This is a genomic window from Methylobacterium sp. 275MFSha3.1, assembly GCF_900108435.1.
In the GTDB taxonomy this organism is placed as follows: Bacteria; Pseudomonadota; Alphaproteobacteria; order Rhizobiales; family Beijerinckiaceae; genus Methylobacterium.
In genome coordinates, this window is sequence record NZ_FNWP01000019.1 from 1 (window position 1) to 114,083 (window position 114,083).

The 114,083-nt window shown below is 67.2% G+C and carries 103 protein-coding genes, 4 tRNA genes and 2 pseudogenes (1 of these 109 running past the window's edge); 61 read left to right on the forward strand and 48 right to left on the reverse strand.

Going from position 1 to position 114,083, the window contains the following annotated elements; all coding sequences use genetic code 11:
• Positions 1-216, reverse strand: a 216-nt coding sequence (locus BLW78_RS21175) for a transposase (protein WP_244527002.1), incomplete at its 3' end; no start/stop codon positions are given.
• Between the two features lie 222 nt (positions 217-438).
• Positions 439-2,931, reverse strand: coding sequence for a hypothetical protein (locus tag BLW78_RS21180; protein ID WP_210186894.1), 2,493 nt, complete (start codon positions 2,929-2,931; stop codon positions 439-441).
• A gap of 334 nt (positions 2,932-3,265) precedes the next feature.
• Here BLW78_RS21180 and BLW78_RS31470 point away from each other — a divergent pair, with 334 nt between their 5' ends.
• Positions 3,266-3,406 (forward strand): hypothetical protein, encoded by a 141-nt coding sequence (locus BLW78_RS31470; protein ID WP_170855211.1) that lies wholly within the window; start codon positions 3,266-3,268, stop codon positions 3,404-3,406.
• A gap of 130 nt (positions 3,407-3,536) precedes the next feature.
• A complete protein-coding gene (locus BLW78_RS21185; RefSeq protein WP_091681907.1) occupies positions 3,537-4,013 on the forward strand; it encodes a hypothetical protein in 477 nt (158 codons plus the stop codon).
• 202 nt (positions 4,014-4,215) lie between these two features.
• Here the strand turns inward: BLW78_RS21185 and BLW78_RS21190 are convergent, their stop codons facing one another.
• The gene (locus tag BLW78_RS21190; protein ID WP_244527003.1) at positions 4,216-4,440 is read right to left on the reverse strand and encodes a hypothetical protein; all 225 of its coding nucleotides are present in this window, start codon (positions 4,438-4,440) and stop codon (positions 4,216-4,218) included.
• 737 nt (positions 4,441-5,177) lie between these two features.
• On the reverse strand, positions 5,178-6,704 hold the full coding sequence (locus BLW78_RS30960; RefSeq protein ID WP_139307706.1) for a hypothetical protein: 1,527 nt from the start codon (positions 6,702-6,704) through the stop codon (positions 5,178-5,180).
• A 491-nt stretch (positions 6,705-7,195) separates the two neighbouring features.
• Here BLW78_RS30960 and BLW78_RS21205 point away from each other — a divergent pair, with 491 nt between their 5' ends.
• The 8 genes from BLW78_RS21205 (at position 7,196) to BLW78_RS21240 (ending at position 13,547) form a co-directional block, all read left to right on the forward strand.
• A complete protein-coding gene (locus BLW78_RS21205; RefSeq protein ID WP_091681912.1) occupies positions 7,196-7,462 on the forward strand; it encodes a hypothetical protein in 267 nt (88 codons plus the stop codon).
• Positions 7,463-7,473: 11 nt separating this feature from the next.
• Positions 7,474-8,502 carry a hypothetical protein gene (locus tag BLW78_RS21210; RefSeq protein ID WP_139307708.1) on the forward strand — a complete coding sequence of 343 codons (1,029 nt, stop codon included), beginning with the start codon at positions 7,474-7,476 and terminating at the stop codon, positions 8,500-8,502.
• A 1-nt stretch (position 8,503) separates the two neighbouring features.
• The gene (locus BLW78_RS21215) at positions 8,504-8,755 is read left to right on the forward strand and encodes a hypothetical protein (protein ID WP_091681916.1); all 252 of its coding nucleotides are present in this window, start codon (positions 8,504-8,506) and stop codon (positions 8,753-8,755) included.
• 1,032 nt (positions 8,756-9,787) lie between these two features.
• Positions 9,788-10,102, forward strand: coding sequence for a hypothetical protein (locus BLW78_RS21220; RefSeq protein WP_091681918.1), 315 nt, complete (start codon positions 9,788-9,790; stop codon positions 10,100-10,102).
• A gap of 84 nt (positions 10,103-10,186) precedes the next feature.
• Positions 10,187-10,735 carry a hypothetical protein gene (locus tag BLW78_RS21225; protein ID WP_091681920.1) on the forward strand — a complete coding sequence of 183 codons (549 nt, stop codon included), beginning with the start codon at positions 10,187-10,189 and terminating at the stop codon, positions 10,733-10,735.
• A gap of 61 nt (positions 10,736-10,796) precedes the next feature.
• Positions 10,797-11,057 carry a hypothetical protein gene (locus BLW78_RS21230; RefSeq protein WP_091681921.1) on the forward strand — a complete coding sequence of 87 codons (261 nt, stop codon included), beginning with the start codon at positions 10,797-10,799 and terminating at the stop codon, positions 11,055-11,057.
• Complete coding sequence (locus BLW78_RS21235) at positions 11,047-12,102, forward strand: tyrosine-type recombinase/integrase (protein ID WP_091681923.1); 1,056 nt, start codon at positions 11,047-11,049, stop codon at positions 12,100-12,102. The genes BLW78_RS21230 and BLW78_RS21235 overlap by 11 nt, the downstream gene beginning before the upstream one ends.
• Before the next feature lie 182 nt (positions 12,103-12,284).
• A complete protein-coding gene (locus BLW78_RS21240; RefSeq protein WP_091681925.1) occupies positions 12,285-13,547 on the forward strand; it encodes a tyrosine-type recombinase/integrase in 1,263 nt (420 codons plus the stop codon).
• Between the two features lie 955 nt (positions 13,548-14,502).
• Here the strand turns inward: BLW78_RS21240 and BLW78_RS30965 are convergent.
• Both BLW78_RS30965 and BLW78_RS30970 read right to left on the reverse strand, forming a co-directional pair.
• Complete coding sequence (locus BLW78_RS30965) at positions 14,503-14,952, reverse strand: hypothetical protein (RefSeq protein ID WP_139307709.1); 450 nt, start codon at positions 14,950-14,952, stop codon at positions 14,503-14,505.
• A gap of 23 nt (positions 14,953-14,975) precedes the next feature.
• On the reverse strand, positions 14,976-15,947 hold the full coding sequence (locus tag BLW78_RS30970; RefSeq protein ID WP_139307710.1) for a hypothetical protein: 972 nt from the start codon (positions 15,945-15,947) through the stop codon (positions 14,976-14,978).
• A gap of 313 nt (positions 15,948-16,260) precedes the next feature.
• On the opposite strand from BLW78_RS30970, the pseudogene BLW78_RS21245 reads away from it, so the two are divergent.
• Positions 16,261-17,351, forward strand: a pseudogene (locus BLW78_RS21245) (IS630 family transposase).
• On the opposite strand, the gene BLW78_RS21250 reads toward BLW78_RS21245, so the two are convergent.
• The 3 genes from BLW78_RS21250 to BLW78_RS30975 all read right to left on the reverse strand — a co-directional run bounded on the left by BLW78_RS21250 (position 17,341) and on the right by BLW78_RS30975 (position 21,156).
• The gene (locus BLW78_RS21250; RefSeq protein ID WP_139307711.1) at positions 17,341-17,607 is read right to left on the reverse strand and encodes a hypothetical protein; all 267 of its coding nucleotides are present in this window, start codon (positions 17,605-17,607) and stop codon (positions 17,341-17,343) included. The pseudogene BLW78_RS21245 and the gene BLW78_RS21250 overlap by 11 nt on opposite strands.
• A gap of 724 nt (positions 17,608-18,331) precedes the next feature.
• Positions 18,332-20,566: an SF1B family DNA helicase RecD2 gene (locus BLW78_RS21255; RefSeq protein ID WP_091681928.1), complete on the reverse strand. Its 2,235-nt coding sequence runs from the start codon at positions 20,564-20,566 to the stop codon at positions 18,332-18,334.
• Positions 20,567-20,748: 182 nt separating this feature from the next.
• On the reverse strand, positions 20,749-21,156 hold the full coding sequence (locus tag BLW78_RS30975) for a hypothetical protein (protein WP_139307712.1): 408 nt from the start codon (positions 21,154-21,156) through the stop codon (positions 20,749-20,751).
• Between BLW78_RS30975 and BLW78_RS21265 the strand changes: the two genes are divergently transcribed.
• The gene (locus BLW78_RS21265) at positions 21,155-22,003 is read left to right on the forward strand and encodes a hypothetical protein (RefSeq protein WP_139307713.1); all 849 of its coding nucleotides are present in this window, start codon (positions 21,155-21,157) and stop codon (positions 22,001-22,003) included. The genes BLW78_RS30975 and BLW78_RS21265 overlap by 2 nt on opposite strands.
• Positions 22,004-22,177: 174 nt before the next feature.
• On the opposite strand, the gene BLW78_RS21270 is transcribed toward BLW78_RS21265, so the two are convergent.
• Positions 22,178-22,423 (reverse strand): hypothetical protein, encoded by a 246-nt coding sequence (locus tag BLW78_RS21270; protein WP_091681933.1) that lies wholly within the window; start codon positions 22,421-22,423, stop codon positions 22,178-22,180.
• Positions 22,420-23,526, reverse strand: a complete 1,107-nt coding sequence (locus BLW78_RS21275) for a helix-turn-helix domain-containing protein (RefSeq protein WP_244527004.1) — start codon at positions 23,524-23,526, stop codon at positions 22,420-22,422. The genes BLW78_RS21270 and BLW78_RS21275 overlap by 4 nt, the downstream gene beginning before the upstream one ends.
• 294 nt (positions 23,527-23,820) lie before the next feature.
• Between BLW78_RS21275 and BLW78_RS21280 the strand changes: the two are divergent.
• A pseudogene (locus BLW78_RS21280) lies at positions 23,821-24,533 on the forward strand (Crp/Fnr family transcriptional regulator).
• Positions 24,533-24,790 (forward strand): DUF6894 family protein, encoded by a 258-nt coding sequence (locus BLW78_RS21285; RefSeq protein WP_091681936.1) that lies wholly within the window; start codon positions 24,533-24,535, stop codon positions 24,788-24,790. The pseudogene BLW78_RS21280 and the gene BLW78_RS21285 overlap by 1 nt, the downstream one beginning before the upstream one ends.
• Positions 24,791-25,078: 288 nt before the next feature.
• Here the strand turns inward: BLW78_RS21285 and BLW78_RS21290 are convergent, their stop codons facing one another.
• Positions 25,079-25,831 (reverse strand): Crp/Fnr family transcriptional regulator, encoded by a 753-nt coding sequence (locus BLW78_RS21290; RefSeq protein ID WP_091682041.1) that lies wholly within the window; start codon positions 25,829-25,831, stop codon positions 25,079-25,081.
• Between the two features lie 346 nt (positions 25,832-26,177).
• Between BLW78_RS21290 and BLW78_RS21295 the strand changes: the two genes are divergently transcribed.
• The gene (locus BLW78_RS21295; RefSeq protein WP_091681938.1) at positions 26,178-26,444 is read left to right on the forward strand and encodes a DUF6894 family protein; all 267 of its coding nucleotides are present in this window, start codon (positions 26,178-26,180) and stop codon (positions 26,442-26,444) included.
• Between the two features lie 116 nt (positions 26,445-26,560).
• Here BLW78_RS21295 and BLW78_RS21300 read toward each other — a convergent pair whose 3' ends face one another.
• The 5 genes from BLW78_RS21300 to BLW78_RS21325 all read right to left on the reverse strand — a co-directional run bounded on the left by BLW78_RS21300 (position 26,561) and on the right by BLW78_RS21325 (position 30,865).
• On the reverse strand, positions 26,561-26,911 hold the full coding sequence (locus BLW78_RS21300) for a hypothetical protein (RefSeq protein ID WP_139307714.1): 351 nt from the start codon (positions 26,909-26,911) through the stop codon (positions 26,561-26,563).
• 38 nt (positions 26,912-26,949) lie between these two features.
• The gene (locus BLW78_RS21305; protein ID WP_091681942.1) at positions 26,950-27,306 is read right to left on the reverse strand and encodes a hypothetical protein; all 357 of its coding nucleotides are present in this window, start codon (positions 27,304-27,306) and stop codon (positions 26,950-26,952) included.
• A gap of 12 nt (positions 27,307-27,318) precedes the next feature.
• A complete protein-coding gene (locus tag BLW78_RS21310) occupies positions 27,319-27,519 on the reverse strand; it encodes a hypothetical protein (RefSeq protein WP_244527005.1) in 201 nt (66 codons plus the stop codon).
• Entirely contained in the window at positions 27,519-28,631 is a 1,113-nt protein-coding gene (locus BLW78_RS30980; protein WP_139307715.1) for a hypothetical protein, read from the reverse strand. The genes BLW78_RS21310 and BLW78_RS30980 overlap by 1 nt, the downstream gene beginning before the upstream one ends.
• A 368-nt stretch (positions 28,632-28,999) precedes the next feature.
• Complete coding sequence (locus BLW78_RS21325; RefSeq protein ID WP_170855212.1) at positions 29,000-30,865, reverse strand: DUF262 domain-containing protein; 1,866 nt, start codon at positions 30,863-30,865, stop codon at positions 29,000-29,002.
• Positions 30,866-31,719: 854 nt separating this feature from the next.
• Here BLW78_RS21325 and BLW78_RS21330 point away from each other — a divergent pair.
• Genes BLW78_RS21330 through BLW78_RS31800 form a run of 3 tightly spaced genes read left to right on the forward strand, consistent with a single transcriptional unit; the run spans position 31,720 to position 42,525 of the window.
• Positions 31,720-35,592, forward strand: a complete 3,873-nt coding sequence (locus BLW78_RS21330; protein ID WP_170855213.1) for a peptidoglycan-binding protein — start codon at positions 31,720-31,722, stop codon at positions 35,590-35,592.
• Positions 35,589-41,570 carry a DUF3320 domain-containing protein gene (locus BLW78_RS21335; RefSeq protein WP_244527006.1) on the forward strand — a complete coding sequence of 1,994 codons (5,982 nt, stop codon included), beginning with the start codon at positions 35,589-35,591 and terminating at the stop codon, positions 41,568-41,570. Before BLW78_RS21330 ends, BLW78_RS21335 begins: the two co-directional genes overlap by 4 nt.
• A 7-nt stretch (positions 41,571-41,577) precedes the next feature.
• On the forward strand, positions 41,578-42,525 hold the full coding sequence (locus tag BLW78_RS31800; protein ID WP_244527007.1) for a hypothetical protein: 948 nt from the start codon (positions 41,578-41,580) through the stop codon (positions 42,523-42,525).
• 55 nt (positions 42,526-42,580) lie between these two features.
• Here the strand turns inward: BLW78_RS31800 and BLW78_RS21345 are convergent, their stop codons facing one another.
• Complete coding sequence (locus BLW78_RS21345) at positions 42,581-43,567, reverse strand: CBASS cGAMP-activated phospholipase (protein WP_091681954.1); 987 nt, start codon at positions 43,565-43,567, stop codon at positions 42,581-42,583.
• A gap of 116 nt (positions 43,568-43,683) precedes the next feature.
• Here BLW78_RS21345 and BLW78_RS21350 point away from each other — a divergent pair, with 116 nt between their 5' ends.
• Genes BLW78_RS21350 through BLW78_RS21360 form a run of 3 tightly spaced genes read left to right on the forward strand, consistent with a single transcriptional unit; the run spans position 43,684 to position 46,938 of the window.
• Positions 43,684-44,805, forward strand: a complete 1,122-nt coding sequence (locus tag BLW78_RS21350) for a CBASS cGAMP synthase (RefSeq protein WP_091681955.1) — start codon at positions 43,684-43,686, stop codon at positions 44,803-44,805.
• Positions 44,798-46,483, forward strand: coding sequence for a ThiF family adenylyltransferase (locus BLW78_RS21355; RefSeq protein ID WP_091681957.1), 1,686 nt, complete (start codon positions 44,798-44,800; stop codon positions 46,481-46,483). The genes BLW78_RS21350 and BLW78_RS21355 overlap by 8 nt, the downstream gene beginning before the upstream one ends.
• Positions 46,480-46,938 (forward strand): Mov34/MPN/PAD-1 family protein, encoded by a 459-nt coding sequence (locus tag BLW78_RS21360; protein WP_170855214.1) that lies wholly within the window; start codon positions 46,480-46,482, stop codon positions 46,936-46,938. Before BLW78_RS21355 ends, BLW78_RS21360 begins: the two co-directional genes overlap by 4 nt.
• Before the next feature lie 527 nt (positions 46,939-47,465).
• On the opposite strand, the gene BLW78_RS21365 is transcribed toward BLW78_RS21360, so the two are convergent.
• The 3 genes from BLW78_RS21365 to BLW78_RS21375 are packed head-to-tail and all read right to left on the reverse strand — an operon-like array spanning position 47,466 to position 48,620.
• A complete protein-coding gene (locus tag BLW78_RS21365) occupies positions 47,466-47,663 on the reverse strand; it encodes a hypothetical protein (RefSeq protein ID WP_139307716.1) in 198 nt (65 codons plus the stop codon).
• 11 nt (positions 47,664-47,674) lie between these two features.
• Positions 47,675-47,989, reverse strand: coding sequence for a hypothetical protein (locus BLW78_RS21370; protein WP_091681962.1), 315 nt, complete (start codon positions 47,987-47,989; stop codon positions 47,675-47,677).
• A complete protein-coding gene (locus BLW78_RS21375; protein ID WP_091681964.1) occupies positions 47,982-48,620 on the reverse strand; it encodes a hypothetical protein in 639 nt (212 codons plus the stop codon). Before BLW78_RS21375 ends, BLW78_RS21370 begins: the two co-directional genes overlap by 8 nt.
• A 195-nt stretch (positions 48,621-48,815) precedes the next feature.
• Between BLW78_RS21375 and BLW78_RS21380 the strand changes: the two genes are divergently transcribed.
• The 6 genes from BLW78_RS21380 to BLW78_RS21405 all read left to right on the forward strand — a co-directional run bounded on the left by BLW78_RS21380 (position 48,816) and on the right by BLW78_RS21405 (position 50,931).
• Positions 48,816-49,019 (forward strand): hypothetical protein, encoded by a 204-nt coding sequence (locus tag BLW78_RS21380; protein WP_091681965.1) that lies wholly within the window; start codon positions 48,816-48,818, stop codon positions 49,017-49,019.
• Positions 49,020-49,298: 279 nt separating this feature from the next.
• Positions 49,299-49,814 (forward strand): hypothetical protein, encoded by a 516-nt coding sequence (locus tag BLW78_RS21385; RefSeq protein ID WP_091681967.1) that lies wholly within the window; start codon positions 49,299-49,301, stop codon positions 49,812-49,814.
• A complete protein-coding gene (locus BLW78_RS21390; protein ID WP_139307717.1) occupies positions 49,808-50,020 on the forward strand; it encodes a hypothetical protein in 213 nt (70 codons plus the stop codon). Before BLW78_RS21385 ends, BLW78_RS21390 begins: the two co-directional genes overlap by 7 nt.
• A gap of 15 nt (positions 50,021-50,035) precedes the next feature.
• On the forward strand, positions 50,036-50,320 hold the full coding sequence (locus BLW78_RS21395) for a hypothetical protein (protein ID WP_091681971.1): 285 nt from the start codon (positions 50,036-50,038) through the stop codon (positions 50,318-50,320).
• Positions 50,320-50,601: a hypothetical protein gene (locus BLW78_RS21400; RefSeq protein ID WP_091681973.1), complete on the forward strand. Its 282-nt coding sequence runs from the start codon at positions 50,320-50,322 to the stop codon at positions 50,599-50,601. The genes BLW78_RS21395 and BLW78_RS21400 overlap by 1 nt, the downstream gene beginning before the upstream one ends.
• Positions 50,602-50,625: 24 nt before the next feature.
• Positions 50,626-50,931, forward strand: a complete 306-nt coding sequence (locus tag BLW78_RS21405) for a hypothetical protein (RefSeq protein WP_091681975.1) — start codon at positions 50,626-50,628, stop codon at positions 50,929-50,931.
• Here BLW78_RS21405 and BLW78_RS21410 read toward each other — a convergent pair.
• The gene (locus BLW78_RS21410) at positions 50,928-52,094 is read right to left on the reverse strand and encodes a hypothetical protein (protein ID WP_139307718.1); all 1,167 of its coding nucleotides are present in this window, start codon (positions 52,092-52,094) and stop codon (positions 50,928-50,930) included. The genes BLW78_RS21405 and BLW78_RS21410 overlap by 4 nt on opposite strands.
• 436 nt (positions 52,095-52,530) lie before the next feature.
• On the opposite strand from BLW78_RS21410, the gene BLW78_RS21415 reads away from it, so the two are divergent.
• Together BLW78_RS21415 and BLW78_RS21420 are read left to right on the forward strand one after the other, a co-directional pair.
• Positions 52,531-52,794: a hypothetical protein gene (locus BLW78_RS21415; protein WP_091681978.1), complete on the forward strand. Its 264-nt coding sequence runs from the start codon at positions 52,531-52,533 to the stop codon at positions 52,792-52,794.
• The gene (locus BLW78_RS21420) at positions 52,791-53,108 is read left to right on the forward strand and encodes a hypothetical protein (protein WP_139307719.1); all 318 of its coding nucleotides are present in this window, start codon (positions 52,791-52,793) and stop codon (positions 53,106-53,108) included. The genes BLW78_RS21415 and BLW78_RS21420 overlap by 4 nt, the downstream gene beginning before the upstream one ends.
• 71 nt (positions 53,109-53,179) lie before the next feature.
• On the opposite strand, the gene BLW78_RS21425 is transcribed toward BLW78_RS21420, so the two are convergent.
• Positions 53,180-53,255 (reverse strand) — tRNA-Glu (locus BLW78_RS21425).
• Between the two features lie 103 nt (positions 53,256-53,358).
• On the opposite strand from BLW78_RS21425, the gene BLW78_RS21430 reads away from it, so the two are divergent.
• Together BLW78_RS21430 and rpoH are read left to right on the forward strand one after the other, a co-directional pair.
• Complete coding sequence (locus BLW78_RS21430) at positions 53,359-54,363, forward strand: RluA family pseudouridine synthase (RefSeq protein WP_170855215.1); 1,005 nt, start codon at positions 53,359-53,361, stop codon at positions 54,361-54,363.
• Positions 54,364-54,600: 237 nt separating this feature from the next.
• Positions 54,601-55,494 carry an RNA polymerase sigma factor RpoH gene (gene rpoH / locus BLW78_RS21435; RefSeq protein ID WP_091681981.1) on the forward strand — a complete coding sequence of 298 codons (894 nt, stop codon included), beginning with the start codon at positions 54,601-54,603 and terminating at the stop codon, positions 55,492-55,494.
• 72 nt (positions 55,495-55,566) lie between these two features.
• Here the strand turns inward: rpoH and BLW78_RS21440 are convergent, their stop codons facing one another.
• The 9 genes from BLW78_RS21440 to hemB all read right to left on the reverse strand — a co-directional run bounded on the left by BLW78_RS21440 (position 55,567) and on the right by hemB (position 64,462).
• Positions 55,567-57,078 carry a histidine kinase gene (locus BLW78_RS21440; protein ID WP_091681983.1) on the reverse strand — a complete coding sequence of 504 codons (1,512 nt, stop codon included), beginning with the start codon at positions 57,076-57,078 and terminating at the stop codon, positions 55,567-55,569.
• A gap of 279 nt (positions 57,079-57,357) precedes the next feature.
• Positions 57,358-58,650: an adenylosuccinate synthase gene (locus BLW78_RS21445; RefSeq protein ID WP_020092844.1), complete on the reverse strand. Its 1,293-nt coding sequence runs from the start codon at positions 58,648-58,650 to the stop codon at positions 57,358-57,360.
• Between the two features lie 157 nt (positions 58,651-58,807).
• Positions 58,808-59,104: a hypothetical protein gene (locus BLW78_RS21450; RefSeq protein WP_091681985.1), complete on the reverse strand. Its 297-nt coding sequence runs from the start codon at positions 59,102-59,104 to the stop codon at positions 58,808-58,810.
• 112 nt (positions 59,105-59,216) lie between these two features.
• Positions 59,217-60,074 (reverse strand): D-amino-acid transaminase, encoded by an 858-nt coding sequence (locus BLW78_RS21455; protein WP_091681987.1) that lies wholly within the window; start codon positions 60,072-60,074, stop codon positions 59,217-59,219.
• A 79-nt stretch (positions 60,075-60,153) separates the two neighbouring features.
• The gene (purB, locus tag BLW78_RS21460; protein ID WP_091681989.1) at positions 60,154-61,461 is read right to left on the reverse strand and encodes an adenylosuccinate lyase; all 1,308 of its coding nucleotides are present in this window, start codon (positions 61,459-61,461) and stop codon (positions 60,154-60,156) included.
• 119 nt (positions 61,462-61,580) lie between these two features.
• Positions 61,581-62,327: an arginyltransferase gene (locus tag BLW78_RS21465; RefSeq protein WP_091681991.1), complete on the reverse strand. Its 747-nt coding sequence runs from the start codon at positions 62,325-62,327 to the stop codon at positions 61,581-61,583.
• A gap of 124 nt (positions 62,328-62,451) precedes the next feature.
• Positions 62,452-62,940, reverse strand: coding sequence for an RDD family protein (locus BLW78_RS21470; protein ID WP_042672022.1), 489 nt, complete (start codon positions 62,938-62,940; stop codon positions 62,452-62,454).
• A 98-nt stretch (positions 62,941-63,038) separates the two neighbouring features.
• On the reverse strand, positions 63,039-63,407 hold the full coding sequence (locus tag BLW78_RS21475; protein WP_091681993.1) for a hypothetical protein: 369 nt from the start codon (positions 63,405-63,407) through the stop codon (positions 63,039-63,041).
• Entirely contained in the window at positions 63,404-64,462 is a 1,059-nt protein-coding gene (hemB, locus tag BLW78_RS21480; protein ID WP_026604877.1) for a porphobilinogen synthase, read from the reverse strand. Before hemB ends, BLW78_RS21475 begins: the two co-directional genes overlap by 4 nt.
• Before the next feature lie 259 nt (positions 64,463-64,721).
• On the opposite strand from hemB, the gene BLW78_RS32170 reads away from it, so the two are divergent.
• Positions 64,722-65,132, forward strand: a complete 411-nt coding sequence (locus tag BLW78_RS32170; RefSeq protein WP_042672025.1) for a DUF6163 family protein — start codon at positions 64,722-64,724, stop codon at positions 65,130-65,132.
• Between the two features lie 160 nt (positions 65,133-65,292).
• Complete coding sequence (locus tag BLW78_RS21490; RefSeq protein ID WP_056527383.1) at positions 65,293-65,805, forward strand: transcriptional regulator LdtR; 513 nt, start codon at positions 65,293-65,295, stop codon at positions 65,803-65,805.
• A 9-nt stretch (positions 65,806-65,814) separates the two neighbouring features.
• Here BLW78_RS21490 and BLW78_RS21495 read toward each other — a convergent pair whose 3' ends face one another.
• Positions 65,815-66,417, reverse strand: a complete 603-nt coding sequence (locus BLW78_RS21495) for an exopolysaccharide biosynthesis protein (protein ID WP_267965786.1) — start codon at positions 66,415-66,417, stop codon at positions 65,815-65,817.
• 293 nt (positions 66,418-66,710) lie between these two features.
• On the opposite strand from BLW78_RS21495, the gene bcsS reads away from it, so the two are divergent.
• Positions 66,711-67,436, forward strand: coding sequence for a cellulose biosynthesis protein BcsS (gene bcsS / locus BLW78_RS21500; protein ID WP_091681995.1), 726 nt, complete (start codon positions 66,711-66,713; stop codon positions 67,434-67,436).
• On the opposite strand, the gene BLW78_RS21505 is transcribed toward bcsS, so the two are convergent.
• On the reverse strand, positions 67,403-69,001 hold the full coding sequence (locus BLW78_RS21505) for a cryptochrome/photolyase family protein (RefSeq protein ID WP_091681997.1): 1,599 nt from the start codon (positions 68,999-69,001) through the stop codon (positions 67,403-67,405). The genes bcsS and BLW78_RS21505 overlap by 34 nt on opposite strands.
• 199 nt (positions 69,002-69,200) lie before the next feature.
• Between BLW78_RS21505 and BLW78_RS21510 the strand changes: the two genes are divergently transcribed.
• Positions 69,201-70,064 (forward strand): formyltransferase family protein, encoded by an 864-nt coding sequence (locus BLW78_RS21510; protein WP_091681999.1) that lies wholly within the window; start codon positions 69,201-69,203, stop codon positions 70,062-70,064.
• Positions 70,065-70,146: 82 nt separating this feature from the next.
• A complete protein-coding gene (locus BLW78_RS21515) occupies positions 70,147-70,488 on the forward strand; it encodes a hypothetical protein (protein WP_020092859.1) in 342 nt (113 codons plus the stop codon).
• Positions 70,489-70,504: 16 nt separating this feature from the next.
• On the opposite strand, the gene BLW78_RS21520 is transcribed toward BLW78_RS21515, so the two are convergent.
• The gene (locus BLW78_RS21520; RefSeq protein WP_091682001.1) at positions 70,505-71,548 is read right to left on the reverse strand and encodes a hypothetical protein; all 1,044 of its coding nucleotides are present in this window, start codon (positions 71,546-71,548) and stop codon (positions 70,505-70,507) included.
• Between the two features lie 407 nt (positions 71,549-71,955).
• Here BLW78_RS21520 and BLW78_RS21525 point away from each other — a divergent pair, with 407 nt between their 5' ends.
• Positions 71,956-72,246 carry a PilZ domain-containing protein gene (locus BLW78_RS21525; protein ID WP_020092862.1) on the forward strand — a complete coding sequence of 97 codons (291 nt, stop codon included), beginning with the start codon at positions 71,956-71,958 and terminating at the stop codon, positions 72,244-72,246.
• An 18-nt stretch (positions 72,247-72,264) separates the two neighbouring features.
• On the opposite strand, the gene BLW78_RS21530 is transcribed toward BLW78_RS21525, so the two are convergent.
• On the reverse strand, positions 72,265-72,444 hold the full coding sequence (locus BLW78_RS21530; RefSeq protein WP_020092863.1) for a hypothetical protein: 180 nt from the start codon (positions 72,442-72,444) through the stop codon (positions 72,265-72,267).
• A 262-nt stretch (positions 72,445-72,706) separates the two neighbouring features.
• Between BLW78_RS21530 and BLW78_RS21535 the strand changes: the two genes are divergently transcribed.
• On the forward strand, positions 72,707-73,645 hold the full coding sequence (locus BLW78_RS21535) for an alginate O-acetyltransferase AlgX-related protein (RefSeq protein ID WP_244527009.1): 939 nt from the start codon (positions 72,707-72,709) through the stop codon (positions 73,643-73,645).
• A 73-nt stretch (positions 73,646-73,718) separates the two neighbouring features.
• On the opposite strand, the gene BLW78_RS21540 is transcribed toward BLW78_RS21535, so the two are convergent.
• From BLW78_RS21540 to aroA, 4 genes are all read right to left on the reverse strand, one after another.
• Positions 73,719-74,006 (reverse strand): hypothetical protein, encoded by a 288-nt coding sequence (locus BLW78_RS21540; protein WP_012322505.1) that lies wholly within the window; start codon positions 74,004-74,006, stop codon positions 73,719-73,721.
• 116 nt (positions 74,007-74,122) lie between these two features.
• Positions 74,123-74,198: transfer RNA gene (locus BLW78_RS21545), tRNA-Lys, on the reverse strand.
• A 92-nt stretch (positions 74,199-74,290) separates the two neighbouring features.
• A complete protein-coding gene (gene cmk, locus BLW78_RS21550) occupies positions 74,291-74,929 on the reverse strand; it encodes a (d)CMP kinase (protein ID WP_091682046.1) in 639 nt (212 codons plus the stop codon).
• Positions 74,930-74,934: 5 nt separating this feature from the next.
• Positions 74,935-76,284 carry a 3-phosphoshikimate 1-carboxyvinyltransferase gene (aroA, locus tag BLW78_RS21555; protein WP_091682004.1) on the reverse strand — a complete coding sequence of 450 codons (1,350 nt, stop codon included), beginning with the start codon at positions 76,282-76,284 and terminating at the stop codon, positions 74,935-74,937.
• Positions 76,285-76,551: 267 nt separating this feature from the next.
• Between aroA and BLW78_RS21560 the strand changes: the two genes are divergently transcribed.
• The 3 genes from BLW78_RS21560 to BLW78_RS21570 all read left to right on the forward strand — a co-directional run bounded on the left by BLW78_RS21560 (position 76,552) and on the right by BLW78_RS21570 (position 77,298).
• Positions 76,552-76,938 carry a TIGR02300 family protein gene (locus tag BLW78_RS21560; RefSeq protein WP_026604880.1) on the forward strand — a complete coding sequence of 129 codons (387 nt, stop codon included), beginning with the start codon at positions 76,552-76,554 and terminating at the stop codon, positions 76,936-76,938.
• A 153-nt stretch (positions 76,939-77,091) separates the two neighbouring features.
• Positions 77,092-77,167: transfer RNA gene (locus BLW78_RS21565), tRNA-Ala, on the forward strand.
• Between the two features lie 55 nt (positions 77,168-77,222).
• Positions 77,223-77,298 (forward strand) — tRNA-Ala (locus tag BLW78_RS21570).
• Positions 77,299-77,534: 236 nt separating this feature from the next.
• Here the strand turns inward: BLW78_RS21570 and BLW78_RS21575 are convergent.
• A complete protein-coding gene (locus BLW78_RS21575; protein WP_020092868.1) occupies positions 77,535-78,023 on the reverse strand; it encodes an Lrp/AsnC family transcriptional regulator in 489 nt (162 codons plus the stop codon).
• 180 nt (positions 78,024-78,203) lie between these two features.
• Here BLW78_RS21575 and mdeB point away from each other — a divergent pair, with 180 nt between their 5' ends.
• The 6 genes from mdeB to BLW78_RS21605 all read left to right on the forward strand — a co-directional run bounded on the left by mdeB (position 78,204) and on the right by BLW78_RS21605 (position 85,827).
• The gene (gene mdeB / locus BLW78_RS21580) at positions 78,204-80,888 is read left to right on the forward strand and encodes an alpha-ketoglutarate dehydrogenase (protein WP_091682047.1); all 2,685 of its coding nucleotides are present in this window, start codon (positions 78,204-78,206) and stop codon (positions 80,886-80,888) included.
• A 76-nt stretch (positions 80,889-80,964) separates the two neighbouring features.
• Positions 80,965-82,341 (forward strand): 2-oxo acid dehydrogenase subunit E2, encoded by a 1,377-nt coding sequence (locus tag BLW78_RS21585; RefSeq protein WP_091682005.1) that lies wholly within the window; start codon positions 80,965-80,967, stop codon positions 82,339-82,341.
• 8 nt (positions 82,342-82,349) lie between these two features.
• A complete protein-coding gene (lpdA, locus tag BLW78_RS21590) occupies positions 82,350-84,080 on the forward strand; it encodes a dihydrolipoyl dehydrogenase (protein WP_091682049.1) in 1,731 nt (576 codons plus the stop codon).
• Between the two features lie 319 nt (positions 84,081-84,399).
• Complete coding sequence (locus tag BLW78_RS21595; protein WP_056531996.1) at positions 84,400-85,008, forward strand: hypothetical protein; 609 nt, start codon at positions 84,400-84,402, stop codon at positions 85,006-85,008.
• A gap of 34 nt (positions 85,009-85,042) precedes the next feature.
• On the forward strand, positions 85,043-85,453 hold the full coding sequence (locus BLW78_RS21600) for a DUF2147 domain-containing protein (protein WP_020092873.1): 411 nt from the start codon (positions 85,043-85,045) through the stop codon (positions 85,451-85,453).
• 104 nt (positions 85,454-85,557) lie between these two features.
• Positions 85,558-85,827 (forward strand): hypothetical protein, encoded by a 270-nt coding sequence (locus BLW78_RS21605; protein ID WP_012322495.1) that lies wholly within the window; start codon positions 85,558-85,560, stop codon positions 85,825-85,827.
• Between the two features lie 170 nt (positions 85,828-85,997).
• Here the strand turns inward: BLW78_RS21605 and alaS are convergent, their stop codons facing one another.
• Positions 85,998-88,676, reverse strand: a complete 2,679-nt coding sequence (gene alaS, locus BLW78_RS21610; RefSeq protein WP_091682007.1) for an alanine--tRNA ligase — start codon at positions 88,674-88,676, stop codon at positions 85,998-86,000.
• Positions 88,677-88,905: 229 nt separating this feature from the next.
• Between alaS and BLW78_RS21615 the strand changes: the two genes are divergently transcribed.
• The 5 genes from BLW78_RS21615 to BLW78_RS21635 all read left to right on the forward strand — a co-directional run bounded on the left by BLW78_RS21615 (position 88,906) and on the right by BLW78_RS21635 (position 93,480).
• On the forward strand, positions 88,906-90,072 hold the full coding sequence (locus BLW78_RS21615) for a transglycosylase SLT domain-containing protein (RefSeq protein ID WP_056531990.1): 1,167 nt from the start codon (positions 88,906-88,908) through the stop codon (positions 90,070-90,072).
• 120 nt (positions 90,073-90,192) lie between these two features.
• Positions 90,193-90,789: a NepR family anti-sigma factor gene (locus tag BLW78_RS21620; protein ID WP_082558049.1), complete on the forward strand. Its 597-nt coding sequence runs from the start codon at positions 90,193-90,195 to the stop codon at positions 90,787-90,789.
• A 72-nt stretch (positions 90,790-90,861) separates the two neighbouring features.
• Positions 90,862-91,791, forward strand: coding sequence for a transglutaminase family protein (locus BLW78_RS21625; RefSeq protein WP_091682008.1), 930 nt, complete (start codon positions 90,862-90,864; stop codon positions 91,789-91,791).
• Positions 91,792-91,866: 75 nt separating this feature from the next.
• Positions 91,867-92,685 (forward strand): transglutaminase-like domain-containing protein, encoded by an 819-nt coding sequence (locus BLW78_RS21630; protein WP_091682010.1) that lies wholly within the window; start codon positions 91,867-91,869, stop codon positions 92,683-92,685.
• 147 nt (positions 92,686-92,832) lie between these two features.
• Positions 92,833-93,480, forward strand: a complete 648-nt coding sequence (locus BLW78_RS21635) for a L,D-transpeptidase (RefSeq protein WP_091682012.1) — start codon at positions 92,833-92,835, stop codon at positions 93,478-93,480.
• A 111-nt stretch (positions 93,481-93,591) separates the two neighbouring features.
• On the opposite strand, the gene BLW78_RS21640 is transcribed toward BLW78_RS21635, so the two are convergent.
• Positions 93,592-93,927: a hypothetical protein gene (locus BLW78_RS21640; RefSeq protein WP_020092880.1), complete on the reverse strand. Its 336-nt coding sequence runs from the start codon at positions 93,925-93,927 to the stop codon at positions 93,592-93,594.
• Positions 93,928-94,057: 130 nt separating this feature from the next.
• Positions 94,058-94,546: a phasin gene (locus tag BLW78_RS21645; RefSeq protein WP_012322487.1), complete on the reverse strand. Its 489-nt coding sequence runs from the start codon at positions 94,544-94,546 to the stop codon at positions 94,058-94,060.
• Between the two features lie 259 nt (positions 94,547-94,805).
• On the opposite strand from BLW78_RS21645, the gene BLW78_RS21650 reads away from it, so the two are divergent.
• The 5 genes from BLW78_RS21650 to BLW78_RS21670 all read left to right on the forward strand — a co-directional run bounded on the left by BLW78_RS21650 (position 94,806) and on the right by BLW78_RS21670 (position 103,716).
• On the forward strand, positions 94,806-97,388 hold the full coding sequence (locus BLW78_RS21650) for a PAS domain-containing protein (protein WP_244527010.1): 2,583 nt from the start codon (positions 94,806-94,808) through the stop codon (positions 97,386-97,388).
• A 266-nt stretch (positions 97,389-97,654) separates the two neighbouring features.
• Positions 97,655-99,601, forward strand: a complete 1,947-nt coding sequence (gene acs / locus BLW78_RS21655; RefSeq protein ID WP_020092882.1) for an acetate--CoA ligase — start codon at positions 97,655-97,657, stop codon at positions 99,599-99,601.
• A gap of 135 nt (positions 99,602-99,736) precedes the next feature.
• Positions 99,737-100,108, forward strand: coding sequence for a DUF485 domain-containing protein (locus tag BLW78_RS21660; protein WP_020092883.1), 372 nt, complete (start codon positions 99,737-99,739; stop codon positions 100,106-100,108).
• The gene (locus BLW78_RS21665; RefSeq protein WP_091682016.1) at positions 100,105-101,787 is read left to right on the forward strand and encodes a cation acetate symporter; all 1,683 of its coding nucleotides are present in this window, start codon (positions 100,105-100,107) and stop codon (positions 101,785-101,787) included. The genes BLW78_RS21660 and BLW78_RS21665 overlap by 4 nt, the downstream gene beginning before the upstream one ends.
• Before the next feature lie 294 nt (positions 101,788-102,081).
• A complete protein-coding gene (locus tag BLW78_RS21670; protein WP_020092885.1) occupies positions 102,082-103,716 on the forward strand; it encodes an MFS transporter in 1,635 nt (544 codons plus the stop codon).
• 600 nt (positions 103,717-104,316) lie between these two features.
• On the opposite strand, the gene BLW78_RS21675 is transcribed toward BLW78_RS21670, so the two are convergent.
• The 4 genes from BLW78_RS21675 to BLW78_RS21690 all read right to left on the reverse strand — a co-directional run bounded on the left by BLW78_RS21675 (position 104,317) and on the right by BLW78_RS21690 (position 109,503).
• Positions 104,317-104,556, reverse strand: a complete 240-nt coding sequence (locus BLW78_RS21675) for a hypothetical protein (RefSeq protein ID WP_020092886.1) — start codon at positions 104,554-104,556, stop codon at positions 104,317-104,319.
• A 397-nt stretch (positions 104,557-104,953) separates the two neighbouring features.
• Positions 104,954-106,552 (reverse strand): bifunctional phosphoribosylaminoimidazolecarboxamide formyltransferase/IMP cyclohydrolase, encoded by a 1,599-nt coding sequence (purH, locus tag BLW78_RS21680; RefSeq protein WP_091682018.1) that lies wholly within the window; start codon positions 106,550-106,552, stop codon positions 104,954-104,956.
• A gap of 84 nt (positions 106,553-106,636) precedes the next feature.
• Positions 106,637-108,385: a heparinase II/III family protein gene (locus BLW78_RS21685; RefSeq protein ID WP_020092888.1), complete on the reverse strand. Its 1,749-nt coding sequence runs from the start codon at positions 108,383-108,385 to the stop codon at positions 106,637-106,639.
• Positions 108,386-108,558: 173 nt separating this feature from the next.
• Positions 108,559-109,503, reverse strand: a complete 945-nt coding sequence (locus BLW78_RS21690) for a metal ABC transporter solute-binding protein, Zn/Mn family (RefSeq protein WP_091682020.1) — start codon at positions 109,501-109,503, stop codon at positions 108,559-108,561.
• 155 nt (positions 109,504-109,658) lie between these two features.
• On the opposite strand from BLW78_RS21690, the gene BLW78_RS21695 reads away from it, so the two are divergent.
• The 4 genes from BLW78_RS21695 to BLW78_RS21710 form a co-directional block, all read left to right on the forward strand.
• Positions 109,659-110,204 carry a Spy/CpxP family protein refolding chaperone gene (locus BLW78_RS21695; protein ID WP_091682022.1) on the forward strand — a complete coding sequence of 182 codons (546 nt, stop codon included), beginning with the start codon at positions 109,659-109,661 and terminating at the stop codon, positions 110,202-110,204.
• 92 nt (positions 110,205-110,296) lie between these two features.
• On the forward strand, positions 110,297-112,057 hold the full coding sequence (locus BLW78_RS21700; RefSeq protein ID WP_091682024.1) for an ABC transporter ATP-binding protein: 1,761 nt from the start codon (positions 110,297-110,299) through the stop codon (positions 112,055-112,057).
• A gap of 115 nt (positions 112,058-112,172) precedes the next feature.
• Entirely contained in the window at positions 112,173-113,261 is a 1,089-nt protein-coding gene (locus tag BLW78_RS21705) for a branched-chain amino acid aminotransferase (RefSeq protein ID WP_091682026.1), read from the forward strand.
• A 174-nt stretch (positions 113,262-113,435) separates the two neighbouring features.
• A protein-coding gene (locus BLW78_RS21710) for a DEAD/DEAH box helicase family protein (RefSeq protein ID WP_091682028.1) crosses the window boundary here: on the forward strand, positions 113,436-114,083 show its beginning. The gene runs 1,158 nt beyond the window's last position; the window shows 648 of its 1,806 coding nt (coding positions 1-648); the start codon lies at positions 113,436-113,438; its stop codon lies beyond the right edge, outside the window.

Genomic DNA, 114,083 nt, shown 5'->3' on the forward strand with positions numbered 1-114,083 from the left:
GCGCTCGCTGTCGTGCCCCCCAGCCTGACGCATCAGGCGGCGCCACGTGAACAGCTGCGAGGCGCTCAGTCCATGTCGGCGTGCCACCGCGCTGATCGAGATGCCCGGCCCATCGCTCTCGGCGACGATGGCGGCCTTCTCCTCATTCGACCACGTCCGGCGCCGGCCGGCCCCGGTGAACAGCTCCAGGCGCCGGATCGGCTCCGACATAGCCATACGCCCTGACATCGACATGTGACGGAGCTCCCAATCCGCTCCGTATGTCGCCTTCACACCGCCTGCCGGAAGGTGCCGCCCAGACGACGCTTACTATCGGCTCGGCTCACACGCTGGTGAGATCGGACGCTCCCCCGCCCCGTGAGCAGATCGAGGCGGGGCCGAGCGGCGATCAGCAATCCAGTGGGGCGTTCACGTAAGCTCTGAGTTGCCGCTACTTTACTAACGTCGCCAGCCTTGTGCAGTTTGCCGACCTCGATTGCGCCGAGGACCATTCTGCACAAAATTCTCGACGGTGCGGAATTCTGAAGCTCTATCGCGCACCACCGCTGGAAAATCATAATACGTCACATCAAAATTTGATTCATGCCATTTGGTCTCCAAATAATCTCGGAATTCCTCCGATTTTCGAAGTCGGTCGGCTATCTCGAACGATGATGCGTTTGTAAAAATTACCCCCCGAGGCGAAGTGTCGAAAATTGGCGTATCGATAGACACCGCGTCCATAAAAGAGAATGAACCCGCCCAAAAACGTATGTGGTAAAGCCCGATTGAAGTTGCGCGAAAATAATATTGCAACGGATCAACATCTTCTGCGACAGGCAATTCGCGATAATGTGCGTGAGGGGTCTCAATCAACCTCTTCTTTGCAAGCCGACGGAGAGCATGCGCGATCTGATCGTCATTGAAACCAAGCCTAGTTAGTTCTTTTTGTATTGCGGCCCCGCCCACAAATCCGTCATTGTCTTTCACACCAAGAGGCGATGAAATGTAGGCAATCAAAAGACAACAGATAAAATGCTCGCGAGGATCAGCGGTGCTAATATCAAATATGTTGCAGCCAACTAACGAGGAAAGTGGGTTATAGTATGAGTACTCTCCCAACAGGGCATGTTTCGTAAATTCATGCAAAGGAACTTGATAATCGCCTTTCTCGCGCTCGATAGTTACGATGCGTTCACATTCAACATTCGGGCTACCGCAAAATCCACTAATTAACTCAATTACTAGTCGAGTATTTCCGCCGGTGATATTACTAAGAAAAGTTCTTATCTGCGCGTTGCTTCTCACTGAACGAAGAGTTGCCTGCAGGAAGTAAACTATGCTCTTTATATTTAGTTGAATTCCCTCTAGGGCGTGAGGCGCCGCCTCACCTTCGGCAACGCGGACAGCGAAGGCAATGCGCTTACGTAGCACCTCATCCGCCGGCGGCGGTGAGATAGTTAGAATGCGATTTTGATACCCTGAAAGCGCGCCGGTGAGCTTGGACTCAAAAAAGGTACTAGGTCGCAAGGCGATGAACACTAGGAACCTTCTAAGCGACGCCAATTCCTGTGCTATTAGAAATGCATCTTGCTGAACCTTAAATTCGCGCTGATCAGCATTGTCTATAACGAGAATTATTTGCTTGCCCATCGATGCTGAGAGATAGACGAGCGCACGTTTCATGTGTTCGTCTGAACGAGAAGTTCTCTCAGTCAAATATTCGATCCGCGATTTTTCATAAGCTATAGGGTCTATAGTTTTCAAACGCCCGTGAATGCCGCCCTCAAACGATTTCAGGTCATCTGAATATATAGCTTCAATCAAGGCTGCGCTGTTTATATCCACATTGTATCGACGGCGTAGCGCGTCAGGTATCGCTGACACCACGAACTCACCGACGCTTGCCGAAAGTGTCGCCTCAACACCAAGGTTGAGGTGTATATAGTAGGTTTTTGCTTTATCAGTTTGATCAAGTTGTTCGAATAAGTTTTCGAAGAATGACGTCTTTCCTACCCCGACGTCACCTATGACGACAACCGGTCTTGATCCAGCGATGAGCGTTGCATCGCCGTCCTCAACAAGGATTTTACCACCGCTCACATGTGTTTGAAGTGAGGCGGGCGCGCTCCCGCTCTCGCTATTTCTGCGATAGCGAGAGGATATAATCTTTTTGCTCAAAAGCAGATGTCGATTATTTGCCTCGAGCGGCACATAACAGTCTCGATAGAAAGCACTTTTGACGGCCGGATTGTCCTCAATATGCTCTAGAAGGACGGACGAGAGTGTCCGCAAATTTTCTTGGAAAGGACTTCTATACCTATATGCTTGCGGTTCTCCAATATTAGTCACTGCCTTGGGAGGTATCCGAGGAGTGCGATGCAGGGCCAGTTGTCTTAGCGCTCGATTTTCTTGCACCCCCTCCGGTGACAACAATTTCCAGAGCAGTGGGAAATCATCAACATACGACTTATATCCATTGAACAAATAGCACTCTCCGTCGAGGGGGGACATCCCTGGAATGTAATATTGAAATATTGCAAGCTGCGGTCCGTTGCAAACGATAGCAATTTGCGCGCCGTGGAGCGCGCAGTACTGAAGCACCTGCGTCACGGCGCTAGAAAAATTCGAGCAGGTGTTTACAAGATCCCTGATACTTCTTACTGTTTTTGTCTTACCAGAAGGCGGTATATCGAAGCGAATTGCATCTTTTTTTGCTTCAAGTATCGCTCTTGGCGGCTTGCCAAGTACGTAATCCGCTTTTCCACCCGCTTCATTACGCCGCTCCACTTCCATATAAGGGTGCTGCCACCCGAGGCAGTCTTCGAGCAGGCGATCCACAAACTGGAATCTATTTTGGGCTTCGTTCCAATGCGAGCTATCTTCAGGAAACTCCGCGAGGATCTGCTTCAGCGCTTCCCGGCCGACGGTCATGTCCACAGTGGCTTGCATCTGCTCTACAGCGCTCCCAAATACCCCGTTTTGGTAGTTGCGCCTCCGGGCGAAGAGGTATAACCCTTCTGTCGTTATCAGCGGGGACGCAATGCGTTGCCCGCTGCTCCGCAGACGCTTTGTTCTTAGAAGCCTAAGCTAGCAACCTGATGTAGCATCCTATCGACTTTTGCAACTTCATAGTGAGTTAGCATCGAAGCGCCCACCGAGGATAATGGTGGGCGCTTTTCGTTTTTGGTTTACCGCCAGTCGTTTAGTTAACCTTCATACAGCGCCTCGCCCGTTAGCTTAACGTGCCCCAAATCCCCTGCGCATTGAGTATGCCGACGCGCTGATGGTCAACGACAGCCCGGTGATCGGCGTCGAGCCTGACCGGATCGTGTTCGACCGGTTTTCCGGCTACCGGACGAAGCCTGGGCAGACCTGGGGGCCGCCGGTCTGGGAGTTCGCGGCGCGGGTCAGCCGAAGCGCCTGACGAGTCTCGGCTTTCCGAGCGTCATCCACACCGCTCCACCATGATCTCGCACACCGCGGCCGCCGCCGGTTGAAGGGCGTCCTCGCCTGAGGCTTGTTCCGTATTCGTTCGCGAGCGGAGGGCCACCAGAATGGGGCGCCTGGGGGATGCGGGGCCCGGTCGGGTTTATGTCGACTGCGCGACCTGCAAGCGCTCGGGTCGCCACACTGTCGCAAGCCTGATCGAGCGCTACGGGGCCGACATCTCGACGCTCGACCTGCTCCGGCACCTGACGGCCTCGTGCCGCTACCAGCGCGCGCCCGGGGCGCCGCCTGCGCGGAAGTACGAGCACCTCTGCCTCGCCGCGATCACGCTGCCGCCGGCAGCCAAGCAGATCCCGCCGGTGCCGCCGGGCGTGCCCTACACGGTCGAGATCTGGCGCGAGACCGGCGGCAACGTCGAGCTTCACCTCGCGACCATCTACCCGCTGTCGATGGCCAAGGCGGCGTTCGATGCTGCGTGCCTGGAGTGGCCGACGCACGAGGTCACCCTGAGAGATCGGGCGCGGATCATCGAGAGGCGAGAGCGGCCGCCGCGGAGCGCCATCGGACCCGCGTCCGGCGGATGACGCTGTAAGCCAGTCCCTCGGCCTCCAGTTGCTCCAGCGCGCGGGTCGCCTGCACGGCGCGCTCTCGGCCCGGAATGCCGGCGCGTTCGGCGATCTCGGTGGCTGTGGCCGGCTCAGAGGTGAGGGCAGCCAGGACGCGCGGCCGGATGTCTCGCCGCGGCCGGGCGCCTTGAGGCGATGGGACCTGCAGCATGCCGCCGAACTAACGCGAGTCGCCATCCTCGACCAGCCGGCGACTCGCGGCCAGGCGCCACAGCAAGGCATCCGAGAAGACGAGGTCGCTGATCTGCCACCGTTCGGGCTCGTCGCCGATCGGGTCCACCGCAACGCCAGCGGCCCGCAGCGCCGCGACGGCTTCGAGCACGGGATCGGCGTCATCAGTCATGGTCGCCGGGTAGCGCGAGCGGGAGACGAGGCCATCATACATTTGGTGGACGCGGTCGAGGCGTCGCCGCCCCTCTGCGTCGCCTACCCCTTCAACGGGTGCGCCAGCAGGATCGCGGTCCGGACCATACTGAGCCTGACGCCCCGTCCCTCGCCGTTCTCGTCGATGAAGATGACGCCGGCGGCTCTCGAGTTGGTGGACCCGGCAGGACTCGAACCTGCATCCAGACCGTAATGAGCAATCGGCGCTACCCATTGAGGTTCAGGCCCTGGCGTTCGCTTAGCCGTGTGCTTCGCGCGGTGTTACGGCTCAGACTATCCTCACCGAAGCAAAGCGCCATTTTTTGACCCTGGAACAGGTCACGATCGAGCGAGACTCGTTGCAGTTAGAAAACCTAGAAAAACCTGTCGTTATACTCAAAGTCGAGCTTTTACGAGCCATGATAATTCCCCGACAGGAAAACTCCCCTGAGCGTCATTATTGATCCCCGCTCCTTTAGCGCCAGGCTTGACCTTGTCGATGTCAAACCTTCTTAATGTCCAGCAAGCCTGGACTCCACACCCTCTTGCGACGACGTCCCCAGTCTGATTAGTAAAACTATCCTCGTCGACAGCAAATGCCCCGGGACTTCTAGATTTCCATCTATTGATCGGTCCTATCGTATCCAGTAATTCAACATCTACGTCAGCTTGCTCAGAAGACAGGGTTACTAACCAGCTGGACATTCGGATTCCTCCGGATACATAAAGACGTTGAGTTTGCGACCTAGGTGAAAGTACCTATTTCGTTGAGACAAAATAAGGCTCATCGATCCCTTGCTTGTCTCTAACGAGGAGCGTCAAGCCGCTGAGGTTTGCGCCGATGATTAGAAAATCTTTCTTTTCGCTGATCCACGTCGACGACGCGCGCAGCCCAGCATTCTTTGGTCTCTTCGTTTGCCCGCTTAGATAAGCAGTGCTTGACGTTATTTGTGCCTGCGGCTGAAGAGAGAACCCGAAGATTTTTTCATTCGCCGTCGGCCGGGTCCTATAAGCTCTTATGCTATCCACGATAGCAGTGTCGTAAGTTATATCGAGTTCCACCAGCGTATAACAACCTTGTGTCACAGTGCCTGGTGGGGCTGAGCAACCTTGCTCGTAGACCCCAAGAACTTGCACCCGACTGATTGGCTGCAGATTTGGCCATTCAACGACTGGCATTTTAATAGATGTTGTGGAGTTGCAGATCCTCTTCTCTCTGCAGTTTTCTGCTCGCGTCAATATGTCTTCAACGATATGAGTGTAGACATCCTGGTTCTTGGAGATTTTATCTCTCTGCGTCTGAGAAACTCTTTCGGCGTATTCGGGTCGACTTGCCAGCTCTTGCGTTCTTTGCAGCCGCTCTCGAACTTTTTGCGCATCTTGGTACAACGTGTATAAGCTCGCCATGATTTCATATTGTCGCGTTAAATCGAGCTGGCTTCCCTCCCATCCGTAAGCATTCCATCTTGCCGTCGAGTACGATAGTGGGGCTGCCTTTTCGAAGGTCAGGCCTGCAATATAAGTGCGGACTGCATTAGTCACTGCTTGGATATCTGAATAATCAGTTGCCAGATCTGCTAGTACGCTAATGCCGTCTCCGCCTATCACGAAAACCGAAACTTTAATGGTACTTACCTGGGAAGCCTGGGAAACGAACTTATGGTACGAGGCTTGAGCACCAGCGTCCCAAACTCCGGTACTTCCTCCTTGAAAACTAGCAGCCGCGGTAAGGTTTTCCTTCTCACTCTGGCTTAAGTTGGTCACTGAGAATACGGCAGCAACCTTCGCGATGCGACGTTCCTGCGTCGCTACTTCTTTCCCGCACGCGTCTGCAAACTGCTTCCATTTCTTGCCGGCTATCATCGACTCGGCAAAGGGCTCAAATTTTTCCTCCGTTACTTCTGCTCTGCCGTAGTCGTTAGTCGCGACGACGGCCCAGGTAAGGCTGTCGTTGTCGAAGCTGTATTCTGAGTCGTAGCTAAAACTTCCGCCTCCACCGAAGAGACCATAATGCCCAGACAAAGAAGCAGAAATATTCACGATCGAGAGAAATTGAGCCCTAGACTTGACTACTGTCGCTTGAAAGCTTGCGGACACAGTTCCGCGCTCTATTCGATTTTCGATAAATTTAAGACATCTTCGGAACGTATCGAGTGGCCTGCTTGGGTCAAAGCCTCCTCCAAGGCGCAACACACTCTGTGGATGGTAATCGTACTGCGCAGAATGCGCTGTCTTTGCATTGAATGCTATCAGACTGAAAATGAGAATTGCCAATCTGAGTCGCATCTGCCCCTCCCAGTTAACGAAAACTGGACTCGTCGGACTCGGTCCGTAAAGGGCTTTGCATAAGCAGCACTGCCGATGGCAGTTAATCGTTGCATTTCAGCAACGCTTCGCTGAGCCTGCTAGTCCAAAGCTTTTAGACGGGTCTTTCGTGGGGAGGGCAAAGCTGACCTTAATCCGGCTGCTTGGCAGCCTTTGATCCCTGCACGTATCCGCGTTCTGCGAGCCACTCGGTCGTGGCGTGGCGAATTGCTTCGGGGCGCGAAGGCCTAGGATCGGGCTGATCCGCGATCCAAGCATCCAGCGGGTCAAGGACCGGCGGGAGTAATCTAACGCCGATCAGCTGCCCTTTGCCCGTCGTGACGGGTCGGCCTCGCCTTTTTGTGTTATCCCGAATTGACGACGTCATGACATGATGATAACACAAATTCGGCTCGGCCGGAAGGTGAGATTTCCGGGCCGAGCCTGACCACGCACGTCCTCTGGAGACGATCATGGCTACCCGTCATTCTACAGCACCGGCACGCGCCGGTGAACGCTCTCGCTCGCCCACATCGCTGTATGCGCGCCCCGTACCGGCCCTGGAGCCGGATGAGGCAGCGCCCGGCACAGTCGCGCCTTGGCAGGCCGTTGCGGCCGTCCGGCCCGATACCGCGCACGTCCGCGCGCCGCGCTTCCTCGACCTAGCCGGCGAACTCGCCACTGCCGCCCTCATCATCGCCGGAGGCGTGCTCGCCTACGGCTACCTGCCGATCGCGTGAGGGAGGCCGTCATGAGGAAGCCGAACACCACGAAGGCTGCCCCGGAGGCCGCCGACCTCCGCCAGCGCGCCGCTCGGGCCCGTGACGCCGCCGGCCGCTTCGACAGGCGCACAGGGCCGGTCCAGGCGGCCGAGGTCGCGAACGATCCCGCCCTGGCCGTTACGACCGTGTTCCGGGCGAGCTGGGACGGTCTCAATCATGCTCTGGAAGCCGAGGGCCCCGGCGAACTCGTCGCCGACCTGGAGGGTGCTCTGGGCGCTGCCTACGACCGCTTGCGGGCAGTGCGGCCGACCACGCCCGCGGGGTTCCGTGCCTTGGCCGAGTGCTGGGCCATCGTCTTGAAGGGACATCGTGGGGGCGAGCCGGGCGAGATGGCCAGCGACCACGCCGCGGACTCCCTCATTGCCGGAGCCGGCGCCTGCGTGCCCGCCCAAGTCGTCGACTGGTACGCCCCTCCACCCGGCTTCATGGCCTCGCCCGCGATCGAGCCGTTCAACTTCGCCCGGATTCCCGACGGCATCGCGATAGAGCTGGAGCGCCTGCGCGGCATCGCCATGGCCGAGTTCAACCGGCGCGTCGGGCCCGAGACCTCCGCCGGCGACATCGCGCGCATCAGCCTTGAGCTGCGGCTCGACGTGCTGGCGAACGCTGCGCATCTCGACGACAGCATCCCGGGCCAGCTCGACGTGGCCAGCGCCAGCCTGCTCGAATTGCAGGCGATCCGGGAGAAGATGGCTCTCCTATCGGATGTGGCCTACGGCATGGCCGCACAGGATTGCTGCAAGCTCGATCGCGGCGATCCTGCTGCCAGCCGCTACAATGCGGCCGGCGCGCTGATGCACTGGCTCGCCGACGAGTTCACGACGGTTGAGGATCGGGCCGGAGCCGAGCTGCAGCGCCGTCGGCCCACTGAGTTCTGGGACCGCAGGACGCGCCTCGCGGCCGTGGCAGAGCGCGTCATCCTGAACGGTGACGATGCTGAGACCGCCACCCTCATCCAGGACCTCATGGCCTTCGCGGCCGAGCAAGCTGAGCACTGACATGGCCAACGTCATTCCCTTCCGGCCCCGACGGAAAGCCGTCGCCGCGCCCGACACCCGTGTTCGCATCGAGGGCGCGCTGGCTCTGGCTCTCGACGCGGTCGACCACCTCGTGGCAGCCCTGGACGAGATAGACGGGGATCCGGATCTCGAGGACGGCGGCGACGCGGAGCCGAGCCTGGGCGCGCCCGAGGGGCAGGCCTCGCAGGTGGTGTGGCTGCGGGGTGGAGATCGTGACCTTGAGGGGGTGTGAATCGACCTCGAAGGGACTCACCCCTAAAGCCAGTGATATCAGTGGCTTAGGGTGCGAATCGTGCTTGGAAGGACTCGCCCCTTTTCAGGCATCCACGCCCGCTTTCCGAGGGATTGAGGGCCACCAGGTGCGGGCGTGGAGATCGGCGGGTGGGCCGACGCGCAAAGCTATAGGTTATCGACTTGGCTGTCGCGATTATTCGTCTGTCACCTAACGAACGCAGTTTTGCGCTGGCCGCGGTGGGCTTCCACGCCCGCTCATCGGCCGATCGGGGGCATGCCTAGAGCAGGCGTGGAAGATCAGCATGAAGCCGACGCGGGCGGCTATGACCGAGGCCGCAGCAGTGCACAAGTTAATTGTGCGTCATCTTGCGGCCGAGATTACTCATCCACGCCCGCCCTCGACAGCTTGAGGGGCACATCTGCGGGCGAGCGTGGAGGTCGACCGAAGCCGACCGCACACCGGTACGAGGCTTCCAGGCCACGGCTCTAACATGGATGAGTTTTTCGACGACCGTCCCCGGCATCCACGCCCGCCCCTACCCCTGGGGACGAGCTTGAGACGAGCGTGGACGGCCAGCCGAAGCCGGCGCTGCGATCCTCAGGCTGTCGGAAGCTGGCAGCGAGTCAGCCAATGGGCTGATCCTCACGAACGCCGCTCGCGCATCCGGTGCGGGCAGCAATGCAAAAGCATCCACGCCCGCCCACGACGATCGGGGGTTGAGAAGGGCGGGCGGGCGCGGAGGTCGATCTTGGGTCGACCAGTAGACGATACCGCAGCTCGACCAACCCGTCTGAAACCCGAGCGACAGATCTTGAGGAACGTCGCTCGCGCATTCGGTGCGGGCGGCTGGATCTCGCGGCGAGAGCTCACGACGTGGGCTCTCCCGTCGAACCCTAATAGGTTGTGCAGGGGGAAACGGCGGCAGCTCTCCGAGTTTCGGGCGGCGCCGGACACGGAGGCCCAATCGGACCCGGCTTTGCGATTTTCATAGCCTTTCACGATCCTCGGATCAGAGGATCGGAGAGCACAATGTCGGACGACTTCCACGACGGGAACGACGCGCGGCGGTACCGCGCCAGACTGCGGCGCCAGCGCCGGTACCAGGCCGACTATCGGTCGAAGCTGAAGCAGGTCCGGGCGCCGCAGAAGGCCGACATCGCGGCGGCCTGCTTCGAGGAGCTGCTGGTCATCCTCGGGAAGGACTCCAAGGCCGTTGCCGGCTTCGTCAACGCCGTCCTGCGGCGCTTGTCGGAGCGGTTCGACAAGCAGGAGGTGGCCGATCGGTTCTCCCTGCTGGTCGCCCGGGCCGCCCGGGAGAACTTGGCGCACAGCCAACGTGAATAGACCCACAGCATCTTAGAATTCTGGTTTGCTTTTTACGCGCGCACGTGGCATTTAGAGTGCCGTCAGGGACACGGGATCGGGCAGATGGACCCCTCACAGATCGAAGCTTGGGCCTTCAGCCGTTCGGACGCGGCCGAGCTGACTGGTGTCAGCAGCGCCCAGATCGGCAACTTCGTCAGCAAGTACGATCTCTTCCCGGGACGGCCCAAGGGTCAGGGCTTCCACATCAGCTTTCGCCTCCGTGAGCTGATGAAGCTCGCGGCCGCCCAGGCCATGGTCGACCTAAGTCTGCGGCCGGAACAGGCAGCGGCTGCCCTGCGCGGCATTCAGGGGCCCTACGGAGCGATGCTGCACGACGGCTGGAGCCCGCTGGGTCACGGACCGGGAACGATCCCGTTCACTCGCGATGCCGATGGGCGATGGATCGCTGGGGACAGCCCCGAAAACGTCGCAAGCATCCACATCCGCGCTTGGCCGATCTTCGACGATCTCTGGCCGCGGATCCGAGCCAAGATCCTCGAGGAGGGCAAGGCCGAGCCCGCGCCATACCCCGGCGACGTCGAGGCGGGCATCGCCGCCTTCGAGGCCGAGATCGCGAAGATCCGGGCGCAGCGCTGGGGCAAGGAGGCCTGAGACAGTGTCCCGGCGCGACCTTCAGGATCAGGATCTACCGCCGGGCCCTGGCGCCGTTGGGATGCGCCGCTCGCGCCACAGCGCGCTCCCGCCGACGCTGTCTCCCCGCCTCGTCAGTCGCGAAGCGGCAGCGGCCTACGTCTGTATCTCCCCCACCAAGTTCGACGAGATGGTCCGGGACGGTCGGATGCCGCGAGCGCGGCGGATCGATGCCCGCAAGGTGTGGTGTGTCCGCGAGCTGGACGGTGCCGCAGACAACCTCCCCATCGACGGCCAGGATGCCGCCCAGGATTCAACCTGGGAGGATATCGATGCCCCGTAAGCTGCCGCCCTACGTCGAATGCTGGCGCGACCGGCATGGCAAGGTCCGCGTCTACTTCCGGAAGGACAAGGGCCCTCGCCTGCCCCTCCCCGGCCCCGTCGGCTCGGAAGCGTTCCTGACGGCCTACCAGGAGGCGTTGGCCGGACGGACGCCGAAGGCGCCTCTGAAGCGCTCCGCGGCCGAGCCCGGCACGATCGAGGCGCTGGTCCAATCCTACTACAAGAGCGGCGAGTACGCTGCCCTGCGTGAGACGACAAAGGTCGGTTACCGGCGCCGGATGGAGGCGATCCGGGTCCAGAACGGGCACCGCTCGGTCGCAGGCCTGAATCACGGCCGTATCGTGAAAGCGTTCCTGGACCCGCTGGCTGGCAAGCCCGGCGCGGCGCTCGACACGCTCAAGAAGCTCCGGATCCTGATCCGGCGCGCGATCGTCCTGGGCTGGCTCACCGCCGATCCGTCCGTCGCGATCCGGCGACCGAAGATCGGCGAGGTGCGCTCCTGGACCGACGACGAGATCGCCCAGTTCGAGGCGCACTGGCCTGTCGGCAGCAAGAGGCGGCTGGCCTTCGCCCTGCACCTCTACACGGGCCAGCGCCGGTCGGACGTGCATCGAATGACCTGGGCGGACGTGAAGGGCGATCGCATCCGGGTCGTGCAGCAGAAGACCGGGGCCAAGATCGACGTGCCGCTGCACGCGGATCTCCGCGCTATCCTGGCCGAGACGCCGCGGCAGCACGCGACGATCCTCAACACCGAGTACGGGCGCCCGTTCACGGTGGACGGCTTCTCCGGGTTCATGCGCGACGCCATCACGGCCGCCGGCCTGCCGCTCGACGCGCAGCCGCATGGCCTTCGCAAGGCCGCCGGGCGACGCCTCGCCGAGGCCGGCTGCACCGCCCACGAGATCATGGCCGTGCTCGGCCACAACACCCTCGCCGAGGCCGAACGGTACACGCGCGAAGCGAACCGGGCGGGCCTGTCGACAGGCGCGATCACGAAGCTGGAGGGCTGGAACAGGAACAAGAACGCCCAAACCACCCCGTAGGCGTTTGGGGAAAATCACCGAAACAGGAGTTGTTCGAATGACTTACAGCACCGGCTGGCGCTCCCAAGGGGATGGGAACCCAATGCTCGCCCTTGGGGATAACTAGTTGATTCAGTTCCGAATTTTGTGCCCTTGCGAGTGCCCTCGCGGTAAACCTCGCAAAGTGCCATCGCGAGGGGCCGATGACCGGTCGTACCGACCACCTATTCCGCCGACCGCGCAGTCCGTTCTGGCACGCCCGCTTCCATTTCCCGCGCTCAGTCCAGGCCGAGTTCGGCAAGCGGATGGAGGATGTGAATCTGAAGACTACCGACCGGCGCGAGGCTGAGATTCGCTGCGCCGATCTGCTGCATCGCCACCGTCGCCGGGTGCAGGCGGCCGTGAACAAGCACCGCGGCGACCACATCCGGGTCGAGACGGGCCATAAGATGACGCTGGGCGTCCACGTCCTCGACGATGGGCGAGAGATTGTCGCGACTGCCGACACACTGTTCATTCGCCTGCCGGACGGCACGCGGACCCAGGAGCCGAACGCGACGACCTTCGAACCCTACTACGTATTCGACCCAGACCAGCCGTTCGACACAGTATGGCGTGGCGACCGGCCGAAGGCGGTCCGGCTGAAGAAGGTCCCAGACACCAGCGGCGACATCGTCCACCTCGAACGGTGGATGACCCACAAGAACATCACCGGCTATCTAGAGCGGGAGGCCCGCGCGGTCTGGGATCTGTTCCGGCGGCTCACCGAGAACAAGGCGCTGACCGACTGCGACCGCGATGATGGCCGCCTACTCGCCCGCCACCTGCTCGACGGCGGCAACAAGACCGCGACCGTGACCAAGAAGGTCGGCCACCTGTGCGCGGCCGTGAACCTCGCGATGGCCGAGGGCAAGCTCAAGTTCAACCCCTTCTCAGACGTGGTGCCCAAGATGAACGACTCCGAGCGGCGCGAGCCCCTGACCGACGAGGAAATGGCCAAGATTCAAGCCGGCAAGGATGTGTTCGAGCGGGAAGAGTGGCTTCTGTTTATGCTGTGCGCCACCACCGGCATGCGCCGGGGAGAGGCGTACGAGATCAACGCGGAGAAGGTAGAGGCCGGCATTCGCTACGTGGTCGTCGGGACGAAAAACCAGCAATCTCTCCGTCGCGTACCGTTGCCGAAGGCCGTGATGCCCCTCCTCCCCGCGACGATCCGCGGCCCGCTGTTCGCCAAGGACCTGAAGAACCTGGGCCGCCAGACGCTGCGCCGGATGCGGGCGCTCGGTGTGGACAAGGACATCCACGGGCTGCGCCACCGGGCGAAGGACCGGCTCCGGGCCGCGGGTGTGCCGCTCGATCTCCAGTATGAGATTCTGGGACACGAAGAGAAAACCATCGCGTCGAGCTACGGTCGCGGCTCGCCCCTGCCGACACTGCGGCATAATATCGAGAAGATCGGATTCTAGGTAAGATCGATCGTCATTTTCAACGTACTCGGCGCGCCCGAGCCCAAGCCCGGGTTTGCATCGTCAGCCCCGGCCATGAGGATCCCGAACGCCGCCAGGCTGGGTGACTTCATCGTCTGCGATGTCAGGCGCTTATGCACCAGGTCGAGATTATTGCCGATACCGGTAGGGCTCGAGCCTACGACCTGCCGCTTAGAAGGCAACGGAGATTTGAACCAAAACAGGCAGCATTCCGACAGGTTCGCGATTTGCCCCCACAATGAAAAAGCTAGCTAATTTCGCGTTGTCGGAACGGGCATAATTCGTCGGACGAGCCGTTCGAGATCTAATCGTAGAGCATCCAGTCGCTCCGCACCGAGGTGGCCACCAGGCTGCGTCGCGAATCAGTGTATCCCGCTCCTCCGATTCTTCTATTGCGTCAAGCCGTCAACATGTCCTAGCGAAAATAAGCTCATTTTTTCATCGCCTAACGGGACCGGCCCGCATGGCTGTGAGGCCGGCAAGAGGTCAACGGGCGCAAGCACCCCTGTTTGAAATGGAGGAGCGCGCGTTTGTCCTCGATCCCTGGCGTGCCGATGCACAGGACCGCGCGGGATTCATGCTAGTGCTGCGCCTGTCTCATCAGACGTTCCAAGTTATTGCCAAAGCCTTCACCGTTGAAGACTAAGCTTGTGACAGACCAACGCTCGCCACCATCATCACCGTAGAAATTGTGCGCAGGCCGCTGATCAAGTCGGCTATGTTGAGTACCGAAGCCGCAGCATGATCGAATGGTAAAACGCCTGGACCACCGGGGATTGCGGCCTCTGGCGATCCAAAGGCACGCCTCGAATCGGCCACAGCTTTCCAGGCCGCGGCCTTCATGCTCCTCGTCAAATGTCTTGTACGATCAGTCAGATTTCTCGGATGGACTCTCAAACTGAGACCATTCGCCTACCGAGTTCTCTCAATAATGCTATTTCCAGCACTCCGATCCAATGTGGCAGTACATATTCCCAATCAACTCCTTTGTGTCAGTTGTATGTAGCTCCCCTGCTTCGTTGAAGTTCAAAATAGTTCCGCGCATGTTGATCTCATGACGCATTGGGTCGCCTCCACCGCTCGTTGTCGCCTCTCCCCGGTTTTTGCCACGTATTTGACCGGCGGTTGTCCAGGATCCATCAAGATTGTGGGATACGGTATAACATGTATTACCCGCCATGCCTCCAATGTCGTGATTGAGTTTGACGCTGAAGTAGGCTGACTTTTTTGAACCGATGTATTTTTTATTTAAAAAATCGAGCCACGAATGATTAATGTTGGCCCATGGACAATCATTGTCTCCAGGAAAGACATATGCATTCGCTTCCTGGGTAAGCACAATGCTAAAAAGCGCCGCCAATATAACGGAATAATTCTTCTTCATAGGTATGCCTTTATGTGATGGACTCATCTGAGTCCGCCTATTTCGACGCCGCCACGCTTCGGTTCCAAGTTTTTCCTTTGTGTAGGAGCGTCAAATGAAACTACCGGTCGAGAAGCAGCGGAACTTGATATGGTAGTTGAAGGCCGATTGCTATCCGATGCGGATGGGCTTTGCGGTTGATTGCCGGCATTTTGACCAGGACTGTCTGGTCGAGGGCCAAAGATAACGTCTCGAGCACTAGGTAATTTGGGTACGTATCTTCCCTCATCTCGACTTCGCTCATTAGCGCGGTTTATTTCATTGACTGCTCGTTGCTGGCCACTGCTGTGGGTCGCAGCTCTTTCTTGCCTAATTCTTTGAATCCGATCGGACTCAATCTTTTCCTTCGCCCTCTCATCGCGTAATGCTAGGCCTTCAGTCCGAAACTTATTGTACTGCTCGCCCGACAAACTCCCTCCACGTATTTCGAATTGGCCATTTTCAGATGAGGCAGTCACGTATATCCCAATGATATGCATTCCCTTTCGGACTGCATCTAATCTATCGACCGTTCCTGGAGCGTCCTCTACGGCAAAAGACTCTCGCATTGCGTCCGAGTAACCCTTGCCTTTTGCCAGATACTGATAATCTTTTAGATATACAGCATTGGAATCATTCGTCTCAGCGCGAACATAAAAAACGTGCACGTCTCTCGCCTCCGGTTTAATGCCATTGTCGTTGAGATATGATAGTATAGTATTTTTGATCTGAGCTTCGCGAACAAAATTGGCGACCATATTGATGTTCTCAAAGACATTTTCTATTTTGTCGGCAATGCCATCTGCCCGACCCGAAAGGTCAACCCTAGGAGGGGCGTTTGAAGGTGCTCCAGGAATTTTACTCTGCGCAAAAACAACTCCTGGACATAAGACTAAAATGCCGCTGAATATGTATGAAAAGCCTGATTTACTTAGGTGGCGGATACTTAAGGGGCATGGAGTCGGAGTCCGATTCATGTCCGATTGCCTCTCTACATAACTTTTATTGAAAATACGGGCGATACTCGGAACCTGATTTTAAGCTCGATGAGTAGAATGCTTATTGGTTTTGGTCAAGCTGATTGGAAATTCTGACACAGGCATTCGAGGTAAAATTAAATTTATCCAGGCAGGGTTACACGGTGCGGAGTGTCAGCATGAGCGTCGGCATAGGTGCGATCCTACGAGAGGACGTCTTCATCTGCGGCCACGATGCTGGCCATTCATGAAGGCTAGTGCAGTGACGCAGACGAAGGATTCACGGGCGGGCTGAGGTGTGCGAGTCTGGGCGATGGCTCAGACTGTCTGCGTGCTTCCCGATGCAGCCGACGTGACCCGGCTCGATGCGATCACGCAGGATCGATCGCGTCCACTCAAACACATCCAGCGTGCCCGCATCGTCCTGCTCTCAGCCGAGCGTCTAAGCGTCCAAGATGTGGCCCGGCGGGCGGGTGTCAGCCGCCCGGCCGTGTGGCGCTGGCAGCGGCGCTACGCCGAGGCGGGCGTCGAAGGTCTGCGGCGCGACAAGACGCGTCCGCCCGGGACACCACCCCATTCGACCGAGACGGTGGCCGAGGTGCTGGCGCTGACCTGCTCGGAGCCGCCGGACGAGGTCACCCACTGGACCGGCCGGGCCGTGGCCCGCATGGTCGGGATCTCGTTGCGCGCCGTGCAGCGCAGCTGGGACGCGCACCGCCTCCAACCGCATCGACTGCGCACGTTCAAGCGCTCGCGCGACCCGGCCTTCGCCGCCAAGGTCGAGGACGTGGTCGGCCTCTACCTGGATCCACCTGCCCACGCGGTGGTGCTGTCCATCGACGAGAAGAGCCAGATCCAGGCCCCGGAGCGGACCCGACCGGCCGCTCACCCCCGGCTATCCTGCCGCCCAGACCCATGACTATACCCGTCACGGCACCACGACGCTGTTCGCCGCCCTCGACGTCCTGGCGGGTACCGTGCTCGGCCGCTGCATGCAGCGCCACCGGAACGGTGAGTTCATCCGCTTGCCGGGACGCCGTCGAGGCCGCCGTCCCGCCCGGCAAGGCGATCCGCGCGATCCTCGACAACGTCGCCACCCACAAACATCCGAAGGTGCGCGCCTGGCTCGCCCGGCACCCGCGCTGGACGTTCCACTTCACCCCGACCTCGGCCTCATGGCTCAACGCGGTCGAGGGCTTCTGCTCAGCGCTCACCCGTCGTCGACTGCGGCGAGGCTCCTTCACCGGCGTCGTCGATCTGCAGGCGGCGATCAAACGCTACATCGCCGAACACAACCGGTGCGCCGGGCCTTTCGTCTGGACCAAGCCCGCCACTGACATCATCGCCGCCGTCAGCCAATCCCCTGAACCATCCGTTCAAGTCAGTGCACTAGTCAGTTGCTGATGGATGGCACGGGGAAGGCGGCCAACAGCTCTCGCGACCGCTCGTCCAACCGGGCAGAGAGCTCAGCAGTGCGCCTATCGGTTTCGGCGCGCTTGCGTTCGAAGTCTAGTGTGCGGCGGAGCGACATCTCCATCTCATTCGCCAGCGCTAATTTGGCCGCGAGGTGGGCCATCCGCATCTCGTTTGTGATGCGCGTGTAGTCTTTGCCAGTTTTGGGATTCTTGAACTCAGGTATGTCTGGCTTGTAGCGGGCCATCGCTGTCCTCACGTTGAGTGTCCCTATTTATTGCGTCATATTCTGCGGAACGCAAGCTTGTTTCGATGAGATGTGGATAGTCTGTAATGTACATCAACGACGGAAGATGACAAGTCGCACCCAATTTCCCGCCGAGTAACTTGCTGAGATGTTTATGTGCGGCACCTAAGCGTTGCAATCGCAATGGAATTGGTGCGCATGTCGCGGAAGGGCCGGTTTCCCCCAGTGGCTAGAATAAAACTGGATGCGATGTGTTGTTTTAGCTGTCGGAATAGGGCTGCGGTCCTGCCAGAAATCGCGTTTGCGGCCATGGCAAGTAGTGCTTGCCAAGGTTGGGGCAGCTGGTAGACGAAGAAGGAATACCGCGATTTTGAGAAATTAGCGGGTCTCACCGTCCGGGGGCGAATCTTTCGTCGGGGGAAGCCTAATGACGTCGATCCGCTACATCCGTGAGGGGTTTATCGTTCTGAATAAGTGTTTTCTTGTCCGCACGGCTCGGTTTAACAAACCCGGCTAAAAGCGCGATTTCACTCGCCTAACGAACATATGGCCTTGTGAAACACCAGCTTCGAGCATGTTTGGTGCCTTGCCCTTAGAACACCCGCTCTTGCCATCGATGAGGAACCCTTCGGCTCAGAGTAGTGGCCGTCTGCTCATGAGATTGCGGCCTCTGCGCCCATCAACGAGGCGTTTCGCAGAGTGGGAATTTCGGGATCGAGAGCCATCAACGCTGAAGTGAGGTCCCCAAATCTCTATGGTTTGCTGCTTCCAACCACTCAAACAGCTTAGTCCAGCGGCGCTTCATGTTTCCACCGCGCACAGCAACTCCGACCGCCTTCTTCTGTGCGATAAGCACCACGAGCTTCTTGCCGCGCGTCACGCCCGTGTAGAGAAGGTTGCGCGCCAGCATCGTCCAGTGCTGCATCGCGACCGGAATGACCACGACCGGGTACTCTGAGCCCTGGCTCTTGTGGATCGTCGTGGCGAACGCCGGCACCAGCGTGTCGAGTTCGCCGAACGGGTAGATCACCTCCCGGCCGTCGAAAGTGACGATCACCGCGCCTTCCTCGTCGTCGATGCGCGTGACCATCCCTAGGTCGCCGTTGAACACCTCGCGGTCGTAGTCGTTCTGCGTCTCCATCACCCGGTCGCCCGGCGCGAAACGCCACCCGAAGCGCTCGATCTGCTGCGGCGGGTTTGGATTCAGCACGCGTTGGAGTTCGTGGTTCAGGTTCCGCGCCCCCAGAACTCCGCGGTTCATCGGTGTGAGCACCTGTATGTCGCGGACTGGGTCGAAGCCGAAGCGGCGCGGAACGCGCTTGGTGACCACCTCGATCAGCTTATCGAGGCCTTCCACTGGCTCGGCGATGTCCACGATGTAGAAGTCCGCCTGTTCATCCGGGGCCGGCGGCTCAGGCACCTTGCCGGAGTTGATCCGGTGCGCATTGACGATAATGCGGCTCTCGGCGGCCTGCCGAAACACCTCCGTCAGCCGCGCCACCGGTACGCGTTCGGAGGCGATCACGTCTGCCAGGACCTGCCCCGGTCCGACCGATGGTAGCTGGTCCACGTCACCGACCAGCAGCAGCCCCGCGTGGGCCGGCACCGCCTTGGTCAAGGCGTTCATCAGCGGCACGTCGATCATCGAGCACTCGTCCAGCACGAGCAGGTCGCAGGCCAGCGGGCTTTCCTCGTTGCGGGAGAAACCACCGTGCTTCGGGTCAATCTCCAGAAGGCGGTGGATCGTTTTGGCTTCCAGGCCGGTCTGCTCGTTCATGCGTTTGGCAGCCCGGCCGGTCGGTGCGGCGAGCAACACCCGCACGCCCTTCGCGATCAGGATGCGCAACAACGAATCGAGCGTGCTCGTCTTGCCAACGCCAGGGCCACCCGTGATCACGCAGAGCTTGGAGCCGAGCATCAGCCGCACGGCCTCGACCTGCGAGGGAGACAACGTCTTGCCGGTCTTCTGCTCTACCCAGGGACAAGCTTTGTCGAGGTCGATCTCCGGCCAGGGAGGCGAACCCGCCGCTCGCTCGATCAGCCGCTCGGCGATGGCGCGCTCGGCCGCGTGCAGACCGCGCAGGAACACGCAGGCTTCCCCACCCACAGTGTCGGCGATCACTTCCTCGCCTCGCTCGATCTCCTCCGTCACAGCACGTCGGACGAGGTCAGCATCAACCTCCAGCAGCTTCTGAGCGAGCACAGCGAGGCGTTCCGCCGGGAGGCCGCAATGCCCCTCGTCCATGGCCGTCTGAAGCGCGAAGGAAACACCGGCTCGAAGACGCTGGGGCGCTTCCTTCGCCAGCCCAAGTTTCATCGCGATGGCGTCAGCCGTGCGGAAGCCGATGCCGCGGATGTCGCGCGCGAGCCGATATGGGTCCTCCGTCATGACCTTGATGGCGTCGTGCTGGTAGGTCTTGAAGATGCGAACCGCCCGCGCTGTCCCGACGCCATTGGCGTGTAGGAAGATCATGATTTCACGGACGGCCTTCTGCTCAGCCCAGCCGGAGACGATGCGCTCGGCGCGCTTCGGGCCGATGCCGCCGACCTCCTTCAGCCGCTCAGGTTCCGCCTCGATGATCTCGAAGGTCGCCTCGCCGAACAGGGCTACGATACGCTTGGCCATGGCCGGACCGATGCCGCGCATGTAGCCAGAGGCGAGGTACTTCTCGATGCCCGCAGCACCCGTAGGTGGCGTAGCCTTCAGCGTGTCGGCCTTGAACTGGAGACCGTGCTGGCGATCCGAAAACCAGATGCCCGTCGCGGTGATCCACTCGCCCGCACCGATGGCAGGTGCGTGACCGATCACCGGTACGAGATCGCGCTTGCCGCGGACCTGCACCTTGAGCACGCAAAAGCCGCTCTCGGCGTTGTGAAACGTGACGCGCTCGACCGTGCCGGCGAGAGCCTCGACCGGAGTACCGCTCTCAAGCTGCCGAGGCCGCACCACGTGGTTCATCCATTGCCTCTTTGATCAGGCATAGGACGGCTGAGGGATGTTGGCGACAGCCGCAGTCCGCTCCTGCACGGCATTATAGTTCGTATTTTGTTCTCGCGCCAGCCGCGCTGAGCCTAACAGCGGGGCCGAGCGAAACGGGTGGGCGGCGGCTCCTGCTGGATGATCGGGCTTGAAGCCCTCGATCAGAAGCGCATCCGGAAGACGAACGCTTCATCGGCATCGGCGAAGCGGTAGACGAAGCCGGTTAGACAACCATGGGCGTCGCGGATCGGCTCGATCTCGTGCTCACCCACACAGTGCTCGATTATCCAGAGGCGGCGTTCCGCGCGATCCTGGTAGAATTGCTCCTGACCCAGCGCATCCTCGCAGAGGCTGTCCTGCCTCACACAATACGGAGTGGCGGTGCGTCGAGTTTCGTCCACGAAGCCATGCTTCACTCCGGGCGGCAGCTTCTGATTGAGCTTGGACATGTCGAGCGGTGACCTCATGCGCTTATTTAGCAGCCGCTCGCCCGAAGCCGTGTCCTCCTGAGCAGAGCCGTGTAGCGTTGGCACTCCGCTCAACCCGTTCGGCGAGATCCGCTTCGTCATGCCGCCTTTCGCCGCTGCTCCTCCAGCCTGGACGCTGCTGTCGCCGGATAGCCTGAACCGATTGTTGCCGGTGGAGCCAAATTCGCTGCCGGAAGCGGTCCGTATCGCTGTGGACCAAGAAGCTGGGACACCCGAGCTTAGGTCAGCGCCGCTCCTTGCAACCTTGCGTCTTCTGATTGAGCAGGCCGCAGCCGGAGACGGGCTGAAGCTGACCGCAACCGGCAACCTCTCCCGTGCCGACGTGCGGGTGCTGTTCGACGCGCTATCCTGGCCGGACTACGACAAGGCCAATATCCTGGCGCTGAACAAGGTTCTGAACGAGGCGGATGTCGGACCAGTCGAGATCACACGGCGCGTCGCTCAGGAGGCTAAGCTCCTGGGCCGCCGGCAGGGCCGAATCAGGGCTACCAAGCTTGGAGCGACCCTGGCGCAATCGTCGAACGCTCTCGCCCTATTCCGGCTCCTGTTCACGGTCCTGTTCTGGCGGGTGAACCTGGGCTACTTCGACCGAGTGCCCGTGGAAGGCTGGCCGCAGGATCACATCGGCCTCGTCCTATGGTGCCTGTCAGCGTCGGCGGATCGATGGAGCCGGGCGGTTGATCTCGTCGAGGTCAGCACCGTTCGGGACCCCCGTTTCGGGGCGTACGAATTCGACTTCCGTGGGTTCGCGATGGAGAGCCGGGTGCTCCGCCCGCTGACATGGCTCGGGCTGATGGAAAGCCGGGCCGACGCCGCACACGATAGTCTCGGCATGGTCACGCCCCGGCTGTACCGGAAGACGCCGCTTTTCGACCGGCTGCTGACGTTCGATGTCGATCTGAGAGACGTGCCGGCGGGACGGCACTGAAAACCTGAGCACTATCAGCTTGGCCGTGACGATGTCCGAGTTGGGTGGAAACCGGACCAAGGCTTTTTGTCCAGAAGCGGACGTTCTGCCTCCGACCCAACCTATCCACGCTCCCATCTTCAGGCCTCTGAAGCAGGCCTGCTCTGAACAAGCTTTACCGGGGCCGTGGCGGCATCACGGCTCAGACGACAGCTGTTCCAGGATCCACGCCTGCGCCTCGTCCAGATCGGCAAACAGTGGCGGGAAAAGGGGATCGACCGGACCGAACCCAGCCTCCAGAAACCACTTGCCCGCTGTGTCGTCATGCTGCTCGGAGAGACGGACCAGAACCGCGACGAGATAGCCGTCCGCGAAGACGAGCTGGCTCTCAGTGTCGTCACTGTTCGTGGCGACCTGCACGGGCTGCAGGCGCAGGCTCATGCGGCGGCTTGATCTCCCAGGTGCAGGTAGTCGGGCCGGAACTCCGCTAGTGCTTGCAGGCGCGGCAAGTCGAGGATCCTCAAGCGCCCTCTCCTGAGCTCAATCAAGCCCTTCTGCCTGAGTTCCCGGAGCGTGCGGTTCACATGCACGGACGGGAGGCCGGTGGTGTCGGCCAAGTCCAATTGCGTGACCGGCAGCTCGTAGGTGTCCTCCGAGGCGCACCCGACCACCTCCAGGCGCACGAGCAACTCGCAGAACAGGTGCGCCAGCCGCTCCGGGGCTGAGCGGCGGCCGACATTCACCAGCCACTCGCGCAAAGTCCCCTCGTCCACGAGTTGGGCCTTGCGCAGCGCCCGTGCGATATGCGGATGGTTCGTGAGAAGGTCGGCCATCGTCTCGGGCGCGAGGCGCGCCACGCGGCAGTTGGAGAGCGTGCTGATGGTGTGATCCATCCGGCTCAGCAGGACGACGTCGAGGTCGCACAGGTCGCCCGGTACGAGGTAGGCCATGATCTGACGCGCGCCGTTCGCCCGCAGCTTATGGCGGCAGGCCATGCCTGCCATCACCAAGAACACGCCTTCAGGCTTGTCGCCCTCCCGCACGAGGTCGGTACCGGACGCCACGAGGCGCGTCTCTGCGCTGATCCGCGCCAGGATGGCTCGGTCCATATCCGACAGGGTCGTGAAGCCCTCCAGCTTACGGATTAGGGGATTGGCCGTGGTATCGAGCTTAGGAGGGCGTACCGCGGCCGCCTGTGCGGCTGACGCCACGAGTTCGTTCACGCTGATTACCACGTCTGTGGATAAGGCCGACTTGCTGAGCCAAGCTGTGCCCTGGAAGTCGCTGGCCAGTCGCTCGTCCTGCTGCGAGCCCGAGTGGACGAGGAATGGCACGTCGAGGCGGCGCAGGGTGTGGGCCAGCTCCGTGCAGTGGCCATCCTTCAGGATCACGTCGATGACGGCTATAGTCGGCTTCTCCTGCACGAGCAGGCGCAGCGCTTCAGCGGCCGTGTTCACGGGTCCGAGCACGCGGTAGCCGGCCCGCTCCAGGGCATCGCTCAAGTCCATGCCGATGACGGCATCGCTCTCCGCGAGCAGGACCACAGGCTGTCGATCTATCCGCGGCATGCAGGGCTCCAGCAAGCTGGGCCGTTTCACCTATCCAATCGTGCATGGCTCAGCAACAAGAGCCATAAACACGGCTTAGAACGCTTTTGAAGATGCTGCTGACCTTCAGTGTGGTACCCCACCATCCAAAGTGTCAGATACCCCACCAACTGTACTCCGGTATTGCAATCACCGACGGCACGCCCTTATTGAGATCGTCGCCTGCCGGTTGATCCGGGCGCAGGCGCTTGTGAGACAGCGTGCGCTCTCGCCCCAGCAGGGAGCAGAGCCGTGTCTCCGCCTCAGCAATCCAGCGTCCGCAACCGCCTGCTGAAGGTGATGTCGCCCGACGACTTCGCGCTGCTCCAGCCCCACCTGGAGCCGATCACGACCGCCCTGCGCCAGTCGCTGATCGCGGCCAACACCCCGGTCAAGCAGCTGTTCTTCCCCGAGGTCGGCTTCAGCTCGATCACAACCCAAGGCTCGGATGGCCGGGTTGAGACTGGCCTTATCGGTCGCGAAGGGCTTGTGGGTGCTTGGCCTATCCTGCTGGGCTCCGACCGCACGCCGCACGACCACTTCGTCCAGAGCGCGGGCGAGATGCTGAGCATCACCACGGAGGCGCTGTGTACCGCTATCAGCCGGAGCGCGAGCCTGCACAAGCTGCTCCTGCGCTTCATCCAGGTGCAGATCACGCAGACGTCTCAGACCGCCTACGTGAACGCGAGCCAGACCATCGATGTGCGCCTCGCGCGCTGGTTGCTGATGTGCCACGACCGCGTCGACGGAGATGATCTCCAGATCACCCACGAGTTCCTGTCGCTGATGCTGGGTACGCAGCGCTCCAGCACGACCCTGGCAGTTCAGGCGCTGAAGGCTACCGGCTGATCAAGGCGCGGCGCGGGAAGATCACGATCCTCGACCGCAAAATGATGGCGCAGGTGGCCGATGACGGTTACGGCCTACCGGAGGCCGAATACGCCCGCCTGATTGAGGGCGCGTGATGCCGCGCTTCTTCTTCAACGTCCGGCATCGTCCCGGACCCGAGGGTCTCGCCGTTGACCCGGAAGGCGAGGAGCTGACGGACGTGAACGCCGCACGGGTGCGTGCCCTGTCCCAAGCGCGTGTGATGATCGCACGGGAGCGTCTCACGTTCATCCGTGACTGGATGGCTTGCTCGTTCGAGATCATGGACGAAGCGGGCCAGCACGTGCTCATGGTGCCGTTCAGCGACACCGTACGCGAGAGCGACTCGGACTGAGCGCGATCTGCGCTGTTCCTGCGGGATTTGCGAACAGCAGCTTTGCGGCTCTACTGCCGGAAAGCTAACCGTTTTGAAATCAGACGACCCGGTTCTACGACCGTGTTTCATCCAATGCCGGAAGGCGGACCTTCCGAACTTCTGCAACGGGTGGCGAACGGACCTTGGTCACCGATCCGGAAGCGGACATTCCGCCTTCAACTCTTAGCTGTCGTTCGCCGCTGCATCCGTCCCGCTATCGCGCCGCTGGAGAACCTCTGCGCTACCAGCGTGGCTACCTCAGATACCTCACGCGGCGTCGTCGCTACCGAGATGAAGGTACGTCGGGTCGAACTCCGCCGCCGTTTTAAGCCCTTCCCAGTCGTGAACCGTCAACCGTCTGCTGCGTAGCGAAACAATCCCGGCAGCCTTCAGGTCGCGAAGGGTGCGGTTGACGTGGACTGGCGTGATCCCGAGCGCGTCCGCAAGATCGGGCTGCGTCATCGGCAACAGACAGGTGTGGTCCGAGTAGAGCCCAACCACCTCCAAGCGCGTGATCAACTCGCACAGCAGATGGGCCATGCGGGCGAAGGCTTCGCGCCGACCGACGTTCAGCATCCACTCACGGACGAGTGCCGCGTCGATCAACGTGGAGCGCCAGAACACGGCCTCAAGCCGTGGGTGAGCACGCATCAAATGCCGAATTGCGTCGTGCTGGACGAAGCCAACCCGGCATAGGCCGACCGCGGAGATGCTGTTGTCGAGAACCTTCAGATGCAGGCTCTGGAGGTCAGGTACGTCGCCTGGAACATGGTAGGCCATAACCTGACGCTTGCCCGCCCTGGTCGTCTTATAGGTGCAGACGATGCCTCCCAGGATAGCGAAGCACTGCGAGGGGCGGTCACCCTCGCGCACGATATCCTGGCCAGCCTCGAAGCTGGCGACATGCAGGGGCAGAGCGAGCAGCGCGGCCTTCTCATCCTCGCTCAGGGCGAAGAGATCGATGCTCTCTACCTTGCGGAGGATCAGGTGCGTGTTGGGTCCGTGAAATGGTCCAGTCATCGCGCTCTCACTCCTGTTCGCGAGCGAGAGCGCAACGTCTCCGGCCACTGACCTCGTAGGATCATATGCCAAGACCCGCAATCATCTGCCGCATACCAAGCTCGCCCCAAGTTGTGGAGATGCCGCGCTCCTTCGCGGTTAGCTTCGCCCCCAAACGGGCTTCCGGACCGACACCGCGCCATGACGAACGAGGCGGGACATACCAGCCATGGCGTGGAAAAGTTGATCTACATGTGTGTGTCGCTCGCCACGGCGTGCAAATGTCAATCGTATTGCAGGCTTCGATCAAGGCACGCCCGCACCTGAGAGTTCGCAACTCCCGCCCCACAGAACGGCGGAGGGCTACGTGCCGCGCTTCTTTTTCAACATCTACGACGGCGTCAGCATGCTTGACGATACGGGCACCGAACTTGCCGACTGGCAGGAGGCCCGCATCCAAGCCATTGAGTTAGCGGGCGCGGTCATCAAGGACGAAGCCAAGCACATTGCGCTAGGCGAGGATTGGCGCATTGAGATGACGGACGAGCGGAAGCTCGTGCTGTTTCGCTTCGATTTTATCACCCTGGAAGCTCCAGCATTGTCGAGCCATCGAGGTAAGGAAGGCGCGTCGTAGTCTGAGACGCCACTGTCGGGCTTCCTCACTCCGCTCGTCCCGGTCGTGGGTCTCAGCCTCGCCGGGCGGCCTGCAAGCGGACGCTCCCAGCTTCCGCACAGGGTCGTGAGCAGCCCTCACACGGTCAAGCTCATTGTCCTCCGACCGTTAAACGCAGTGCCGTGGCCTTCGGATGGGGAACGCTCTCGTAACAGGCGCGTGGCTTCAACGTGGACCATCCACGCGCCCGACCGCGTCCGGATGAACTCCGACCCACGCTCGATCATGACGCGTTCGATCACCTCAGCGCGCACGGCTGGGTAGTAGGCATCGTGCAGTGCCCAAGAGCGTCGGTAGGCAACCTCTTGGCGGTAGAGCGCCAGCAGATTCAATAGCGGCAGTTGCGCCTCTCGCCGCAGCGCGTTCCGGCGCAGGATAGCGGCGAGGATGGCCACCTTGTCGATCTTCAGCGGCTCCAGCGCTGGCATCCGCATGTCTCCGGAGTGGCCGCCTCGCAGATGAGCGATCACGGCCGTGCGGCGGCCTTCCTGACGGTCCGCAGCCGCAACAGGAACCCGAACGCAGCCTCGGCCACGAGCAGATCTCTTTGCGCCAGGGCTCGACGCCCTTCATCGGCTTCGAGCCACGGTGACAATGCACGACGCATCGCGTTCCGCGCCAGCATCAGCAGGTCTAGCGCGCTTGAAGCCGACTGCCCGTCGTCTGGAACGCCCCAGCGCGCGGAAGTCCGCCAGACCTCCCTTTCAAGGGCCTCGATCAGCGCCGTCGCTTCGGCGAGGTCGAGCCGCAGGCTATCCACATCGGCCTGCAACTCTTCGCAGCGCTCTCGAATCGGGGCAGGAGCGTCGCTCAAGCCACGCATGGTCAGTCCACCTCAACGGTCCGGGACGAGGAAGGCGGCAATCGTGTTGCCGTAACCGACCATGTGGCCGTTCGGCAGGCGCGTGGTGTTCGACGGGATGTCGTAGACGGCCACGATGTGGCCCAGACGATTGCGTGCCACGATCGCGTTCGACAGGGCCTTGTCGTCGAGATGGCCGAGCAGGTGGCCGTTCCGATCTCGGATCTCCTGCATCACGCCGCCTCCTTCAGCAGATCGGCCAGGAACGGATCAGCCTCACCCTCTTCGCCGATCCAGACGCCAAGAAGGTTCAGGAGGGCACTGCCGCTGATAGTCGGAGGAACGCCAATTGGGCTGAGTACACCGTAGGTGGAAAGCTTGGCGCGGATGCGCTCGGCCAAGTCCGGATCGAGGTCGCTGTTCTTCGGCCCACGCAGGTCCTCGATCAAGAAATGGTCGCCGCTCAAGCGGCGGAGTTCGACCACCGCCGGACCACCGTTACCTGTCCACTCCACGTAGCAGCGCAGGCCAGCCGCAAGGTGGCCAACGCGATCCGCGCCGCAGTTGTGGAAGCGTCGTCCGAGACAAACCAAATCAGTCCCGTTCAGGACACGCAAGTCGGGATCGTTCGCCGGAATAGGCGGCGCGTACGGCACTCGGGTGGCACGCCGTAGCCAACGCTCAATCCAAGCCGCCATGTCCTTGTCAGACGGTCGGAGGCCGTCGAGAGAGCGGTGCAGCGCCTCGTCGTTTGCCTGCGGGACCAGCGCACGGATCAGTGCGAGCGCCGCGTGCATGGTTTCCACATGTCCGACGTTGCGGACCCGCACGAGCACGTTCCGGTGGAGCAGTACGGGGTCAAGACGAGCGGCAACCTCGATCATGTCGGCGGTGACGCGGCCGGGCGACTGACGCAACAGCTTCGCTCGGACGCGCTGCCCCGGATCGGCGTAGAGGCCATGGGCGAGACGGTAGACTCCGCGGGGAAGAGGATCGGCACCGATTCGAGCGAGCAGACCGAGGTACCCGTCAGGCACGCTGCCGTAGATGGCCTGGACGATCTCACGACTACGCAGGCTCAGTAGCGCGCGAGCGGCCTGAGCCCAGACGTCGAGATCAGGATAGCAGAGTGCCGGCGCGAAGGGTCGCAACCGGGAGACCACCTCGGTGATGCCGTCGAGCTTGATCTCGGCCAGGGCACCGAAGATGGGAGCGCGACGAAGGTTGGAGGCGTAGAAGACCCGGTTGAGAAACCCCGGACAGGCGGCATCGAGCAGGCAGGCGGTCTCAAGAGTTGAGCCGTCGAACGGGCGGGGGCGACGAAGCTGGCGAGCGGTATCCGGCATCGACCCTCCTGAGCATGGCAGAGTCGAATAGAATCGCATATCTATGCGCGCTGCGCATCTTTATTGTCTTGGAAAGGTTAAAATGCGAGTTTATAGGACCGCATAGCAGCACTTTTATATCTAGTCGCACGCCGATGTCAGTGGTCGCTTTCTCCAAGCTTAAGTTGCAGAGAGGCTGAACCAATTGATGATCCCGACGGCCGGATGGTACGATTTCGCCTTCCGCAGCCCATTGAACCAAACGTGGATATGCCACCCGCAGCCATACGCAACGCCAGGATGTCGACCCAGTGATTCTCACCTAGTCCACCATGACCGACGAACCTTCGCGAGCGACGTCGGCGTAGAATGGCTCGCACATCGCGAGGTCAAACTCCCGGTGACACCGGGCTAGACACTGATGGTGGGGGTGCCTGCCACAGCTGCGCAGCGATCTTGAACAGAGATGCGCCACGGGCCGTGATCGTATCCTCGTCCCACTCCGCGTAATCATGCAGGTCTCGATTCAGCACCAAGGCCGATTGCGCCCGGATCGCCGGCATCTTCACCGAGAACGCGCCGTTCGAGACGGCGGCATTCAGAGCGTGCGTGAGCAGCGTCAGATTACCCAGCGTGTGAACCTTACCTTCGCGCGCAGCCTGCCGCGAAAGAAACTCAGCACTCGGCGCGGCCTCGTCCTCGTGACCGAAGCCTGAGATCGGCCAGTGCGTCCGCCACTTTTGAGGCATGATGTGCTCGAGAGTGAGATCCGTCTTAATCTCCACGATCTCTGATGCGCTCGCGCGCTTGCGCTCCTCGAGCCGCTCGAACAGGTGACGCAGCCTACCTTGACGCGCCGGCTTGTACTGGGTGCGGGAACGCCACGCATCACCGAACTCAGCGTCATCGGGCCAGCGGACCGTATCTAGGGTCCCCGCGGCCACACCGTCCCGCAACGTGCCTAGCAGAGCTTGGCGTTCCACCGATCGCAGGCGCGAGATGAGGTCGGTGAAGACCTTGTTGTAGCCCGCCGTCGTCAGCCCGCAGATGTCGCGGCGGACGATGAACGACTCGATGATGGCGAGGGCCGCACCCAGTTCGGTGGGATCGTCGATCGTCGTGCCCAGGTAGAGGACCAGCGGCGTTGCGGTCGAGACGTCGAAGGCGCGCGAGAACCGGCCGAAGCGGCCGAGAACATCGTTCTTGCCGCCCCCGGACAGCCGGCGAAAGACGGTCGCGCTCGCGGCGATCGCCTTCAGTTCCGCCTCGACGTCGCCACCGAACGGCTTCCCGTCGACAATCCAGCGTCGGTAGCTGTCGAACAGCGTCTCTACGGACACCAGTTCGGCCTTCATCATCGCCAGGTGATCGGACAGGAGCCAGTCCAGCCGCGGACGGGTCAGGCGGCCACGGGTATCACCCTCCCGCCAGAACCAAGCGTCGAGGGGCAACCAGTACCCCCGATACAGCTGATCAATGGCGAGATCGCCCGCGACCATCCCGAGGCCGGTCGCCCGCTGGAAGATGAAGTTGCGCATCAGGTCGCCGGCTGTGAGATCGACGCCGCGGCTGTTCAGGGTCTCGAAGATCGTCTGCGGGTCGTCGCCGCCTTCCAACTCGATAGAGACGACTGCGAGGCCCGTCTTCAGCGCCTCGAACAGCTTCTCCAGCCTGAACGGATCGTAGGCCCCATCGGGACAGATGTGCGCTTCGATGCGCTGCGCGAAGTAAGCATGCGCGGCCGTCGCCGGGCGGACGACACCGTCGCCGTCAGCGTCGATCCCCTCCAGCCCGGGCACCACAGCAGTCGGATCGACGACCCGCGTGAACGCGCGGCGATCGGCGAGCGACGGCCAGAGCTTGAACCGCTCAATCGCCGGATCCTCCATCACGCCGTCGTTGATGAGGTGCTTCGCGCTCTCGGCCGCGTACTCTGGGGAGTACTTGGCGGCGACGTCGCGGAGGGCAACCATCAGGAGCTGGAATGTCGTCAGCCTCTGTTGGCCGTCGATGACTTCGAACGCCTGAACCTGTTTGCCGAAGGTCTTCACCTGCGCGATCACGATCGCGCCCATGAAATGGGGTGCGACCGCCCCGCCGCCGACTTCCAGCCGGCCTGCCTCACGGGCGATATCCTGCCACAGCAGCTCAAGCTGCGGCGTGACCTTCCACGCGTACTGCCGTTGATAGAGCGGGATCAGGTAGCGCCGCTTGCCGTCGAACAGGTCGATGATCGTGCGTGTGAACGGCTTCATTCCATCCCCTCGCGCGGCCGTGATCGTTCTCCACATCGAAGGGGCACCGGTCCGCGCCCTTAGACGATAGAAGAGGAGCGTGAGCCGCGCCAACAGCCATCTGTACAGCTAGACCAAGACAATCCTTGGTGTTGCGTCTCTGCAACCTCACGGCATGCATGCGCTCGATATTCCTGCGGATCATACCTGAGGAACTACGGCTTTTCGTGCGACGGAGCGGTACAAGGTGCGCAACCTCACCGTGATCCGTACGCAGGCTTAGCCCCGCGCCCAGTAGACTGAGCCGGTGGGCGCAATACCCCCGAAATTCTCGTCATTCTGGCACATGCGCCTCGTCTGATGTGGCTCCGACGGCGAGATTTTGCCCGAGCCGACAAATCGGTCCGCTGAGACTGACGCGGGCGATACTTTCTCGCTGCAATTATCTTGACCAACGCCCGCAGCGCTGGCCGCCCGTTTACGTAAGCGCGACATTCCCGCCGAGCGTGTCTTTTGCAACCTTGAATAGGAGATGGGAACCGGCGACACAGCTCAAAACGTGGCTTTAAGGTCTGAACATGGCCCGGGGCGGAATGCGTGGGTTACTGCTGCTGACAGCCTTCGCGGCCCTGGCTTGCCCAGCGTCTGCTCAGGTCACCCCACTCGACATCTTTGGCGGCCTTCTTGGCGCGGCTCAGGCACAGGCAGCGCGCGATGCTTGGACTCGACTGCCGAACGCCGATCGATCCTGTCTCGATCGGGCTCTCGCGCGGCGCAACGCTGATATCGCCAGCCTGATCCAGCGCGGGATCGGACCTGATGACGGTCGGCTTAGCGGGTACTTCGCGGAGTGTCGGCGCTTCACGGAGCCGAACTTGCGGCGCGGTTTCGGCTGTAACATCTCAGACGACAACGGCTGGTCGATCACAACGACCTGCAATCAGTCGTTCGCTTATCGCGATGGCAACGGCCGCGTCCAGCCTGTCGAGCCGCGTGAGGCGATCGAGCTGCACTTCTCGGGCACACGGATCATCGTCGCGGAGATCGAGACCAGTGAAGCGCGCGAGTTGCGTCAGGCGCGGGCCGAAGCGCAGGGGCGTGCCGAGCAACTCCAGGTGCTCAAAGGAACGCTGGCGAACTATGGGCGCGATCCATCCCCGGTCATCCGAGCCGAAATTTCTCGGATCCAGAACCGGATTGATCAGCAGCTTACGGCGCGGACCGGCCCGTCAGCGCCCGACACCGAGGCGATCGCCCGTGAGATCGGCGGGCTGAGCGCGCTGTCTCAGGCGGAGACCGTGCGCATGGCCGCGCTGGACCGAATGAGCAGCCTACGTGCCCAGGCCGAGGCGCGAACAAAATCCGACGCGCCAGAGAATCTCCGGAAGCGCTTGGCCGATTTGCGGAAGGAGGCTGTGGCGCTGTCGGAGCCGCCGCGTCCCGCACCGTCGCCGAAGGCCACGACACAGGCACGCGACCTCGGGCCTTCTTTTGATTGTGAGAAGGCGAACACGCCGCTGCCAGTGCTCATCTGTGAGGATGCCGGGTTAAGGCGCGTCGATCTGGAAATGGCGCGCGCGTTCTACGCGCTGCGACACCTCAAATCCGATGCCGGCGCGGAGCTTAAGGCCGAGTCCAACGAGCTCGTGAAGCGCACGCTCGATGCCTGCCGCATTCCCGAGACCGGTAAGATCACGGCGGCGCTGCGGGCCAGAGCCGTTCCCTGCATCGCCGCCACCTATCAGCGTCAGAAGGACACCTGGTCGGCGCGCGTTAGCCGCGAAGGTCCGCCTTCTGCCCGGCAGGAGCTCGATCGACCGATTGAGGAGCACATCCGCCTGCAGGAGGCTCTACGCAGTGCAGGCTACCTCTCGGCCGATGCGACCGCCGACGGCGTCTATGGTGGGGTGACCCGCAAGGCAATCGTGGCTCTGGCGCAGGCAGATGGTCTGCCGGGCGACGGCTTCCTCGGCAATGGACTCGCCGCCAGGCTCGGCCGCGGCTCGTCGTCGACGCCAAGCGTTGCCTTCGTCACGGATCCAAGCTTGCCTGCGCGCATCGACGCTCTGGCGCGGCGATACGACGGCTACCTCGCAGATCTCGGTGTCGAGGAGCGAGAACGGGCTGCCAGGCTTCAGGCGCAGCATCAGCTGGACGACCAGCGCAAGCGCGTTCAGGCCCTCCTGAGCGGTCCCGTGCCGGAGGATCTTCGCCCCGAACTCGCTGTCCTGCTGCAGCAGTCTGATAGCGCTGCGCCGCGCGACCTGCCGAAGATCGCCGAGGCGATTCAACAGCGCTTCTCGCAGATCGAGCCGCGCGTTCGTGAGGCCGAGGCGGTCCAGCGCGCCGTGACCGACAAGAACCGCTTCCTCGTGGACGGTGACGCCGGCGATCTGCTGCTGCTCTACAACAGCTCGCCGCGTGCGGTCGCAGTGGTGCGGGGCCTCGACGGCAACCTTGTCTTCGATCCTGAGCGCACGGTGGCCTGCACTGTGCCGGATGCGCCGACCGATCGTATCGCCTTGGAGCAACTAGTCGCGAAGGCGCGCAGCCTCGGTGCGCCGGTCAAGGAGGCGCTCCCCTCGTGCACCACAGCGCAGCAGCAGAGCGCCGATCTCATCGTGTTCGAGCGGGGGGCCTTGCGTGCGCAGGCTGGTCTGTTCGGCACCATCGCGTCGGCCGTCGACACGGGCGTGTTCACGCTCGGCGGCACGGTGCCAAAGGCAGATATCGAGGCCGCACGGCAAGCGGAGGGCATCCGCGCGGCCGAAGCCGAGAGCGAAGTTGCGCGCGGAACGTCGGACGGTCTGGCCGTGATCGCCTTCGGCACCGGCTCTCGCACGATCTGCAGGATAGCTGCTGGCGACAAGGCTCTGCATGATCAGCTGCTACAGCCCTATGAGCTGCTGCTGAAGGCCGAGCTGCGCGGCGCGACGACGGTGGTGACCGCAAGTGCCGATGGAGCATTCCTGTCGATCAAGCGCGGGCAATGCGGAGCAGCCTACGGATCAGCCAAAGATCTGGTCCCGCTGGTAAAGGGCCTGACGCGGGACGGCGTCACCTTCCGCTATCTCCCGATCTGGATTGCGCCCGAAACGGTCACCAAGGCGCAGGCGGCTCTGGCGGAGCAAGCTGCCGCCAAACAGCGTGAGCGTGAGCAGGATGAACTCCGGCGCGGGCGCGATGAGGCTGAGCGCAGCCGAGCGGCGCTCATCGAGCGGCTCAAGCATGATCAGGCCGAGGCGGACGTCACGCTCAGAGGTGGCATTCCGCAGGATCTTCAGACTTTCCTCAGCGGCTTCGCCGCCGAGGTCGCCGCGATCGCGCCTGAGACGCCCGATGCTCGGCTCAAGGAACTCGCCGACGCCTACGCGGCCAAGCGGGCCCGCATCGACGAGGCCGCACGGCTCGCCCGGGCCGTCACGGCCAGAAGCCGCTTCCTCATGGACGGCGACCGCGGCGATCTCATCATCCTGTACAACGACAGTGGGAAAGCCCCCTCTGTTGTCCGCAATCTCCGTGGCGAGCTGGTCTTCGAGGACGGGCGGGCGGCGGCTTGCCTGTACCATGCCCCCCTGTCCGACGTGTTCCTGAACCGTCAGATCCGCGACCGCAGCGCGGCTCTCGGAGCCAAACTCGATCTGCCGCTCTCGGCGTGCGGAGCGAACGACCTTGCCAAACAGGATCTGATCTTCGCAGAGCGCGAGCGCTTGCTGCGCGGGCCCGTCGACCGGGTGATCGGCCTCGTTGATGCCGTCAACGGAAACCTGTTTGCACGGCTTGATATCGTGGAGGCGAGCGCTCTAGCAGCTGCCAAGCAGGCCGAGGCTGCCAAGGCGAATGAGGTCGAAGCGCGTGTTCATGGCGGGACAAGCGCCGGCTTCGGCATCGTCGTCGTGCCGAACGCATCCAGCGTCGTATGTAGGGTCACGCCGAATGACGCTGAGGCTCACGCAGCGATCCTCACACGCCTCAACGATCGGATCGGCGACGAGCTGCCCGGTACGCCGGTGGTCACGTCGACTTCAGCCGACGGCGCGTTCATCGCGGTGAAGCGTGGCGAGTGTGGCGCAGTCTACGCTGCCTCTGCGGATCTCGCGGTGCTGGACGAGGCGATGAACCGGGACGGTATCAATCACCGCTACCTGCCGCTCTGGATCGAGCCAGCCGAGGTGGCCCAGACACGGGACACGATCGAGCAGGACAAGACGCGGAGTTCCGAACAGCAGTTCCAGCGCCAGCGTGAGCTCGAAGAGCGCAAGAAGCTCGAGCAAGCCAAGGCGAACGAGGCCGGAGTCCGTCGTGCTGCGCAGGAGCAGGCTCTGCGCGCTCAATATGGCGAACGGGCACGTTTCTTCGAGCAGGCATTCGGCGATGAGGCGCGTGCCTTCGCGACCGGCGTCCAGCCTGCGACTTTCATGGAACGGTATCCCAAGCTTGCCAGGCACTATCAGTCTCAGCGTGACGATCGCTGGGAATTCATGTCGGTCGAGACGCATATCCTCGACTATGGCACGGCCCTCTACAAGGACCGCCCGCTAGAGACGGCGCTTACAACCACTCGGATCAAGATGCGAAATCGTATCAAGGGCGAATACCAGGACATATGCTATGTGATCGGTTTCGTGAACGACGCTGAATTCAGTGTTGTCCGCGATCCGTTTGGTGAAACCTGCGAAGAAGCCGGATCGAAGCTCGTCCGCTACAAGCAGGGCGAACGCTTTAGCAGCCGCTGGATCGTGCCGTGAGCGCCGCGATGACCGGATCTGCCGTGGAATCGAACATGCTCGAAGGCGTCCAGATCACGTGCTCTGCCACAGAGCACGTCAGCCTCGCCTACCACGAGAACGCAGTCCCGGTTGTCCGGGAGCTTGTGGTCGCGAACGCTTCTGAGAGCGATCTCATCGACGTCACGCTGCGCATCGAGAGCCGACCAGCGGTCGTGCAATCAGCAACGCTGCGCATCGATCGGATCCCGGCCGGGTCGGACCATCACATTGAGACGCCAGACCTCCGCCTCGATGCCGCGCTGCTTGCAGGGTTCACCGAGGCCAGTCGCCTGGAACTGACGGCGATCCTGGAAGATGCGAGCGGTGAGCGAGCCAGGCTCGTCGAAGAGCTGCGCCTGTTGCCGCCCTCGCACTGGGGCGGCGGCCGCAGTGCGCCGGAGCTACTCGCCGCGTTCGTCCGGCCCAACGACCCGACGGTTGACGTCATCCTACGCGATGCCGCGACCAAGCTCGGCGATGCTGGACGTGAGACGGGTCTGAACGGCTACACGACCGGCAAGAAGTCCCGCGCCTGGGAGTTGGCTGAGGCGATCTGGGCAGCGCTCGCGGACCGGCGGATTGCCTACGTTCTGCCGCCCGCGAGCTTCGAGCGTGCCGGACAGAAGGTCCGCGGCCCGAATGACATTTTGGAGCGCAAAGTCGGCACCTGCCTCGATCTCTCGCTGCTCTACGCGGCCTGCCTCGAACAGGCCGGGCTCAACCCGGTACTGGTCCTCACCGCCGGCCATGCCCTCGTCGGCGTCTGGCTCCAGGACGAGGATTTCACCACCGCCGCTGTCGACGACATGCAGCTCCTGCGCAAGCGGCGCGATCTGCAGGATCTGATCCTCGTCGAGACGACCCTGCTGACCCACAATCCGCCGGCCACGTTCAAGGTCGCCGCGGCGCACGGCAGTGTTCAGGTCGAGGATGAAGCACCTGCGGCGCTCGAGGTCGCCATCGACATTAAGCGCTGCCGTCGGCGTGGTATCCGTCCGATGGATCTGGGCGGCACCAAGCCGACCGGTGTTGCGCCCTCTCCAACACAGCCGATCAACCAACCGATCGGAGCGCCGCCGCCTTTCGACGACGAACCACGAGCGCCGGTCGACGAGGTTCCCGAGACCGCGGTCGGACGCGTAGAGCGCTGGAAGCGCAAGCTCCTCGATCTGACGCTGCGCAACAAGCTCCTGAACTTCAAGCCGGGGAAAGGCTCCGTCGTCCTCGAGTGCGTCTCGCCGGGGGCGTTGGAAGATGGCCTCGCGGCGGGCACCGAGTTTCGGCTCAAGCCGCTCTCCGATGTGCTGAGCGGATCCGACGAGCGCAGCGCGGATCTCTACTCCCGTCGTCACCACGACGATGGCCGCCGCAGCTATCTTGAGGCGGCCCTCGCTCGGAAGGAGATCTACACGACCTCGACTGAGGCAGATCTCGATCGACGCCTCCTCGACCTCTACCGGCTAGCCCGCAACGGCTTCGAGGAGGGTGGTGCCAACATCCTCTATCTCGCCGTCGGCTTCCTATCATGGACTAAGAAGGAGGGCGAAGCCGCCTATCGCGCGCCGCTGCTCCTCGTTCCCGTCGCCCTCAAGCGGTCGAGCGTCCGGGCCGGTTTCAAACTCGCTCTCCACGACGACGAGGTACGAATCAACCCAACCCTGCTGGAGATGCTGCGCGAGGATTTCAAACTCCGCATGCCGGAATTGGAAGGAGATCTCCCCCGGGACGAATCCGGGTACGACGTCGACGGCATTTTCCGGATCGTCCGCCAACAGGTGAAGGAGTTGCGCGGCTGGGAGGTGGTGCCTGACGTCGTACTCTCGGCCTTCTCCTTTACCAAGTACCTGATGTGGAAGGACTTGGTCGACCGAGCGGAGGTCCTGAAGCGCAGCCCGGTCGTGCGCCATCTCATCGACACGCCGAAGCACTCCTACGGCGACGGCACGCCCTTTCCAGAGCCAGCACGTCTCGACCGAGAGCATCCGCCGGAAACCGTCTTCGCGCCCCTCTCCGCGGATTCCTCGCAACTCTCGGCAGTCCTCGCCGCCGCCGCCGGCAAGGACTTCGTGCTGTTCGGACCTCCCGGGACCGGCAAGAGCCAGACGATCGGCAACATGATTGCCCAGTGCCTCGCGCAAGGGCGTACCGTGCTGTTCGTCTCGCAGAAGACCGCCGCCCTGGAGGTCGTGCAGCGCCGCCTGCAGGAGATCGGCCTCGGGGACTTTTGCCTGGAGGTCCATTCGACAAAGGCGCAGAAATCGGCCGTGCTCGGCCAGTTGCGCCGCGCCTGGCACGAGCGTTCCACACCTTCGCAGGGCACTTGGGATGCCGCGACGAGCGAACTCGCGAGCTTGCGCGAGGAACTCAACGGCCTCGTGAACGCCTTGCATCGGCGGCGCGAGAACGGGCTCTCCGCCTACGAGGCCTTCGGGCGCGTCATCGCGGCCGGCAATGGCGAGCCTCCGCTCATCCTCACATGGCCGGATCACCTTGCCCACAACGAGACGACGCTCGCCAACCTGCGCGCGGCCTGCCGAGAGCTTCGTCCCGTCATCGCGTCCGTTGGATCGCTGGCGGATCACCCACTTCAGGGTGTGGAGGCCACCCAGTGGTCACCGGTGTGGCGCGACGATATGGGCGCGGCGATTCGAACCGTCGAACAGACGCTTGGCACACTTCGCGCTAGCGGTCAGGCTTTCGCCGAGGCGATCGGCCTGCCCGACCTGCTCTCGACCTATGCCGGCACGCGCGGGCTCATGGTGCTCGGCAACTACCTCGTGCGCCCCGAGGCGCGCTGCGCGGCTGCGTTTCTCGCCGACGACACAGGCGACCTCCATCGGGCCGTCGACGCGCGCGAGCGCTTTCAGACCACGAAGACGCAGCTGCTCGGCCGGCTTTCCGGGCGATACGGCCCAGGCGTTCTCGATCAAAATCTGAGCGGGCTCCTCGCCGAGTGGGTCGCCGCGCAAGCGTCGAATTTCCTGGTTCGCGGCGGCAAGCTGAGAAAGGTGGCGGCACAGATCCAGCCCTACGCAGAAGGCGATCTGCCCGCCGATCTCGGACCTGACATCACCGGGCTGATCGAGGTCGCCAAGCACGTCAAAGCCGGTTGCCTGGAGGAGCTGATCCTCGCCCGGCTCGGCTTGCCGTGGAGTAATCCGGAATGCGCGGCCTCCGAGTTCTCGCCGGCGATCACGTGGGCCGAGAAGGTCGAACAGCTTCTCGACATCCTCGGTCCGCTGTCGCTCGGGATCGACGGCCTGCGCGATCACCTCGTACAACTCGTCGAGCGCCAGAGCCGAGCCCTCGCTGAGGGCGGTCGCATCGCCCAGGCCTATGCGGCCTTCGCGCAGGATCGCGCCCAGGCGACCGAAGCCATGAAAGCGCTCAGCCTGCTGGCTGGACGTGCTAATCCCGAGGAGCCGCTGGCGGCAGACGCCGAATGGATTGAAGCGAGCATCGCCCTCGCCCATCGCTGGGCATCCGGTCTCGGACGGGCCCAAGGCTGGTGTGCCTGGCAGGCCGCGGCACAGAACGCCCGCAAGACCGGCCTCACGCCGCTGATCGAAGCGCTCGAAGAGGGTCGCGTCGCACCCGACCAGGCTGAGGTGGCGTTCGAGACCGCCTATGCGCGCTGGTGGATCGACCGCGTCGTGAGCCACGATCCGGTGCTGCGGCGCTTCCTGCCGGATTTGCACGAAGACGCTATCCAGCGCTTCCGTGCCGCCGATGCGCGCGTCACCGAGCTCTCGAAGCAGGTCGTCCGCTCGCGCCTTGGCGGTGGCATTCCGGGGCCGACGGCGTTCGGAGCCGATCCGGAATGGGGCACGCTCTCGCATGAGCTGACGAAGAAAACGCAGCACATGCCACTGCGCAAGCTCTTCGGCCGGATGCCGACGGCGCTGACGCGGCTCACCCCCTGCGTGATGATGAGCCCGCTCTCGATTGCGCAGTACCTGCCGCCTGACAAGGAACCGTTCGACATCGTCATCTTCGACGAGGCTTCGCAGATCTCCCCGTGGGATGCGGTCGGTGCGATCGCGCGCGGTAAGCAGGTGGTGATCGTCGGCGATCCTGAGCAGCTACCGCCGACCAACGTCGGCGACCGCGGCGTCGACGACATCGAGGACGGAACCGACGTCACGGACCAGGAGTCCATCCTTGACGAATGCTTGGCCGCCAATATCCCCCGGCGGAACCTCGACTGGCATTATCGTAGCCGCCACGAGAGCCTGATCGCCTTTTCGAACGCCCGTTACTATGGCGGACGCCTTGTCACGTTCCCCTCGCCTGTCACAGACGACAGGGCCGTTCGGCTCACCCTTGTCCCGGACGGCGTCTATGAACGTGGATCGGGCCGTGTAAACCGGCCGGAGGCCCGCGCGGTCGTCGCCGAGATCGTGCGTCGCCTGCGCGAGCCGAGCTTCGCGCAGGAGCGGCGCTCGCTCGGCATCGTCACCTTCAACGGCGAGCAGCAGCGCCTGATCGAGAACCTGCTCGACGAGCAGCGCCGGTCGTACCCGGAATTAGAGCCGTACTTCGACAAGGACCGTTGGCACGAGCCGGTGTTCGTGAAGAACCTCGAGAACGTACAAGGCGACGAGCGCGACGCGATCATCTTCTCGGTCGCTGTCGGCCCCGACCAGACCGGGCGTCCGGTCAGCACCGTGTCATCCCTCAACAAGGACGGCGGTCACCGCCGGCTGAACGTCGCGATCACCCGCGCCCGGCGCGAACTCCTCGTGTTCGCGTCCCTGCGCCCGGAGCAGATCGACCTCGGCCGCACCCGTTCCCAAGGCGTCCGCGACTTCAAGCACTTCCTCGAATTCGCTGACCGCGGCGCGCGGGCGCTGGCCGAAGCCTTCGCACCGACCGGCGGCGACGTAGAATCACCGTTCGAAGCGGCGGTGATGGCCGGTCTCCGGGTAAGAGGCTGGACCGTCCACACACAGATCGGCGTCTCCGGTTTCCGAATCGACCTTGGCATCGTCCATCCCGACGCTCCGGGGCGCTACCTCGCCGGTGTCGAGTGCGATGGCGCGACCTATCACAGCTCCGCCACGGCCAGGGATCGCGACCGCCTGCGCGAGCACGTGCTGACCGACCTCGGGTGGCGCATCCGCCGTGTTTGGAGCACCGAGTGGTGGATGGACGCCGAGGGCGCGCTCGCCAAGCTCGATCAGCGCCTGAACGAAGATCTCGAAGCCGATCGCGCCAGGGCTGCGGCGGCACTTCTAGTCGACCCTGCTGTCGAACCCGAGGCCGTCGAGCAGGACCATGATGAAACGACGGTGGAGGATCAGGTTGCTTCGCCCATCGAGGACACGCCGAGCGAACCGGCGAATGACCCAGAGCCCATCACAGAAGCCATCCCGCAACGCCTCTACGCGGACCGGGCCATGCCGATCACGCAGCCATCCGCCAGGCTGGAAGCCCATGACGACGTGCGGGACTACAGGATCGCGGACCTGAATGATCTCGGCCGACCGATCGAACCGGGCCGGTTCTACGATGCCTCCTACAGACCGGTGCTCAGCGCCATGGTCGACCACGTCCTTTCCGTGGAAGGGCCGATCTACGAGGAGCTGCTCATTCGCCGTGTTGCCCGCGCGCACGGCATTCAGCGGGCCGGTCCGCTCGTACGGGAAGCCATCGGCGAGCGGATTGATGCATCCGTCGCGCGAACCGAGGATGATGGACGCTCTGTGCTCTGGCCGCGGGGCGCAGAGCCTCGAACAAGCTATCCTCACCGCGCGGCCGACGCGGCCGTCCGCAGTCACTCCGACACGCCAATGCCGGAACTCGTCGGGATCGCGATGACCCTGCCGTTTAATGCCTCGGAAGCCGAGCGCGCTAGGATGATCGGCCAGCGCCTGGGCCTGTCACGCATCGAAGCCTCGGCACGCGCTCGGTTTGAGAAGGCGAGTGAACTCGCCCGCCAGTCAGCCGCGTCGTGAGGCGGGGATGCGCGTCGGGATCGTCACGGCTCTGGTTCTGCTGAGCAGCTTCGAAGCTGCCGTCGCGCAAGGCATCCAGGACGATCCGCGCCGCAGGCGGCTCGTCCTGCCTTCCGTCCGAGAGGCGACCGGCTGCATCGCACGTGAGGCTTTGAACGAGCCCGGTATCGAGGGCGCTACGAGGCCCGGCCAGTTCCGGGCCGCTCTCGCGCAGCCCATGCGCCGGTGCGCCGACGAAGTGGACGCCATGATCGCGGCTCACGATCAAGTCTACTATCCCGGCTACGGCGAAGCCTTCTTCCAAGGGCCCTACCTGCAGGACCTCGTTCGGGCCATTCAGAGGCGGATCGGGCCTGAACTCGCACAGCGCGCCTCGGAAGCCGCGGAACGCGCGGCCGTGGCACAACAACCGAATTCCGGGTTCTCGGTCGCCCAGCCGGCTCCGAAGCCAGTCGATCAGAACGCCGAGCAGGCCAAGCGCGAGGCTGAAGAGCGCGAAGTCGACGCAATGTGGCAGCGCGCCCGCCAAGCGAACGCTGCACCAGCACCTGCACCGACGATGAGTACGCCGGCCGCTCATTCGGCCCAGCAACCTACCTCGACGGATCAATCAGGAGGTGGAGGGTCGGCCCTCGGCGGGTTCGTCGCGCTAATTATCGGTGTCTTTGTGTTGCGCGAGGCGGCAAAGCGCGGAGCCAGAAAGCGCCGCTACGAACGCTTGATGGCGAAGTATGGCGATGCGTCGATTGTCGACCGGATCATGGCCGCTGAGATGTGGCAGGGCATGACCGCTGAGATGTTGACCGACTCGTGGGGATCACCGGTTGATCGTGACCGGGAGGTCTACAAGACCCGAACGACCGAGACTTGGAAGTACGGCCAGACAGGAAAAAATCGCTTTAAGCACCGCGTTGTCGTAGAGAATAGCGTCGTCGTTGGTTTCAAGCAGCGATAGCTAGCTGCTGAAATTGCCGTCAGCAGCTTTGCGGTAGTTGTAGAGATGACAAGCCTCAATCTCTAACGAAATCGGGCTTCGTTGGCTTGTGAGCGAGAGCCTCGATGACCTGCGGAGCCGTACACGCGCGCTGATAGCATCCCTCGGCAAGGGCGATGAGCGTGCCCTGTGCGTGCTCGGTAGCGACGTCCAATCCGACGTCGCGCGCATGCTCAGCCGACGTCAAGGTATCGATCCGGTAGTATCTGTCTTTCAGATCATGCTTGAGCATAAAATCGACGAGCTGCTGCTGAACGCCGAAAACGGTTGAGACTAACCGCTCGTTCGTGATCCAGTCGGCAGGACCGAAGCTGGATCCGAGCGACTTAGGCAGGCCGAAATTTGACGACGTCGTGCCGATGCTTAGCACCCGAATGTCGTCCCTGTTCTGCCCTGCGAAATGCACGGCCTCATGCACGGCACATGCGTCCGGCGAGTTCGCCGCCAGACCGCCATCAGCGTAGAGGCTCGTGCCAACTGACGCGAGCGGGAAGAACGTCGGAGCTGCAGAGGTGGCCATGGCGATCTCAAGAACCTTGCGGCCCTTGTCGACAGTTAGGGTCGGATGATGCGGTGTCTTGAACATCTGCACACGACCGTCGGTCATGTTCACAGCCGGTATCAAAAGGCGGGTGCGTGCTGCACCGAGCAGAGAGTCCGCCCCGACGATTCCCTGGACAGTCCGCCTTAGCTCGGTGGCAGAGTATTTTGGGCCGCCCGAATAGGCCCGCCAGCGATCGATCTTGCCGAGCAACCCGGTCCTCGGCGGCCGCCGAGGCGGAAAAATCGCTCCGCCGTTCTGCAGAAAGGCATCGCGGATCGCCGTCGCGCGGTGCCCGAGGCCCAGACCGAGGGCGATGATGCCGCCGATCGATGTTCCGGCGATGAGATCGAAGCACTCACCGATCGGTCGACCTGCCTGCTTCTCCAGCTGAGCGAGCACCTCGGCGGTGAACAGGCCGCGGTAACCGCCGCCACTCAGGCACAGGATCTGAAACGTCATGGTGAACGAAAGCCCCGTCGGTTCTTGATCCGTTCCGCGAATCGCTTAATCTCGACGGTAGCGAGATCGCACCTACCCGCATAGCAACGTTCACCGGCCGTCGCCGAGGATCCACCATGGCGAATGTCTCCAAGCTTCTGCACACCACCACCGACCCCGAGACCTTCCTCATCAACCTCAAGGCGGAGGATGGCGACCTTAAAGAGGCCAAGCAGAAGATCCGCATGTGCCTGCGGCTTGCCTTCAGAGAGGCGTCTCGTGAGCGCTTCGACGCAGACGTACAGCCCCGGTTCTTCACGCAAGGCAGCAGCAGTTACCGCACGCTCAACGATCCCGCATGGCCTCCGAGCCAGCAGAAGGATCTCGACGACGGCTGCTACCTTCCGTTGTCGTTCGTGAAGGGCGAGCGGCCGTCGAAGGCGGCGAAACAGTTCTTCGAATTCGTCGATACTGTCCTGGGCGGACTCGCCGAGGCTGAAGGCTGGACGCTTATCAAGAAGCCGACCTGCGTGCGCCTTGAGATCGCGCTCGACGCCCATGTGGACATCCCCCTCTACGCGATCCCAGATCACGACTTCGCGCTGCTCGAAGCCCGGGCGCAGCGGATGGACAAGGCATACGACCACGCGCCGAAACGTTGGGAGGATCTGCCTTCGAACGCGGTCCTGCTCGCGCACCGCGACGACGATTGGGTCGAATCCGATCCGCGAAAGATCCACAAGTGGTTTGTTGATGCCGTCGATATCTACGGCGAGCGCCTCCGTCGCGATTGCCGTTACCTGAAGGCGTGGCGGGATCACCACCACCTCGACGACGACAAGCTGTCGTCGATCATGCTGATGGCTTGCGTCTGGACCGCCTACGAGGCGATCCGAGGCCCGTTCTTGCCCGACCGGGAGGACGAGCGCCTGCTTCGCGTCGTCGAGAGGCTGCCGGGGATGCTCACGAAGGGCATGCCCAACCCAGCCAGCAAGGACGAAGATCTCAATCGCATGTCACCCGAGCAGCGGTCTCGGGTTGCTGCCGAGGCCGGTGAGCTCCGTGACCGGCTGAAGGAAGTCGTCGAGGCCTGCGACGAGAAGCGACGCGCGATCGATCTCATGCAAGCCGCATTCGGGAGGCGGGTGCCGGATCGGCCAGATCTCGTCAGCATCCCCGTCCGGGCCGAAGCAACCATCACGTCTCAGCCCAAGAAGACCGTTCCCGCTCCCGTGGTCGGACGCTCGCAGAGTGGCTGATAGGCCGAGCGCGGCCCGGCTAGCGGTCCACGACGCCCTGCGTCAGCGCGGCTTCGAAAGAGTGGCCCCGGTATCCGGCGCGCCGCACTATGCCGGCACTCTTGATCGCGATGGTCTCCGAATTCCTGTCACGATCGAGGTCAGCGACCTCGATTTCGTCAGGTACCCGCGCATCTGTATTCAGGCTGGTTTTGCCATGCCCGATCGCACGTTGCCCCATCTCCTCGGCGTCGATCGGTCGGTCTGCTACTACGGCAAGGGAAGCGTGGTCCTCGACCGCTACAAACCCGGCAGCACCGTGCTGCAATGCCTCGAGCAGGCCGAGACGGTTCTCAGGAATGCGATCCGCGGCCGCTCGGACGGCGACTTCGCCGACGAGTTTCAGGCCTACTGGAGCAGCATTTTCGTCTACGTCGACCTTCCGGAAGGCTATTCTGGACCAGCGCGCGTCCGACCAGCGAAGCTCGACCGCGGCGATGTGAACGCGCTTGTCGTGACGACTGGGCGGTCGTGGTTCGCGGCCGAGCCGAGGGGGAGGCGTCGCGACGAGGAAGACGACACGCCAGTGGACGTAGTTTCCATCGACCATCCTCTGACCTTCGCATCCACCGAGGCGTGGCCCCCCACGACCGTTGCAGACATCAATCGCTGGCTGGAAAAGGCCGCGCCAGACCTCGTGGGTCGACTGGAAACGGTTCTTCAGACCCGACTCGGGACATCTGCGACCGTCTTGGTTCGAGCCCCGAATGGGCTGTACTGCTATCAGGTCGACGTCCCGCAGCACCTGCGCAAGCCCGAATTTTTGAAGAGCCGGCGACATCGCCTGCCCGAAACGATGGCGCGTCAGCCCGTCTCGCCGCCGATCGAACGGTCCATCGGCGTGCGCGCCGACGCCGACTACATGTTCGGTCGGAACCTCGGCAGGACGAAGAGCCTCGTTGACAAGCGGATTCTGCTGATCGGATGCGGCACGATCGGAAGCTTCCTCGCGCATCAACTCGCGCAGTGCGGAGCCGGAGCCAAGCACGGGTACCTCTCGCTCGTCGATCCCGATGTTCTCACCACCGGCAACATCGGCCGGCATCTTCTGGGGGTACCCTACCTCGGGCGCAACAAGGCGGAGGCGTGCGCGTCCTACTTGATCGAGCAACTGCCACTCCTGGCGATCGAAGGATATGACGGGGATGTCCGCGAGCAGAAGCTTTCTTGGGATCGCTACGACCTCGTCATCGACGCGACGGGTGAGGAAGCTTTGTCGATCGCCCTAAATGAGATTGCCGTACAGGCCCGCCCGCGATTGCCGCCACACCTCTTCGTGTGGCTTCTCGGCAATGGTGCTGTCGCTCAGTGTATCCTGACGGGCGAGGCAGACCGTGCCTGCTTCAAGTGCCTCAAGCCGGATCTAGCAGGGCAACCTCGATTTCGTGCGATGCGGCCGGAGACCGTCGTGGAGACGGTCACAAACGTCGCTTGCGGCGACGCAGCCTACGTGCCGTTTCCGGTTTCCCGCTCCGTCGCGGCGGCGGCGTTGGCGTGCGATCTTGTGATCGACTGGGCGAACGGTAATCCAGGCCATCGCTTCCGATCTCTCACACTCGACCATCACCGTGCCTTCCAGGTTCAGGATGGCAGTCCGACGAAGATTGAATTCTGTCCTGCCTGCGGTGGTCGAGAGTGATTCTGCAGACCCGAAGCGAGGGATTGATTCTGCTCAGGCCAGGGATCGAGCGGACCATCGCCACGTACGTCGCCGAAAATGAAATTGGGCTTGAGGCCGGCGGCATCTTCATCGGCAGCTATCGTGGGCCGCATATCGAAATTGGCAGCTGCACAACGCCGCTGCCGCGCGACGTACGAAAGCCGACCCTCTTCGATCGCAGCGATCCGGGACATCATGCGGCAGCGCTCGAGGCCTGGAAGGAAAGCAGTGGAACGGACACCTACGTCGGCGAGTGGCATACCCATCCGGTCGATGACCCAGTTCCATCCGATCTCGATCTGCGAACATGGCGCACCATCATGCGACGGGTGTCCGATCCGCTCATCTTCCTGATCGCCGGCCGTCGATCGATCTGGTGTGGACGCGGAAGAGGGGGAGAACTTGCAGCGCTCACCGTTATTGATGCCGCCTGAGACCGCACCTTCAGCGTGTAGGAGGTCGGCATGCCCGAACCGTCCGGAGCAGGACAGTTCCGCGACGAGCATCTGTCCTTCAGCTTTGCTTACATCCGAGCGCGGTTGCGTGGGAACACCGCCGGCTACTGGCGGTTCGTCGCATTCTTCCCGGCCGCTCTTGAAGTCGAGGCTGCCTGTGGGGCGATGCGGGCCAGACGCCTTTTCACGCCGATGCGGCGCTCACCCACAACGGCTCGGGACGTTCGCCGACCGGATTCCTTGACCTTCGACCTCGAGGATTCGCGTCCACTTTCGACTTCGAGTGAACCCGAGACGAAGTCGAGTGGTGAGTCGCCTCTCGTTCACCCGTGAGATGTCGAGGTACGAGACATCTCGCAGACAGCGGAGCGACCTCGACGAGGACGCGAGCAATTACATCCCCCTTCGAGGTCGAAGAACTCGAATTACATGAGCTTCCCCGAAATCTCATTGTAATTACATCTTACAGATTAGACATTACACATTGGACATTAGGCGAGAAAAAATCAGTCGAGGTACTGATCATCATGCTGGCACGGACAGCCGATAAAATGTTCTATAGCGACTCGGCGCATGCGTTCGTTCATCTCTTTGAAGCCTGGGCCGTGGATAAGTCGACCCATCTCGTAGTTCCGCTCGTACATGGCGACGAGCTTTTCCTCGTCACTGCGCTTTTCCCTGCTGAACAGGCTGAGGATGGCCATTAGGATGTTCATCAGTCGTAGTCCCCACCTCGATTCCCGTAACTCTTAAAGAAGTCGAGGCCATCGCTGCTCGACTTGGCGAAGTCCCGGACTGGATCATCCTTGCTGGCCGTGTACACGGCGTCCGCCAGGGGTTGCGGGTCCATGGTGTGGGACTTTGGCCAGAGCGTCTGGTTGATCTTGGTCAGGTCATGCTGATGCTGTTCGAAGCAAGCCACGAGGTCGTTGTTGATCTCGGTCAGTTCGGCGACACGTGCTTCGGCGGCTTCGAGCCGGCGGTTTAAGTCGCGGATCGCACCGCGGAAGGGTTCGAGGGCATCAGCCATTGTTCTTGTCCTTCTTCTGGTTCCGGCTGCGCCAGAGCTTCAACGGGTCGTAGTGGCCGCGGAGCAGGTTCTTCGGGTCCTTGGCATTGTTGGCCACCCGGTTCACCTCGATGGTCGCGAACAGGGTTTGATCCAAGAAGACCTCGGCGATCAGTTCCTCGAACTCGTCCCACCACATCCGGGCGACGCACCCGTAGTGAACGGTGGTGCCAGGGTACTTGCTGATGAACTGACCCAGCAGTGGGAGCGCGGTGGCGCAGCCGTTGTCGCGCATGGCGAACGTCTCGTCGTAGAGGCTGCGGTAGAACTGCCAGCACGGCTCGCCCATCTTCTCGGCGTGGCCCTTCTGTTCCAGGTAGCGGGCGAAGAAGTCCGGGTCGTGCATCTGCGTGGCACCGCTCCAGGCGCTGAGGAGGCTTGAGGGCGTGAACGGCTGGGTCTGGGTGAACATCTGCCAATTCAGGGCGTAGCGGCTGCCGTGCCACTTACCGCGGATCTCTGGGCCGTTGTCGTAGTAGTTGATCGTGGCGAGGGTGATCTCGGCCGGCGTCGGGAATCCGTGAGTCGGTATCTCGATGGTGGTGACGGCCTCGGGCTTTACCGCATCGAGGGTGGAGTAGTCGAACGACATGGTGGGAAGAACCTCATCAATGAACGGCCGCTGGTAGCAGGGGCGGGTTGAAGAGCGCAATATTAATTCATTAATGACAGGGCGGCTTTAACCGCCTATATCTGCCTCACCGCTAGGCCGCAATGTTATGGCCTTACGGATTCTTAATTTTACAAGATTTCGACACAACATTTTACTAACCAACGGATCCATAAGATGTACGAAAACTTGGGTATCATCATCGGGGCCATCGACTTCGCTGTCGCGATCTACATCACCAACCTGCTGATCACGGGATTCCGAAAGGGGATCGACCACCTGATGGTGGCAGTGAGCGACTTGTCTAAGACGCCGCGAGACAACTGGTTCGCGCTCGCAGTCCAAGCGATGCGGAACGCGAACATGGCAGAGCGCTCGTGATGTGGGAGACTATATTCGGAAGCAAGGTGATGTTCCCCATCACCTTGGCGGCGGTGGCCATCATGTTCCTAGGCGACCCGAAGTGGGTGTTCTGGTGCGTCTACGGCGTCCTGGCCCTTCAGTTCAACGGCTGGTTCTATTGAGACTATCGGCTGCAACGGAGCCTGAGAGAGTTGGACGAGCACTTCAAAGCGAAGTCTCAGCGGAACAACTGAACCACCACATCTATCGACGACCACCGTACTTCAGGTCGTCGATCTATAACTTGAGGATATTATTGTGCATAACTTTACTCGCGAATCCCTTCGCCCGAACCGGATCTACGTCGAACTGCCGTACGGCTTCTACAACATCGTCCAGATGACCCCGCGCTGGCTCGACGGTCAGACGCTTCAGCTCGCCCTGTCCATGGATGACACCAGGGGCAATCGTGCGCCTGCCGGCGTCATGACCCGTCACGCCGGCCTGAAGCAGACCTGTCCGGGTCTCGCCGACGCCCTGGCATGGTGCAAGGACCGCCGCATGGGCGTGAAGATGGTCACGGTCCCGCTGGATGTTCCGCCGGAGGATCTCGTCGCCGAGGCGAAGGCCCGGTTCGACGGGAATCGGTGCGTCGGAAATTTGTACGAGTACCTGACCCGGACCTCGTACAAGACGTGGAGCTATCGCGTTGATGACCGAGAGATTAAACCCATCATCCGAGAGGTGCCCTGCGATCCCGCGTACATCTACTCGCACCGGCTGATGTTCACGAAGCCGAACGGGGCTTTCGAGTTCAAGATGCGGTGGTGCTGATGATCAGAACGATCAACGGAGCCGTCTACATCGACGCCGAGAAGTTCTTAGTCACGCACCTGCGGGCCGGTCGCGACTATCCCGAGCTTACCGAGTGGTGCAAGGCGCGGGGCAAGCCGTTCCGGGAGGTATGGCGGGGCAGCCGCTGGTACATGGTGTTCGACGACCCGGACGTGGCCTTCGAGTTCAAGATGCGGTGGTGCTGACCCTTAAATAGGGTCATGACGATCTCCGACGCCGACCTTGAAACCCTCACCGCCTACATCCTCGACCTCGAAGCCCAGTGCGCCTTCCTCCTGCAGGAGCGCGACATGTACCGCCAGGGACCGGCAGCCGCCCAGGCCCAGGCGAAGGCCGCCCTCGACGCCTGCCCGCCCGGCTACGTCCGCGGGAACGCCGGTCAGCTCGTCCTCGTCGACCACGAGCGCATCTACGCGATGCTGGCCGAGATGAACCCGCCCATCGTGCGCAAGCGCGCGAAGAGGCCCGATGGGGAGATGTTCTGATGAACCGCCTCCTGTTCCCGGTCTCGGTGGCCCTCGTCGTCCTCGTCATCGTCCTCGCGCTCGTCGTACCCCGGTCGAAGCCCGAGCCCGAGATTCCCGCGCCGGTCCCGACCCTGGCCGCACCGACTCCCGTCGCGCCAGCGCCGGTCCACCGCCCTGCCCCGCACCACCGCGGGCATCATGGCCATCACGTTCGGCCGCCGGCCGACGAGCCGCTGGTGAACGCGCCGCTGGTCAACAGGCCGGTCCGGAATCGGCCGGCGTACGCGACGGATTTCTAAACGGTGGGCCGGCATGATCGGGGCATGGCCAGATTCGTGCTCCACGCCACCCATCCTGACACCGTGACTGCGCGCTGGCCGAAGACGGTCACCTTCGACCAATCGGATGTGTACGTCGGCGAGTTCACGGATGTGGTGACCTTGGCCATGATCAGCACGAAGGTCGCTCCTGTGAAAGCGGCGACTGTTGGCGAATTCGCGAATTGGCTGCGCGACAATGCCCCCTCGGCGCGTATCGTGCTCCGGCACCCGAAAGAGCTTCACTGGTGCTTCGAGGTGGCGATCACGTCCCGGAAGCAAGCCTTCCACTACCGGCTGCGCTGGACCTAAGCCCCCCGCCAATTCATGGCGAACTCGAAGCCCTCCTCCGGGTGGGCGAAGCCGATCCAGAGCCGGTGCTTCCGCCACCGACCGGGCCTGCCGAGGTTTCGGAAGTCCCAGGTCACCTCGCTCCGCGCGCCGTACCGTTCCCGGAGCCACGTCGAGATGCTCGGGCTGAACGTCCCATCCGACTCGAAGACCTTGGGCCAGCGGACCGGGTCGAGTTCCAGATAGGACCGGAACGTCCGGGCGAAGTCGCGCTGAAACGCAGTCATCCACGGCTGGATCTCGGGTCGCTCCCGCTCGTCGTCCACGGAGTCGGGTCGGCCGACGCTGGCGGCTCGGACCTGCTGGTCGAGGTGGTCCATCAGCTTCGAGAATCGGGACTTGGTCTGAGTGGCCGCGGCCTCGGGCGTCTCCGGCTCCGCCTGCACCGGGTCAGACCCGCACAAATCTGCACCCTTGGGAGCATCTATTTTAAGATCTAAGGAAGAAGGGTTTTCGAGGGGGTGCGGCTTGGACAGCCGGTCGGGCTGGGCGACGAACCGCTTCGCCCACCACTCCAGCACAGCCTGTGATTGCACGGTGATCAGCGAGGTCGCCCGGAGGCGGCGCTTGATCTGGAGCAGGCGGTTGGTGGCCTTCTTCAGGGCGTTCTGGACGACCCGCTGGCAGACTCTGGCCCGCGCCGCGATGGCGGCCACGGCGAGGTCGCAGTAGCCCTCGATGCGGCACCGGAACAGGATTACGGACAGGGCGGCCTGTTCGCCCAGGGTGTAGTCCCCGGCCGTCGCCGCTTCCCAGGCCGCGAGCCGGGCGATCCGGCGGCGGTGCCACAGGCGCTCGGTGCGGGCAGCGCGCTCCTCCGGCCCCATGAACCGGACCCGGACCGTCTTGATTACGGCATTGGCGCTGAGGGTGGACGTGGGCACGACCGCGGCGACTGCTTCGCCGATCCTGCCGCGGATCTTGGATGCCGCGTGCTGGCGCGTCTTCCGCCGGGCCGATTCCTCGTAGAGGTCCTGGCACTGGGCGTCGGAGATCTCGCCGTCGAGCCAAGCCCGATTGATCTCGTGGTGGATGGCGTCGAGCCCGGCCACCGTACCCTCAGAGCCGAGGATACGTCCGCGCAGGTGCTCGGTGAGCGCCTGACCCTCTGAGTACTCTAACATCAAGCTCACCGAGGTGAGCCGCAGGCACACGTTCAGACCCCGCTCACCCCCATGGGGCTTGCGGGCCGAGTCCTGCTCGACTAGAGAGGGAATTGCGAGTTGACCTACTCTAATCTGCAAGACCGAAAGCCCTGATCCGCACTGCGGGTCGGGGCTTTTGGCGTTTGGGTCTGGCGCTTACGGCGGCATTGCTACTCCAGGCCCGCGGGAATGCGGGACCACAGCGAGTTCTGCAACATTCCCGTCAGAGACGCAACGCATTTGAAGATTCACGATTGTATTCGAATCAACATGTATCGATTCAAGACAGCATCGATTCAATTTTTTAGTTTCACAATTTTCGTTAGACGAAAATGTACGGTGGTGATTGTTGGAAGATCTGCTGGACAGCCGCCGGATCCCCGCCTAGCTCTATGCGTGGCAGTGGAGGCCGGCGATGGACTACGAGCAGATTGAAAAGGCGAAGGCCGACCTGAAGACGTTGAACAAGGTCGAGCGCGAGGTGATGGCTGCGTACGAGACCGTCCGGCGGAACGTCGGCATGCTGGAGCAGATCCCCCGCGACCAAGGCACCACCGACGAGTGGCGGGCACTGCGCGAGACGAAGGTCAAGGCGCGCGCGGTGCTCAAGCGCTTCCCGACGCCGGAGTACCTCGCGTCGATCCGGGCCGTGGTCCTCGGCCGGATCATGGTGGCGTGATGGTCACGGTCTGCTGCGACAATCCAGAGGACGCCGAGCGCCTCCCCCACAACATCGAGATCGGCGTCCACCTCGTGGACATGAATGTCGATCACGAGGGCGAGGCAGAGGACGCGCTGAATGCCGAGGTGGTGGCCTGGATCAAGGCCAACATCTCCCGCGGCGGGGCCTGGGGCTTCTTCATCTTCGTCGGGGACGCGGTGATGGAGGAGTGCCCGACCACCAAGGCGCTCGTCCCAGTGGACCCTACGAGCTACCTCGTCCGATTCCGGCGCTGGTCCGACGCGTTCCAGTTCAAGATGCGCTGGGTGTAGTGCCCTCGCAGAGTGCCCTCGCACTCGCAACCGGCGTCTGTAAGCTGTTCATTTTGCTCACAAAAACGCGCTGGCGCTCCCAAGGGGAATCGAACCCCTGTTTTCGCCGTGAGAGGGCGACGTCCTAGACCGCTAGACGATGGGAGCTTTCCGGCGGCGCGGGGCTGCTATAGCCACCACTCGGCGGGGGAGCAAGTGCCTTCGTCAGGAAATCCGCCGCGGCGGGTCGGATCGGGGGCGAATAGCGGTCGTGGTGGACAACGTGCAGGACGAGCGGGCCGGGATCGTGGCCGAGGGAGGCGTGCGGCTCGACCGGGCGCTGGTCGCGCTGTTCCCGGATCTGTCCCGGGCCCGGCTGCAGGATCTGATCCGCACCGGCCAGGTTCAGCGGGACGGTCTCCCGGCGCTCGACCCGGCCGCCAAGGTCGCCGCGGGCGCGCGCATCGTGCTCACGGTGCCCCCGGCAGCCCCGGCGGAGCCGGTGGCCGAGGCCGCGGATCTGCCGATCGTCCACGAGGACGACGACCTGATCGTCATCGACAAGCCCGCCGGCCTCGTGGTCCATCCCGCCCCGGGCCACGAGAGCGGCACGCTGGTCAACGCCCTGATCGCCCATTGCGGAGCCAGCCTGTCCGGCATCGGCGGCGTCCGCCGGCCCGGCATCGTCCACCGCCTCGACAAGGACACGAGCGGCCTGATCGTCGTCGCCAAGAACGACGTGGCCCACCAGGGCCTCACTGCCCAGTTCGCCGATCACGGCCGGTCCGGACCGCTGGAACGCGCCTACGCCGCCGTGGTCTGGGGCCTGCCCCAGCCGCGGGCCGGGACGATCCAGGCAAGCCTCGCGCGGTCGCGCTTCCACCGGGAGAAGATCGCCGTCGTCTCGGACGCGAGCGGGCGCCACGCCGTGACCCACTACGCGGTGGCCGAGGCGTATCGCGAGGCCGCCCTCGTGCGCTGCCGCCTGGAGACGGGCCGCACCCACCAGATCCGCGTGCATCTCGCCCATCGCGGACACCCCCTGCTCGGGGACACGGTCTACGGCGGCGCCTTCCGGACCAAGGCGGCCCGCCTGACGCCGGAGGCCCGCGCCGCCCTCGCGGCGCTCGGGCGCCAGGCACTCCACGCGGAACTGCTGGGCTTCAGCCACCCGCGGACCGGCGCGACGCTGCGGTTCGAGAGCCCACTACCGCCCGATATGGCCGCGCTGGTGAACGCCCTGAGGGCGGAAGAGGACGGGCCGCCGCGCCCGTAACCGCCGCGTCGCGGCGTGCGAAAGATCACGCCGTACCGCGTCACATCGTGACATGGTACGACCAAAATCGCCGGTGGCGCGTTGTTGACGACGTGGGTGTCATCGACCGCGACCGGCTCCCCGGCGTCCCGTACGAGATGGGGGGCCGGCAGGGTCGGCTCAAGAGCGGCCCGAGTGGACGGCACTGTTGTCCGTCGCGTCCGCCCGACAGGGGGACATAAGGTCCAGGAGAATGCCATGGCCGGTACGCTGCCCGTGCTCGCCAACGAAGGTGGCCTCTCGCGCTACCTCGACGAGATTCGCAAATTCCCGATGCTGGAGCCGTCGGAAGAGTTCACGCTGGCGAAGGCCTGGCGCGACGCCGGCGATCGCGAGGCCGCGCACCGCCTCGTGACGTCGCACCTGCGCCTCGTCGCCAAGATCGCCATGGGCTACCGCGGCTACGGCCTGCCGATCGGCGAAGTCGTGTCGGAGGGCAATGTCGGCCTCATGCAGGCGGTCAAGCGCTTCGATCCCGACAAGGGCTTCCGCTTGGCCACCTACGCGATGTGGTGGATCAAGGCGGCGATCCAGGAATACATCCTGCGCTCGTGGTCGCTCGTGAAGATGGGCACGACCGCGAACCAGAAGAAGCTGTTCTTCAACCTGCGCAAGGCCAAGGGCAAGATCTCGGCCCTCGACGAGGGTGACCTCAAGCCCGATCAGGTGAAGCAGATCGCCACCCGTCTCGGCGTGCCCGAGCAGGACGTGATCGACATGAACCGGCGCCTGTCCGGCGACACGTCGCTCAACGCGCCTCTGCGCGAGGAGGGCGAGGGCGAGTGGCAGGACTGGCTCGTGGACAACAGCCCGAGCCAGGAGACCGTGCTGGCGCGGGAGCAGGAGGGTCAGAACCGCCTCTCCGCGCTCAAGGACGCCCTCGGTGTGCTCAATCCGCGTGAGCGCCGCATCTTCGAGGCCCGGCGCCTCGCCGAGGACCCGATCACCCTGGAGGACCTCTCCGGCGAGTTCGGCGTGTCTCGCGAACGCGTCCGGCAGATCGAGGTCCGCGCCTTCGAGAAGGTGCAGGAAGCGGTCAAGCGCAACATCGCGAGCCGCGAGCTGCCCAGGACCGGCCTCGAGGCCCGCTGAGCCGAGCCGGCGCGCGACGCGCCGGGCGCGCCGGCTCGGGTCAGGGCCCGGACGGCGGGTGCCGTCGACCGATCACTGCCAGGCGTCGAAGGCGTTCTGCATCACCTGGGCGCCGGCGGCGCCCTTCTCGAAGGTCAGCACCGCCCGCCGGCCGGACGTGTAGCGCAGCGCGATGTCGAACCAATTCCGGTGCAGGAGCAGGTCGGTGTTGCGCTCGACGTCGTTCTGCAGCGACGACAGGCCGATCAGGAACAGGTTGTCGCGAACCCGAACCGGCAGGCCCGAGACCGGCGAGCCGCGGGCGCTCTGCTCGTCCTTGGCCTGGAGCAACCCGACATCCTGGACGGTTCTGGACGCGTTGCTGCCGCTCTGGCTGAAGGCCAGGCTCACCGTGTGGGAGGCCGGCAGGGTCGCGTCGAGATTGCGCTGGATGGTCATCACCAGCGTCAGGCCGGCATCCGGGATGGTCACGGTGGCGACGACGGCGTTCTGGACCGGCTGGCCCTGATCCCCGTTGACGGTCTCGAGCCGCCACGTCACCCGCCCCGGCGTCACAGTCGGCTGACCGCCCTCGGCCCCCGTCGCCTCCTCGACGAGTTCCGCCCTCTGCGCGACCGCGACGCCCGCGTCGGCTGGCGCGGGCGTGGCCGCGGCCCGTGCCGGCGCGCCGTTCTCGACGCGCGTCGGGGCCTTGGGGGCCGGGGCGGCGTCACCGCCGACCCGGTCGCCGAACTTGGTCTCGCCTTCCGGCTGCTGCATGTCCGCGGTCTCCGTGCCGTTCGACGGCAGGTTCTGCGGCCGGTCGCGCAGCAGGAAGGCCGCGACGGCGATCAGGCCGATCACCACAGCCAGGACACCGCCCACGAAGACGTTGCGCAGCACGCGCGACCGACCGGTGCGCGGGGGGACCACCTCGATCCGCGGACGCTGACGCCCGCCCGCGCCCTCGGCCGCCTCGGCGTCAGGGTCCTCCACGGCGGGCACCTCGGCGCCGGACGTCTCGGCGCCGGACGTCTCGGCGACCGGTGGGGCCGTGTCGGGCGCGGCCGCCTGCGGCGTGCCCGGACGCGGCGGCGCGATCGGGATCGGTGCCTCGCGCGGCCCGTCCGCGGCCTCCCGATCCCCGTCGCGGGCCGCCACCGCGAACGGCGGCTTCGCCGACGGGAGGATGGGCGCCAGCGCGGGACCGGATCCCGGCTCCGGCGGGGACGGCTCCGGGATCTCCGGCTCCGTCGCCGCGGGGACGATCGGCTCTGGGATGGCGGGTTCTGGCGCGGCGGGTGCGGGCACGGCCGGTGCTGGTGGCGGCGCCGAAACCGTGGCCGGAGCGGGCGTCCCGGGCGCCTGCGCGGAATCGTTGGCGGGGGCCGGGAGGCCGCCGTGATCGACCTCGAGCCGCTCGATCGCGGCGTCGAGCGCCCGACGCTCGAGATCGATATCGGCCTCCGACAGCGGCGGATCGAGGGAGCGCAACTGGCTGATCAGGGCGTTGCGCGCGCGGTCGTAGACCGCCTTGCGCAGGGCGGGCGTTCGGTCCGGCAGCGCGTCGAGCGCGCGGGCCAGAAGCGGGTAGTAATCGGCCATGATACTCTGGTCCGCCCCTTCGGCCGCCGTCCGGCAAAGCCGGTCGGAGGCCGGGGACCGAGGTCCGCGCCCGCCCGACAGGTCCGGTCGCGGCCGTCGGCCGGTTTGTCGTATCCCGCCGCGCGGATCAGGGCCCGCGCGCCGGTTGCCTTCGAGACGGCGGGCGGATCGCGATACGGGCCGCCCGGCCGCCAGCCCGTTCTAGATCAAGCCCGCGCGGACTGGATACAGGCAGGGCCGCCGAAAACACGCGTCGTCAACGGGATAGCGCGCGAAGGGTCAATCCTCGAACGGGTTGTGCATGAGGATCGTGTCGTCGCGCTCGGGCGAGGTCGACAGCAGCGCCACCGGCGCCCCGATCAGCTCCTCGATCCGGCGCACGTACTTGATCGCCTGCGCGGGCAGGTCCGCCCAGGACCGGGCCCCCGCGGTCGTCTCCGACCAGCCCGGGATCACCTCGTAGACCGGCTCGATCCGGGCCTGCGCGGCCTGGCTCGCCGGCAGATGGTCGATCGGCTGGCCGTCCAGCAGGTAGCCGGTGCAGACGCGGATCTCTTCGAAGCCGTCGAGGATGTCGAGCTTGGTCAGCGCGATGCCGTGGATGCCGGAGGTCCGGACCGTCTGGCGCACAAGCACGGCGTCGAACCAGCCGCAGCGGCGCTTGCGCCCGGTATTGACGCCGAACTCGCGCCCGCGGCTGCCGATGGTCTCGCCGATCTCGTCGAACAGCTCGGTGGGGAACGGTCCCTCGCCGACGCGGGTCGTGTACGCCTTGGCGATGCCCAGGACGTAGCCGATCGCGCCCGGGCCGAGGCCCGAGCCCGTCGCCGCCTGCGCGGCCACGATGTTGGAGGAGGTCACGAACGGGTAGGTGCCGTGGTCGACGTCGAGCAACGCGCCCTGCGCGCCCTCGAACAGGATGCGCTTGCCGGCCCGGCGCTCCTCGTCGAGCAGCGACCACACGGTGTCGGCGAAGGGCAGGATCTTCGGCGCGATCGCCTTCAGCTCGGTCAGCAGCGCCTCGGCATTCACCTCGTCGATCCCGAGGCCGCGCCGCAGGGCGTTGTGGTGGGTCAGCACGCGCTCGATCTTGGCCGGCAGCGCGTCGGGGTCGGCGAGGTCGACGACCCGGATCGCGCGGCGGCCGACCTTGTCCTCGTAGGCCGGCCCGATGCCGCGCTTGGTCGTGCCGATCTTCAGTCCGGCATTGGCCGTCTCGCGGAAATGATCCAGCTCGCGGTGGAGCGGCAGGATCAGCGTCGCGTTGTCGGCGATCCGCAGGGAGGACGGCGAGACGTCCACGCCCTGCGCCTTGATCCGCTCGATCTCGTCGATCAGGTGCCAGGGATCGACGACGACACCGTTGCCGATGACCGAGAGCTTGCCGCCGCGGACCACGCCCGACGGCAGCAGCGCCAGCTTGTAGGTCACGCCGTCGATGACGAGCGTGTGGCCGGCGTTATGGCCGCCCTGGAAACGGACCACGATGTCGGCCTGCTCGGAGAGCCAGTCGACGATCTTGCCCTTGCCCTCGTCGCCCCACTGGGCGCCCACAACGACGACGTTGGCCATGCCTGCCTGCTTACCCGCGACGGAAACCGGGACGGCGCCGCCCACGGGTGCAGGCGACGTACGTCGTGAGCCGTTTCCGCGATCCGAGCAACGAAATCAAGCAAGGGGCCGCATGTTCGGACCGCATGGCGGTCGGCCGGAGCCGGTCACGACCGGCTTACTTGGCCTCGGTACCGGGGTCGCGACCGGGCAGTTCGTGCGGCTTGATCACCGGCATGGAGCCGGACTGATCGGGCTTCACCACGGTGCCGGTCGTGCCGGAATCCGGCGGCTTGATCACGCCGTCGTTCTTCTGGAGCTTGTCGCTGAGCGACTGATCCTGCGGCGGCGCGTCCGCGTTCGGGCGCACGCGCTCGGGCGGCGCCGGGCTGGTCGTCTGGGCGCGGGCGGGCGCCGCCGCGACGGCGGCCGCTAGGGTCGTCGCGAGAGCGGCGAGCAGGGTCTTGTTCGGCACGAGGGCCTCCCCGATTCGAGACACGAATTCGGGGAGGAACAGCCGGGGACGGGATCCGTTCCTGTCCGCGATCGGGTCCGACGTCCCGTCCTGTGGACCGGATCCGGCGGCCTCAACCCTGGCGGGCGGCCTCGATGTAGAGCTCGCGCAGGCGCCGGGTCAGCGCGCCCGGCCGCCCCTCGCCGATTGACCGCCCGTCGATCTCGACGACCGGCATCACGAAGGCGGAGGCGCTGGTGTAAAAGGCCTCCTGGGCCGCGTAGACCTCGTCCACCGGGATCAGCCGCTCCTCGATGCGCAGGTCGGCCTCCTGCGCGAGGCGCAACACCGAGGCCCGGGTGATGCCCGGCAGGAGCGCCGTGGAGAGCGGCCGGGTCACGAGCACGCGGTCGCGGTTGATGATGAACGCGGTCGAGGAGGAGCCCTCGGTGACCGCGCCGTCCTCGACCATCCAGGCCTCGGCGACGCCGGCCTCGGCCGCCTGCTGCTTGGCGAGCACCTGCGCCAGCAGGGCCACCGACTTGATGTCCCGCCGCTTCCAGCGCAGGTCCTCGACGGTGATCACCCGGGCGCCGCTCTCGGCGAGCGGGTTGGCGAGCACGGTCTTGGCCTGCGTGAACATCACCACGGTGGGCTCGGTGCCGGCCTTCGGGAAGGCGAAGTCGCGCTCGGCCACCCCGCGGGTCACCTGCATGTAGACGAGCCCCTCGGTGACGCCGTTGCGGGCCACGAGCTCGGTCTGCAGGCGCTCCCAGCCCGCCGCGTCGTGCGGGTTGCGGATGCCGATCTCGCCGAGCGAGCGGTCGAGGCGCGCGAGGTGCGCGGCGTTGTCGACGAGCTTGCCGTCGATGATCGCCGAGACCTCGTAGATGCCGTCGGCGAACAGGAAGCCGCGGTCCATGATCGGCACGCGCGCCTCCTCGTAGGGGAGGAACTGGCCGTTGAGGTAGACGATGCGGGGTGCGGTCACGGGGAGCTGTCCTGTGTTCGGCGCAGGCCCGGAAACGCGGGCCCGCGAGCGCGGGTCGAAGCAGGAATCGTGCGGAGTCTCAGCGGTCGCCGAAGACCCGCCCGAAGATCGTGTCCACGTGCTTGAAGTGGTAGCCGAGATCGAAGCACGCCTCGATCTGCTCGGCCGGGAGCGCCGCGGCGACCTCCGGGTCCGCCTTGAGCAGCGCCAGGAAATCGCCCTCGCCGCGCCAGACCGGCATCGCGTTGCGCTGGACCAGCCGGTAGGAATCCTCGCGGGAGATCCCGGCTTGGGTCAGCGCCAGCAGCACGCGCTGCGAGTGGATCAGGCCGCCGAGCCGGTCGAGGTTCTTCTGCATATTGGCCGGGTAGACCAGCAGCTTCTCCATCACCCCGGTCATCCGCGCCAGGGCGAAGTCGAGGGTGACGGTGGCGTCGGGGCCGATCATCCGCTCCACCGACGAGTGGGAGATGTCGCGCTCGTGCCAGAGGGCGACGTTCTCCAGGGCCGGGGTGACGTAGCCGCGCACCATCCGGGCGAGGCCCGTGATGTTCTCGGTGAGGACCGGGTTGCGCTTGTGCGGCATCGCCGAGGAGCCCTTCTGCCCCTCGGAGAAGAACTCCTCCGCCTCGAGGACCTCGGTGCGCTGGAGGTGCCGGATCTCGATCGCCAGCCGCTCCAGCGACGAGGCGACGACGCCGAGGGTCGCGAAGAACATCGCGTGCCGGTCGCGCGGGATCACCTGGGTCGAGACCGGCTCGGCGGTCAGGCCCATCTTCTCGGCGACGTACTGCTCCACCCGCGGGTCGATGTTGGCGAAGGTTCCGACCGCGCCCGAGATCGCGCAGGTGGCGACCTCCTCGCGGGCCGCGACGAGGCGGCGGCGGTTGCGCTCGAACTCGGCGTAGGCCTGGGCGAGCTTCAGACCGAAGGTGACCGGCTCGGCGTGGATGCCGTGCGACCGGCCGATGGTCGGGGTGAGCTTGTGCTCCAGGGCCCGGGTCTTCAGGGCGGAGAGCAGCGAGTCGACGTCGGCGATCAGGATATCGGCCGCCCGCACCAATTGCACGTTGAGGCAGGTGTCGAGCACGTCCGAGGAGGTCATGCCCTGGTGGACGAAGCGCGCCTCGGGACCGACGATCTCGGCGAGGTGGGTCAGGAAGGCGATGACGTCGTGCTTCGTCACCGCCTCGATCGCGTCGATGCGGGCGACGTCGAAGACCGCGTCCTTGCCCTTGGTCCAGATCGTCTCGGCCGCCGCCTTCGGCACGACACCGATCTCGGCGAGCGCCGTGGTGGCGTGGGCCTCGATCTCGAACCAGATCCGGAAGCGGCTCTCGGGCGACCAGATCGCCGTCATCGCGGGGCGGCTATAGCGGGGGATCATGGGGGCCTCGGCACGGTCCGGATTGCGTGCGTGGCCGGTAGCATGCGCCGGGCCGGCCGCTCAATGCGCATCGGGCATGCCGGGACGGCAACCGACGTGAAACGCGCGCCGCACCGGGCTCAGTCGATCCGCACCCAGCCCTGGCCCATCAGCCGTTCCTGCGGGCGGAAGCGGGACTTGTAGTCCATCTTGCGCGAGCCCTCGACCCAGTAGCCGAGATAGAGGTACGGCAGGCCGAGCTGGCGGGCACGGCGGATATGGTCGAGGATCATGAAGGTCCCGGGCGAGCGCGCGGCCTCCGCGGGATCGTAGAACGAGTAGACCATCGACAGGCCGTCCGAGAGGACGTCCGTCAGGCAGAACGCGAGCGGCGGTCCGGAGCCGCGGCCGGTGATCGCCGTGTCCGGCCCGTGCCGGCGATACGACACGAGGTGCGTGTCGACGTGGCTGTCCTCGACCATCATGGCGTAGTCGAGCACGGTCATGTCGACCATGCCGCCGTCGCCGTGCCGGGCGTCGAGGTAGCGGCGGAACAGGGCGTACTGCTCGGAGGCGGGCCGGTTCGGCTCCGGCGTGCCGACCCAGTCGGCGCTGCGCGCCAGGATGCGCCGCTGGCTGGCGCTCGGCTCGAACTCGTCGACCACCACGCGGACCGAGACGCAGGCCCGGCAGGTCTCGCAGGCCGGCCGGTACGCGATGGTCTGGGAGCGGCGGAAGCCGCCCTGCGTCAGGATCTCGTTCAGGTCGCGGGCGCGCCGTCCGACCAGGTGGGTGAAGACCTTCCGCTCCTCCTGCCCCGGCAGATAGGGGCACGGCGAGGGGGCGGTGAGGTAGAATTGCGGTGTGTCGCGCGGGTGGCTGGTCACGCTTCTCACAGACCCTGCGCCGGGTTCATCCTCGCGGCGCCGGCGTGACAGTGTACAGGCGACCGGCCGGGGCTCAATGGCCCGGCCGGTCGCACCGTCAGATTTTCATCAGTGGAATCGCGGCTCAGCGCGCGTGGACGACGGCGAGGCCGAGGAGCAGGTCGTGCCCGAGGCGGCGGTCGGAGCGCATGAGCCCGAACGCGATGTCGACGCACCAGAGCAGGAAGGTCGAGATCGCCACGTAGAACAGCAGCGCGTGGACCGCGGCCGTGATGACGTCGACCCGCGCGCCGCTCTCGGGCGCGACGGTTCGCAGGCCCATCATCCGCTGGCCGATCGTGCTCTGCTTCGGGCCGCCCACCGTGATCGCGCTGTAGATGATGCCGCTCGCCGGAAGGACCGCGAACAGCGTCCAGCCGAGGCCGAAAGTGACCACCCCGATCACGGTGATCGCGAGGGTCAGCAGGGCCGTGAAGCCGAAGATGAACAGGATGTCGAGGAGATAGGCGACCGTCCGGCCACCCAGGCTCGCCCGCACGAACGGGATCGGCAACGCGGTGGCGTAGCCGGGCGCTTCGAAGCGCTGCGCGTATCCGGGTTGTGGGTTCTGCATGGTGTCGCGTCCTGCAAGCGAGGCTGCGGACGTGAAGGTGGGTGCGCGCGCCGGATGCCGCAAGGGGATCCGTGAGGAGACGCGGGCGTGGGCGCGCCTCAGCGCCCGGCCGGGTCTCCGGCCGCGGCGTCGGGCGTGTCGAGGTAGAAGCGCTTGAGCATGTAGAGGGACGGGCCCGACAGGGTGCTCGCCTCGGTGGCGAGGGCGACCAGGGTCGTGCCGGCATCGAAGCGGCAGGTCAGCCAGTGCTGCCGGTTCCCGTCGGCGTAGTCGACGCGAACCGAGTTCGCCGCCGGCCCCGGCGCCGCGCGCAGGAGCCGGATCCCGTCCTGCGGCGCGACCGCCGGGAGCGCCCGGCGGCAGGTGGCGACGCGATCCCGGCGCAGGGTGTCCTGGCAGGCGACGAGCCCCGCGAGGAAGCCGACCACGACCGCGGCCCCGAGGAGCCAGCGGTGCCCGCGCTTCACGGATGGTTGCGCAGGCGCTCCGCGACCCGCGGCGCGTGATAGGTGAGGACGCCGTCGGCGCCGGCCCGCTTGAAGGCGAGGAGCGCCTCGACCATCGCGCGGTCGCCGTCGAGCCAGCCGTTGCGGGCGGCCGCCTCGATCATCGCGTACTCGCCCGACACCTGGTAGGCGAAGGTCGGCACCTGGAACTCGTCCCGCACCCGGCGGATGATGTCGAGATAGGGCAGGCCCGGCTTCACCATCACCGAATCCGCGCCCTCGTCGAGGTCGAGCCGGACCTCGCGCAGGGCCTCGGCCGAGTTGCCGGGATCCATCTGGTAGGTGCGCTTGTCGCCGACCAGCGCCGCCTTGGTGCCGATCGCGTCCCGGAACGGCCCGTAGAAGGCGCTGGCGTATTTCGCCGCGTAGGCCATGATCTGCACGTCGAGGAAGCCGGCCTTGTCGAGGCCCGCGCGGATCGCGCCGACGCGCCCGTCCATCATGTCGGAGGGCGCGATGATGTCGGTCCCGGCCTCGGCCTGGATCAGGCTCTGCTCGACGAGGACCGCGACCGTCTCGTCGTTGAGGATCGCGCCGTCCCGCATCAGGCCGTCGTGGCCGTGGCTCGTGTAGGGATCGAGCGCCACGTCGGTCATGATCCCGATCTCGGGCACGGCCCGCTTCACGGCGCGGACCGCCCGGCAGACGAGGTTGTTGGCGTTCAGCGCCTCCGAGCCGGTCGGGTCGCGCAGCGACACCTCCGTGTAGGGGAAGAACGACACCGCCGGGATGCCGAGCTTCGCGGCGCGCTCCGCGTCGCGGACGATCTCGTCCACCGAGAGGCGCTCGACGCCCGGCATCGAGGCGACCGGCTCGCGGCGGCCCTCGCCGTCGATCACGAACATCGGCCAGATCAGGTCGTCGACCGTCAGGGTGTGCTCGCGGACGAGGCGGCGCGACCAGTCGGCCTTCCGGTTCCGGCGCGGGCGCTGGGTGATCTTCAGACCCTCCACGCGGGCGCCCTCGCGGGCGGCCTCCACGGCGAGAGGGCGCGGCTCTGGCAGGGTGTCTGACATGCGGCTTCGCTACCGTTCGCGCGGACCACGCCGCGGATCGCGCGGCGCCCGTGCGCCGGAGGCGATCGACTACCACACCGGGCCGGCGCAACGAAACCCGACCGTTGACGCCGGACGGCGGAACCGCTTCAACCCGGCGACCCCCGACCGATCGATCAGGATCCAGGCCCTTCGCCATGAACCGGCCCCCATCATCCGCGAGCGCTCGATAGTGCCCAGCTACTTTCCGATCCGGCGCAGGACGCCGCGGCCGGGCGGCATCCCGAGCGACCGCATCGAGCGGGCCCAGGGCCCCGCGTCCGGCACGTGGGACACAGTGCTGATCTGGTTCATGCGGCTCACGGCCCTCGTCTGGCTGCTGAAGAGCGTCTTCGCCTGGGCGACCATCCTCGACGTCCTGCCGGGCGTGCGCCCCTTCGAGGCCGAGCCGTTCGGCCGCCAATCCGCGATCGTCTACTTCGCGGTGATCGACGCCGCGGCGGCGATCGGATTGTGGCTGACGAGCGCCTGGGGCGGCGTGATCTGGCTGCTCGCCGTCACGTCGGCGATGACGCTCGCTGTCCTGACACCGCAACTCTTGCCGTTATCGGTGCCGCTGCTCGTATTCGGAGGCTGTGTCGTGACGTTGTACTTCCTGCTGTCCTGGCTGGCCGCGCAGGAAGCACGGTGAACGAACCGTTCTTGTCTTCATTCAGTTTGTCTTTACCGCGAAGAGTAAATCGCGAATTCATCCTGTCGCTTAAATCGCCTTTCATTCCCGAGCCCTAGCTTAGCCATCATCAACGGCGCCGCATCCAACGGGTGCCGGATCATCGGATGGCGAGGCAGAGATGAAGACCCAGAACGCCCGAGTCGCGCAGATCGAGGCCCCCGAGGAAGCCGCCTCCACCAAGGGCTCCTACCTCGAGGCGCTGCACCTCGTGGAGCGGCTGCATCGCCGGCTGCTCGACGTGATCAAGGACGAGTTCGAGCGCCGCGGGCGCGAGGACGTCAACAGCGTCCAGGCGCTGCTCCTGTACAACATCGGCGACAAGGAGCTGACCGCGAGCGAGCTGCGGACCAAGGGCTACTACCTGGGCTCCAACGTCTCGTACAACGTGAAGAAGCTTGTCGAGGCCGGCTATCTCCACCACGCCCGCTCGAAGACCGACCGGCGCTCCGTCCGGATCAGCCTGACCGACAAGGGCCGCCAGGTCCACGAGATCATCCAGGGGCTCTACGACAAGCATGCCCGGACGATCACGCCGATCGGCGGGATCTCGGAGGAGGATTTCATTCGCCTGAACCAGGCCCTCACCCGCCTGGAGCGCTTCTGGACCGATCAGATCCGTTACCGCCTCTGAGGCGCGCCCTCAGAGGTTCAGCAGGCCGATGATCCCGGCGATCACCGCGTAGGCGAAGCCGGCGTTGATGGCGACGCCGAACATCCCGATCACGAGACCGCCCAGCACGACCAGACCGTCGCGCTCGACGAGACCGAGCCCGACCAGGCAGACGGCGAGACCCAGCGGGATCTGCCCGACGATGGGCGCGGCCACGATCAGCGCCAGCGCCAGGGCGAGCAGGACGATCCCCATGCCGCGCATGCCGAGCGCGGTCTCGAACACGCTGACGCGGGGGCGCGACCAGCGCTCCAGGCGGCGCAGGATCGGCACCGCGCGGGTGACGGCGCGCCGGACATCCGTCAGGGCGATCGAGCGGCCGAGGAGCATCCGCGGCAGCCACGGCGCCGACATCCCGGCGGCGATCTGGATCGCCACGAGGAGCAGGAGCAGGCCGCAGATCAGCGGGATCGGCGGCGGCATGGGCAGGCAGTTCGGCAGCCCGAGCAGGACCACGAGCAGCGCGAAGGCACGGTCCCGCAGGACCGCGACGATGTCGCCCACGGTGAGGCGCTCGCCCTCCTGGCTCGCCAGCACGGTGAGGACGTCCGACGTTCGTGCACCGGAGGTCAAGGATCTGCCAACCTTCGCTTTCCCGCGGGGGCTCTAGCCGAGAACATCTGGCACGCCAAGCACGGCAGATTCGCGACAGCGCGATGGCGTCCCGCGGGCGGACGCGCGGCGGACGGCCCGCGAAGTCCCGGCAAGCACAGCGCGCGCACCGACGCACCTTTCCGAAGCAACCTCGTCCCTGCGACACGAAGATCGGCGCGCGAATCCGACAATTCCGGGGGATCGCGAGCGGATCGCGATGAAACGCGGTTAATTTTCTTTTACCTTATTCGGCAGATGTCGGAGGCTCGACTGTGCCGAACCAGCGCCCTCGCCCGAAGATCGCTGGACGCGCGCCCGTTCTCGCGGTTCTGCTCGCGGGACAGGCGGCCGTCTCGCACCCCGCCGGCGGCAGCGAGATCGACACGCTGCTGTTCGGCAGCCTCGACGCCGGCGGCGACACCTTCCTGACCGTCGGGGCGAAGGCCGGCCTCACCTCCCTCGCGCAGGACGGTTTCACCGCACTGGCGAGCGTCGGTGGCGGGCGGCGCGCGGAGTCCGGTCCGGACGGCCCCCGCACGCGCTACACGGTCGCCGCCGCCGCCCTGGCCGGGTACCAGTGGGTCTTCGACTGGGGCGCGGTCGCGGCCTTTGCCGGGCCCGAAATCGCGCGGGAGATGCTGATCGCGGGGCCCCTCTTCGACGCCCTGCCGACGCGCTTCGGGCTCCGGCTCCACGGCGAGGTCTGGGCGCGCCCGAGCGAGGCGACGCTGCTCCAGGCGAGTGCCGTCGCGGGGTCGGCCCGCGACAGCCTGTGGGCGCGCCTCGCCTGGGGCTACCGGCTCTGGGAGACCTATCTGGGTCCCGAGGCCGCCCTCTACACGGACAGGACCGGCTACGCGAAGTGGAGCGTCGGGCTGCACGGGACCGACTTCGCCCTCGGCCGGTACAGCTTCCGCGCGTCGGCGGGCCTCCAGTCCGAGAGCGGCCGGGGCCGCGCCTGCCCCTACCTGAGCCTGTCCGTCTGGTCGCCCCTCTGATCGGCGCCCGGCCGGGCCTCGAGGGCGTCGAGGAACGCGGCCGCGTCGCGGCGGATCTCGGCGCGCCGCCTGTCGCCCAGCCCGCGGAGCGTCCGGTACGGCATGGCCATCCGCTGATTGCCCGCCAGCCGGTCCTCGTTCTCGATGAGGAAGTTCCAGTAGAGATAGTTGAACGGGCACGCCTCCGGCCCGGCCTTGACCTTCACGTCGTACGCGCAGGACGCGCAGTAATCGGACATCCGGTCGATATAGGCACCCGAAGCCGCGTAGGGCTTGGAGCCCATGACGCCGCCGTCGGCCCACAGCACCATGCCGTGGACGTTGGGCAGCTCGACCCACTCGTAGGCGTCCGCGAACACGATCAGGTACCATTCCTCAACCTGAGCCGGGTCGAGGCCGGCGATGAGGGCGAAGTTGCCGGTCACCATCAGGCGCTGGATGTGGTGGGCGTAGGCGTGGGCGCGCGTCTCGGCGACGACCTGCGCGACGCAGTTCAGCGCCGTCTCGCCGGACCAGTAGAACCACGGCAGGTCGCGGCCCGCGCCGAGGGCGTTGCTGTCGCGGTAGGCGGGCATCCGGGCCCAGTAGAGGCCGCGCACGTATTCCCGCCAGCCGAGGATCTGCCGGATGAAGCCCTCGACGCAGTGGAGCGGCGCCGCGCCGTCGCGGTAGGCGCGCTCGGCGGCCCAGCACACCTCCTCGGCGGTGAGCAGCCCGGCGTTGAGGGCGGGCGACAGGAGCGCGTGGTACAGGAACGGCGCGCCGGTCTTCATCGCGTCCTGATAGTCGCCGAAGGTCGGCAGGGCGTCGGCCAGGAAGTGCCGGAGCGCCGCGAGGGCGTCGGCCCGGGTCACCGGCCAGGAGAAGCCGGTGAGATCGCCGAAATGGTCGCCGAACTCGGCCTCCACGAGGGCGATGACCGCGCGCGTGACGGAATCGGGCTGGAAGCCGATCCGGTCCGGCGGACGATGCCCCCTGGGCAGGCGCTTGCGGTTCTCGGGGTCGTAGTTCCAGCGGCCGCCCGCGGGCTCGCCGTCGTCCATCAGGAGGCCGGTCCGGCGCCGCATGCCCCGGTAGAAGGTCTCCATCCGCAGGTGATGCCGGCCCTCCGCCCAGCGGCCGAAATCCTCCCGCGGGCACAGGAAGCGGTTGTCGCCGCGGATCTCGACCGGGATCGCCAGGGTCTCGCGCCAGTCCTGCATCATCTCCCAGACGCGCCACTCGCCCGGCTCGGTCACCACGACCCGCTCCGGCCGGTGGCGCGCCACGGCGCGCTCCAGCTCGCCGGTGAAGCTGCCGGTGTTGCCCGCGTCGGTCAGGCGCACGTACGCGACCGTGATGCCCTCCGCCTCCAGCTCGGCCGCGAAGTGGCGCATGGCGGCGAACAGGAAGGCGATCTTCTGCTTGTGGTGGCGGACATACGTCGCCTCGTCGCGGACCTCGACGATGAGGACGACGTCGTGCTCGGCGTCGAGGTCGACGAGGCTCGACACCCGGCGGGTCAGCTGATCGCCGAGGACGAAGCGCAGGGTTCCGGACGGCGCGGCACGGCGTTTCCCGGCCATGCCTAGACCTTCCCGTCCGGGGCGGAGCGTTCGCCATCCGCGGCGCGGCCGAACCCTCCGGTCCCGCCGTCGAAGATCACCCGAACCACGCCGTTCCCCCTTGCCACCGCCGCCGGCCCAATCAAGGTAGGCCCGGGGACGCGGCCGGGCAGGCGGCGGACCCGCGCCCTCCACGTGCACAAGGTCGCAGGCGGCAAGCATGAAGTTCGCGTTCGCCGGCATCGACTTCCTCGGCGGGGTCTTCGAGGGTCTGCTGGACGCCGGCTGGACGCCGGTGAAGCTGTTCACGCGCCCCTGCGACGGGGTCTACGACCACAACGAGGTCGTCGTGGCCCGCGCCCGGTCCTTGCGGCTGCCGATCCAGCTCTCGCGGATCCGCGAGCGGGACATCGAGGCGCTCCAGGCCGAGCACGGGCGCGACTGGGCACTCGTGGTCGCGGGCTATCCCTGGCTCATCAAGGGCTGGAAGGGCCGCGCCGCCTACGGCCTCAACTTCCACCCCTCCCCGCTCCCGACGGGCCGCGGCCCCTACCCGCTGTTCCGGGCCGTCCTCGACCGCTACGAGACCTGGGGCGTCACCGCCCACGTGCTCGCCGACGGGTTCGACACCGGCGATATCCTGGCGCAGGAGATCTTCGCCCTGAGCCCCCGCGAGAGCCACGAGACGCTGCTCGCCAAGTGCCAGATGGCGGCGCGCCGCCTCGCCGCGGGCCCCCTCGGCCGCGACCTGCCCAATCGCTGGCGGCGCTCCGAGCCGCAGGGCGACGGCTCCTACTGGCCGCGCGCGACCGACGCCGACCGGACGCTCGACTTCCGGCAGGACGTCGAGACGGTCCTGCGCCGGGTGCGGGCCTTCGGCACGGTCGAGACGATCGCGCGGCTCGGCGATGCCCGGGTCTACGTGGCGGAGGCGCAGGGGTGGCAGGAGCGCCACGCGCACACGCCCGGAGCGGTGGTGCACCGCCACCGCCGCCACGTCGTGGTGGCGGCCCTCGACGGGTACGTCCAGCTGACCCGCTGGTCGCCGGTTCCCCTCGCGGAGGCCGGGCAGATCGGCCGCTGACCGGCCCGTCCGGGAACCCGAACGCCGACCCCGATGTTTCCGGCGGCCCGGGCACTCCGCCGGGGCCCCACGGGAGTCCGCCATGTCGACCCGCGCCAGCCTCGCCGCAGCCCTCGGATTCGCCGCGCTGTTCACCGGCTCTGCCCTCGCGCAGGCGGTGATCGTCACGCCCGACGAGTTCGGCCCCGACGACGACGTGGTGGTGCGCGACTACATCGTGCGCCGGCCGGTGGGTCCGGGCCCGATCGTCGGATCGATCCCGCTGCGGCCCGGCAGCATCGTGCCGCCCGACGTGCGGCTCGCGCCCTTCACGGAGGCCCCGAACCCGCGCCTGCGCCGCTTCGGCTACTTCGTGGCGCCGGGCGACAAGATCGTGGTCGTCGATCCCGACACCCGCGCGGTGGTGCGCATCCTGGACCGCTGACGGCCGGCGGCGGCGCTCACCAGTCGCTGAGCACCGCGCGCTTCCAGCGGTCGGGCGCGACGCAGCGGTACTCGTAGGCCTCGTCCCAGGCGTGGTCGCCGGGGGTGCAGGGCGCGCGGCTGCTCGCGGGCGGCCGCGGCAGGCTCTCGCGGAGGGAAGCGGCCTCGATCTGCCCGTTGTCGCTCACGCGCATGACCGGCCCGGCCGCCGTGCCGTAGACCAGATCGCGCCCGTCGAAGCCGAGGCTGCGGGAGAAGCCGCCCTCGCGGTTGCCGTCGAGCCCGATCGCCTGCCCGGCCGCGAGCAGCATCGGGACGCCGGTGAAGCGCGCGGCGGCGGCGTCGATGCCGATGCCGTAGGTCCCCTCCCCCTGGAACGAGATCGCCCGGTCGGTGATGGAGCCGGTGAGGTTGCCCATCAGGATCCCGTAGCCGGTATGGGCGCCCGGAACGCCGCCGGTGGAGATCTGCAGTCCGACCCGCTGGCGGTTGCGGTCGGTGGTCGGCGACTGCGCCGAGACGTCGATCTCGGCGCCGATGCAGGAGGCGACCGGATCGGCCTCGTCGGTCATGTCGACACAGTTGAAATTGCCGGCCCAGGAGGGCCCGACCGGCCCCAGCCCGTTGGGCTCCTTGAAGATCGTGCCGTTGACCGCGACGTTCTGCGCGCCGGTGCTCGCGAGGGCGCGGTTGTGCAGCTCGCCCGTGATCGTCCACTCGTAGCCGGCATTGTGCGGGCCGGTGGATCCGAGCGCCCAGAGCGCCTTGTAGGTGTGGGTGGCCTCGCCCGACCCCTCCGGCACGTGCCGGTCGACCCGCAGCGTCGAGACCGGATCGAAGCCTTGGGGCCGGTTCCAGAGGAAGACGTGGCCGCCATCGAGGCCCATCACCCCGGTCCCCTGCACGCTGCGGGAGAAATTCGGCGGCCACGGCTGCGGTGCGGACGCCGGATCCGTCGCCGGCGCGGCGCGCGGCGGCTGTCCGGGCGCCTCGGCGGCCGCGACCGTCGGAACGCCGATCGCGAAGCACGCCATCAGGGCGGTGCCGGGGCGGATGCGCATGATCGTCTCCGGATATCCTCTCGGCGCGGCCTCGCCCAGGATCGCACTGGCAGAACCCGCCCGCGGGACCAGATAGGTTACAGCATCGCATCGGCGACGCCGGCCATGGGCGCCCGCGGATGCGGCACCCGCCGCGCCATGGGAGCGAGCCGATGACCGCCCTGCGATTCCTGCGCAATTGGTTCCTGGTGTCGATCCCGCTCGGCCTCCTGATCGGCCGGTTCATCAAGGCCGGCGAAGGGCCGCCGAGACGAGACCGGCGGTGATTACCGGAGACCGGTCCGATAGACAGGGCGCGACTTGCTATTCTGACGCTCGGATGTCGATCATCAATAACATGTTAGCGAATCCGGCGCATTTTTACTGATATCGCGCCATACCGGCCGACCAGGGCAGGAACTTCGGCCGTGTCCCGCAACGCCAGCACCCCTGCCGCCGTCGCGGAACGCCGGGCGACCGAGCGGAGACCCACCGCCCTGCTGGCCTTCGCCCAGCAACGGGACGGCGCGCGCTATCCCTGCCAGGTCATGAACATCTCCGATCGCGGCGCGATGCTGGAGTTCCTGGGTTCGCAGGCGGTGCTGCTGGAGGACGTGTTCGACCTCGTGCTGGCGAGCGCCGAGATGCGCTACGCGGTCCAGCTCGTCTGGCGGAAGGAGCGGACGGTCGGCGTCCTGTTCTGCGGCGAGGCCGTGTGAGAGGTCGACCCTGCGGGCTCAGACCGCGAGCGTCGCCATCAGCGTGAGCCCGACGGCCGGCAGCGCCAGCGCCAGGACCGCGAGGGTGTCGAGGGGTGCGGGCCGGCTCGCCGCGAGCCAGCGACGCTCGGCGAACTTCTCGGCCGCGAACCCGGACAGGACCAGGCCGCAGCCGACGAACGTGACAAGCGCGGACATGGGTCGACCCTTCTTCGCAACGCCGCGCCGTGTGATGCGCCTGACGGGAGTACCCGCGGCGCGGCCATAAAGTTTCACCACGGCGCGGATACGCCGGCGAAAGCGGCGGCGCGCCGGGAACGCCGCCGGCGCGTTCCCGCCTCTCCCGGGGACGAAGGGGTTGCAATCCCGCGCGGATCCATCGAGGCGGAAGCCCAGCGTCATCGACGGGATTGTGGCGGGCGGCGGGAGGCCGGAAGCTTTGAAGACGAGCGGCAACGGCGTGGCCGTCGGACACGATGGCTGGCTGTACTGGGTCGGACGCGCCCGTGAGGTCGAAGCCTTCTACGGCGACACCGCGACCTCGCGGCGGATCCTGAAGCGCTGGACGCGGCTCATCGGGCGGCGCGCGCGGCGCCTCGACGACCTCGGGATCCGGCACGTGCACACCGTCGTCCCCGACAAGCTCGCGATCTATCCGGACCTGCTCGGCCGCCCCTTCCCGGGGCTCGACGACCCGCCCGGGGTTCGGCTCGCCCGGCTAACCGCCGGGGACAGCGGGGCCCCGATGGTCGACCTGCAAGCACCGCTGCTGGCGGCGCGGGCCGAGGAGCCCGTCTACCTGCGGACGGACACGCATTGGACCTACCGCGGCTACCTGACGGCGTACCGCGCGCTCTGCGAGGCCCTGGACGCGCCGGTGGCGGCGCACGTGTTCGCGGGGACCGGCGCGACCGAGTGCTTCACCTTCGATCTCGGTGAGAAGCTCGTCCCGCCGGTCGACGAGGCCTACGTCGCCTACGACTTTCCGCGCCGCGCGGCACGGATCGACGCGAACGCCCTGGTGGCCGTGCGGGAATCCGGCCGGGCCGTGCGGCCGCGCGGACTGTTCGTCGGATCCCGCGTCGTCCTGAGGAACCCGGAGGCGCCGGATCCGCGCCGCGTGGTGCTGTTCGGCGATTCCTACATCTACAGCCCGGGCGCCCGGCTCACGGCGATGCTGGCCGAGACCTTCGCCGAGGTGCACGCGATCTGGTCGGCGAACATCGACTGGGCCTACGTCGAGGATGTCCGGCCCGGCATCGTCATCTTCGAGATCGCCGAGCGGTTCCTGCGGCAGGTTCCGAACGACCGGATCCGCATCGATCGCTTCGCGGCGTCGCGCGCGCGGCGGGCCGTCCGCCCGACGCTCCGGGAGCGGATCCGGCGCTGGCTGCGCTGAGGCCGGCCGCTCCGGAAAGCGAGAGCCCCGCCGCGGTGGCGGCGGGGCTCTGCTCCCTCAGGTGCGCGGCGGCTCAGTAACCGCGGCCGTAATAGCCCGGGCCCCGGTCGAAGGCGCCCGCCGCGGCGGCGCCGGCGGCCGCGCCCGCAATGCCGAGACCGATGGCGGCCCCGGTCGACAGGCCGCGGTGACGGCGGTAGCCGAAATCGCGCCGGTGGCCGTAGCCGCGATCGTAGCCGCGGCCGTAGCCGTAGCCGTGGTGGCCGCCGTAGCCGTAGCCATAACCCTGCGCCTGGGCGCCGGTGGCGCCGAGCGCGCCGAGGGACAGGGTGACGGCGGAGATGAGAGCGAGCTTGCGCATCGGTGACTCCTTCGCAGTTGCGTTGGGACCCCAACCCAAAGCGCAACCAGGGGTTCCGATTTTCATGTGGGCAGGGCGCCGACCGCGCCGGATGTCAACAGTGAGGATCGAGGATGTGGTGAGCGCGCTGGGACTCGAACCCAGGACCTACAGATTAAAAGTCCGTTGCTCTACCAGCTGAGCTACGCGCTCGCGTCCCGGGCCGCGCGGCGGCCCGTCGGGGACGGCGCGTCCGCAATAGGTGAGCGGGACCGGGGGGTCAACACGACGGAGGTGGACAACCCTCAGGCCGCGTCGCCGCGGGTCCGCTCGACGATGTCCCGGGCCTCGTCGAAGGCCGCGTCCGCGTCGAGCTCGGTGGTGTCGAGCCGGATCGCGTCCTCGGCCATGCGCAGGGGGGCGGCGCTGCGCGACGCGTCCCGGGCGTCGCGGGCCTCGATGTCGGCCAGGATCGCCGCGAAGGTCGCCGCCTCGCCGCGGCCGGCCAGCTCGCGGTGGCGGCGGCGGGCACGCTCCTCGGACGAGGCGGTGATGAACAGCTTCACCGCGGCCTCGGGGCACACGACCGTGCCGATGTCGCGCCCGTCGAGCACCGCCCCCTGCGGGTCGGCGGCGAAGCGGCGCTGCCACGCGAGCAGCCCGGCGCGGACCTCCGGCACCGACGAGACGCGGGAGGCCGCCTCGCCCATCGCCCGCTCGCGCAGGCGCGGATCGTCGAGCCGACCGGCGTCGAGGGCCTGGGCCGCCCGCGCCGCGGCGGCGGCATCGTCCAGCGACAGACCGGCGTCGATCAGGGCGAGCGCCACCGCCCGGTAGAGGAGCCCGGTGTCGAGATGCGGCAGGCCGTAATGGTCGGCGAGACGCTTGGCGAGGGTACCCTTGCCGGACGCGGCCGGTCCGTCGATCGCGATGACGAGCGGCATGGCGGTCACGCCCCGATCTGGCCGCCGAGGGCCTGCATGGTCGGAAGGAAGCTCGGGAAGCTCGTGGCGATCATCGCGCCGTCATCCACCGTGACCGGGTTCCGCGCCGCGAGCCCCATCACCAGGAACGCCATGGCGATGCGGTGGTCGAGGTGGGTCGCCACCGTCCCGCCGCCCGGCGCCGCGGTGCCGTCGCCCTCGACCACGAGATCGTCGCCCTCGACCGCGTGGCGGACGCCGTTCGCGGCGAGCCCGGCCGCCACGGCCGCGAGGCGGTCCGATTCCTTCACCCGCAGCTCGTGCAGGCCGTTCATCCGGGTCCGGCCCTCGGCGAAGCTCGCCGCCACCGCCAGCACCGGGTACTCGTCGATCATCGCGGGCGCCCGCTCGGCCGGGACGTCGACGCCGGTCAGGCGGCTCGCGCGCACGCGCAGGTCGGCCACGGTCTCGCCGCCCTCCTCCCGCTCGGCCACGCGCTCGATCTGCGCGCCCATCTCCAGGAGCGTCGTGATCAGCCCGATGCGCAGCGGGTTCATCATCACGCCCTCGATCACCACGTCGGAGCCGGGCACGATCAGCGCCGCCACCAGCGGGAACGCCGCCGAGGATGGGTCGGCCGGCACCACCACGTCGGTCCCGCGCAGGGTCGGCTGCCCCGTCAGCGCGACCTTGCGGCCGTGGCCGCCCGGCCCGTGCGGCTCGACGCTGACCGCGGCGCCGAACAGGCGCAGCATCCGCTCGGTGTGGTCGCGGGTCGCAGCCGCCTCGATCACGGTCGTGACGCCGGGGGCGTTGAGGCCGGCGAGCAGGACCGCCGACTTGATCTGCGCGGAGGCCGCCGGGGTCTCGTAGGTGATCGGGATCGCCTCCCTGGGACCCCGCAGGGTCAGGGGCACGCGTCCGCCCTCGGCCTCGGCCAGGACCTGCGTGCCCATCCGGGTGAGCGGGTCGAGGATGCGGCGCATCGGCCGCGAGCGCAGGGAGGCGTCGCCGTCGAAGGTCGCGGTCACCGGCTGCCCGCCGACCACGCCCATCATCAGCCGCGAACCGGTGCCGGCATTGCCGAAATCGAGAACCTCGGCCGGGTCGCCGAGGCCGCCGATCCCGACGCCCCGGACCCGCCAGCTCCCGGCCCCGAGGCGCTCGACCCCTGCCCCGAGCGCCTTCGCGGCGGCGGCGGTGCGCAGGACGTCGTCGCCCTCCAGCAGGCCTTCGACCCGCGTCTCGCCCTGGCTGAGCAGGCCGAGGATCATCGACCGGTGCGAGATCGACTTGTCGCCGGGCGGGCGCAGGCGTCCGCGCAGCGGGGCGCCCGGCGCGGCGGTGAGGGGCTGGGGGGTCGAATCGTGCGACACGGGACGTCCGTTCGGGCTCTGAGACGTGGGCCTGGATCCGGCGCGTCGCGCGGCCCTGCCGCGGCGCTGCAATCGGACGGTGAAATCGCCGCGCCGTTAACACGGGCACCGCCCGCCGTCATCCATCCGCTGCCCGCGCCGATCCTGGGCGCCGCACGCGGGGGCGCGCCGCCCGAAACGCTCTGCGCGGGCTCGATTGACAGGCGCTTTCACCGCGACTAACGGGGCGCCTCCCCCGAGACAGTACTGACGACGAGGTGTCCGCCCGTGGCCCGACCGGAACTTGGCTTGAAGCGCCAGTGCATGAGCTGCGGCGCGAAGTTCTACGACCTCGCCCGCGATCCCGCGGTCTGCCCGAAATGCGGCGCGGTCTATCAGGCGGTGGCCACCTCCAGCCGTGCGGCCCCCCCGGCGCTGTCGCGGGGCCCGGCCAACACCGACGATGAGGACGAGACGGACGAGAAGGGCCCGGAGATGGTCTCCCTCGACGAGGTCGAGGCCGCCGAGGACGACGCCGATCCGACGCCCGAGGACGACTCGGTCGAGGACGGGGAATCCTCCGACGACGATACCTTCCTGGAGGAAGAGGATTCCGGCGACGACGACGTCTCCGACCTGATCGACGGCGATATCGAGAACGACGAGGAGGGCTGAGGCGGCCTCCGTCTCCCCCGACCAAAAACCCCCGGCGGCAGCGAAAAAGGGGGTTGAGTCCGCGATGCGAGCCGCCTATAGAACCGGCCTCGCCGACCGCGACCCGGACCGGCGAGACCCCGCGGTACCCAAACCGCGGTGGATGTAAAAAGTGGGGCCTTAGCTCAGCTGGGAGAGCGCTTCCATGGCATGGAAGAGGTCATCGGTTCGATCCCGTTAGGCTCCACCATCCCACCCTCGCGCGACGCGGCCCTGTCGGGGACGCGGACCGCGTTTAAAAATATGGGGCCTTAGCTCAGCTGGGAGAGCGCTTCCATGGCATGGAAGAGGTCATCGGTTCGATCCCGTTAGGCTCCACCATTCCTCGCAGGCGCGACGCGGCCGTCCCGGCCTTCCGCGGCGTCAGGCAGATCCCCACAGCACCGTCCCTGCGCGCGCAGCAAAACGATCCTGTCGGCGCGACGACTGAGGTCGCGCGGTCCTGAGTCACCACGCGTTGCTCGTGATGGCGGAGAGGACATCGCCCGAGGGTTTCAGGCGGAACCCGCCCCGGCCGACCAGGCCCGCATCGGGACTCCTCGCTGTATCAATCCGGCTCAGCGGGTCAGGTGACCGAGCGGCAGCGCGGTCGTGTACTTCACCTGCCCCAGGGCGAAGCTCGAGCGGATGTTGGCCACGCCGGGGATCCGTGTGAGGTGGTCGAGGACGAGCTTCTGGTACTGGCCCAGATCCTCGACCACGACGCGCAGCATGTAGTCGGCCTCGCCGCTCATCAGGTAGCACTCCATCACCTCCGGGCGGCTGCGCACCGCCTCGTCGAAGGCCTGGAGCGCGGCCTGGGTCTGCTTCTCCAGCGACACGTGGACGAAGACGTTGACCGCGAGCCCGAGGCTCAGGGGGTCGACCACCGCCACGCAGCCGCGGATCACCCCCGCCTCCTTCAGGTCGTTGACGCGTCGCCAGCACGGCGACGTCGACAGGCCGACCCGCTCCGCGAGATCCGCGATGCTGATCTCGCTGTCCTGCTGCAGGCACTCGAGGATGCGCAGGCTCGCGGCGTCGAGGGCGGCCGGTCGGGCGGGCATGCGATCGGTCTCCGGTCGGGAGCCGCGTGCGCGGCCTGGGGCGCAGGATGCGGCATGTTTTGCCGCCTACAGCCCGTATCAGGGAATATCAATCCGCGAGCCCCGGCATCGCGGCAAATATCCGGCATGTCCCGCCGCCGCGATCCTCGTATGATCGCGCCGACCAGGGAGGCCGCGCCGATGAACGCCATACCGCCGAAAGCCACGATCGCGCGGTCCGCCGAGGTGGATCACGATCCGGCCGAGACCCAGGACTGGCTCGCCGCGCTGGAATCCGTCTTCCGCACCGAGGGCGCGGCCCGGGCGCGCTTCATCCTCGATCGCCTGGAGCGGCGCTCGAAGGAGATCGGCATCCTCGACGAGGCCCTGCCCTACTCGCCCTACCGGAACACGATCGCGCTGGAGAAGCAGCCGCGCTACCCCGGCGACCTCGACATCGAGGAGCGCCTGACCTCGATCATGCGCTGGAACGCGCTGGCCATGGTGGTGCGTGCCAACATGGCCTACGGCGAGCTCGGCGGCCACGTGGCGAGCTACGCCTCGGCGGCGGAGCTGTTCGAGGTCGGCTTCAATCACTTCTTCAAGGGCGGCACGGACGGCGACCTCGTCTATTTCCAGCCGCACTCCGCGCCGGGCGTCTACGCGCGGGCCTTCCTCGAGGGCCGGCTGTCCGAGGAGCAGCTGAAGCACTTCCGCCAGGAGATCGCCGGCGACGGGCTCTGCTCCTACCCGCATCCCTGGCTGATGCCGGATTTCTGGCAGGTCCCCACCGGCTCCATGGGCATTGGCCCGATCCACGCGGTCTATCAGGCCCGGTTCATGCGCTACCTCGGCGACCGGGGCCTCGCCGACACCACCGGCCGGCACGTCTGGGGCGTGTTCGGCGACGGCGAGATGGACGAGCCCGAGTCGATCGGCGGCCTGGCGCTCGCCGCGCGCGAGAATCTCGACAACCTGACCTTTGTCATCAACTGCAACCTGCAGCGGCTCGACGGGCCGGTGCGCGGCAACGGCCAGATCATCCAGGAGTTGGAGAGCCTGTTCCGCGGCGCCGGCTGGAACGTCATCAAGGTGCTGTGGGGCTCGGAGTGGGACGGGATCTTCGCCCGCGACACCAACCACGCCCTGCTGCGCCGCTTCGCCGACACGGTGGACGGCAAGTACCAGACGCTCGGTGCCAAGGACGGCGCCTACAACCTCGCGCACTTCTTCGGCGAGGACCCGGAGGTGCGCGAGCTCGTCGCCCACATGTCGGACGCCGACGTCGACCGGCTGAAGCGCGGCGGCCACGACTTCCGCAAGCTCTACGCGGCCTTCGCGGCCGCCAAGGCCACCAAGGGCCGGCCGACGGTGATCCTGGCCAAGACCAAGAAGGGCTACGGCATGGGCGGTGCGGGCGAGTCGCGCATGACCGCCCACCAGGCCAAGAAGCTCGACGTCGACGCGCTGCGCGCCTTCCGCGACCGCTTCGCCCTGCCGCTGTCGGACGCGCAGGTGGAGGGCCTGGCCTTCTACAAGCCGGCCGAGGACGGCGCTGAGATGCGCTACCTGCGCGAGCGGCGCGAGATGCTCGGCGGCGTCCTGCCGGCCCGCCGCCGCACGGCGCCGACGGTCCCAGTTCCGGAGCTCTCCACCTACGCGGGCTTCGCCCTCGAGGCCGCCGGCAAGGAGATGTCGACCACCACCGCGGTGGTGCGCCTGTTCGGCAACCTCCTGAAGCACAAGGATCTCGGGCCGCGCATCGTGCCGATCGTCGCCGACGAGGCGCGGACCTTCGGCATGGCCAACCTGTTCCGGCAGGTCGGGATCTACGCGCCGCAGGGGCAGCTCTACGAGCCGGAGGATGCCGGCTCCATGCTCTACTACCGCGAGGCCCGGGACGGGCAGCTCCTCGAGGAGGGCATCACCGAGGCCGGGGCGATCTCGTCCTGGACGGCGGCGGCCACGTCCTACAGCGTCCACGGCCTGTCGATGCTGCCGTTCTACATCTACTACTCGATGTTCGGCTTCCAGCGGGTCGGCGACCTGATCTGGGCGGCGGCCGACCAGCGGGCCCGCGGCTTCCTGATCGGCGCCACGGCGGGCCGCACGACGCTCGGCGGCGAGGGCCTGCAGCACCAGGACGGTTCGAGCCACATGCAGGCGGCCGCGATCCCGAACTGCCGGGCCTACGATCCGGCCTTCGCGTACGAGATGGCGGTGATCGTCGACCGGGGCGCCCGGGCGATGATGGAGGAAGGCGAGGACGCCTTCTACTACCTCACGGCGATGAACGAGAACTACGCCCAGCCGTCCATGCCGCAGGGGGCGGAGGCCGGGATCCTGAAGGGCATGTACCGCCTGTCGGGGCCGGAGGCCGGACAAGGGACGGGCGCCGCTGTGCGGCTCCTGGGCTCCGGGGCGATCCTGCCGGAGGTGATCGCAGCGGCGACGATGCTCGCGCAGGATTTCGGCGTCGCGGCCGAGGTGTTCAGCGTGACGAGCTTCAGCGAGCTGGCCCGCGACGCCCGCGAGGCCGAGCGGCAGGCGATGCTCAACCCGGAGGCCGAGGCGCCGGTCAGCCACGTGGCGGCGCTGCTGCCGGGCACGGCGCCCATCGTCGCGGCGAGCGACTACGTCCGGGCCTACCCGCAGCTGATCGCCTCCTATGTCGGCGCGCGCTTCGTCGCCCTCGGCACCGACGGGTTCGGGCGCAGCGACACCCGCAACGCGCTCCGCCGGTTCTTCGAGGTCGACCGGCAGCACGTGGTCATCGCCGCCCTGCACGCTCTGGCCGAGGCCGGCACGGTGCCGCGCGCCGCGGTGGCGGACGCGATCCGCCGCTACGGCGTCGCGGCCGACGCGCCCGCGCCCTGGACGATCTGAGGCCGGGCGCCCCGTCGAGGGGCGCCGCCCGCCCCCACCCCTTTTCCGAACGCCCGACCCACGGACACCCGACCGCATGAGCGCCGCGCTGCAGATCGCCCTCCCGGATATCGGCGACTACCGGGACGTGCCGGTCATCGAGCTTCTGGTGAAGCCCGGCGACCGCCTCGCGGTGGACGACCTGATCCTCAGCATCGAGTCTGACAAGGCCACCATGGAGGTCCCCTCCCCGGTCGCCGGCATCGTGCGCGAGTTGCTGGTGTCGGTGGGGACGAAAGTGTCCGAGGGCACGCCGATCCTGACGGTGGAGCCTGCCGAGGGCGGCGGGGTCGAGACCGCGGCGGCACCGCCTGCCGCGGCCGCAGCGCCGTCGGCTTCCGGGCAGGGCGCGGGTCCCCGCTCCCGTGCGGGAGAGGGACAGGGTGAGGGATCCGGGTTGTCCGGAGACGGCACCCCCCTCACCCCAGCCCTCGCCCGCACGGGAGAGGGAGCCGGTCGCGCCTCGCCGGAGCCGATGCGGGCCGACCCGATCCAGGCGACGAGCGGCGACGTGCATGCCAGCCCGTCCGTCCGCCAGCTCGCCCGCGAGCTGGGCGTCGGGCTCGACCGCGTCGCCGCCACCGGGCCGAAGGGGCGGATCCTGCGCGAGGACGTGCACGCCTTCGTCAAGGCGGCCCTCAACGCGCCGGCACAGGCGCCCGCCGCCGCGTCCGGCATCGGCGCCGGCCTGCCGCCCTGGCCGGAGGTCGACTTCGCCAAGTACGGGCCGGTGCGGCGCGAGCCGCTCTCGCGCATCCAGAGCCTCTCTGGGGCCAATCTCAGCCGCAACTGGCTGACGATCCCGCACGTGACCAACTTCGACCGGGCCGACGTCACCGAGATCGAGTCGTTCCGGGTCGGCCTCAACACGGAGACGCGCACGCCGCCCGCCCGGGTCACCATGGTGGCCTTCCTGATCAAGGCGGCGGCCTCGGCGCTGCGCGCCTATCCGCGCTTCAATTCCTCCCTGGAGGGCAGCGACCTCGTCCTGAAGGACTACGTCCATGTCGGCTTCGCGGTGGACACGCCGAAGGGCCTGATGGTGCCGGTGGTGCGCGACTGCGACCGCAAGGGCCTCATCGAGATCGCCACCGAGATGGCTGCGATGGCCGAGAAGGCCCGGGCCGGAACCCTCCCGGGTTCCGAAATGCAGGGCGGCTGCTTCTCGGTCTCGTCGCTCGGCGGCATCGGCGGCGACGGCTTCACCCCGATCATCAACGCCCCCGAGGTCGCGATCCTGGGCGCGGCGCGCTCGCGCACCGAGGCGGTCTGGGACGGCAAGGCCTTCCAGCCGCGCCTGATCCTGCCGCTCAGCCTGTCCTGGGACCATCGCGTCGTGGACGGCGTCGCCGCCGCCCGCTTCCTCGGCCACGTGGCCTCGGTCCTGTCGGACCTGCGCCGCGCCCTCCTGTGACCGCCGCCATGCCCGAGACCCTCGACATCCGCGTCCCCGATCTCGGGGACTACGCCGACGTGCCCGTCATCGAGATCCCGGTGGCGCCCGGCCAGCCGGTCGCCAAGGACCAGACCCTGCTGGTGGTCGAATCCGACAAGGCGACGCTGGACATCCCCTCCCCCGCGGCGGGCCGCCTCGTGGAGATGCTGGTCGGCCTCGGCGACACGGTGTCGGCCGGCACCCGCGTCGCCCGCCTCGCGGTCGAATCGACCGACGCGCGCGGCGAACCGACCCCTGCGCCGGCCTCGGCTCCGACCCCCGCGCCCACGCCCGCCGCGCCATCGAAGCCGCAGTCCGGCGCGGGCTGCGATCTCCTGGTGATCGGCGGAGGACCGGGCGGCTACTCGGCCGCCTTCCGGGCCGCCGATCTCGGGCAGCGGGTCATCCTGGTCGAGCGCCACGCGACCCTCGGCGGCGTCTGCCTCAACGTGGGCTGTATCCCCTCGAAGGCGCTGCTCCACGTGGCCGCGGTCACCGAGGAGGCCGTCCGGCTGGCCGCGCACGGGATCAGCTTCGGCGCGCCGACGGTGGATCTGGAGAAGCTGCGGACCTTCAAGGCCGGCACCGTCCGCCGCCTCACCGACGGGCTCGCCCAGATGGCGCGCCAGCGCAAGGTCGAGGTGGTCCGCGGGACAGCCCGCTTCACCGGGCCCGACACGGTCTCGGTGACGCTGCACGACGGCGGCACGCGGGACGTCACCTTCACGGGCGCCGTCGTGGCGGCGGGCTCGGCGCCGGTGGCCCTGCCGATGCTCCCGGACGATCCGCGGGTCGTGAATTCCACCGGGGCGCTGGAACTGCCCGCCGTGCCGCGCCGGCTCCTGGTGATCGGCGGCGGCATCATCGGCCTGGAGATGGCGACGGTCTACAGCGCGCTCGGCGCGCGGGTCGACGTGGTCGAGCGCCTGCCCGGCCTGCTCGAGGGCGTCGACCGGGATCTCGTCGGCGTCTGGACGAAGCGCAACGCCCACCGTTTCGACCGCGTCCTGACGGGGGTCGAGGTCGTCTCAGCCGAGGCGAAACCGGACGGGATCGCCGTGACCTTCTCGGGGGAGGCCGAGCCCGGAACCTACGACCTCGTGCTCCAGGCCGCGGGCCGCCGGCCCAACGGGTCGACGCTCGGTCTCGACGCGGCCGGCGTGGCGCTGGACGGCGGCTTCGTGCCGGTGGACGCCCAGATGCGCACGAACGTGCCGCACATCTTCGCCATCGGGGATTGCGTCGGCCAGCCGATGCTCGCCCACAAGGCGGTGCATCAGGGCCACGTCGCCGCCGAGGCGGCCGCCGGCCACAAGGCCGGGTTCGACGCCGCCGTGATCCCGTCGGTCGCCTACACCGACCCGGAGATCGCCTGGGCCGGGCTCACCGAGACGGCCGCGAAGGCGGCCGGGCGGGCCGTCGAGGTGGCGCGCTTCCCCTGGGCCGCTTCGGGCCGGGCCATCGCCAACGGCGCCGATTACGGCCTGACCAAGCTGCTGTTCGACGCGCAGGCCAAGCGCGTCGTCGGCGGCGCCATCGTCGGCCCGAACGCCGGCGACATGATCGGCGAGGTCGCGCTGGCGATCGAGATGGGCGCCGACGCCACCGATATCGGCCGGACGATCCACCCCCACCCGACCCTCGGCGAGACGATCGGTCTCGCGGCGGAGGCCGGGCTCGGCCTCTGCACCGACCTGCCGCCGGTCGCCCGTCGGTAGACACGACGTCGGCGCCGGGCCCGTCCGCCCGGCGGCTCGACGGATCGCCGCGTCTTGTATAGATCTCGGCGCCCGTCGCCGGCACGGCCGGGAAGCCGTCCGGTCGGAGCGTTCTGCCGGGCCTCGATGCGGCGGCACGTGGCGAAGATCTGGTGGTTCAGCTGAGAGGATATGATCCGAGATGCTGTGGCACACCGGAAAGTCTTTCCGCCACGCCGTCCGCATTTTGCAATTACTGGCACGGGATCGATCGGCGCGCGGGGCCCCGCGGCCCGCAACGGCCGCACCGGCGCTCCGGGTACCGCCCCTGGTCCTCGCCGTGCTGCTGGGTTCGGGCGCGGTGACCGGGGCGCCGAGCTGGGCGCGCGACGCCGCCGAGGCGCCGAAGCCGGCCGATACGCCGTCCGCCGCCGACGGGCCGCAGGCGCTCATCGCCTCGCTGCGGAGCCGTATCCTCGCGGCGCACAGCGCGACCTTCGCCCTCGAGAGCTGGTGTGCCGACTACAAGCTCGCCGGAGACCCGCACCTCGTGGCGGAGCGCGTGGCCGTCGCCGACAAGCCCCTGACGGCCGCGCAGCGCGCCCGTCTCGCGATCGGCCCGGACGAGCCGGTGCGCTACCGCCGCGTCCGCCTCGCCTGCGGGGACCGCGTCCTGTCCGAGGCGGATAACTGGTACGTGCCGGCCCGGCTCACGCCGGAGATGAACGCGACGCTGGACACCACCCGCACGCCCTTCGGCCGGGTTGTGCGTCCCCTCGCCCCGGTGCGCAGCACCGTCGAGGTGCGCGCGCCGGTCCGGAGCGCCGCGCCCGGACCGGACGATCCGCTCTTCGAGATCGACGCCGTGTTGTCGACCGGGGCCGGGCAGCCGTTCTGCGAGGTCGTCGAGACGTATCTGGGCGGTGCGCTGCCGCAGGCATCGCGGTAGAACCCGGCCGCGTTCTCGGTTGGGAGGAACAGGTATGGGTTCGAGGTTTCGTCGCGCGGTTCTGGCCCTGCTCGCGACGGGCGCGGCGTGCGCGCCGGCCCTGGCGGCCGATCCGGCCGGCGTATGGCTGACGGAAACCGGCAGTTCGAAGGTCCGCATCGCGCCCTGCGGCGGCGGCTTCTGCGGCACGATCATCAGCGCACCCGGGAAGGGGCTCGACGCGAAGAACCCGGATCCGGCCCTGCGTGGCCGCAGCGTCGTCGGCGTCCAGATCCTCGACGCGCGACAGCCCGAAGGCGGCGGCTTCTCGGGGTCGCTCTACAACCCGAACGACGGCAAGACCTATTCCGGTTCGCTGAAGCTCACGGGACCCGACTCGCTCGAGGTCTCCGGCTGCGTCATGAGCGTGTTCTGCAAGCGGCAGACCTGGACGCGCGTGAAGTGATCGCGCGCGGCGGGCGCCGGGGCGAGGCGGTGCCGCGTCGCAACAACGCGGGATCGATCGCGCGCGACTGAGGTTGCCTGGGTCTGGAACCAGCAAGGATTCTCATGACCCGGACATGTCTCGCCGCCCTTCTCGCCCTCGCCACCGTCGCGCCGGCCAGCGCCCAGGTCGAGGCCCGGCCCGTCGCGCCCGCTCCCGGCGCGCCGGGCGTGGTGAGCCAACAGATCGACGCCACCGGGAACGAAGCCGCCGTGAGCTACTCGCCCACCGGCCGGCCGGCCGACACGATCTCCAACAACTCGGCGGCGGCGGGCAATGCCAACCAGCCGTCGCGGGTCGCGCCGCAGGGCGGTGGCGGCGGCGGCAGCCGGTGATCTCGCCTGATCCCCGGTAACCCGAGCGGCGCAGGACCCGCGAGGGGGCCGCGATGTTCGCCCGGGACCGGAACGGACGCGGGGCACTCTCAAGCCGGCCGCGCCGGTCTCGCGGAGGACGATCGGGCCGCACCCGTGACGGGTGCGGCCCTTCCACGGCGCGTCGTGCCTCAGGCGGCCTCGGTAAGGGCCTGCGCGACGGCGTCGAGGGCGGCCTCGGCCCCGGCCCCGTTCGGGCCGCCGGCCTGCGCCATGTCGCGGCGGCCGCCGCCGCCCTTCCCGCCGAGCGCCCCGGCCCCTGCCCGGACCAGCCCGACCGCGTCGTAGCGCGCGGTCAGGTCGTCGGTGACGCCGACCACCAGCCCGGCCTTGCCGTCCGGTCCGACGCCGACCACCGCCACGATGCCGGAGCCCAGGCGCTTCTTCTCCTCGTCGACGATCGGCTTGAGGTCGCGCATGTCGAGCCCTTCGATGACGGAGCGGCGGAAGGCCACCCCGCCGATCTCGGTCTGCTGCGCGCCCGAGCCCGGGCCACCCTCGCCGCCCATGGCGAGCTTGCGACGGGTCTCGGCCAGTTCGCGCTCCAGGCGGCGCCGGTCCTCCATCAGCGCGGTCAGGCGGTCGGGCGCCTCCGAGACCGGCGCCTTGAGGATGCCGGCGAGCGCCGCCAGCGTCCGGGCCTCCTCGGCCCGGTGACGGCGCGCCGCGTCGGCGGTCAGCGCCTCGATCCGGCGCACGCCCGCGCCCACCGCGCTCTCGGCCACGATGGTGATCGCCCCGATATCGCCGGTGCGCGCGGCGTGAGTGCCGCCGCAGAGCTCCACGGAGAAGTTCTTGGCGCGCGGTTGCGCGGCGTCGCCGTCGACCGGCAGCCCCATCGAGACCACCCGCACCTCGTCGCCGTACTTCTCGCCGAACAGCGCGCGGGCGCCCGACGCGATCGCGTCGTCCACGGCCATCAGCTTCGTGACGACGGGCGCGTTCTGCAGCAGCACCGCGTTGGCGATGTCCTCGACGCGGCCGAGCTCGTCGGCCTCGATCGGCTTCGGGTGGCTGATGTCGAAGCGCAGCCGGTCGGGGCTGACCAGCGAGCCCTTCTGGGCGACGTGGTCGCCCAGCACCTGCCGCAGGGCCTCGTGGAGCAGGTGGGTGGCCGAGTGGTTGGCCCGGATCGCCCTGCGGCGGGCGTTGTCGACCTTCAGCTCGACCGGCTGGTCGAGGCTCACCGACCCCTCCTCCACGGTGACGTGATGGACGAACACGTCGCCGAGCTTCTTCTGGGTGTCGGTCACCCGCGCCCGCACGCCCGGCGCCAGGATCAGGCCGGTATCGCCGACCTGGCCGCCCGACTCCCCGTAGAACGGCGTCTGGTTGACGAGGACGAGGCCGGTCTGACCAGCCTCGAGGGCCTTCACCTCGGCGCCGTCGCGCAGGAGCGCGGTCACGATGCCCTCGGCGGTCTCGGTCTCGTAGCCCAGGAATTCGGTGGCGCCGACGCGCTCGCGCAGTCCGAACCACACCGTCTCGGTCGCCGCCTCGCCCGAGCCTTTCCAGGCCTCGCGGGCCGCCTGCTTCTGGCGCTGCATCGCGGCCGCGAAGGCGTCGGTGTCCACGCCGATGCCGCGGGCCTTAAGCGCGTCCTGCGTCAGGTCGAGGGGGAAGCCGTAGGTGTCGTAGAGGGTGAAGGCGGTCTCGCCGGAGAGCTTGTCGCCCTCCCGCAGGTCGCGGCTCTCGGCGTCGAGGATCGACAAGCCCCGCTCGAGGGTGCGGCGGAAGCGAGTCTCCTCCAGCTTCAGGGTCTCGGCGATCAGGCTCTCGGCCCGCATCAGCTCCGGGTAGGCCTGGCCCATCTCGCGCACGAGGGTCGGCACGAGGCGGAACATGGTGGGCTCGCGGGCCCCCAGGATCTCGGCGTGGCGCATGGCGCGGCGCATGATCCGGCGCAGCACGTAGCCGCGGCCCTCGTTGCCCGGCAGCACGCCGTCGGCCACTAGGAAGGAGGCCGCCCGCAGGTGGTCGGCGATCACCCGGTAGGACGCCATCGTGGCCGCCTCCGGCGCCCGCGAGACCGCGTGGGCCACGGCGTCGATCAGGGCGCGGAACAGGTCGGTGTCGTAGTTCGAGTGGACGCCCTGGAGGATCGCCGCCATGCGCTCCAAGCCCATGCCCGTGTCGATCGACGGCCGCGGCAGCGGGTTCCGGACGCCCGGCTCCAGCTGCTCGTACTGCATGAACACGAGGTTCCAGAACTCGAGGAAGCGGTCGCCGTCCTCGTCCGGCGAGCCGGGCGGGCCGCCCTGCAGCGCCGGGCCCTGGTCGATGAAGATCTCCGAGCAGGGGCCGCAGGGGCCGGTATCGCCCATCTGCCAGAAATTGTCGGAGGTCCCGATCCGGATGATCTTGTCGTCGGAGAAGCCGGCGATCTTCTTCCACAGGCCTGCGGCCTCGTCGTCGTCGGCGTAGACGGTGACGAGGAGCTTGTCGGGCTTGAGGCCGAACTCCTTGGTGATCAGCGTCCAGGCCAGCTCGATCGCGCGGTCCTTGAAGTAGTCGCCGAACGAGAAGTTGCCGAGCATCTCGAAGAACGTGTGGTGGCGCGCGGTGTACCCGACATTGTCGAGGTCGTTGTGCTTGCCGCCGGCCCGCACGCATTTCTGCGCCGTCGTCGCCCGGTCGTAGGCGCGCTTCTCCATCCCGGTGAAGACGTTCTTGAACTGCACCATGCCGGCGTTCGTGAACATTAGCGTCGGGTCGTTCTTCGGCACGAGGCTCGAGGACGGCACGACCTCGTGGCCCGCCTTGGCGAAGTAGTCGAGGAAGGTCGACCGGATCTCGTTGACGCCGCTCATCGGGGCTGACTCTGGCAGTACGGACGGGAAAGGGCGGCCGCGCGTCATCCGCCCGGCGCCCGCATGGCGCCCTCTTAAGGAGGGATGTCGCGCGAGTCACGGGCGGCCTGCCCCGAAATCTCCACGGGACGCCGCAACTCGGCCACAAGCGCGGCCGTGTTGTCGCCACATCTGTCAAGCGATGGTGAGTCCGTAGCGCCACGGTGGCGTGTGGAGAGTCGGGATAACGATGCAGGGCCGCACGGTCGGATCGCCGAGGACCATCACCGGCAAGCAGGGCCATTTCGGCTCGGGCCGCGCCGACGTGATCGCCGCACAGCCCATGCTGGGCCGTGCCCATGGCAGCCGCCCCGCGCTGTTCCGCTCGCTGCTCACCGTCTCGATGATCGCCGGCGGCCTCAGCGCCGCGCTGATCGGGTCGGGCGTGGACCTCGCCAAGGTCGGCCTGTCGCCGGCCGTGTCGGTCGCGGAGGCCGCCACCGAACTCCCGATGCCGCGCCCGCGCATCCACACCGTCGCCCTCAGCACCCCGCTGGAGCAAACGCCGCTGCGCGCCGCCGCGAGCTTCGCCCCTGTGCACGACCTCGACACCGAGCTCGGCTCCAACACGGTCGACCGCGTGTCGTACGACTTCCTGCTCTCCGAGAGCGCCGTCGGCGACCCGAACGACATCCTCGAGTTCGGTCCGATGAAGATCCGGCGCCACCTCGTGCAGACGATCGTCCGGGCGGCCCAGGCGGTCCAGACCGATCCGGTGCTGCTGATGGCGGTAGCCGACAAGGAATCGAGCTTCGTCACGGCGGTCCAGGCCAAGACCTCCTCGGCGACGGGCCTCTACCAGTTCATCGAGCGGACCTGGCTCGGCGTGGTTCGCGACTTCGGCGCCAAGTACGGGCTGGAGAAGGACGCGGCGCTGATCACCTCCGACGCCAACGACCGGCCGGTGATCACCGATCCGGCGGAGCGCGCCCGGGTGCTGGAACTGCGCCGCGACCCGTACCTCTCGGCGCTGATGGCCGGCGAGATGCTGAAGCGCGACGCGGCCCGCATCGCCCTGCGCATCGGCCGCGAGCTGACCCTCGGCGAGGTCTACCTCGCCCACTTCCTCGGACCGGACGACGCCGAGGAGTTCCTCGCCAACGTCGTGAACAAGCCGGCCGCCGCCGCGGCGGCCCTGCTCCCGGGGCCGGCCCGGGCCAACCGCTCGATCTTCTTCGCCGCCGGGCGCTTCGTCGGGCGCGGCCGCCACCGCAAGCCCCTGAGCCTGTCGGTCGCGCAGGTGCACGAGAAGTTCGAGGCGATGATGAGCACCCGCGGGACGCGCTACCAGAACGTCCGCCAAGTCTCTGGAATCATGGCGTATGCCGACGCCGACGCCGGGCTCGCCACGCAGTAACGGCTCTGTGACGCCGGGCGTGATTCCGAACGCCCGGCGCAACCAGCGGCGGATTGCCGACTTTCCTCCTTCGAGCGCCGCATCCTCGGGCGGCGCGGAAGTCGACTTCGGGGGGAGTCCTTGAAAAAGCACCAGACGAGCGCACCCCTGCCGCTCACCGATACGCTGTCACCGGGTATTCCGCTCGATCAGATCGGTCAGAAACTGGCGTCGTTCTACGATGATCTGGTCACCGAGGGTGTGCCCGAACACCTCGCGGCCCTGGTCCGCCGCGTGCGGCAGAACGAGGGCGACGAGGCCGCCCCGGGCGCGCCGAGCGTCGTGGCGGCCGAGGCCGGTCCGCCGCGTCTCGCGCTCGTCGTGGAGGACGATCCCGAGATTCGCGCGCTCGCCGAGACCCTCTTGGAGGAAACCGAACTCGACGTGGTCGGGTGCGACAGCGCCGAGGCCGCCCTGTCGGTCCTCCAGGCGCGCGGGGGCGACGTCGCCCTCGTCTTCGCCGACGTCCGGCTGGCCGGCGAGATGGACGGCCTCCAGCTCGCCCGTGCGGTGGCGACCCTGTGGCCCCGGGCCCGTCTGGTGATCACCTCGGGCCACGGCATTCCCCGCCCCGAGCTGCCGGCCGAGGCCGTCTTCATCGCCAAGCCGTGGCGCCCCCTCGACGTGCTGGTCGAGGCCGAGCGCGCCGCCGCCGACCCGGCCCCGCCGGTGGTCTGAGGCGTTCCGCGCGGCCGGGCCCGGCCCTTGCATCGCCGGTGACCGCGTCGGCGCGAGCCCGGAGCCTGCGACTTGCCGATCCTCTCCGTCCGCCACCGCACGCTCTACCGGTACCGGCGTCCGGTCGCCTTCGGCGAGCACCGGATCATGTTCCGGCCGCGCGACAGCTACGATCAGCGGCTGATCGCGGCGACCCTCGACATCGCCCCGGAGCCGGCCACCCTGCGCTGGCTGTTCGACGTGTTCGGCAACTGCGTGGCGGTCGCGACCTTCGACACCCGCGCCGAGACCCTGACCTTCGACTGCGGCATCACCCTCGACCACACCCCGGAGCACGCGCCGGTCTTCCCCCTGGCGCCGCACGCGACCCACTACCCGTTCGGCTACGGGGCGGAGGACATGCCGGACCTCACCCGCTCCATCGAGCGGCAATGGCCGGACCCGCGGCACGAGGTCGATGCCTGGGCGCGGAGCTTCCTGCCGCCGCAGGGCCGTATCCCGACGCAGGAGCTGCTGGCCGCGATGACGCGCAGCGTGCGGGCGAACTTCACCTACCTCGCCCGCTCCGAGAAGGGCGTGCAGGACCCGCTCACGACCCTGCGCACGAAGCTCGGCTCGTGCCGGGACTTCGCGGTGCTGATGATGGAGGGCGTCCGGGCGCTCGGCATGGCCGCCCGCTTCGTCTCCGGATACCTCTACAACCCGCGCAACGACCGGGCGCGTCACGTCGGCGGCGGCTCCACCCACGCCTGGCTGCAGGTCTACCTGCCGGGCGCCGGCTGGGTCGAGTTCGACCCGACCAACGGCATCGTGGGCAACCGCGACCTGATCCGCGTGGCGGTGACCCGCGATCCGGCGCAGGCCGTGCCGCTGCACGGCTCATTCTTCGGCCTCGCCAGCGACGATCTCGGCATGCGCGTCGACGTCGACGTGGTGGAACTGCCCGCCGACGGGCCGGCGGCCCGAACCGTGCAGGGGCCGGAGACGTCCCTGGCGCGTTGAGTTCGCGCGCACCCGGACTCGGAACGAGCGTGCGTGGCGACTCCGCGCGGACGGCGACAGAGCAAGGTGGCCCCGATGAAGATCAGGACCGGTTTCGATATCGCTTTCACGCTGTCGCAGCCGACACCGATGATCCTGATGCTGAGCGTCCATCCCTCGCGGATCGACGACGTGCTGACCCCGCACGCGATAGGGTTCGATCCGCCGCTCGAGGCGCGGACGTACCGGGATGGCTTCGACAACATCTGCCACCGCATCGTCGCGCCGCCCGGTCAGCTGACCATCGCGGCCGACTTCACGGTCGAGGATTCGGGCGAGCCCGATCCGGTCGTGCCGGACGCCCGGCAGATCCCGGTCCAGGACCTGCCCGACGACGTCCTGATCTTCCTCCTGGGCTCGCGCTACTGCGACACCGACAAGCTCTCGCAGACCGCGTGGTCCCTGTTCGGCGGCACGCCGGAGGGCTGGGCCCGCGTCCAGGCGATCGTCGACTACACGCACGAGCGGATCCGCTTCGACTATCAGCGCGCCGACGCGACCCGGAGCGCGCACGACGCCTTCATGCAGCGCGAGGGCGTGTGCCGCGACTTCGCGCACCTGGCGATCACCCTGTGCCGGTGCATGAACATCCCGGCGCGCTACGCCACCGGATACCTCGGCGATATCGGCGTGCCGAAGGATCCGGCGCCGATGGACTTCTCCGCGTGGTTCGAGGTCTTCCTCGCGGGCCCAGAGGGGCCGCGCTGGTACACGTTCGACGCCCGCCACAACCGGCCCCGCATCGGCCGCATCGTCATGGCCCGCGGCCGCGACGCCACCGACTGCGCCATCTCGACGAACTTCGGCTACGCCCACCTCGCGCGCTTCGACGTCCACACGGACGAGGGCCCCTGAGCCGCGCACGCGTTCGTGATATCGCGCACCGCACGGCCAAGCCGGCCTGCGTATTCCGCCGGACAGCAAATTCCGGGCGGAAGTATGGAACTGCTAGCCTATGCTCACGCTTGTAATGGCAAAGGTTATTGCACAGGTAGGCCACTCATGAAGACCACGGTCACCGCACTCGCCGCGCTCCTCGGCGTGTCTGTTCTTGCCGCCACGCCCGTCCTCGCCGCTTCGTCGTACGATCCCTTCGGCACGGATAATGCCGACGAGTACTACTCCGATCAGGGACAGTACGGTTACCAGGGCACTTACGCCCCGGGCTACGGCCAGGGCGTGCAGGCCGCGCCGCAGGCGCAGGTCCAGCCGATCCCCCGCGAGATCGTCGCGTTCAACGCGCCCTACGCGCCCGGCACGATCGTGGTCTCCACCGCCGAGCGGCGCCTGTACTACGTGCTCGGCAACGGTGAGGCGATCCGCTACGGCGTCGGCGTCGGCCGTCCGGGCTTCAGCTGGAGCGGCACCAACAAGATCACCGCCAAGCGCGAGTGGCCGTCGTGGACGCCCCCGAAGGCCATGATCGCCCGTCGTCCCGACCTGCCGCGCTACATGGCGGGCGGCATCGAGAACCCCCTCGGCGCCCGGGCCATGTATATCGGCAGCACCGAGTACCGTATCCACGGCTCCAACGAGCCGGACACGATCGGTCAGGCGGTCTCGTCGGGCTGCATCCGGATGACCAACGACGACGTCACCGACCTGTACGAGCGCGTGAAGGTCGGCGCCAAGGTCGTCGTCCTGAACTGAGCGCGGCGCGGGATCACCCGCGCCCCTAGCCCGCCTGTGCCGCACGGGCCGCGTCATCCCACCCGGGGGCGCGGCCCGTCGCGTGTGCGGTCGCCTGCGCGGGGCTGCGCCTCAGGGAACGACGCGGCCGACGGCCGTCTGCGGCGGGCTGAACGACGCGATCGGCATGTCGCAGAAGCAGCGCACGCCGAGGGGCCGCGGCCCCGGCAGCGGGCAGGAATACGGCTTCGGGCCGGTGATTCCCTGCTGGACGGCGTCGCAATTGTAGCCGACCGGGGCGCGCTGCGCCCGGCGCGGGACCGGCCGGTAACCGCCGTCGTAGCCCGGATCGTCGTAGTACTGGGCGAAGGCCGCGCTGCTCGGAGCGACGGCGGCGAGCGCCAGGGCGGCGACCGCCAGACGGAGAGGTCCACGCAGGCCGGATCGGCCGGAAACAGTGAGGCGCATCCCTGAACCCTTCACTCGGCGCGGACCCAACGCGTCCGCCCGGCGGCTCTCGGCGGCAATACCGGCGAAAACGAGACGGCCCGCCCCCCGGATCGGGAGCGGGCCGCGGCCCCGTTCGTCGGTGCGAGCGTCAGTGCGACGCGCGCTCGGCGGCGTCCTGGGCGTTCTGGGCCGTCTGCTTCGCGGCGTCCTGGCCCTGCTCCATGGCCTTGCGGGCCTCGTCGGCACCCTGCTGCATCGCCGACTTGGCGCGCTCGGCGCCCTGCTGCATCGCGCTCTGCGCGAGGCCGCTGAACTCCTTCGCCTGGGCCTGGATGGCGGCAAACTGGCTGCGGACGAACTCGGCCTGGTGCTGCATCGCCTCCTGCATGTCCCTGGAGCGGACGAGCTTCTGGGCGAGGTCGAAGGCCGCGTTCACGTTCTGCTCGGCATACTCGAAGCCGCGCGAGGACGCGTCCAGCGCGTTGGAGCGCGCCAGCTCGGCCGAGCCCTGCACGGTGTCGGCGGTGCGGCGAGCCGCGCCGATGAAGCTGTCGAACGCCTTGCGGGCCTGCTCGACGCTCTTCTCGGCGAAGTCGCGCATCTCGGCCGGAACTTCGTAGTTCGGGGGGTTGCTCATACGTCGTCTCCTCTCTTCATTGGCCTGTGGATGGCGCTTTGTGCGGTGCACAATAACTGATTCGCCGCCATATGCCACCCGCGCTCATGGCGTTAAGGTTGACATAACGTAAACGTGTGACGGTTGCGCCGAGAGTCCAGCGCCGCGGCGCGGGGGAGTTTACAATAGGGCTACGGTCGCGCGCGTTTCTCGGGCAAAGCGGGACCGTTGAGTGTCAGGATCGCGTTAGGGTTCGAGGTCGCGGGCTTTGGAGACGACAGTGACACCGACGGCCGCTGCAGCCCCGCCCGGGCTGGGGACTGCCTTCGCGACCTGGGAGCGCCTGCCCGCGCTGGCGGCCGCTCTGGGCGCGCGCGACGCCGTGCATCTCGTGATCGATCCGTCGGAGGCCCGGATCCTGTCCGCGTCCGAAGCGGCGGCGGGTCTCGCCGCGGTTCTGGACGGCCCGTCCCTCGCCGACCTGACCCGGCAGATCGCGACCGCGGTGGCGGGCGACGCCGCGCCCCGCCTCGCGCGCCTGCGCCTCGATGTCCGCCGGATCGCGCCGCCGGTCCTGTGCTGGCTGGCGCGCGGCGCGCAGGCCGACGGCCGGCCCGCGATCCTCGTCGTGCCGACCGCGCCGGTGGCGGCTGGCCGCGCGCGTCCGATCCGCCCGCTCGATCCGTCGGTCGAGGCGTCCCCCGGGCATCCGGTGGCGGCGCGCGCGCTTACCGCGGAGTCGCAATCGCCTCCGGCGACGCCGCTCCGGCGCGACGACCGCTTCCTCTGGCGCCTCGATGCCGCGGGTGTCCTGACGACCCTCACAGGCCCGGAGGCGCTCGCCGGGCTGGTCGGGCAGCGCTGGCAGGATCTGGCCGAGAGCGGGCGCCTCTCCGGCGCCGACGCCGTGCTGGCGGCCCTGCGCGACCGGCGCACCTTCCGCGGGGAACCGGCGGTCCTCGATGCCGGCACCGGGGCGTTCCGGGTCGACCTGTCCGGAGCCCCGCTCGGGCGGGGCGACGCGGCCTTCTCGGGCTTCGGCGGCTTCGGCCTGATCCGCAGCGCCCCGGCCGGCAGCCCGAGACCGGTCGCGACGCCGGAGCCGACCCCGGAGCCCATGCCCGAGCGCGTTCCCGAGCCCGTGCCCTCCGCGACGCCGGAGCCGGCAACGTCCGAGGTTGCCAAGCCCGCTGCTGGCCCGGCCGGGACCGGCGACGCCGCGATCCCTGTCGCGATTCCTGTCGCGGTCGACGCGGATCCCGTCGCCGCGCCGCTGTCGAACGACGAGCACGCCGCGTTCCGCGAGATCGCCCGCGCGCTGGGCGCCCGCTACGCCGGTGACGAGGCCGGATCGGGGGCGCCCCGGACCGCGGGTGGCGCGGTGATGCCGTTCCCGGCGCCGCAGGCCGGTCCGGCGGAGACCGGCGCGACCGCCGCGGATCCCGATGTCGAGACCGGGACGGCGGAGGCCGAGCCGGTCGCCGACGCGCCGCCGTCCCCCGAATCCGATCTCCTCGGCGGATTGCCGGTGCCGGTGCTGGTCCATCGCGACGGAGCGATCGTCGCGGCGAACCGCGCCTTCCTCGATCTGACCGGCCATCCCGACCTGCCGAGCCTCGCGCGCCTCGGTCTCCCGGGATTGCTGCCCGGCCTCCCCCCGGCGGAGACGGCCGACCCGTCCGCGCGCCGGACGACCGTCGCGACGGCCGACGGCGGCGCCCGTCCCGTCGAAATCGGGGCCGGCGCCCTCCCCTGGTCGGGCGCGACCGCGACGTGCCTGGTCGTGCGCCCGGTCGAGGACGCCGACGTCGCCGACGCCCTCACGGCCGAGCGCCTCGCCCGCGCCGCTGAGACCGAGCGGACGGCCAGCGCCGAGGCGACTCTGGACGCGCTGGAGACGGGCGTCGTCACGGTCGACGGGGCCGGGCGCATCGTCGCGCTGAACCGCGCGGCGGCCGGCCTGTTCGGCTGCGATCCGCGCGAGATCGTCGGCAGCAGCTTCGTCACGCTCTTCGACCGGGAGAGCGTCCTGACGGTCGCCGATGCCCTGAGAGGCACCGCCCCGGGGCGGCGGATCGTGCGCATCGACGGCGCTCCGATGTCGTTGACCGTGGCGGCGGCGGCGGGCCGGCGCGTGGCCCAGATTGCCCGAGCCGAGGACGAGGCCCTCGCGCGGAGCGCGGAGGGCGGCCCGGAGCCCGCGCCGGGCCGCGCCGATGCCGTCGACCGGCTCGGCTGCGCCGTCCGCGAGCCCGTGTCCGGGATCGTCGACCTGGCCGGCGCGATGCTGAAGGAACCGTTCGGCCCCCTCGGGGACGCGCGCTACCGGGGCTGCCTCGCCGAGATCAAGGCCTCGGGCGAGGCGATGCTGGAGCGCGTCGGGAAGCTCCTGGACCTCGCCGCCGTCGAGGCCGGCGCGCTCCACCTGGAGCCGCGCGCCCTCGATCTCAACGACGTCGTGGCGAGCTGTGTCGCCCAGCTCCAGGGGGAGGCGGCGCGGGGGCGCATCGTGATGCGGACGAGCTTCTCGACCGATATCGGCGACCTGGAGGCCGACGAGCGCTCGGTCAGCCGCGCCGCCAGCTTGGTGATCGAGAACGCGATCCGACGCTCCACGGCCGGCAGCCAGATCATCGTGTCCACCGGGTCCGCCGAGCGGGCGGGGATCGCCGTGCGGGTGCGCGAGACCGGCGCCGGCCACGCGCCGCGGGCGGCAGCGCCGCAGGGCGATGTCGAGGACGGGCTGGCGCTGCCGCGGGCGCTCGTGGAGGCCAATGGCGGGCGCCTGCAGCTCTCCGCCCGACCGGAAGACGGCACGCTCGTGGAGATCATCATGCCCGCGCGGCGGGCGGCCAACGGCTAGGGGTGAGCGCCCCCCACCCCCGCGTGGCGGAAACAGAGGGCCGCCGGTGACAGCGGGCTCGGGCGCGCGCGCTTGACAGCGCAGCATCGAAGCCCCAATCAGCCCTTACATTGCGCCCAATCTATTCACGGGAATTGAGCTGCGCAGGAGCGCGCCAAACTGCGATGATATCGTCCTCGTAGATTGGCGGCTACGTTACTTTGGAAGTCCTGGCTGCGCGGCGGAGACCGCGATACGATCGGGCGCCAAAACAGGGATGGGACGCCATGGTAGGCAAGGTGATCGAGGTTCAATCCGCGTGGCGCGAGGGTGCGCACGTGGACGATGCCAAGTACCGGGAGATGTACGCGGCTTCGGTCGCCGATCCCAACGCGTTCTGGGCCGAGCACGGCAAACGCATCGACTGGATGAAGCCGTTCTCGACGGTGAAGAACACCAGCTTCGAGCCCGGCAAGGTCTCGATCAAGTGGTTCGAGGACGGCAAGACCAACGTCGCCCATAACTGTATCGATCGCCATCTCGAGACCCGCGGCGACCAGACCGCGATCATCTGGGAAGGCGACAACCCCGACGAATCCAAGCACATCACCTACCGCGAGCTGCACGCGCAGGTCTGCCGGATGGCCAACGTCCTGCGCAACCGCGGCGTCGGCAAGGGCGACCGCGTCACGCTCTACATGCCGATGGTCCCGGAAGCCGCCTACGCGATGCTCGCCTGCGCGCGGCTCGGGGCGATCCACGCCATCGTGTTCGGCGGCTTCTCGCCGGATTCCCTCGCCTCGCGCATCCAGGGCTGCGGCTCCAAGGTGGTGATCACTGCCGACGAGGGCCTGCGCGGCGGCCGCAAGGTGCCGCTGAAGGCCAATGTCGACGAGGCGATCAAGCGCCTCGGGACCGACCTCGTCGACCACGTGATCGTCGTGCGCCGCACCGGCGGCAGCGTCGCCATGGAGGCGGGCCGGGACGTCTACTACGACGAGGCCGCCGAGCAGGTGACGGACGAGTGCCCCGCCGTGGCGGTGGAGGCCGAGCACCCGCTCTTCATCCTCTACACCTCCGGCTCGACCGGGCAGCCGAAGGGCGTGGTGCACACCACCGGCGGTTACCTCGTCTACGCGTCGATGACGCACGAGTACGTCTTCGATTACCGCGAAGGCGACGTGTACTGGTGCACCGCCGATGTCGGCTGGGTCACGGGCCACAGCTACATCGTGTACGGGCCGCTCGCGAACGGCGCCACGACGCTGATGTTCGAGGGCATCCCGACCTACCCGTCGACCTCCCGGTTCTGGGAAGTGGTCGACAAGCACAAGGTCAACATCTTCTACACGGCGCCGACCGCGATCCGCTCGCTGATGGGCGGCGGCGAGGGGCCGGTGAAGAAGACCTCGCGGCAATCGCTCCGCGTGCTGGGCTCCGTGGGCGAGCCGATCAACCCGGAAGCCTGGGAGTGGTACTACAACGTCGTCGGCGACCAGCGCTGCTCGATCGTCGACACGTGGTGGCAGACCGAGACCGGCGGCATCCTGATCACCCCGCTGCCGGGTGCCACCGCCCTGAAGCCGGGCTCGGCGACCCGGCCGTTCTTCGGCGTGAAGCCCGAGATGGTCGACGCCGAGGGCAAGGTCCTGGAGGGAGCCTGCGAGGGCAATCTCTGCATCGCCGATTCCTGGCCGGGCCAGATGCGCACGGTCTACGGCGACCATGAGCGCTTCGAGCAGACCTACTTCTCGACCTACCCGGGCAAGTACTTCACCGGCGACGGCGCCCGCCGCGATGCGGACGGCTACTACTGGATCACCGGCCGGGTCGACGACGTCATCAACGTCTCGGGCCACCGGATGGGCACCGCCGAGGTCGAGTCGTCCCTGGTCGCCCACCCGAAGGTGGCCGAGGCCGCGGTGGTGGGCTACCCGCACAACGTGAAGGGCCAGGGCATCTACGCCTACGTGACCCTGAACGACGGCGAGGAGGGCGACGACGCCCTGCGCAAGGAGCTCGTGACCTGGGTCCGCAAGGATATCGGGCCGATCGCCTCGCCGGACCTGATCCAGTTCGCGCCCGGCCTGCCCAAGACTCGCTCGGGCAAGATCATGCGCCGGATCCTGCGCAAGATCGCCGAGGACGATTTCAGCTCGCTCGGCGACACCTCGACGCTCGCCGAGCCGGCCGTCGTCGACGACCTGATCGAGAACCGGCAGAACCGGGGCTGATCGTACCCGCGCCGCCCCGGCGGCGCGGGTTCGGACCGGGGCGGGTGCCGGGGCGGCGCCCGCTCCCAACAAGAACCACGAGTCTCAACGCGAAGAACCGGGGGGCCAGAGCAGGCCCTCGCGGGAGGAACACCCATGAGCGGCACGACACTGAACACCCGAGGGCGCGCGGCGCCCCCGGGACCACGCCCACGCGAGACCGCCGCCGATCCGCAGGTCGAGCGGATCGCCCGGACACCCGAGTTCCAGCAGCTCGTTCACGAGCGCACCCGCTTCGCCTGGATCCTGACGATCCTGATGCTGGTCGTCTATTTCGGCTTCATCGGCCTGATCGCCTTCGACAAGTCGCTCCTCGCCGTGAAGGTCGGCGGCACCGCCTCCCTCGGCCTGTTCGCGGGCGTGTTCGTGATCCTGTTCGCCTTCGCGCTCACGGGGGTCTACGTCGCCCGGGCCAACACGCGCTTCGACGCGCTGAGCGAAGCCCTGAAGCGGAGCGTGGCCCGATGAACCGCCTCCTCCTCGGCCTGACGCTCGCCACCATCGTCGCGAGCGCCGCCTACGCGGCCGGCCCGGATCTCGGTGCCGTCGCGCAATCGGCCACGAACTGGCCGGCCATCCTGATGTTCCTGTTCTTCGTGCTGCTGACGCTCGGCATCACCTACAAGGCCGCCAAGGGCACCAAGTCGGCCGCCGACTTCTACGCGGCGGGCGGCGGCATCTCGGCCGGGACGAACTCGCTCGCGATCGCCGGCGACTACATGTCGGCGGCCTCGTTCCTCGGCATCTCCGGCCTCGTCTACACCTCGGGCTTCGACGGGCTGATCTACTCGACGGGCTTCCTGGTCGGCTGGCCGATCGTGCTGTTCCTGATCGCCGAGCGCCTGCGCAACCTCGGCAAGTTCACCTTCGCCGACGTGGCGAGCTTCCGCCTCGACCAGACCGCCATCCGCATCATCTCGGCGGTGGGCACCCTGGTGGTGGTCGCCTTCTACCTGATCGCCCAGATGGTCGGCGCGGGGAAGCTGATCCAGCTCCTGTTCGGCCTGCCCTACCTCTACGCGGTGATCATCGTCGGCGTCCTGATGATCGTCTACGTCGCCTTCGGCGGCATGAAGGCGACCACCTGGGTGCAGGTGATCAAGGCCTGCCTGCTGCTCGGCGGCGCGACCTTCATGGCCGGCGCGGTTCTGTACAAGTACGGCTTCAACCCGGAATCGCTGTTCGCCAGCGCCGTTCAGGTCCACCCGAAGGGCGACGCGATCATGGCGCCGGGCGGTCTGGTGTCGAACCCGGTCGAGGCGATCTCGCTCGGCGTCGGCCTGATGTTCGGCACCGCCGGTCTGCCGCACATCCTCATGCGGTTCTTCACGGTCTCGGACGCCCAGGCCGCCCGCAAGTCGGTGTTCTACGCCACCGGCCTGATCGGCTACTTCTATATCCTGACCTTCATCATCGGCTTCGGCGGCATCGCGCTGCTGATGTCGGACCCGGTCTACTTCAAGCTCGGTCCGGCCGGCGCCTTCGACAAGCTGAAGGACATGATCGGCGGCACCAACATGGTGGCGGTGAACCTCGCCAACGCGGTGGGCGGGCCGTACTTCCTCGGCTTCATCTCCGCGGTGGCCTTCGCGACGATCCTCGCGGTCGTCGCCGGGCTCACGCTCGCCGGGGCCTCGGCGATCAGCCACGACCTCTACGCCCAGGTGATCGCCCGCGGGCGCACCACCGAGAAGCACGAGGTCAACCTGTCGAAGATCTCGGCCGTGGTGATCGGGATCGTGGCGATCTACCTCGGCTACGTGTTCGAGAACCAGAACGTCGCCTTCATGGTCGGCCTCGCCTTCGCGGTGGCGGCGAGCTGCAACTTCCCGGTGCTGGCCATGTCGATCCTGTGGCGCGGCACCACCACCTGGGGCGCGCTCGCCGGCGGCCTCGTCGGCCTGCTCGCGGCGGTCATCATGGTGGTTCTGTCGAAGGCCGTGTGGGTGACCACGCTGGGCAATCCCGCCCCGCTCTTTCCCTACGACAACCCGGCGCTGTTCTCGATGCCGCTGGCCTTCGCGACGATCTGGATCGTCTCCCTCATGGACAAGTCCCGCCGGGCCCAGCGCGAGCGGGCCGCCTTCGAGGCGCAGTACGTGCGCTCCGAGACGGGCATCGGGGCGGCCGGCGCGCACGCGCACTGACGGCCTTCCGAAGCGTCGAACGGGCGGAGGGCGCGGCGCGAGCCGCGCCCTTCGTCGTTCCGGTGACAACTGCGTACGCGCCCATGTTGATGGGGGTCTTCACGATCGCTTTACCGGTTGACCGCTCCGATCGGTGCGATAACGCATAGGTGATCTGCGCCGTGCGCAGAACCGCCCGGGAATCGGGCCGGTGAGCGGGCGATCCGTGTCGCGGGCCGCCCAAATGCGTCTGGGAGGACCTGTTTCATGGCTGTGGCAACCGCGAGTGCGCGGACAGGGGACGCCGCGAGGCCGATGACGTCGGCCGAGAAGCGGGTGATCTTCGCGTCCTCGCTCGGCACCGTGTTCGAGTGGTACGATTTCTATCTCTACGGCTCTCTGGCGGCGATCATCGGCGCGCAATTCTTCTCGGCCTACCCGCCGGCCACGCGCGACATCTTCGCCCTGCTGGCCTTCGCGGCCGGCTTCATCGTCCGCCCGTTCGGCGCCCTCGTGTTCGGCCGCGTCGGCGACCTCGTCGGCCGCAAGTACACCTTCCTCGTCACGATCCTGATCATGGGTCTGTCGACCTTCATCGTCGGCATCCTGCCCAACGCGGCGACCATCGGCATCGCGGCCCCGATCATCCTGATCGTCCTGCGCCTCGCCCAGGGCCTCGCCCTCGGCGGCGAGTACGGCGGCGCGGCGACCTACGTGGCCGAGCACGCCCCGAACGGCCGGCGCGGCTTCTACACGAGCTGGATCCAGACGACCGCGACCCTGGGCCTGTTCCTGTCGCTGATGGTGATCCTGGCGACCCGGACCATCACCGGTGAGGCCGCCTTCGCCGAGTGGGGCTGGCGCATCCCGTTCCTGGTCTCGGTGCTGCTGCTCGGCATCTCGGTCTGGATCCGCCTCCAGCTCTCCGAATCGCCGGCCTTCCAGAAGATGAAGGAGGAGGGCAAGACCTCCAAGGCGCCGCTCACCGAGGCGTTCGGCCAGTGGCGGAACGCGAAATTCGCGATCATCGCCCTGTTCGGGCTCGTCGCCGGCCAGGGCGTGGTCTGGTACACGGGCCAGTTCTACGCGCTGTTCTTCCTGCAATCGATCCTGAAGGTCGACGGCTACACGGCCAACCTGCTGATCGCGTGGTCGCTGCTCTTCGGCACCGGCTTCTTCGTGGTCTTCGGCTGGCTGTCCGACAAGATCGGCCGCAAGGTCATCATCCTGGCGGGCTGCGCGATCGCGGCGGCGACGTTCTTCCCGATCTTCAAGGGGATCACCTCGACGGCCAACCCGAAGCTCGAGGCGGCGATCGAGAACGTGAAGGTGACGGTGACGGCCGATCCGGCCGCCTGCGGAACCCTGTTCAACCCGGTCGGGACCCGGGTGTTCACCCAGCCCTGCGACCTCGCCCGCGACTTCCTGTCCAAGTCGTCGGTGCGCTACTCGACCGCCCCCGGCGCGGCCGGCCAGCCCACCACGATCCGGGTCAACGACACCGAGATCCCGTACCCGCAGGGCGGCAACGTCGAGGCCAACAAGGCCACGACCGCCGCGCTGCAGGCCGCGGGCTACCCGAAGGCCGGCGACCCCGAGATCGTCAAGATGTCGAACCCGTTCGACATCTTCCGGCCGCAGGTCGCGCAGGTAATCGGCCTGCTGTTCATCCTCGTGCTCTTCGTCACGATGGTCTACGGCCCGATCGCCGCCATGCTGGTGGAGCTGTTCCCGACCCGGATCCGCTACACCTCGATGTCGCTGCCCTACCATATCGGCAACGGCTGGTTCGGCGGCCTCCTGCCGGCGACCGCCTTCGCCATGGTGGCCCAGACCGGCGACATCTATTTCGGCCTCTGGTACCCGATCGTCATCGCGGTCGCGACAGTGATCATCGGCGTGTTCTTCGTGCCGGAGACCAAGGATCGCGACATCTTCGCCGACACCTGATCGGCGCGAGCCGGCCGGACCGAGGTCGGGCGCGTGTCAAAGACGCCCAGGCAGCTCACGCTGCCTGGGCGTTCTCGTTCGTACGGCACGACGCGGCTGTCCCGCTTGTGTCGGGCCTGCAACGCGGCGGCGAAATAGCGACCCGTGCGGTTCCTCACGGATTGCGTTTCGTCTGATCCTATACGGATGTGTCAAGTATCGAGGCCCGGCGGAAACAGGCCTCCCCCGACCGGATCCGGAGCGTCAATTGTCCTGGTTCAAACTTTTGATGTTGCGAGAGGCGACTTATTGCAACTGCAAGTAATCTGACCGGCGACCCTGAGCTCATCGAGGGCGCGCCCGTCACCCGAGCCTGGACAAGATTTAACCTGCCGACAATCGGCCCGGTGGAACCCGATGCGATACGAGCCCGTATCGGCTTTCCCTCCGCACCGGGCCCCTGGGATATCGAACGTGAACACCGTCCTGACACTTCTGCGCAGTCAGCCCGGCACGAAGCCACCGCTTCTCCTTGTGATTACCTGGTCCCTCGTCGCCGCTGGGCTCTGGATCCTGATCAACGGGTACGCCGGACGGCTGGTCTGGTGGTGGTGATGCGCCTCACCGCCCCCGATCGCTCTCGGGGTACCCGGTGAGATAGGCGCCGAGGAGATACCCCGCCTGATGCGCGGTTAGATATCCCAACACGATCAGGACGCGCAGCAGGTCGATCCCGTAGACCGACACGAAGATCGTCGTGGCGGTGAACAGGATCACCGACGAGGTCAGGGCGAGGATGATCACCGAGTAGGATCGGCCGAGAAGCCATCCCACGAGAAACAACAGCGCTGCGACCACCATCTCGTCACTCGACCCGGAGCTGTTCCAGGAAGTTCTCCACGCGAGCTTCCGGCGCATTTCCCCGCGATGATGGCGTGCGGCCGAGAAAATTTCAACCCGCGGCGCAGACACCGCGCCTATTCGACAAGTTTGGAATATTACACCCGTAATGTTGCACCAAAGATAGTTTTCCCGAACGCCGACCATTCATTGCCGAGCTTGGTCGAGCAACGCGTCTGTTCACGGCAATGCTGGGCGGAAGCGCCCGCTCGGCAAACAATCGACCCGGCCGATCCGATCGCGGCGTATCGTTAACGCGGCGCGGCGGCGCGACCGCGGGTGTTCCGGGGCGTCCGGACCGGTGCGGCCGCCCCCGAGGTGGCGCGCCGTCTCGGAGGGCGGGAGACGGCCCGCCGGCTCAGTGCCGGAAGTGGCGGTGCCCCGTCAGGACCATGGCGAGACCGGCCTCGTCGGCCGCCGCGACCACGTCCGCGTCGCGCATCGAGCCGCCGGGCTGGATCACCGCGGTGGCGCCCGCCTCGGCGGCCGCCATGAGGCCGTCCGCGAACGGGAAGAACGCGTCCGACGCCACCACCGAGCCGACCGCGAGGCTCTCGGCCAGCCCGAGACGCTTCGCCCCCTCGGCGGCCTTCCAGGCGGCGATGCGCGAGGAATCGACCCGGGACATCTGGCCCGCGCCGATGCCGACCGTGGCGCCGGCCTTCGCGTACACGATGGCGTTCGACTTCACGTGCTTGGCCACCCGGTAGGCGAACCGGAGATCGGCCAGCTCGGCCTCGCTCGGCGCGCGCTTGGTCACGACCGTGAGCGGCATTTCGTCGACGACCGCCGCGTCCCGGCTCTGGACCAGCAGCCCGCCCGCGAGGGTCCGCACGGTCTCCCCGCCGGCACGCGGGTCGGGCACGCCGCCGGCCAGCAGCAGGCGCAGGTTCTTCTTGCCGGCCACGATGGCCGCCGCCTCGGACGTGGCGTCGGGGGCGATGATCACCTCCGTGAAGATCTCGACGATCCGGCGGGCCGCCTCGGCGTCGAGGGTCCGGTTCAGGGCGACGATGCCGCCGAACGCGGAGGTCGGGTCGCAGCTCAGGGCCCGCTCGTAGGCCTCGAGCAGGCTCGCACCCTCGGCGACGCCGCAGGGGTTGGCGTGCTTGATGATGGCCACGGCGGCGGTCCGGGCCGGGTCGAACTCGGCCACGCACTCGTAGGCGGCGTCCGTGTCGTTGAAGTTGTTGTAGGACAGCTCCTTGCCCTGGAGCTGGCGGGCGGTGGCCACGCCGGCCCGGACCTTACCGGGGGCGCGGTAGAAGGCGGCCGACTGGTGGGGGTTCTCGCCGTAGCGCAGTTCTTGGCCCAGGGAACCGCCGAAGGCCCGGAAGCGGGCCGGCGCCTCGGCGCCGAAGCGGCCCGCCATCCAGTTGGCGATGGCGGCATCGTAGGACGCGGTGCGGGCGAAGGCCTTCTGCGCCAGGCTCCGGCGCAGATCCGCCCCGAGTGCGCCGTCCTGCGCCTCGAGGGCGGCGAGGACGCCGGCATAGTCCGACACGTCGGTGACGACGGCGACGTCCGCGTGGTTCTTGGCCGCCGCGCGGATCATCGCCGGGCCGCCGATATCGATGTTCTCGATGCAGTCGGCGTCGGACCGGTCGGCCGCGATGGTCGCCTCGAACGGGTAGAGGTTGACCACGAGGAGATCGATGGCGCCGATGCCGTGGGCGGCGAGCGCGGCCTGGTGCTCCGGGTTGTCGCGGATGGCGAGCAGGCCGCCGTGGACCGCCGGGTGCAGCGTCTTGACCCGGCCGTCCATCATCTCCGGGAACCCCGTCAGGTCGGCGACCTCGGTGACCGGCAGGCCGGCCTCCTGCAGGGTCCGGTGGGTGCCCCCGGTCGAGACCAGCGCGATGCCGCGGGCGTGGAGCGCCCGGGCGAAGTCGACGAGGCCGGTCTTGTCCGAGACCGAGAGGAGCGCGCGGGAGACCCGCACCTGATCGTGCGCCATAGCTTCGTGCCGAAAGTTCGAGATTTTCCGGCGCGGTAGCATGGAAACGGTGAGCCCGGCCAGCCGGCCCTGTCCGGAGACCCGTCAGGGCGCCACGCCGCGCAGGGGCGCGGAGGCCCGACGCTCGAAGTTCCACCGGACTTCCACATCGTCGGATACCCGCAGGTGGAGGACGATCTGGTCGGTCCGGCGCGGTCCGGTCAGGCCCGAGAAGTAGACGCTCTCCTCGATGGCGATCTCGGCGTTCTCGGCGCTGAACACCCAGACCTCCCCGAGCGCCGAGGCGAGTTCCAGCCCCTCCGGGACGCTGCGCACCGCAATGCCGGGATGCAGGTGGAAACGGATCGCCACGTCCTGCGGGCGCAGCCGCCGCCCGCGGCTGAGCCCCTTGCCCTGGCGCAGGAAGGCGTCGCGGCCCTCCAGGCGCGCCGTCGCGTGGAAGAGCTGCCAGCGGCGCTCGTGCACGATGCCGAATTCGGGGGCGTAGCCGTTGTGCCGGGCCGCGAGGACGACGCTGTCGGCCTCCTCGGCCCGCTCGGCCGCCACCGCCGATGGACCGCTCAGGACCACGGGCCCGCGCCGACCGATCAGCCAGTCCGCCAGCAGCCGCTCGCCCCACCACCCAGTGCGGGTGAGGAACCGGCAGGATGAGGCGTGGGCCACCGAAGCCGTCGAATGGGCCGGCGTCGAGCGGGCGAGGAGGCGCAGATCCGCGCCGCTGGCCGGCAGGCCGCAATTGACCACGATCCGCTGCGGCCCGCTCGACATCTCGAAGGCGAGGCAGCCCGCACCGGCATTCACCGCGTAGGGCAGCGGCGGGCTGGCACCGACATCGGCCACGATGACCACCCGGCCGCCCTCCAGGCGCTCGTAGCCCGAGTTCGGCGCGTGCATCAGCGGGCGGGCGAGCGCGCCGTCATAGACCAGCAGGGTCGCGAGATGGTCCGCGTCCGTGGCGCCCATGCCGTTGAAGTGGCTCAGGGAGGCGTCCGGGTGGCGGAGCAGTCGCAGCAGCGGCAGCATCCGGTCGACCGCGCGCAGGAGCGCCAGCGGCGGCTCGACGCTGCGGCTCAGGTAGCTCTGCCGCAGCGGCAGGAGGTCGAGGAGCAGCTCCATGGCGTAGCGCGGGTCGCGGGAGCGGTGGCCGCCGTCGGTCAGGATCTGCCGGTCGAGCTCCCGCGTCAGGATACGGGTCGCCCGGCGCAGGATCGGCTGGATGCCGTCGCAGCACAGGCCGGCGTAGCAGAGCGCCACCGCGGCGTTCAGGCGCCATTGCGGCGGCACGCCCCGCCGGAGGTCGCGCTCGAGCTGCTGGGCGTTGCGGCCGATCGCCTTGAGGAAGTTCTGGTAGAAGCCGTGGTCGGCACCCTCCAGAACGAGGGGCGACTGGCACAGGAACGAGATCAGCCGGCGCGCCGCCACCGGCGTCTGGCGGGCGAGCGCCGCGTCGCCGCGGCCGGCGATGAAATCGGCCACGAAGGCGCGAGCATTGGCGCGGGCCAGGGCGGTGTCGGCGGCGCGCAGGTGGCGCAGCCAGCCGAAGCCGTAGAGCTCGTCGGCCCATTCCGGCGACGGTGCCGCGTAGTCGAAGGGCGAGCCGCCGCTCGCCGCGAGCGATCGGCCGGCGAAGACGAACAACCCGGCATAGATGTCGTCCGCGAAGGTCGCGTCGGAGGTGCGCAGGTCCTGCGGCGCGATCACCAGGCCGGCGACCCGCATCCGGGCGAGGATGTCGGGCGGGGCTGTGACGCTGGCGCCGGCGGCGCGGACCGCGCGCGCGGTCTCGCGCGCGACGAGCCGATAGAAGCGCCAGCGGTCAGGCCCCCAAGCCACGCGATCTCCGAGCTACGCGTTCTGAAGGCCCCAAGGCCTTGAGCCCTCGCGCACGAGGATCGGCTGGCACCCGTTTCGTAAGGCTAGTGGGGGCCTCTTAACCGGCGGTTTACGCTATGTCATGTCCGACGCCGTGAAGGCGAAGGATCGCGGCGGCGCGCCCTCCCGGCGGGCTAGCCCGGCATCAGCGCGGCGTCGAACGCCTTCAGGTTCGACCGCATCAGGTCGAGATACGTCGCGGCCGGGCCGTCCGGCGCCGAGAGCGCGTCGGAATAGACCTTGCCGCCGACGCGGGCGCCGCTCTCGCGGGCGATCTGCTGCATCTGGCGCGGGTCGCTGATGTTCTCGAGGAACACCGCCGGCACGCGCTCCTTCCGGATCTGGCGGATGATCGCGGCCACGTCCCGCGGGCTCGCCTCGCTGTCCGTTGACACGCCCTGCGGCGCGATGAAGCGCAGGCCGTAGGCCGCCGCGAAGTAGCCGAAGGCGTCGTGGGTCGTGATGATCCGCCGCCGCTCCGGAGGGATGCGGGCGATCGCCGCCCGGACGTCCCGCTCCAGCGCGTCGAGCTCGGCGAGGTAGGCGGCCGCCGCCGCCCGGTAGGCGTCGGCATGGACCGGATCGACCTTGGCGAGGCCGTCCCGGATGTTCGCCACGTAGGTCCGCACGTTGGCGACGTCCTGCCAGGCATGCGGGTCCACGGCGTGGTCGCCGTGTCCGTGTGCGTGATCGCCGTCCTCGTGGGCGTGCTCGTCCTGCGCGGGGATCGGCTTCACGCCCGCGGAGGCCACCACCACGGGGGCGCGCGTGCCGGAGGCCCGGATCAGCCGGTCGAACCAGCCCTCCAGCCCGAGGCCGTTGACGAAGACGATGTCGGCTTCCGCGAGCTTGCGCGCGTCGGCCGGGGACGGGCTCAGGCCGTGCGCGTCGGAGTCCGGACCGACCAGCGTCGCCACCGTCACGTGCGATCCGCCGACCTGCCGGACGAGGTCGCCCAGGATCGAGAAGGTCGCCACCGCCCGCACCGGCCGGTCCTGCGGTGCGGCCGAGACCGGCCCCGCCGATCCGAACCACAGGGACAGGATCGCGAGCGCCGCGATCCGGAATGTTCTCGCCACGCGCCGCACCGCTCCACCTGCCGAAACCCCGTCGCGCCTGCCACTAATGTAACATTGTTACATACACAAGCGGGATACACGGCGGGTGCCCTATGCGCGGCGTTGGGCGCCGCCGCGGGCCGCGGCGACGTCCCGAGCGTGAGACGGAGATTTCCATGTCCCGACCTTTGACGGCGGCCATCCTGGTGACCGGGGCGCTCGGCCTCGGGCTCGCCGGCGCGGCGGTCGCGCGCGATCACGGACCTGAGGGCTTCCGCGGGCACGGCCGCTGGAGCGCGCTGACCCCCGAGGACCGCGCGGCCTTCACGGATGCCCGCATCGCCGCCCTGCATGCCGGCCTGAAGCTCAACGCCGACCAGGAGAAGCTGTGGCCGCCGGTGGAGACGGCGATCCGCGACATGGCCAAGCTGCGCCAGCAGCGCCGCGAGGCGATGCGCGACCGGCCGAAGTTCAGCGACGACGCCCCGGCGGCGCTGCGGGCGATGGCGGACGCGGCGAGCGCGCGGGGCGACGCCCTGCGCAAGCTCGCGGACGCGTCCCAGCCGCTCTACGCCAGCCTCGACCAGGACCAGAAGCGGCGCGCCATGATCCTCGCCCGGCCGATGGGCCCGATGGGCGGCCACGGCATGCGGGGCGGCTGGCACCGGGACCGCGGTGACGATCGCGGCGACGATCACGGGCCGCGCGGCGACGGCCGCTGAGCAAAAGCCTTGATCCGCGGCGGCGGCGGCGGCAAACCGCAGCCGCCGCGCATCCTGCCCCGGGGCGGCACTGATCCGACCCGGTAGGTCTCATGGCGCGCCTTCCCGGCGACACGGCTCCCCTCCTCGCCCGGCTCTGGCGCACGTGGCTGTACCCGCACCGGGCCACCCTGGCGGTGGTGCTGGTGCTGATCGCCCTGGTCGGCGCCTCGACCGGGCTCTACCCGGCGCTGATCAAGGCCGCCTTCGACGCCTTCGACCGCAAGGACGCCGCCGCCATCGCGTACGGACCGCTGGTGGTGATCGTCGTCACGGCCACGCGCGGCTTCGCCCTCTACGGCCAGACGGTCCTGACCAACCGGGTGGTGACCCGGGTCGAGGCCGACATGCAGGCGGCGCTCTACGGGCATCTCATCGATTCGGATCTCGCCCAGCTCGGCCGCGAGAGCCCGGCGGCGCTCACCCAGCGCTTCACCACCGACTTCGCCTTCATCAAGGAGGCGCTGACCCGCATCTCGACGGTCCTGCTCCGCGACATCGCGATGCTGATCGGGCTCGTGGCGGCGCTGATCTGGATGGATCCGGTGCTGACCCTCGTGGCCGGCGTCACGGTCCCGTTCGTGGCGGGACCAATCGGGCGGATCGGCCGGAAGCTCCGGCGGGTCTCGACCTCGACCCAGGAGCAGATGGGCGCCACCGCCAGCCTGATCTCCGAGAGCCTGCAGGGGGCCCGGGTCGCCAAGGCCTACGCGATGGAGGCCTACCTCAAGGGTCGCGCCGCGGAGGCCCTCGACGAGGTGCGGCGCCTCAAGATGAAGGCCGCCAATGCCCGCGGCCGCCTCGACCCGCTGCTGGAGATCGGCGGCGGCATCGCGGTGGCGGGCGTCCTGGTGCTGGTCGGCCAGCGTGTCCTGGCCGGCGAGAAGACGGTCGGCGACTTCACCGGCTACGTGGCGGCCCTGCTCCTCGCCGCCCAGCCGGCCCGGGCGCTGGGCAACCTCAACGCCATCCTGCAGGAGGCCGCCGCCGCGCTGCGGCGCTACTTCGACGTCATGGACGAGAGTGCCACGATCCGCGAGGCGCCGGAGGCCCGGCCGCTGGCGGTGACCGGCGGCGCGATCCGCTTCGCCGACGTCCGGTTCCGCTACCGGCCGGACGCGCCGGCGCTGGAGGGCATCGACCTCGCGGTCCCGGCCGGATCGGTGACGGCGCTCGTCGGGCGCTCGGGCTCGGGCAAGTCCTCGCTGCTCAACCTCGTTCCGCGCCTCTACGACGTCACCGGCGGCGCCGTGACCATCGACGGCCAGGATGTCCGGGACGTGACGCTGGCTTCCCTGCGCGCCGCGGTGGCGGTCGTCTCGCAGGAGGTCGTGCTGTTCGACGACACGATCGCCGCCAATATCGGCTTCGGCCGACCCGGGGCCACGCCCGCGGAGATCGAGGCGGCGGCCGAGGCCGCCGCGGCCCACACCTTCGTCTCGGCCCTCCCGGAAGGCTACGGGTTCCGGGTCGGCCCGGGCGGCGGCCGGCTCTCGGGCGGCGAGCGGCAGCGGGTGGCGCTGGCCCGCGCCTTCCTCAAGGACGCGCCGATCCTGCTCCTCGACGAGGCGACCTCGGCCCTCGATTCCGAATCGGAGCGGCTCGTCCAGGAGGCGCTGACCCGGCTGATGCGCGGCCGCACCACCCTGGTGATCGCCCACCGGCTCTCGACCGTGCGCGACGCCGATCAGATCGCCGTGATGGAGGCGGGCCGGGTGATCGAGACCGGGCGCCACGACGACCTGCTCGCCGCCGGCGGCGCCTACGCGCGCCTGCACCGTCTGCAGCTGTCGGAGCCCGCGACCGCCGAGTGACGCGCCGAGTGACGCGCCGAGTGACTCGCATATGCGGCGACGCCGTCATGCGCCGGCTCCGTAGATTCGCGCGCCGGAGCGCGCCATAAGGGCCTCAGTCGATGAGGACCACACCGTGAGCGACCTGACGTTCGAGATCCAAAGTCATCCGGCCCCGCGGACCGCCGAGGAGCGGGCCGCGCTGATGGCGAATCCTGGCTTCGGCAAGGTGTTCACAGACCACATGGTGGTGGCGCGCTACACCGCCGGCCGCGGCTGGCACGACGCGCGGATCCAGGCGCGCGAGGCCATCCCCCTCGATCCTGCCGCCGCGGTGCTGCACTACGCGCAGGAGATCTTCGAGGGCCTGAAGGCCTACCGCACCGCGGACGGCGGCGCGGCCCTGTTCCGGCCGGAGGCCAACGCCCTGCGCTTCCGCCGCTCCGCCGAGCGGATGGCGATGGCGCCCTTCCCGGAGGACGCCTTCGTCGAGGCGATGCGCAGGCTCGTCGAGATCGACCGCGCCTGGATCCCCGACACGCCGGACGGCAGCCTCTACCTGCGCCCGTTCATGATCGCCAGCGAAGCCTTCCTCGGGGTCAAGCCGGCCTCGGAATACCTGTTCGTGACGATCGCCTCGGCCGTCGGCTCCTACTTCAAGGATCCGACCGGCACCGTGACGGTGTGGGTCTCGGAGCACTTCACCCGCGCAGCCCCGGGCGGCACGGGCGCGGCCAAGTGCGGCGGCAACTACGCGGCGAGCCTCGCGGCGCAGTCGGAGGCGGCGTCCCAGGGCTGCGAGCAGGTGGTGTTCCTCGACGCGGCCGAGCGCCGCTACGTCGAGGAGCTCGGCGGCATGAACGTGTTCTTCGTCTTCGAGGACGGCACGCTGGTGACGCCGCCGCTCTCGGACAGCATCTTGCCCGGCATCACCCGCGACTCGGTGATCACGCTGGCGCGGGAGGCGGGCCTGACCGTGAAGGAGGAGCCCTACACGATCGACGCGTGGCGCGCCGACGTGCGGGCGGGCCGCCTGACCGAGGCCTTCGCCTGCGGTACCGCCGCGGTGATCACGCCGATCGGCACCGTGAAGGGCCGGGAGGAGAGCTTCACCATCGGGAACGGCAAGGCCGGCCCCGTGGCCCAGCGGCTGCGGAGCCTGCTGGTGGACATCCAGCGGGGCAATTCCAATGACGCCCACGGCTGGTTCCAGAAGATCTTCTGAGAACCGGCGTCCGCCCGCGGCCGTGTGGTCGGGGTCGGGACTGCCGGGTTCGCCGCGAGGACCGGGCAGGCGCCTGCCCGATCCACGCCCTCGTCCCGAGGTCGCGGCGAGCGTTGCGGACTTCTCGGGCGGTCTTCGGCGGAGCGCACGGTGACGGATACGGCTGCCGCGCGCGTGACGGACGCGTCGGTCCACTCTCCCGAGCCGCCCATCGGCCCCTGGAACCCGGGCGTCCGGTCCGATCTGCCGTCCGCCTTCCTGCCCCTCGTGACCGTCTACCGGCCGGAGCACGTCGAGACGCCGCTCCGCGACGCCCTGGATTTGAGCGATCTCTGCGGGCTGCCCGCCCGCCAGCTCACCCGGTTCCGGGCCGGGCGCCTCGTCGTCCACGAGGTCCTGATCCGGGTGATGTCGGATCTCTCCGTGCCGGTGGGCGAAGTCTACGCCGATCTCGGCGTGAACTTCCGCGCCATCGTCGCGACCATCCTGCGCGAGGGCATCGAGCCCCGCCTCGCCGAGGTCGAGTCCGCCCTCGACCGGATCCGCGCCGAGGCCGACGCGGTGCTCGCCCGCGAGATCGCCGCCATCCTGGAGGAGAGACCTCCCCCGCCGCCGCCCGAGCCGCGCTGGCTCGACCGCCTGCTCGGGCGCCGCCCGCCGACGGTCCAGGCGCCGCGCGAGGATCTCGCGACCCGGGCCCTGCGCCATCTCGAGAGCTGGCAGCGACGCGCCGCCGAAGCCGGCGACGCCCTGGAGACGGCCGCCTGCGAGGCCCTGCGCGCCGTGGTGTCGGGCCTCATCGCGCGGCAGAATGCGGTCATC

Excerpts from the sequence above, each read along its gene's own strand:
- BLW78_RS21370 (WP_091681962.1), bottom strand. The coding sequence starts at position 47,989 with ATGGCTGATGCCCTCGAACCCTTCCGCGGTGCGATCCGCGACTTAAAC.
- BLW78_RS21660 (WP_020092883.1), top strand. The coding sequence starts at position 99,737 with ATGAGCGGCACGACACTGAACACCCGAGGGCGCGCGGCGCCCCCGGGA.
- BLW78_RS21345 (WP_091681954.1), bottom strand. The coding sequence starts at position 43,567 with ATGACGTTTCAGATCCTGTGCCTGAGTGGCGGCGGTTACCGCGGCCTG.
- BLW78_RS21665 (WP_091682016.1), top strand. The coding sequence starts at position 100,105 with ATGAACCGCCTCCTCCTCGGCCTGACGCTCGCCACCATCGTCGCGAGC.
- BLW78_RS21585 (WP_091682005.1), top strand. The coding sequence starts at position 80,965 with ATGAGCGCCGCGCTGCAGATCGCCCTCCCGGATATCGGCGACTACCGG.
- cmk (WP_091682046.1), bottom strand. The coding sequence starts at position 74,929 with ATGCCGCTCGTCATCGCGATCGACGGACCGGCCGCGTCCGGCAAGGGT.
- purH (WP_091682018.1), bottom strand. The coding sequence starts at position 106,552 with ATGGCGCACGATCAGGTGCGGGTCTCCCGCGCGCTCCTCTCGGTCTCG.
- BLW78_RS30980 (WP_139307715.1), bottom strand. The coding sequence starts at position 28,631 with ATGCCGGATACCGCTCGCCAGCTTCGTCGCCCCCGCCCGTTCGACGGC.
- BLW78_RS21695 (WP_091682022.1), top strand. The coding sequence starts at position 109,659 with ATGTCCCGACCTTTGACGGCGGCCATCCTGGTGACCGGGGCGCTCGGC.
- BLW78_RS21515 (WP_020092859.1), top strand. The coding sequence starts at position 70,147 with ATGTCGACCCGCGCCAGCCTCGCCGCAGCCCTCGGATTCGCCGCGCTG.
- BLW78_RS21405 (WP_091681975.1), top strand. The coding sequence starts at position 50,626 with ATGGCCAGATTCGTGCTCCACGCCACCCATCCTGACACCGTGACTGCG.
- BLW78_RS21490 (WP_056527383.1), top strand. The coding sequence starts at position 65,293 with ATGAAGACCCAGAACGCCCGAGTCGCGCAGATCGAGGCCCCCGAGGAA.
- BLW78_RS21210 (WP_139307708.1), top strand. The coding sequence starts at position 7,474 with ATGAGGAAGCCGAACACCACGAAGGCTGCCCCGGAGGCCGCCGACCTC.
- BLW78_RS21310 (WP_244527005.1), bottom strand. The coding sequence starts at position 27,519 with ATGCAGGAGATCCGAGATCGGAACGGCCACCTGCTCGGCCATCTCGAC.
- BLW78_RS21215 (WP_091681916.1), top strand. The coding sequence starts at position 8,504 with ATGGCCAACGTCATTCCCTTCCGGCCCCGACGGAAAGCCGTCGCCGCG.
- BLW78_RS21605 (WP_012322495.1), top strand. The coding sequence starts at position 85,558 with ATGACCCGGACATGTCTCGCCGCCCTTCTCGCCCTCGCCACCGTCGCG.
- hemB (WP_026604877.1), bottom strand. The coding sequence starts at position 64,462 with ATGTCAGACACCCTGCCAGAGCCGCGCCCTCTCGCCGTGGAGGCCGCC.
- BLW78_RS21230 (WP_091681921.1), top strand. The coding sequence starts at position 10,797 with ATGCGCCGCTCGCGCCACAGCGCGCTCCCGCCGACGCTGTCTCCCCGC.
- BLW78_RS21265 (WP_139307713.1), top strand. The coding sequence starts at position 21,155 with ATGCCGCCTTTCGCCGCTGCTCCTCCAGCCTGGACGCTGCTGTCGCCG.
- BLW78_RS21675 (WP_020092886.1), bottom strand. The coding sequence starts at position 104,556 with ATGGTGGTCGCAGCGCTGTTGTTTCTCGTGGGATGGCTTCTCGGCCGA.
- acs (WP_020092882.1), top strand. The coding sequence starts at position 97,655 with ATGGTAGGCAAGGTGATCGAGGTTCAATCCGCGTGGCGCGAGGGTGCG.
- BLW78_RS21540 (WP_012322505.1), bottom strand. The coding sequence starts at position 74,006 with ATGCGCAAGCTCGCTCTCATCTCCGCCGTCACCCTGTCCCTCGGCGCG.
- BLW78_RS21180 (WP_210186894.1), bottom strand. The coding sequence starts at position 2,931 with ATGCAAGCCACTGTGGACATGACCGTCGGCCGGGAAGCGCTGAAGCAG.
- BLW78_RS21300 (WP_139307714.1), bottom strand. The coding sequence starts at position 26,911 with ATGCCAGCGCTGGAGCCGCTGAAGATCGACAAGGTGGCCATCCTCGCC.
- BLW78_RS30965 (WP_139307709.1), bottom strand. The coding sequence starts at position 14,952 with ATGAAGAAGAATTATTCCGTTATATTGGCGGCGCTTTTTAGCATTGTG.
- BLW78_RS21400 (WP_091681973.1), top strand. The coding sequence starts at position 50,320 with ATGAACCGCCTCCTGTTCCCGGTCTCGGTGGCCCTCGTCGTCCTCGTC.
- BLW78_RS31800 (WP_244527007.1), top strand. The coding sequence starts at position 41,578 with ATGCGCGTCGGGATCGTCACGGCTCTGGTTCTGCTGAGCAGCTTCGAA.
- BLW78_RS21235 (WP_091681923.1), top strand. The coding sequence starts at position 11,047 with ATGCCCCGTAAGCTGCCGCCCTACGTCGAATGCTGGCGCGACCGGCAT.
- BLW78_RS30960 (WP_139307706.1), bottom strand. The coding sequence starts at position 6,704 with ATGCGACTCAGATTGGCAATTCTCATTTTCAGTCTGATAGCATTCAAT.
- BLW78_RS21445 (WP_020092844.1), bottom strand. The coding sequence starts at position 58,650 with ATGGCCAACGTCGTCGTTGTGGGCGCCCAGTGGGGCGACGAGGGCAAG.
- BLW78_RS21225 (WP_091681920.1), top strand. The coding sequence starts at position 10,187 with ATGGACCCCTCACAGATCGAAGCTTGGGCCTTCAGCCGTTCGGACGCG.
- lpdA (WP_091682049.1), top strand. The coding sequence starts at position 82,350 with ATGCCCGAGACCCTCGACATCCGCGTCCCCGATCTCGGGGACTACGCC.
- BLW78_RS21670 (WP_020092885.1), top strand. The coding sequence starts at position 102,082 with ATGACGTCGGCCGAGAAGCGGGTGATCTTCGCGTCCTCGCTCGGCACC.
- BLW78_RS21220 (WP_091681918.1), top strand. The coding sequence starts at position 9,788 with ATGTCGGACGACTTCCACGACGGGAACGACGCGCGGCGGTACCGCGCC.
- mdeB (WP_091682047.1), top strand. The coding sequence starts at position 78,204 with ATGAACGCCATACCGCCGAAAGCCACGATCGCGCGGTCCGCCGAGGTG.
- BLW78_RS30970 (WP_139307710.1), bottom strand. The coding sequence starts at position 15,947 with ATGAATCGGACTCCGACTCCATGCCCCTTAAGTATCCGCCACCTAAGT.
- purB (WP_091681989.1), bottom strand. The coding sequence starts at position 61,461 with ATGATCCCCCGCTATAGCCGCCCCGCGATGACGGCGATCTGGTCGCCC.
- rpoH (WP_091681981.1), top strand. The coding sequence starts at position 54,601 with ATGGCCGGTACGCTGCCCGTGCTCGCCAACGAAGGTGGCCTCTCGCGC.
- BLW78_RS30975 (WP_139307712.1), bottom strand. The coding sequence starts at position 21,156 with ATGACGAAGCGGATCTCGCCGAACGGGTTGAGCGGAGTGCCAACGCTA.
- BLW78_RS21375 (WP_091681964.1), bottom strand. The coding sequence starts at position 48,620 with ATGTCGTTCGACTACTCCACCCTCGATGCGGTAAAGCCCGAGGCCGTC.
- BLW78_RS21615 (WP_056531990.1), top strand. The coding sequence starts at position 88,906 with ATGCAGGGCCGCACGGTCGGATCGCCGAGGACCATCACCGGCAAGCAG.
- BLW78_RS21630 (WP_091682010.1), top strand. The coding sequence starts at position 91,867 with ATGAAGATCAGGACCGGTTTCGATATCGCTTTCACGCTGTCGCAGCCG.
- BLW78_RS21640 (WP_020092880.1), bottom strand. The coding sequence starts at position 93,927 with ATGCGCCTCACTGTTTCCGGCCGATCCGGCCTGCGTGGACCTCTCCGT.
- BLW78_RS21350 (WP_091681955.1), top strand. The coding sequence starts at position 43,684 with ATGGCGAATGTCTCCAAGCTTCTGCACACCACCACCGACCCCGAGACC.
- BLW78_RS31470 (WP_170855211.1), top strand. The coding sequence starts at position 3,266 with ATGGTCAACGACAGCCCGGTGATCGGCGTCGAGCCTGACCGGATCGTG.
- BLW78_RS21510 (WP_091681999.1), top strand. The coding sequence starts at position 69,201 with ATGAAGTTCGCGTTCGCCGGCATCGACTTCCTCGGCGGGGTCTTCGAG.
- BLW78_RS21185 (WP_091681907.1), top strand. The coding sequence starts at position 3,537 with ATGGGGCGCCTGGGGGATGCGGGGCCCGGTCGGGTTTATGTCGACTGC.
- BLW78_RS21240 (WP_091681925.1), top strand. The coding sequence starts at position 12,285 with ATGACCGGTCGTACCGACCACCTATTCCGCCGACCGCGCAGTCCGTTC.
- BLW78_RS21470 (WP_042672022.1), bottom strand. The coding sequence starts at position 62,940 with ATGCAGAACCCACAACCCGGATACGCGCAGCGCTTCGAAGCGCCCGGC.
- BLW78_RS21520 (WP_091682001.1), bottom strand. The coding sequence starts at position 71,548 with ATGCGCATCCGCCCCGGCACCGCCCTGATGGCGTGCTTCGCGATCGGC.
- BLW78_RS21190 (WP_244527003.1), bottom strand. The coding sequence starts at position 4,440 with ATGTATGATGGCCTCGTCTCCCGCTCGCGCTACCCGGCGACCATGACT.
- BLW78_RS21645 (WP_012322487.1), bottom strand. The coding sequence starts at position 94,546 with ATGAGCAACCCCCCGAACTACGAAGTTCCGGCCGAGATGCGCGACTTC.
- BLW78_RS21635 (WP_091682012.1), top strand. The coding sequence starts at position 92,833 with ATGAAGACCACGGTCACCGCACTCGCCGCGCTCCTCGGCGTGTCTGTT.
- BLW78_RS21530 (WP_020092863.1), bottom strand. The coding sequence starts at position 72,444 with ATGTCCGCGCTTGTCACGTTCGTCGGCTGCGGCCTGGTCCTGTCCGGG.
- BLW78_RS21325 (WP_170855212.1), bottom strand. The coding sequence starts at position 30,865 with ATGAAGCCGTTCACACGCACGATCATCGACCTGTTCGACGGCAAGCGG.
- BLW78_RS21255 (WP_091681928.1), bottom strand. The coding sequence starts at position 20,566 with ATGAACCACGTGGTGCGGCCTCGGCAGCTTGAGAGCGGTACTCCGGTC.
- BLW78_RS21410 (WP_139307718.1), bottom strand. The coding sequence starts at position 52,094 with ATGTTAGAGTACTCAGAGGGTCAGGCGCTCACCGAGCACCTGCGCGGA.
- BLW78_RS21365 (WP_139307716.1), bottom strand. The coding sequence starts at position 47,663 with ATGGCCATCCTCAGCCTGTTCAGCAGGGAAAAGCGCAGTGACGAGGAA.
- BLW78_RS21380 (WP_091681965.1), top strand. The coding sequence starts at position 48,816 with ATGTACGAAAACTTGGGTATCATCATCGGGGCCATCGACTTCGCTGTC.
- BLW78_RS21395 (WP_091681971.1), top strand. The coding sequence starts at position 50,036 with ATGACGATCTCCGACGCCGACCTTGAAACCCTCACCGCCTACATCCTC.
- BLW78_RS21305 (WP_091681942.1), bottom strand. The coding sequence starts at position 27,306 with ATGCGTGGCTTGAGCGACGCTCCTGCCCCGATTCGAGAGCGCTGCGAA.
- BLW78_RS21250 (WP_139307711.1), bottom strand. The coding sequence starts at position 17,607 with ATGGCCCGCTACAAGCCAGACATACCTGAGTTCAAGAATCCCAAAACT.
- BLW78_RS21700 (WP_091682024.1), top strand. The coding sequence starts at position 110,297 with ATGGCGCGCCTTCCCGGCGACACGGCTCCCCTCCTCGCCCGGCTCTGG.
- BLW78_RS21205 (WP_091681912.1), top strand. The coding sequence starts at position 7,196 with ATGGCTACCCGTCATTCTACAGCACCGGCACGCGCCGGTGAACGCTCT.
- BLW78_RS21440 (WP_091681983.1), bottom strand. The coding sequence starts at position 57,078 with ATGGCCGATTACTACCCGCTTCTGGCCCGCGCGCTCGACGCGCTGCCG.
- alaS (WP_091682007.1), bottom strand. The coding sequence starts at position 88,676 with ATGAGCGGCGTCAACGAGATCCGGTCGACCTTCCTCGACTACTTCGCC.
- BLW78_RS21270 (WP_091681933.1), bottom strand. The coding sequence starts at position 22,423 with ATGAGCCTGCGCCTGCAGCCCGTGCAGGTCGCCACGAACAGTGACGAC.
- BLW78_RS21285 (WP_091681936.1), top strand. The coding sequence starts at position 24,533 with ATGCCGCGCTTCTTCTTCAACGTCCGGCATCGTCCCGGACCCGAGGGT.
- BLW78_RS21600 (WP_020092873.1), top strand. The coding sequence starts at position 85,043 with ATGGGTTCGAGGTTTCGTCGCGCGGTTCTGGCCCTGCTCGCGACGGGC.
- BLW78_RS21290 (WP_091682041.1), bottom strand. The coding sequence starts at position 25,831 with ATGACTGGACCATTTCACGGACCCAACACGCACCTGATCCTCCGCAAG.
- BLW78_RS21575 (WP_020092868.1), bottom strand. The coding sequence starts at position 78,023 with ATGCCCGCCCGACCGGCCGCCCTCGACGCCGCGAGCCTGCGCATCCTC.
- BLW78_RS21415 (WP_091681978.1), top strand. The coding sequence starts at position 52,531 with ATGGACTACGAGCAGATTGAAAAGGCGAAGGCCGACCTGAAGACGTTG.
- BLW78_RS21505 (WP_091681997.1), bottom strand. The coding sequence starts at position 69,001 with ATGGCCGGGAAACGCCGTGCCGCGCCGTCCGGAACCCTGCGCTTCGTC.